Origin of the sequence: Burkholderia thailandensis E264, assembly GCF_000012365.1 — a bacterium.
Classification (GTDB): Bacteria; Pseudomonadota; Gammaproteobacteria; order Burkholderiales; family Burkholderiaceae; genus Burkholderia; species Burkholderia thailandensis.
In genome coordinates, this window is record NC_007650.1 from 2,351,036 (window position 1) to 2,466,378 (window position 115,343).

A 115,343-nucleotide genomic window follows, 5' to 3' on the forward strand; every position below is an offset into this window, starting at 1 on the left:
TGCTGTGCTGCATGTCGTTCGGCTCCTTCAGCTCCGATAAAGCGCGCACGCCCAGGTCGCGCCCGCGCCGTAGGTCACGAGCAGGTTCAACTGGCCGGCCGGCATCCGCCCCTGCTCGTGCGCGAGCGCGAGTGCGACCGGAAACGCGGCGCTCGCCATGTTGCCGAGGTCCTCGACGGAAATCATGCAGCGCTCGCGCGGCAGGCCGAGCTGCTCGATCACCGCGTCGATGATCCGCAGGTTCGGCTGATGCGGCACGACGAGCCCGATATCGCCGAGCGCGAGCCGATGCTTGTCGAGCATCTGCCGGCACGCGTCGACGATGCGGCGCGTCGCGTCCTCGAACATGTCGGCGCCGCGCATCCGGAAGTAGTGGCGGCCCGCCGCGATGTCGTCGGCGTCGATGAAGTTCGGCCGCTTCGCGCCCGGCGCCTCCGTCTGCAGCAGATCGAACTGCGTGCCGTCCGCGCCGAGCGCGAGGTCGATGAGGCCGCGCGTGGCGTCGGGCTGCGCACGCAGCACCATCGCGGCCGCGCCGTCGCTCAGCAGGATCGACAGGTTGCGGCCCGCGTTGCTCGTGTCGATCCGCCGCGACAGCGCTTCCGCGCAGATCAGCAGCACGTTGCGATACAGGCCGCTCGCGACGAAGTGCCGCGCGATCTCGATGCCGTACAGTCCGCCGCTGCATTGCGCGCGGATGTCGAAGCACGGAATCTCGCGCAGCCCGAGCCGCGGCTGCATGTAGCACGCCTGCGACGGATCGTGGTGATCGGGCGACAGCGTGTTGACGATCAGCAGGTCGATGTCGGCGGGCGCGACGCCCGCGTCGGCCATCGCACGCTCGGCGGCCGGGCAGGCGAGGTCCGCGAGCTGCTGGCCGGGCGCGAGGTAGCGGCGATGCCGCACGCCGGTGCGCGTGCGGATGAACGCGTCGCTCGTGTCGATGACGCGCGCGACTTCGTCGTTGCCGACAATCCGCTCCGGCAGCGCATGGCCAAGCCCGGCGATCTCGAGGTTATGCGGCATGTTCGCTCTCCGCCGCCTCGACCGTCGGCGCCGCGTCGGTCACGACCGTCTCGCCCCAGCGCCACAGCTGCGCGCCGAAGCCCCAGCCCGCGCCCGCGCCCGCGATCACCACTTGCGAGCCCGGCTTCACGACGCCGCGGCGAAGCGATTCGTAGAGCGCGAGCGGCACCGCAGCCGACACGAGGCACGCGCAGTCGGCCAGGCGAATCACGTATTGATCCGGCGAGAGGCCGAGACGCTGCGCCCACGCGCGCACGAGGATATCCGACGGCTGATGGAACACCATCGCGTCGATATCGTCGGCGCGCAGCCCCGTCTTGCGCAGCAGGCGCTCGACGATGTCGGGGATCGCCTCGGGCATGAAGCGCGCGATCTGCTCCTGCGCCTCGGGCTTCAGCGTGAAATACGCGCCGAAGCGCTCGGCCTGGCGCTCGGCGTCGTCGCGGTCCGCCGCGGGCCTCGGGTAGCGCCATTGCATCGTCGCGAGATCGTAGTGCGTCGCGTCGCTGCGATAGACGGCATTCAGCCAGTCGGCGCCGTGCGGATCGTGCGCGTCGGCGACGAGCACGGCGGCCGCCGCGCCGTCGCCGAACGTCGTCGACGACTTGCTCGTGTAATCGACGACCGCCGACATCCGCTCGGACGAGCACACGAGCGCGCGCTTCACGCGCCCCTGCTTGATCAGGTTCGTCGCGAGCTGCATTTGCAGCACGAAGCTCGCGCATTCCATCTCGACATCGGCGTCAAGCGCGCTGCGCGCGCCGAGCCGCTCGCGCAGCGTGCGCGACAGCCGCGGCGCGAAGCGCCGCGCGCCGTCGTCCGCCGTGACGAACGGTGACGTGATGTTGAACAGCACGAGATCGAGCTCGCCCGCATCGACGCCCGCGCGCGCGAGCGCCTGGCGCGCGGTGCGCTCGGCCATCGCGAGCTCGGATTCGCCCGCGTGCGGATCGATCACGTAGCGGGATTCGATTCCCCAGAACTGCCACCATTCGGACGGAATCGGCTCGACGTCGTCGAATGCGGCATCGTCGTTGCGCAGCAAGCGCGACGGCAGATTGCACGCGAGACTGGCCATGCGAACGTTGTAGGACATCAGACCTCCATTGCGATGCATGCGATGCGCGGCTTGAACGCGTCGAGCGTCAGCGCGGCGACGACCTGCGCGCCGCCGCGCCCGGACGCGCGGGTTGCGAGCCACGCGGGAAGCTGGAATGCGGGAGGAGTGCCGGCCTCGCCGTCGATCATGTCGATCGCGTCGGCGCGCAAGGCGCTCGCGAAACCGGCGGCGTCCTCGAGCCAGCCGTGCAGCCACGATTCGCGGAACAGCGCGGATACGGGCGCGCCGACCTTGCTTCGCACATTGCCGACAACCTCGCGCACCGCCGCGTCCGCATTGCGCGGCACCGCGCGAAAGCGCCCCGCCGCCGAATCGAAGCCGCCGTCGAAACGCGCGACGACGCCCGTCTCGTGCGCGTGCCGCGCGGACACGCCGGCGAGCGTCGCGAGGCTCGGCGCGTCGAGATCCGCATAGCTCGCGTGGTATCGATCGCCGCGCCCGGGCGAAAGCACGATCGCGCCCGCGCCGTCCGCATAGCCGCCCGCCTCGGCGCCGTCGACGTCGGCGAGCGCCTCGGCCTTCACGACGAGCGCGCGGCGGTAGCCGAGCTGCCGGCAATGGCTCTGCACGAGATCGAGCGCGAGCGTCCAGTCGGCGTCGAGCAGATCGAACACGGCCGCGTTGGACGCGCGCAGATCGCGCTGCACCGGATGCGCGAGCCGCGGCCCCGCGATGGGCGCCGCGTCCGCCATCCGGTTCGGCGAAACCGACAGGCTGACGATCAGATCGAGCTCCGACGGCAGGCAGCGCGCCTTCGACAGCGCCAGCCGCGCCGCCTTGAGCGCATAGTCGTTCGCAAACGCCGGCGCGTGCGCCGCGCCGCCCGGTACCGCAATACCCGCTCCTAGTATTTTCATTTCGCCTCGATGTCGAATGGGTCGAGCGATGCCGACGCCGGCCGCGCACGGCGTTCGAGCGGCATCGCCCGCGCGGCCGTCAGGCCGCTTGCACGTCGCGCTCGGCCTCTTGCCGCAGCTTGAAGCGCTGCAGCTTGCCGGATTCGTTGCGCGGCAGCCCCGCCGCGCGGTACTCGATGCGCCGCGGATACTTGTACGGCGCGATGCGCGCCTTCACGTGCTGTTGCAGCGCGGCCGTCAGCGCATCGGAGCCGCACACGCCGGGCCGCAGCACGACGTGCGCGCAGACGAGCGTGCCGCCTCGCCCGTCAGGCTCGCCGACGACGCCGCACTCGAGCACGTCCGCATGGCTCAGCATCGCCTCCTCCACCTCGGCGGGAGAAATGGTGTAGCCGAGGCTGATGATCAGATCGTCGGCGCGCGACTGGTAGAACAGGTAGCCGTCCTCGTCCAGATAGGCGGCGTCGCCCGTCAGGTTCCAGCCGTGCCGCACGTAATCGCGCTGACGCGCGTCGCTCAGGTAACGGCAGCCGGTCGGCCCCTGCACCGCGAGACGGCCGACGTGATAGGCCGGCAGGCGCTCGCCGCGCTCGTCGAGGATCGCGAGCCGATAGCCGGGCACCGCCTTGCCGATCGCGCCTTCCTTCACGTGCGTCTCGTCCGCGGACGCGAAGATGTGCAGCATCTCGGTCGCGCCGATGCCGTCGATGATGCGAATGCCCGTGCGCGCGAGCCACGCGTTGCGTGTCGGCACCGGCAGCGCCTCGCCCGCGCACACGCATTTGCGCAGGCTGGAGATGTCGTGATCGCCGAGGTCGTCGAGCATCGCCCGATACGCGGCCGGCGCGGTGAACAGGATGCTCACGCGATGCGCGCCGATCGCCGCGAGCAGCCGCTGCGGCTTCGCCCGCGGCAACAGCACGACGCTCGCGCCGACGCTCAGCGGAAACAGCAGCAGCGCGCCGAGCCCGAACGTGAACGCGAGCGGCGGCGAGCCGCAGAACACATCGTCGGCATTCGGCTTGAGCACGTGTTGCGGAAAGCAATGGCAGATCGCCATCACGTCGCGATGGAAGTGCACGGTCGCCTTCGGACGCCCGGTCGTGCCCGACGTGAACGCGACGATGCACGGATCGTCGGCGCGCGTATCGGCCGGGGCGAACGCGGCCGGGTACTCGCGCATCAGCCGCTCGAATGCGGGCGCATCTTCAGTGTCGTAGCACCGGACGAAGCCGACGCCGGGCGTCGCCGCCATCGCGGCGCGCAGTTCGGCCGACACCGCCGCTTCGCAGAGCGCATGCGAGACCCTCGCCTGCGCGATGACTTTCGACAGCTCGCCCGCGCGCAGCAGCGGCATCGTCGTCACCGCGACGCCGCCCGCCTTGACGACGGCGAACCACGCGGCGGCGAGGAACGGATGATTGGTCCCGTGCAGCAGCACCCGGTTGCCCGGCTCGAGCCCGCCGTCGTGCACGAGCAGGTTCGCGATCCGGTTGCTCAGCTCGAGCAGTTCGCGATACGACCACGCCGCGCCGGACTCGGTCCTGATCGCGACGCGATCGCCCCAGCCGCGCAGGTTCACCGCATCGTCGAGCAGCGCCGCCGCGCAGTTGATGCGCTCCGGATACTGCAGGCCCGGCAACTCGAAGACGAACTCCGGCAGATCGGTCGTTGCAGGCAGATTCGTGCGGCAAAAGTTGTCCATCGTCAGTGCTCACGAGAGGTTGACTGAGAAACCAGGATGATTCGGCGCCGCGCGCGCCGAACGACGCGTGCGGGACGCCGCGAGGCCATGCGCGCCGCGTGCCGGCGGCGTCGATCGAACGCGCGGGCAATCGCGGTTCGCTCGCCGTTCGTTCGCGATTCCTTCGCGATTGGTCGAAAGCGCCCCGAATTCGGATGTCGAGCCTGTCTAATTCAGATCGTCACCACTCCGGAATGCATCGTTTCAATTCATTGAACCATGTCCAATTGGCCCAATTCAAATAAAACAATTTCCGACCCATGCCGAGCGCGCAATATTAAAAACAATTTCCCAAAAAATAAAGCACTGCCTGAATACCCCGTCATAAACAGTCGGCTATTCAACCCCGATCTGCGGGGGCCTAGCCCCTCCCGAGCCACCCATGATTTTTGCCGAATTTCAGACAAAATCCGCAAAATCAATTGATCAGCCGAAATATCCCGCCTGAATTCAAATCGCACTTGACATTTCAATTTTCAAAACAAACCAAACAATATTTTTATGCGACCATTTTCAATTTCATGAATTGAATCGGATTCCGGTCATGCGAGCGGGCCGTGCGATCTTGAAATTCCGGTCATCGGCGCAGCCCCGCCTGCGGAGCGGCATTCGGCGATGCGCCGTCGGACCGGCGAATCGCGCGCGGCGACATCGCGCCGTCCGTCGATCGGCGCGCATGAAGACACGAGCGGGCACGGCCCGCGGGAACGCGAGGAGACGGGGGGGAAGGAAGGACTGTGGAGAGGTTATGCCGACATCGAACGTGCCGGCGCGACACGAGACGTTTGAATGGCGTTTGCACGGCATCGATCGACGCCGGCTCCGATGCCCCGGGTTTGCCGTCGTCGACGCGAGCGCCGCACGGCGGCGCGACGCCGAGACGGCCGGTTATCGCGTCGTCCCGGAAGAGATGAAACGATCGTGCGTCGCGCGGCGCGGCGCGGAATCGCCAATTCCGCCCGCCTGCCGCTTCAACGTTCAACGCGCCGATGCGCGCACCGCAGGCTTCGCCTACGGCGCGCGCACGAGCGAACAGCCGCTCAACCGCACGCGCCGATTTCGCCGCACGCGGTGCAGAAATCGCACCCGTCCTTGCGGATCACCGCGTTCGCGCCGCACGAGTTGCACTTGCGGCCGAACATCGTGCGCAACTCGCCCGTGCCGTGCGCCGCCGCGGCCGTCTCATCGTCGCCTTCGCCGTCCGCCGATTCGTTCTCGGCCGCGAGCATCGCGGCGACCGCGTGCGAATCCGCGCCGCCGCGCGGCAGTTTCGCGAGCAGGCGCGAAGGCACCTGATTGCCTTCCGCATCGAGAAAGCCGCGGCGATGCAGGATCTGCTGGATCGCGTAGCTGAGCGCCGCGACTTCGGAATCGTGCCACAGCGGAATGCGCCGGCCGTCGAGCCGCTGCGTCTCGCCGAGCCGCACCTGCCCACGGTCCCACGACACCTTGCGCAGATCCTGCAGGTTGCGCGCGACGAATCCGCCGCGCGCGGCGAGCGACAGCGAGCGCATCGTCGCCGTGATCCATTGCTGCGATTCGTCGCGCTGGCCGACCGGAATGAAGAACTCGATCGGCCGCTCGATCGTCACTTCGCCGCCGCCGATGCGCCCCGTCACCTCCATGAACGACACCGCGACGTACAGCGATTTCTTGCCGAGCTGCGTCAGGTATTCGACCTTCTCGATCACCGCCGGCAACTCGCCCTTCGGCCGATGGTCGATCGCGATGCGCAGCGGATCGAGATCCGCCTCTTCGAGCGTGTCGTCAGGCTCGGACGTGTGAAGCACCGCGCCGAGCGTCTCGTTCGGGCGATACGTCGCGAGCCCCTTCAGCCCGCTCTTCCATGCGTCGAAATAGAGGCTCTCGAAATCGTCGAACGGGTAATCGGCGGGCACGTTGACCGTCTTCGAGATCGAGGTGTCGATGTACGGCTGCACGGCCGCCATCATCGCGAGGTGATCGTGCGCGGACATCTGCAGCGCGCTGACGAAATAGCCGGGCAGCGCGTCGACGTCGCCGCCCAGCTCGCGATACAGCCGGTACGCGTAATCCTCGACCGCGAACGTCTGCCGGCTGCCGTCCGCCATGATCTTCGTGCGCTGATACGTCCACGAGAACGCGGGCTCGATGCCGTTCGACGCGTTGTCCGCGAACGCGAGGCTCACTGTGCCCGTCGGCGCGATCGACAACAGATGGCTGTTGCGGATGCCGTCGCGGCGGATCGCCTCCCGGATGTCGTCGGGCAGGCGCGACGCGAACGTGCCTTCTTCAAGATACCGGCTCGCGTCGAAGAGGGGAAACGCGCCGCGCTCGCACGCGAGCTCGACCGACGCGCGATACGCGGCGTCGCGCATCTCGCGCGCGACGCGCGCGGCGAAATCGCGCCCCTCCTGCGCGTCGTAGCGCAGGCCGAGCATCACGAGCGTGTCGCCCAGGCCCGTGAAGCCGATGCCGATTCGCCGCTTCTGCTGCGCCTCGTGACGCTGCTCGGGCAGCGGCCAGAGCGTCACGTCGAGCACGTCGTCGAGAAAACGCACTTGCGTGCGCGTGCGCTCGGCGAGCGCGTCCCAGTCGAACACGCTTTCGCCGCCGTCGAGCCGCGCGAACGGATCGATCACGAAGCGCGTGAGGTTCAACGGCCCGAGATTGCAGCAGCCGTACGCGGGCAGCGGCTGCTCGCCGCACGGATTCGTCGCACGAATCGATTCGATCGCGCGCAGGTTGTTGTCGTCGTTCATCTTCGAGATGAACACGACGCCCGGCTCGGCGACGTCGTACGTCGAGCGCATGATCTTGTCCCAGATCGCGCGCGCGCGCCGTTCCGCGTAGACCCACATGCCGTCGTCGCGCCGATGCAGGTCGCCCGCCGCGCGCAGCGCGGGAGACGGCTCCGCGCGGTGCACGAGCTGCCACGGCAGGTCCTGCTCGACTGCGTTCATGAACGCGTCGGTCACCGCGACCGAGATGTTGAAGTTGTTCCAGCGGCCCTTCGAATGCTTCGCCTCGATGAATTCGAGCAGGTCGGGATGATCGCAATCGAGCACCGCCATCTGCGCGCCGCGCCGCGCGCCCGCGCTCTCGACCGTGCGGCACGACGCGTCGAACACGTCGATGTAGCTGCACGGGCCGGACGCGCTCGAGCCCGTCGAATGCACGTATGCGCCGCGCGGCCGGATCGCCGAGAAGTTGTAGCCGACCCCGCCGCCGCGCCGCATCGTCTCCGCCGCCTGCAGCAGCGCGACGTAGATGCCGGGCAGCCCGCGCTCGTCGACGCCCTGGATGCAATCGCCAACCGGCTGCACGAAGCAGTTGATCAGCGTCGCCGCGATCGAGCTGCCCGCCGCGCTCATGATCCGGCCCGCGCCGAGCGCGCCGCGTTGCAGATGCTCGACGAAGCGCGCCTCGATTTCGTCGCGCAATTCCGGCGGCTCCGCCTGCGCGACGCCGCGCGCGACGCGGCGATAGATGTCGTCGGCCGTTCGTTCGTCGCCTTTCGCGTATTTTTCCAGCAGCACGTCGATCGAGAATTGCTGCGGAGCGAGATGGAACTCGGTTGCGATGGTCGCCATGGACAGTCTCTCTACGGCAGTGCGCGTGGATGATGGGCTCGACACTATAGCCACGTGGCGTGACGGCCGAGAGCGGCGCGTCGCCGCATGCGACGACCATACCGCAGCCGCCATTTCGTCGCAATCGGCGGCGCGCGGTGGCCGCGCGAAACTACGGCCGGGTCAATGAAACGGAAAGCCGGAAACCGACGGGATACCCGAAAGGCCGGACGACCGGGCGCGCGCGGCCGGCGCGCCCGCGCTTGACTCGGCGGCACGGGACGGCAACGCGCGGCGAGATGCTTGCCGCTGCGCAGCATGCGGGCGCCGCGATCGGGGGACGCAATAGCGAAGCGATAGGGACGCAATACGGCCGCGATGCAGTGCCCGACGGCGCGGGCCCGGCGCGGGGCCCGCCGAGCGCATGGCGGGCGTCGGCACCGCCGCGAGATGCATTCGGCCCGCGCGCGCCGGCAACGCGCCGTGGTCACGATAACGCGCGGCGCACGGACCGGAGGCGATCGTGCGCCGAATTCGGTATCCTCTGTGCCGATCGCTTCGTCAGATCATTCGCGTCGACCTCGACTCCACTTCGAACACGGCCTCTCCGGCATCCCCGGTTCCGCACTCCGCCATGCAAGGTTTCAAGAGAAAAATCGTCTACGTCACATGCTTCGAGCTGATCGCCATCGCGATCACCACGACCGGATTTTCGCTGCTCACCGGCCAGGCCCCCGCGCATGCGAGCATCGCGGCCGTCGCTTCTTCGGCGATCGCGGTGGCCTGGAATCTGGCCTACAACACCGCATTCGAATGGTGGGAAGCCCGCCAGACCCGCCGGGGACGCGGCTTGCTACGGCGCATCGCGCACGCGGTCGGCTTCGAGGCCGGGCTGGTCGTCATGCTGGTGCCGCTGTTCGCGTGGTGGCTCGACGTTTCGCTGTGGCAGGCGTTCGTATTGGATTTGGGCCTGATCGCATTCTTCCTCGCGTACACGTTCGCGTTCAATCTCGCTTTCGATCGCCTGTTCGGGCTGCCGGCGTCGGCGCGGCCCGCGCCCCCGGAAGCTTCGTCGAGCTGACGCCGCCCGGGCCGCGCGGTGCGATCACCGCGCACTTGAGCGTCGCGGCGGCCATTGATCTCGGCGACGATCGGAAGTGCTTCGAGCGCGGCGGCGCGTTCGCGTGCAATGCGACGAAGTCCGGCAGAAAGCCGTTGTTGTTCAGCGCGCGAGTCAGATACGGCCCACTCGCTTCGGGCGCGACGGACGTCGACGCATCGGCGGCGCAAGGCCGCTCGCAAGCGAATCGCCGTCGATCGCGTCGCGCGCACTGGCAGCGTGCGCGACGGACGTCGACGCGCGCCAGGCCAAGGACACGGGCTGCGTCGCCGCGCCCCTCCCAAGCACGCATCGCATGCGTCGCCGTGGCGCGCGGCCCGGAGCCGCGCACGCATTCGCGCCGGCGCTACACGGCCGCTCAGAAATCGAAGCCCGTGCCGCCCGCGCCCGGCACGCCCGCCGGCTGCGCGGGCGGCGCGTCCTTCGGCGCTTCGTGGACCGTCGCGTCGGTCGTCAGCAGCAGGCCCGCGATCGACGCCGCGTTCTGCAACGCGGTGCGCGTGACCTTAGTCGGATCGAGCACGCCCGATTCGACGAGATCGCCGTATTCGCCCGTCGCCGCGTTATAGCCGTAGTTGCCGCTGCCGGCCGCGACCGTCGCGACGACGACGCTCGCTTCCTCGCCCGCGTTCGCGACAATCTGGCGCAGCGGCTCCTCGAGCGCGCGCAGCACGATGTTGATGCCCGCCTTCTGATCGACGTTCGCGCCCGTCAACTCCGCGATTGCCTGCTTCACGCGAATCAGCGCGACGCCGCCGCCCGGCACGATGCCTTCCTCGACGGCCGCGCGCGTCGCGTGCAACGCGTCGTCGACGCGGTCCTTCTTTTCCTTTACCTCGACTTCGGTCGCGCCGCCGACCTTGATCACCGCAACGCCGCCCGCGAGCTTCGCGACGCGCTCCTGCAGCTTCTCGCGATCGTAGTCGGACGTCGCATCGGCGATCTGCGCGCGGATCTGCTTCACGCGCGCGTCGATGTTCGGCTTGTCGCCTGCGCCGTCGATCAGCGTCGTGTTTTCCTTGCCGACCTCGATGCGCTTCGCGCGGCCAAGCTCCTGCAGCGTCGCCTTCTCGAGCGTGAGGCCGGTTTCCTCGGCGATCACCTGGCCCCCCGTGAGAATCGCGATGTCTTCGAGCAGCGCCTTGCGGCGGTCGCCGAAGCCCGGTGCCTTGACCGCGACGGTCTTCAGGGTGCCGCGGATATTGTTGACGACGAGCGTCGCGAGCGCCTCGCCCTCGACGTCCTCGGCGACGATCAGCAGCGGCCGGCCCGCCTTCGCAACCTGCTCAAGCACCGGCAGCAGATCGCGGATGTTCGAGATCTTCTTGTCGTGCAACAGGATGAACGGCTCGTCGAGCACCGCGAGCTGGCGGTCCGGATTGTTGATGAAGTACGGCGACAGGTAGCCGCGATCGAACTGCAGCCCTTCGACGACGTCGAGCTCGTCGGCGAGCGACTTGCCGTCCTCGACGGTGATTACGCCTTCCTTGCCGACGCGGTCGATCGCCTCGGCGATGCGCTGGCCGATCGATTCCTCGCCGTTCGCCGAGATCGTCGCGACCTGCGCGATCTCCTTGCTCGTCGTCGTCGGCTTGCTGATCTTCTTCAGTTCCTCGACCGCGGCGGCCACCGCCTTGTCGATGCCGCGCTTCAGATCGAGCGGATTCAGGCCCGCCGCGACGTACTTCTGCCCTTCGCGCACGATCGCCTGCGCGAGCACGGTTGCGGTCGTCGTGCCGTCGCCCGCCGCATCGCTCGTCTTCGACGCGACTTCCTTCACGAGTTGCGCGCCGATGTTCTGCACTTTGTCCGCCAGCTCGATCTCCTTGGCCACCGATACGCCGTCCTTCGTGACGACGGGCGAGCCGAAGCTGCGCTCGAGCACGACGTTGCGGCCTTTCGGGCCGAGCGTGACCTTCACCGCGTTCGCGAGCAGATTGACGCCTTCGACGAGCTTCGTGCGCGCGCCGTCGTGGAAAATGATTTCTTTCGCTGCCATGATGCTCCCCGCTCAGGAATGAACGACTGCGACGATCTCTTCCTCGCGCAGCACCAGCAATTCGTTGCCGTCGACCTTCACGGGCTGCCCGGCGTACTTGCCGAACAGCACGCGCTCGCCGACTTTCACGTCGGGCTCGACGCGCACGCCGTCGGCATCGCGCCGGCCGGGGCCGACCGCGACGATTTCGCCCTGATCGGGCTTTTCGGCCGCGCTGTCGGGAATCACGATGCCCGATGCGGTCTTGGTTTCCTGATCGAGTCGCTTGACGATGACGCGATCGTGTAGCGGACGTAGGCTCATTCTCACGTTTCCTTATCGAAATCGTCGGCACTCGGGTTGGGTGAGTGCCAATCAGGTGTCGAGTATAGAAACGCGCGCCCGAACGCTCCAATAACGGATTCGCAAAAACTTATCGGGGAAAACGCATTAGCTGCGGCTTCAGGAGCGGCCGGCCGGCTGGGCTAACGAAAGAACGTGTCGAGGAACGCGGCGGCTTCGTTCGAGATGCCGACGATCTTGTTCGTCGCTTGACGATAGAGCTTGAAGTTGAGCTCGGTCTCCGGTCGGCCGTCGCTCCAGTCGGCAAAGCGCTTGAGCCCGACGCGCCCCAGCGGGCGCTTCGCGAGCGCCGTGCGCGCGATCGCGACACTTGTGCGCGGCGTATGCCGCGCGATGCCGGGCGTCTTCGCGATCGCTTGCGCATACGTGACGACACCACGCGCGACGAGGCCCGGCCCGCCCTCGTTCTCGCTCGCGAACACGAAGATCGTGTCGCCCTCGGCAATGCGTTTGCCGCCGTACATCGTCTTTTGCGCGGCGAACGTCCATGTCTTCGCTTGCGGATCGCTCACCTCGGCTTTGATCGCGTATGCCATCGCTCGCTCCGTATGTCCGACAGTTCGACGGGGCGCGCCGGGCCGCCGATGCGGCCGTCAGCGCGCGCCCGCCTTGCGCTGCCGCCACAGACACAGCAGATCGCATGCGACATGCGCGGCCGCGATCGCGGTGATCTCGCTCTGGTCGTAAGCGGGCGCGACCTCAACGACGTCCGCGCCGATCAGGTTCACGCCGCCGAGACCGCGCACGATCGCGAGCGCCTGCGCGGACGACAGCCCGCCCGCGACCGGCGTGCCCGTTCCCGGCGCGAACGCGGGATCGAGGCAGTCGATGTCGAACGTCAGATAGGCAGGCCGGCCGCCGACGATCGACTCGATGCGCTCGAGCGTCGCGCGCGCGCCGTGCTCGTGCACCCAGGCGGCGTCGAGCACGTTGATGCCGAGATAGTCGTCGTTCCAAGTGCGGATGCCGACCTGCACCGACGCCTTCGGATCGATCAGCCCGTCTTTGACGGCCTTGTAGAACATCGTGCCGTGATTGAGGCTGTCGGGCGCGTCGTCGGCCCACGTGTCGCAGTGCGCGTCGAAATGGATCAGCGACAGCGGCTTGCCGTACTTCTGCGCATGCGCGATCAGCAACGGATACGTGATGTAGTGGTCGCCGCCGAGCGTCAGCATCCTCGCGTCCGATTGCAGGATCGTCCGCGCGTGCTCGACGATCGCGGGCTTGATCGAGAGCGGATGGTGCGCGTCGAACCAGCAGTCGCCGTAGTCGATCACCGCGAGATCGTCGAACGGATCGAATCCCCAGGGATACGGATTCAGCTCGGCAAGCTGCACGCTCGCCGCGCGCACCGCGGACGGGCCCAGGCGCGCGCCGGAGCGAAACGTCGTCGCGAGATCGAGCGGCACGCCGGACACGACGACGTCGACGCCGTCGAGATCGCGCGTGTAGTTGCGCCGCATGAACGACAGCACGCCCGCGTAAGTGTTTTCGATCGAGGAACCGTAGACGGATGGACGGCGGATCGCGCCGTCGCCATAAAGCGTTTCATTCATCGAATGACCCGATGGAGAGACCGGCTCGCTCGCGATGCCGCTCCGAAGAAAGATGCGAGCGAACCGGCGGTCGGATTCATTGGGAACGCGGCGGCACGTTGCGCGCGCCGCCGCGCTGGCTTGCGAATCCTTTAGCGCAGCCGCACGAGCGTCGATTTCAGCTCGGTGTACTTCTCCAGTGCGTGCAACGACTTGTCGCGGCCGTTGCCCGATTGCTTGTAGCCGCCGAACGGGAAGTTCATGTCGCCCCCTTCGTCGTAGCAGTTGACCCAGACAGTGCCCGCGCGCAGTCGCCGCGCGACTTCGTGCGCGGTCGTCAGGTTCGCGGTCCACACCGCCGCGCCCAGCCCGTATTCGCTGTCGTTCGCGATTCTCACCGCTTCGTCGACCGAATCGAACGTGATCACCGACAGCACCGGCCCGAAGATCTCCTCGCGCGCGATCTTCGTATCGGGCGCCGTGTCGAACACGGTCGGCTCGATGTAGAAGCCGCCGCTCGCCGCATTCACGCGCGCGCCGCCGAGCAGCAGCTTCGCTTCGGCGCGCCCGGCCTCGATGTAGCCGAGCACGCGCTCGAGCTGCAGCGCATCGACGATCGCGCCCATCGACACGTTCGGGTCGAGCGGATTGCCCGGCTTGTACGCGCGCGCCGCGGCGACGAGCTTTTCGAGAAACGCGTCCTTGATGTCGCGGTGCACGAGCAGGCGCGAGCCCGCCGTGCACATCTCGCCCATGTTGTAGAAGATCGCACCCGCCGCCGCCTTCGCCGCGCGATCGAGATCCGGGCAGTCGGGCAGCACGATGTTCGGCGACTTGCCGCCCAACTCGAGCCACACGCGCTTCAGGTTCGATTGCCCCGCGTACTGCATGATCAGCTTGCCGACGCCCGTGGAGCCGGTGAATGCGAGACAGTCGACATCGCGATGCAGCGCGAGCAGCTTGCCCGGCTCGCCGCCGCCCGGCACGACGTTGAACACGCCGGCCGGAATCCCCGCTTCGTGCGCGAGCTGCGCGACCTTGATCGCCGTGAGCGGCGATTTCTCGGAAGGCTTCAGCACGACGCTGTTGCCCGCGGCGAGCGCCGGCCCGAACTTCCACGACGCCATCAGGATCGGGAAATTCCACGGCACGACCGCGGCCACGACGCCAAGCGGCTCGCGCGTGACGAGGCCGACGAGATGATGATCGGCGGGCACCACTTCGCCGCCCACCTTGTCGATCGCCTCCGCGAACCACTCGACGCAGTACGCGGCGCCCTGCACGTCGACCGTCGTCGTATCGCCGATCGGCTTGCCCGCATCGAGCGTTTCGAGCAGCGAAAGCTCGTCGAGATGCGCGCGCATCAGCGCCGCCCATCGCAGCAGGATCGCCTTGCGCTTGCGCGGGTTCAGCCCGGCCCACACCTGCTCGTCGAACGCGCGCCGTGCGGCGGCCACCGCCGCGTCGACGTCGGCCGCGCCGCAGTCGGCGACCTTCGCGAGCACGCGGCCGTCGATCGGGCTCACGCAATCGAACGTGTTGCCGCCGTGCGCGTCGCGATACGCGCCGTCGATGAATGCGCGCCCCTCGATCGCGAGCGACGCGGCCTTGTCCTGCCAGTAAGCCAAAGTGGTCTTGTCCATCGGAATAGCCTCGTAGAATGAGATTCGCCCCGCGGGCGTGGCGTCCCGCCATGCGTGACGGATGCGGCGCTGCTTGCCCGCAGCGCGCGGCCGGCGGCGAATCGCGTTGGCGCGACGTCAGAAGGTGGGCGGCGAATTCGCCGATACGACCTCGCAGACGTGTTCCGCGCTGGGATTGCGAAAACGGTGCGGCAAGCGGCTCTCGAAGTAATAGCTGTCTCCGGGGTCGAGCAGCCACGTGGTGCCGTCGACGGTTAGCTCGATCCGCCCCGACACCACGACGCCGCCCTCGTGCCCCGCATGCGTGAGCATTTCCGCTCCGGTATCCGCGAGCGGCTGGTAGACCTCGCGCATGATGCACATGTTGCGATCCTTGACGCCCGATCCCGCGAGATAAAAGCCGATCGTCTCGTTGCCGAGATTCGGCATCTCGTCGCGCCGCGAGACGACCGAGCGGTTCTCGTCGACCTCGAACGTGAAGAACTCCGCGAGGCTCATCGGAATGCACTCGAGCAATTTCTTCAGCGATCCTACCGAAGGACTGACGCGGCTCTGCTCGATCAGCGAGATGGTGCCGTTCGTGACGCCCGCGCGCTTCGCGAGCTCGCGTTGAGACAGCCCGTACTTCATGCGCACGTGACGCAGGCGGGTGGCGACTTCATTGGACATCGATGGGAATTCCGACACGATTGGTGAGCGTCGACGACCGACGATTGCGTGGCATGAGTGTCGAATATTCTAATCACTTTCGGTTGTTTTCTGCCCGGGAAAACCCTGCAAGGCGTTCGAAATAATGCACGCCCCGGCACGCTTTCGTTGATGCAGGATTGATGCCAGTCACCACGAAGCACGCGATGCTTCGTATTTTTGAAAAATATTTGACGCCGTTTTTGACTCGTATATGCTGATCCACAGGTCGGCGTCACATCATCGTCATGTTGCGGTGCATTTCAGACGGTGTCCGAAATTTTCATCGATTTGACGATCCTGCCGCCGCACCGATGCCCCGATTGATTAAACGCCGAGTGCGTTCGATGAAACGGGGTGTTCAAAACTTTCAACGTCACCAGTCGAGTGTAATCGTGAGAGTCCGTGGCCCTCTGGTAAGGTGGGATCGAAGACATGCGGCGAGTCTCCCGCATGACGTCGCCCTCTCCGACGGCAGCAGCGGCGCGCTTGTTCCTCGCCTGCTTCCGTCCGTCATCACCATCCTGTCCCGTCGCTCCGTGCGACGTCACAACGCCGTCTCCGCACGCGCCTACATCGCCGTGCATATCGACGAAGTCGCCTCGCTGCTGCCGTAGCGCCTCTCCTTCCGACGCCGTTCGCCTCGAACGCAAGCGCTGACGCCTGACCGGCGCAGCGGCCTGCCGCATCGTCGCGCGCGCTCGACCATCCCCGCTGCGCCGCGCGCTCGATTCGAGCGAGCGAAATCACTCTTCATCGCGCGCCGTGCGATTGCCGGCTTGCGGCCGTCGCTCGCCCGCCGCGCACACGACTCATCGACTTCACGCACCGCGCGAAGCCGACGGGCCCGCTCACGCCTGCCGAATTGCGATTTTCGATGCGCGATTCGCAATCCGGGCATTCATCGAAACGTGAAATTCATGCAAAGCAAACCATTGGTCGGTATCACCGCAGACAGAAAGATGATGGGCGCGCATCCATCGCACGTCGTCGTCGAGAAGTACATCACGGCGGTCGTCGACGGCGCCGATGCGCTCGCGATGCTCGTGCCGGCGCTCGGCCCGCGGCAGGCGGCGCGCGACGTGCTCGCCGCCGTCGACGGACTGTTGTTGACCGGCAGCTATTCGAACGTCGAGCCGCATCGCTACGGCGGCGAGCCGAGCGCGCCCGGCACGCTGCACGATCCCGCGCGCGACGAGACGACGCTGCCGCTCGTGCGCGCGGCGATCGACGCCGGCGTGCCCGTGCTCGCGATCTGCCGCGGCTTCCAGGAGATGAACGTCGCGTTCGGCGGCACGCTGCATCAGCAGGTGCATGCGGTCGACGGATTCGACGATCACCGCGAGGACAAGGACGACCCGCTCGACGCGCAGTACGCGCCCGCGCATGAAATCCGGCTCGTGGCGGGCGGAGTGCTGCAACGTCTGATCGGCGGCGCGACGCAAGCACACGTGAATTCGCTGCACGGTCAGGGCATCGCGCAATTGGGCGCGGGCCTCGCGATCGACGCGCTCGCGCCCGACGGCCTGATCGAAGCGGTCCGCGTGCCGCACGCGCGTGCGTTCGCACTCGGCGTGCAATGGCATCCCGAGTGGAAGCACGCGGACGACCCGCTGTCCACCGCGATCTTTCGCGCATTCGGCCACGCGTGCCGCGAACGGATGCGCGCCCGCATGCAGCACCACGCCGACCTGTCGCCGGCCCACACGGCCGGCGCGTGAACCGGCCCACTACAACGAGAACGATCATGCAAGACATCGACGAATTCCTGAAGAAGCACCGGATCACCGAAATCGAAGCGATCATCCCCGACATGGCCGGCATCGCGCGCGGCAAGATCATTCCGCGCAGCAAGTTCGAAACCGGCGAATCGATGCGCCTGCCGCAGGCGGTGATGATCCAGACCGTCACCGGCGACTACCCGGAAGACGGCAGCCTGACGGGCGTCACCGATCCCGACATGGTGTGCCTGCCCGATGCATCGACGATCCGCCTGATTCCGTGGGCGATCGATCCGACCGCGCAGGTGATCCACGATTGCGTGCATTTCGACGGCACGCCCGTCGAGATCTCGCCGCGCCGCGTGCTGCGCCGCGTGCTCGAGCTCTACAAGGCGAAGGGCTGGAAGCCCGTGATCGCACCGGAGCTCGAGTTCTACCTGGTCGACATGAACAAGGACCCGGACCTGCCGCTCGCGCCGCCCATCGGCCGTACCGGGCGGCCAGAGACAGGGCGCCAGTCGTATTCAATCGAAGCGGTCAACGAGTTCGATCCGCTCTTCGAGGACATCTACGAATACTGCGAGGTGCAGGATCTCGAAGTGGACACGCTGATTCACGAAGTCGGCGCCGCGCAGATGGAGATCAACTTCCTGCACGGCGACCCGCTGAACCTTGCCGACCGCGTGTTCCTGTTCAAGCGCACGGTGCGCGAGGCGGCGCTCAGGCATCACATGTACGCGACGTTCATGGCGAAGCCAATGGAGAACGAACCGGGTTCGGCGATGCACGTGCATCAGAGCATCGTCGACGAGGAGACCGGACGCAACCTGTTCACCTCCAACGACGGCGGCCCGACCGACATGTTCTACGCGTACATCGCCGGGCTGCAGAAGTACACGCCCGCGCTGATGCCGATCTTCGCGCCGTACATCAACTCGTATCGCCGGCTGTCGCGCTTCATGGCCGCGCCGATCAACGTGCAGTGGGGCTACGACAACCGCACGGTCGGCTTCCGGATTCCGCACTCGTCGTCGGCGTCGCGCCGCGTCGAGAACCGGATTCCGGGTGTCGACTGCAATCCGTATCTCGCGATCGCGGCCACGCTCGCGGCCGGCTACGTCGGCATGACGCAGCGCCTCGTGCCGACCGAGCCGCTCGTCAGCGACGGATACAGCCTGCCGTACCAGTTGCCGCGCAATCTCGAAGAGGGCCTCACGCTGATGGCCGCGTGCGAGCCGATTGCCCAGATCCTCGGCGAGAAGTTCGTGACGGCCTATCTCGCGTTGAAGGAAACCGAATACGAAGCGTTCTTCCGCGTGATCAGCTCGTGGGAACGCAAGCATTTGCTGCTGCACGTCTGAACGCGCGCGCAGCCGCATCCATCCAGGAGGAAACGATGAGCTACCGACTGAACAACGAATCCGCGTGGATTCAACCCGCCGCGCCCGCCCCCGGCGCGCACGCGCACCGCACGAGCGCCGAATATCGCGCGCTCGACGCCGCGCATCACATTCACCCGTTCTCCGACATGGGCTCGCTCAATCGCGCGGGCAGCCGCGTGATCGTGAAGGCCGAAGGCGTCCATCTGTGGGATTCCGACGGCAACAAGATCATCGACGGCATGGCCGGCCTCTGGTGCGTGAACGTCGGCTACGGCCGCGAGGAACTGATCGCGGCCGGCAGCCGCCAGTTGCGCGAGCTGCCGTTCTACAACACGTTCTTCAAGACCACCCATCCGCCCGTCATCGAGCTCTCCGCGCTGCTTGCCGAGATCGCGCCGCCCGCGTTCAACCGCTTCTTCTATTGCAACAGCGGCTCCGAGGGCAACGATACCGTGCTGCGCATCGCGCATCAGTACTGGCGCACGCAAAACCGGCCGCAGAAGAAGTTCGTGATCTCGCGCAGGAACGGCTATCACGGCTCGACGATCGCGGGCGCCACGCTCGGCGGCATGGGCTACATGCACGAGCAGATGCCCTCGAAGGTCGAGCATATCGTCCACATCGATCAGCCTTATTACTTCGGCGAGGCGAGCGAAGGGCAGACGCCCGAGGCGTTCGGCCTCGAACGCGCGCGGCAGCTCGAGGCGAAGATTCTCGAGCTCGGCGCGCAGAACGTCGCCGCGTTCATCGGCGAGCCGTTCCAGGGCGCCGGCGGCGTGATCTTCCCGCCGTCGACGTACTGGCCCGAGATCGAGCGGATCTGCCGCCAGTACGACGTGCTGCTCGTCGCGGACGAAGTGATCGGCGGCTTCGGGCGCACCGGCGAATGGTTCGCGCACCAGCACTTCGGCTTCGAGCCCGACCTGATGACGCTCGCGAAGGGGCTGACGAGCGGTTACGTGCCGATGGGCGCGGTCGCGCTGTCGGACCGGATCGCCGACGCGCTGATCGCGCACGGCGAGTTCAATCACGGGATGACGTACTCGGGGCATCCGGTGGCCGCGGCGGTGGCCGTCGCGAATCTGAAGGTGCTGCGCGACGAGAAGATCGTCGAGCGCGTGAAGACCGATACCGGCCCGTACTTCCAGCAGTTGCTGCGCGAGACGTTCGCGAACCATCCGATCGTCGGGGATATCGCCGGCGCGGGGCTTGTCGCGGGCATTCAGCTCGCGCGCGAGCCGGGCGCGCGCAAGCGCTTCGAGAACGGCGGCGAGGTCGGCACGATCTGCCGCGACTACTGCTTCAACGGCAACCTGATCATGCGCGCGACGGGCGACCGGATGCTGCTTTCGCCGCCGCTCGTGATCTCGCGGCCCGAAATCGACGAGATCGTCGAGAAGGCGAAGCGTGCGATCGACGCGACGGCGCAGCAACTGGGTCTTTCCTAACGGCATTGCCAATCGGGCAGGCGGCGCGCGGGCGCCGCGCGCCCACCTTCATCATCAGGGGAACAACATGAGTGTGAGCCATCTTCGTCATGCGGTCGCGCGCGCTGCGCTCGCCGCGCTCGCCGGCGCGTCGGCGCTGGCCATGCCGGCCGCGCATGCGGCCGGCGGCGAGCTGAACGTCTACAACTGGTCCGACTACATCGCGAAAGACACGATCCCGGGCTTCGAGAAACAATCGGGCATCCACGTCAAGTACGACAACTACGACAGCGACGACACGCTGCAGGCGAAGCTGCTCGCGGGCAGCTCCGGCTACGACGTCGTCGTGCCGACGTCGAACTACATGGCCAAGCAAATTCAGGCGGGCGTCTATCAGAAGCTCGACAAATCGAAGCTGCCGAACCTGTCGAACCTCGATCCGACGCTGATGAAAATGATCGCCGAAGCCGATCCGGGCAACCAGTACGGCGTGCCGTGGGCATTCGGCACCGACGGCATCGGCTACAACGTGCAGGCGGTGAAGAAGGCGCTCGGCGAGAACGCGCCCGTCGACAGCTGGGCGCTCGTGTTCGATCCGGCGAACATGTCGAAACTCAAGGGCTGCGGCGTGTCGTTCCTCGATCAGGCCGTCGACGTGTTCGCCGCGACGCTGCAATACATGGGCAAGAATCCGAACAGCACGAACCCCGCCGATTACCAGGCGGCGTTCGAGGTGCTGAAGAAAGTCCGCCCGTACATCACGCAATTCAACTCGTCCGGCTACATCAACGATCTCGCGAACAACGACGTGTGCGTCGCGCTCGGGTGGTCGGGCGACGTCGGCATCGCACATCGCCGCTCGGCAGAAGCGAAGCGCCCGTACGACATCAAGTTCTCGAATCCGAAGGAAGGCGGCCTGCTGTGGTTCGACGTGATGGTGATCCCGAAGGATGCGCCGCACGCGGAAGCCGCGCTGAAATGGATCAACTACATCGAGGACCCAAAGGTCAACGCCGCGATCACGAACGAGGTGTTCTATCCGACCGCGAACCGGGCGGCGCGCCAGTTCGTCGTGCCCGCCGTCGCGCAGGACCCGACCGTCTATCCGCCCGAAGACGTGCTGAAGAAGATGACGCTGATGCGGCCGATGCCTGCCGACATCCTGCGGCTCGAAAACCGTCTTTGGGCGCAACTAAAGACAGGACACTGATCACGAGCGGTTCACGCGCGCGGCAGTCGCTCGATTGCCGCGCGCCCCGAGCAAGCAATCCGGCGCCGGTGCGTTCGACCTGAAACGCACGGGCACCTCGATTCCCGGTCGCAGATTCTCCGCGATTCGCACGATGCGCGTCGCGCGGGAGCGCTCATGCCTGCGATCCCCAACGAAGGATGGCTACACCATGAAATCGACGCCTTCAATCGACACCGCGCAACTGGCGCGTCCCCCGGTCGGCACGCCGGCCGGAACGAACGAGTTCGTCCGCATCGAGAACGTCGTGAAAAAATTCGGAGACAGCACCGCCGTCGACAACGTCAATCTGTCGATCGCGAAGAACGAGCTGTTCGCGCTGCTCGGCAGTTCGGGCTGCGGCAAGTCCACGCTGCTGCGGATGCTCGCCGGGCTGGAGACGGCCACGTCCGGGCGCATCTTCGTCGACGGCGAGGACCTTGCGACGCTGCCGCCGTATCGCCGGCCCGTGAACATGATGTTCCAGTCGTACGCGCTCTTCCCGCACATGAGCGTCGAATCGAACGTCGCGTTCGGCCTGAAGCAGGAGGGCACGCCGAAGCACGAGATCCGCGAGCGCGTCGCCGATGCGCTGAACCTCGTGCAGATGGGCCGCTATGCGCAGCGCAAGCCGCATCAGCTGTCGGGCGGCCAGCAACAGCGCGTCGCGCTCGCCCGCTCGCTCGTCAAGCGGCCGAAGCTGCTGCTGCTCGACGAGCCGATGTCCGCGCTCGACAAGAAGATTCGCCAGAAGACGCAGCTCGAGCTCGTCAACATCATCGAGAAAGTCGATGTGACCTGCGTGATGGTTACGCACGATCAGGAAGAAGCGATGACGATGGCGAGCCGCCTCGCGGTGATGAGCGAAGGCCGGATCGTGCAGATCGGCACGCCCGGCCAGGTCTACGAGTTTCCGAACAGCCGCTTCTCGGCCGAATTCATCGGTTCGACAAACCTGTTCGAGGGCGTCGTCGTCGAGGACGAACCCGATCACATCTTCGTCGAAAGCGAGGATCTCGAAGCGCGGATGTACGTAAGCCACGGCGTCACGGGCCCGCTCGGCATGCCGGTCGGCATCTCGGTGCGGCCGGAGCGCGTGCGCGTATCGCGCGAGAAACCGCTCGAGCCGCACAACTGGGCGCGCGGCGTCGTCACCGACGTCGCGTACATGGGCAGCTATTCGCTGTACCACGTGCGCCTGCCGAGCGGCAAGACGGTCGTGTCCAATCTTTCGAGCTCGCACCTGATGCACGACGGTGCGCCCGCATACAACGACGACGTGTTCGTCTCCTGGTCGCCCGCAAGCGGCGTGGTGCTGACGCAATGAGAACTTCCCCCTCCTCCTCGCTCGCGGCGGCTTCGCCCGCCGCCCGCGGCGCGTCGCCCGTGCGCGCGCTCGCCGCGCGCCTCGCGGCGCGCTTCACGCCGTCCGGCCGCAGCGTCGCGATCGGCGTGCCGTTCCTGTGGCTCGCGTTGTTCTTCGCATTGCCGTTCGTGCTCGTGCTGAAGATCAGCTTCGCCGATCAGGTGATGGGCATCCCGCCGTACACGGCGCTGATGAACGTCAAGGACGGCGCGGTGCAATTCGCGCTGCAGCTCGGCCATTACGCGTTCCTGCTGCAGGACAGCCTCTATGTCGCGACCTATATCAGCTCGCTGAAGATGGCCGCTGTGTCGACGCTCCTGTGCCTGCTGATCGGCTACCCGATGGCGTACTACATCGCGCGCTCCGCGCCCGCGACGCGCAACCTGCTGATGATGGGCGTGATGCTGCCGTTCTGGACGTCGTTCCTGATCCGCGTCTACGCATGGATCGGCATCCTGAAGGACGACGGCCTGCTGAACCACGCGCTGATCGCGATCGGCTTGATCCACTCGCCGCTGCGGCTCTATCACACCGACGCGGGCGTCTACATCGGGATGGTCTATTCGTATCTGCCGTTCATGGTGATGCCGCTCTACGCGCACCTCGTGAAGATGGACCTCACGCTGCTCGAGGCCGCGTACGACCTCGGCGCGAAGCCGTGGGTCGCGTTCACGCGGATCACGCTGCCGCTGTCGAAGAACGGAATCATCGCGGGCAGCCTGCTCGTGTTCATTCCGGCCGTCGGCGAATACGTGATCCCGGAGCTGCTCGGCGGCGCCGACACGCTGATGATCGGCCGCGTGATGTGGGACGAGTTCTTCAACAACATGGACTGGCCGATGGCTTCCGCGGTGACGGTCGCGATGGTGCTTCTGCTCCTCGTGCCGATGGCCGTGTTCCAGTACTACCAGGTGAAGGAACTGGAGAACGCGAAATGATCAAGCCCAACAAACCGCTTCGCGCCGGCGTGCTGACGCTCGGCTTCCTGTTTCTCTACATCCCGATCGTGAGCCTCGTCGTCTATTCGTTCAACGAGTCGAAGCTCGTCACGGTCTGGTCCGGCTTCTCGCTGAAATGGTACGCGGCGCTGTGGCAGGACGACGAGTTGCTGACGAGCGCGTGGCTATCGCTGAAGATCGGCCTGCTGACCGCGTTCGCATCCGTGTTCATCGGCACGTGGGCGGGCTTCGTGCTCGCGCGCTTCGGACGCTTTCGCGGCTTCACGCTGTACACCGGGATGATCAACGCGCCGCTCGTGATTCCCGAAGTGATCCAGGGGATCTCGCTGCTGCTGCTGTTCGTCGCGCTCGAACAGATGGTCGGCTGGCCAAAGGGCCGCGGGATGGTGACGATCTGGATCGGCCACGTGATGCTGTGCGTGTCGTACGTCGCGATCATCGTGCAGTCGCGCGTCAAGGAACTGAACAAGTCGCTCGAAGAAGCGGCGCTCGACCTCGGCGCAACGCCGCTCAAGGTGTTCTTCGTGATCACGCTGCCGCTGATCTCGCAGGCGCTGCTGTCCGGCTGGCTGCTGTCGTTCACGCTGTCGATCGACGATCTCGTGCTCTCCGCGTTCCTGTCCGGCCCCGGTTCGACGACGTTGCCCCTCGTCGTGTTCTCGCGCGTGCGTCTCGGCCTGAACCCCGAGATGAACGCGCTCGCGACGCTCTTCATCACCGCGGTGACGATCGGCGTGATCGTCGTCAATCAGATGATGCTGAGCCGCGAGCGGCGGCGCGAGCGCGACATGCGCCAGGCGTTCGCGCAGCCGGCGCCTTCCGACTCGTCCGAATCCGACTCGGCCGGCGGCGTTGCTCGCCCGCCGCAAGCCGCGGCGACGCGCAAGTCGCTCGGCACGGCCTGACGACGCCCCCGCCCGAACACGTATCGAATCGCAGTCCTTTGCAATACGACACCCAGGAGAATCACATGAAGAGGAAGTTAATCTGTCTGCTCGTGGCCGGGGCGCTGCCCGGCCTCGCGGGCGCCGCGTCGACGAGCGCGCAGATCAAGGCGCTGCAGGCGCAGTTGAACGCGCTGCAGGCGCAGATGAAGGAGCTGCGCGCCGCGCTCGCGTCGCAGCACGGCGCGACGGGCGGCGGCGCTGCGGGCAAGGGCGCGGGCGCGGCGACCGCGACGGCGGCCGCGCCCGTCGACGAGTCGTCGCCGGACTACGGCCGCGCGACCGCCGTGCTGACGAACGACGACGTCACGCAGATGAAGCAGCAGATCGCGAATCAGCAGTTGAAGGTCGATTCGCTGACCGACGCGGCGAACACCGGGCCGATCGCCGGCCTGTCGGTGACGGGCTACATCGATCCGACCTACGTGTTCAACCGCGCGGCGGGCACGTCGTCGTTCCTGTTCGCGAACCACGAGAGCAACTACAACTACTTCAACAGCACGTTCGGCGATCTGTATCTCGACATCAAGAAGACGTTCGGCGTCGGCCCGATGGCGCCGTCGGCCGAGATCACGCTGATGCCGAACCGCGGCAACGGCATCACGCTGTTGCAGAACTCGCGCGGCAACATCGGCAACAATATTCTCAACACCGCGGTCGTCAACGTGCCGCTCAGCGCGACGACGACGCTCGTCGCGGGCCTGATGCCGAGCTTCGGCGGCTACGAGCTGCAGCAGTCCAACCAGATGCTCACGCTCACGCACAACCTGCTGTACGATTTCTCCGATCCGGGCAGCTACATCGGCGTCGGCGCGAACTACACGAAGGGCAACTGGGCGTGGAAGTTCCTGCTCGGCAACGAGCAGTACCGCACGTACGGCTCGGTCACGCAGACAGGCACGAACGCGCTCGGCGATCCGATCACGACGAGCAACAAGGTGCCGACATTCACCGCGCGCGTCGATTACACGTGGTCGAGTGCGCTCGATCTCGGCGGCTCGGTCAACATCGGGCGGCAGACGCTCGGCAGCGCGACGACGCAATCGGGCGCGACCGTCTACGGTCCGGGCGGCCAGGCGTCGAGCCCGTACGGCACGTTCTTCTTCACCGAAGCGGATGCGACGTACACGCTCGCCGACGTTCAGTACAACGCGGAAATCGACTACGGGCAGCAACAGCACGCCGCGTTCAACGGCGGCCGCGCGCAGTGGTACGGCTTGTCGCTGCTCGCGCACCGCAAGTTCAACGCGCCGGTGCTCGGGCGGATGGGCGCGACGCTGCGCTACGACTTCCTTGCGAACAGCAAGAACGGCGGCGGCGGCGGCGGGATCGCGCTCAACGGCAACGGAATGGACACCCCGGACGGCTTCGGCATCGACGCGGACTGCCTCGCGACGTCGAAGGCAAGCGGCGGCCTAGGTTTCGAGTGCAAGGGCGCGAACCGGCAGGACGTCGCGCTCGACCTGCTGTTCTATCCGACGCAGCAGATCACCGTGAAGGTCGAATACCGGCACGACTGGGCGAACAACAAGGTGTTCCTGCGGAACGACGGCTCGTACAGCAAGTCCAACGATCTGCTTGCGACACAGTTCATTTACTCGTTCTGACGCCGGCGGCGCAACGGCGTGCGGCGGATTGCCGCTCGCTCGTTCGCGCCGCCTCCTGCTTTTTTGCATGGCCCATCGCGATCGCACGACGCAGCGATGCGCTCATGCCGATCCACTTTCACGGCTTGCCTATGATCGACACGTTTGCCCGCCGCGCTGACGCGCTCGCACGTCGCTCGTATTACGAAGCCACCGTGCGCCGCCCGGCCGACGATCCGGCGCTCGACGATGCGCTCGACGTCGACGTCTGCGTGATCGGCGCCGGATTCGCCGGTCTGTCGACCGCGCTCGACTGCCGCGCGCGCGGCCTGTCGGTCGCCGTGCTCGACGCCCACCGGCCGGGCTGGGGCGCGTCTGGCCGCAACGGCGGACAATTGATCGCGGGCTTCGCGAAGGACGGCGAAATCGAGCGTCAGCTCGGCGCCGAAGGCGCGCGCGAAGCGTGGGCGCTGTCGCTCGACGCGCTTGCGCTCGTTGACGAGCGCATCGCGCGCCACGGCATCGACTGCGACCTCACGCGCGGCTATCTGACCGTCGCGACGCATCCGCGCCGCGTGCCGGAACTGCGGCAGTGGATGGACCGCGCGACATCGCGCTGGGGCCACCCGTCGCTCGAATGGCTCGACGCGCGCGCGGTCCGCGCGCGCATCGCGTCGCCGCGCTATGTCGCGGGCGTTCACGATCCGCTGTCCGGGCATCTGCATCCGCTCAAATACTGCCTGGGCCTGGCCGACGCCGCGCGACGAGAAGGCGTGCGACTGTTCTCGCACACGCCCGCGCTCGAAACGGTGCGCGGCGCGCGGCCCACCGTGCGCACGCCGTCCGGCGAGGTGCGCTGCCGCTATGTCGTCGCATGCTGCAACGCGGGCCCGGGCGGCGTGCTGCCCGCCGCGACGGCCGCGCGCATCGCGCCCGTCGCGTCGTACATCGTCGCGACCGAGCCGCTCGGCGCGGATCGCTCGAACATGCTGATCCCGCAACACGAAGCCGTCTGCGACAACAACTTCTTTCTCGATTACTTCCGGCTGTCCGCCGACCACCGGATGCTGTTCGGCGGCCGTGCGAGCTCGGCGGGCGCGTCGCCCGACGCGCTCGTCGGCGCGATACGCAGCCGGATGATCGGCGCGTTCCCGCAGCTCGCCGACGTGCGCATCGAATTCGCATGGGGCGGCTTCGTCGACGTGACCCGCAATCGCGCGCCGGATTTCGGCGCGATCGATCCGAACTACTTCTATCTCCAGGGCTTCAGCGGCCACGGCGTCGCGCTGACCGGCATCGCGGGCCGCATCGTCGCGAACGCGATCGCGGGCGACACGCGCGCGTTCGATCTGTTCGCGCGGCTGCGGCACCGGCGCTTTCCCGGCGGCCCCGCGTGGCGGCAGCCCGCGCTCGCGCTCGGCATGCTGTATCACCGCGTGCGCGAGCTGCTGCACTGAGCGCGCGGGCCCGCGCCGCGCAAGCGGCGCCGCCGAACCGCACAACCATCAAAGCGATCCATCAGTCATGCTCAAGTTCATTAACCAACCGCACGCCGCGTCGTACTACGCGGCCACCGTCAACGACACCACCCGCCATCCGCCGCTGGAAGGCACGATCGACGCCGACGTCTGCGTGATCGGCGCGGGGCTGACCGGCGTGTCGGCCGCGCTCAATCTCGCCGAGCGCGGCCATTCGGTCGCTGTCGTCGAGGCGTCGAAGGTCGGATGGGCGGCGAGCGGGCGCAACGGCGGCCAGTTGATCGGCGGCTTCGCATGCGGAATCGACGCGTTCGAACCGCATCTGAACGCCGCCGAAATCCGGTTGATCTGGGACATGGGGCTCGAGACGCTCGCGATCGTCAAGGAGAGGATTGCGAAGCATGCGATCGACTGCGCGTTCGTGCCCGGCTATCTGACCGCCGCGAACAAGCCTCGCGACGTCGATGCGCTGCGCCGCTCGCGCGACGAGGCCGCGCGCCGCTTCGGCTACGGGCGCTTGCACTACGTCGAGCGCGACGCGCTCGCGCAATACGTGCAATCGAGCCGCTATCTCGGCGGGCTCTTCGATCCGGACAGCGGCCACCTGCATCCGTTGAACTACACGCTCGGCCTCGCGCGCGCGGCCGTCGAAAACGGCGCGCGCATCTACGAGGACAGCGCCGTCACGCGCATCGCGAACGAAGCCGGCGGGCACGTCGTGTCAACCGCGCGCGGCGCGGTCCGCGCGAAGTTCGTCGTGCTCGCGTGCAACGCGTTCCTCGGCGCGCTCGCGCCCGCGCTGTCGCGCAAGATCATGCCGGTGGGCACCTACGTGATCGCGACCGAGCCGCTCGGCGAAGCCCGCGCGCGCGCGCTGATGCCCGCGCGGGCGGCGGTCTGCGACAGCCGCTTCGCGCTCGACTACTTCCGCCCCGCGCCCGACACGCGCCTGCTATGGGGCGGCAAGGTCAGCTATTCGACGCGCGAACCGCGCGATCTCGCCGGCGCGATGCGCCGCGACATGCTGAAGACGTTCCCGCAGCTCGCCGACGTGACGGTCGACTATGCATGGGGCGGCTTCGTCGACATCACGATGAACCGCGCGCCGCACTTCGGCCGGCTGTCGCCGACCGTCTATTTCGCGCAGGGGTTCTCCGGGCACGGCGTGAACACGACGGGGCTCGCGGGCAAGCTGATCGCCGAGGCGATCGACGGACAGTCCGCGCGCTTCGACGTGTTCGGCAAGATCCGCCATCGCGATTTTCCGGGCGGCGCGGCGCTCAGGATGCCGGCGCTCGTGCTCGCGATGGCGTGGTATCGGCTGCGCGATCTTCTGTGACGCGTCGGCAATCGCACACACGCCGGCCGACGCGCGGCGCGCGCGGGTATCGCCCGGAGCGCCACCTGCATGCCCAGCGCCCGCGCGATACGGCGCGCGACGCGCCAACGTTCTGGAACCCGTACGAATGCGTCGATCGCCGGCGTTGCGCGGCGATCGCCCGTCGTCATCCGGCGATCAGAACGTTTCCCAGTCCGCGTTCGCATCCGCCGCCGCCGTCACGCGCGGTGCCGGTGCCGCAGGCGCGGGCGCCGCGGCAACGGCCGCGGACGCAACCGGCTTCCCGGCGTCGAGCGCGCGCGCCGCAGGCGGCGTATGCGGCGTATGCACGGCCCGTGTCGCGGACGTCTTCACCGCCGCGTGCGCCGGCGGCGCGGCTCGACGCTGCGGCGTCGCCAGGTCCGCCGCCAGATCGGTCACCCGATCGGTCGCCATGCCATCGAGCCGGAAGAACGAGACCGCCTGCTTCAGCTCGCGCCCCTGCTCCTCGAGCGAATGCGACGCGGCGGCCGCCTCCTCGACGAGCGCGGCGTTCTGCTGCGTGACTTCGTCCATCTGCGTGATCGCGAGATTGACCTGCTCGATGCCGCGGCTCTGCTCGGCCGACGCCGCCGCGATCTCGCCCATGATGTCGGTCACGCGCGCGACCGCCTGCGTGACCTCGGTCATCGTCTTGCCCGCTTCGCCGGCAAGCGCGGACCCGTCTCGAATCTTCTGCACCGACGCGCTAATCAGTTCCTTGATCTCCTTCGCCGCGCTCGACGAACGCTGCGCGAGCCCGCGCACCTCGCCCGCGACGACCGCGAAGCCTCGGCCCTGCTCGCCCGCGCGCGCTGCCTCGACGGCCGCGTTCAATGCGAGGATATTGGTCTGGAACGCGATGCCTTCGATGATGCCGATGATCTCCGCGATCTTCGACGAACGCTCGCTGATGTCGTTCATCGTATCGACGACCTGACCGACGACCGTGCTGCCGCGCAGCGCGACGTCCGATGCATTCGACGCGAGCCCGCTCGCCTGCTGCGCGTTCTCCGCGTTCTGCCGAACGGTCGACGTGAGCTCTTCCATGCTCGACGCGGTCTCCTGCAGCGACGCCGCCTGCTCTTCGGTGCGCGACGACAGATCGAGGTTGCCCGCCGCGATCTGCCCGGACGCGGTTGCCACCGCATCGCTGCCCATCCGCACGCGCTCGACGATGCGCTTCAGGCTGTCGTTCATGTCGCCGAGGGCCTTCAGCAATTGCCCCGTCTCGTCTTTCGACGTCGCGTCGATATGCGTCGTCAGGTCGCCGTCGGCGACGGTGCGCGCGAACCTCACCGCGTCGCCCATCGGTTTCGTGATCGAGCGCGAGATCAGCACGCCGAGCCACAGCACGACCGCGAGCACGACTGCGGCCGCCGACACCTCGAGCGTCACGGCGCGATCGATGATGTCCTTCGCTTCATTCGAGCCCGCCCGTCCGAGATCGACGTTGAACGCGCGGTGCGCGGCGAGCGCCGTGTTCAGTTGCTGCGCGAGTTCGGTCATCCGCGTGCCCATCAGTTCGCCGGCCTCCTGTTTCTTGCCGTCGCGCGACAGCGCGAGCACGTTGTCGCGCACCGCGTCGAGCTGGCTCATCAGCGCGCGATCCGCCGCGAGCAAATCCTTGTCCTTGTCGCTGGACAGAAGCTGCTCGTACTTCGAGAACTGGCTGTCGACATTGCGCCGCTCCTGCGCGATCTTCTGTTCGAGATCCTTCGTCTGATCCGCGTTCGTCGAGAACACGTGCTGATTCACGAGCAGCAGCATCGAATCGAACGCGTGCTGCGCATCGTCGAGCACGACGAAGCTCGGCACGGTGTTGACCGTCGAATAGCTGGCGGCCGTATAGACGCGGCGGCTTTCGTAGATGCCGAATCCGGTGATGGCGCACAGCGCAACGAGCGCGGCGAGGATCAGCACGATCAGCCGCGCGCCGATCTTCATGTCGGAAAAGAGTTTCATGGTGCAGACGCAGGTAACTGTGGGGTGGACGGCTCGATTCTCGGCATCACGAAGGCGCGTTCGATGACGCAAGCCAATCATATGAAAATTGATCGTGCGTTCGTCATGCATTTGTATGGTTCGAACGCGCGCTTCGTATTGCCATCCGACACCGTTAGCCCGGTATACGGCACGCATGAGCGTCATCTGAAGTGCTGCACGACGAATCGATTTCCGATCGATGATCGGCGACAACCTGCATGCCGCGACCACGGTTTCGTCTGCGGATTCGCCTCGTTCAGAACGTGCCCGGCAGCGGGCTCGATGCGAGCACCGCGGCCGCCGCGATCACGCCCAGCAACACGAGCGATTCGACCTGCAGCACGACGCCGAAGCGCCGCAATGATCGGACGAATGCGTGCGCGTTCGGCGATGGCGACTTGAACGCCGCGAGCAGCGCCGGCATCTCGAAGAAGCGATTGTGTCCGCCAAGCGCCGCAGCAAGCACGACGAGCGCGAGCTTCAGCAGCAGCACCTGCCCGTACGCGGAGCCGAACAGGTTCGCCGACGCGCCGACGCCCCGCCAGCCGTTGTACGCGCCCGTGCTGAACAGCACGACGAGCGCGAACGTCGCCGCATCGGAAAGCGACTGCACGAACGCCGCGCCGTTGCGCCGCTCCCCGCCGCGCGCATCGGCGAGCCGTGGCACGACGACATACGTCGCGACGATCACGAGCCCGACCCACGCGCTGATCGCGAGCAGATGCAGCCAGTCGATCCACACCGGCACGCTGAACAGCCCCGCATCGACCGGATGCCCGCCGTTGCTGCGCGCGAGCGCCACGCCCGAGAGCGCGAGCCACAGCGCGAACGGAAAGCGCGTGTCGCCGCCGGACCTCAGCAGCGACAGCCCGACGACGGCGAGCATCAGCACCGCGCCGGCGAGCCACGCGTGGCCATAGCCGGTTCCCGCAAGCATCGAGCGGACGGCGGGCCACGCGTCCCACAGCGACGATTCGCTCATCAGCGCGCAATGCACCCAGAACGCGAGCATGCTCGACAGCAACATGCCGAGCGCCGCGAGCCGCTGCGCGCGAATCAACCGGCGGCTGACCCGCGCCTGCCACGGCGACGCGGCGCGCGCGAGCCACTGATCGCCGAGCAGCGCGCCGACGACGACCGCGAAGCCGACGCTCTGCAGCGTGACGCCCGCCAACCGCAACATGCCGAGGAAACCGTCGTTCATCACTTCACCTTGAACGCGTAGGAGCCCTTGGTCTTGTGCGCGTCGGCCGTCATCACCGTCCACTGCACGGTGTATGCGCCGGACGCGAGCTTCGGCACGGCAACCGTCAGCACGCGCGGGTTCGCCGCGTCGACCTTCGCCTTCTGCGCCGCGACGGGCACGCCGCCCGCATCGGCGATCTTCACCGTGCTGAACGCCGTTTCGAGGCTTTCGTTGAACGTGAGACGCAGCGCGTCGGGCGCGGTGTCGACCGTGCTGCCGGCCGCGGGCGCGGCACTTTCCAGCTTGCCGTGCGCGAACGCGGCAACGGGCGCCGAGGCGAGGACGGTCGCGGCGGCGGCGAGCGCAGCGAGCCGGCCCAACTGCGGATGAGCGATTCTCTTCATGGTTTGCGATCCTGAATAATCATGAACGATGCGATGCGCGACGCCGGCTGTCATTGCTTGATCAGCTTAACGACTGTGAGCGCGCCGTCCACCTCGTCGGCGACGAAATCGATCTTGTCGCCCGCCTTCACTTGCGAGAGCATCGCCGGGTCCTTGACCTTGAAGACCATCGTCATCGCATCCATCCCGAGGTTCTCGAGCGGACCATGCTTGATCGTCAGCTTGCCCGCGGCCGCGTCGACCTTCTTCACTTCGCCGTGCGACATGCCCGCATGCGCCGCGCCCGCCTGCTGCGCGCCGCCCTGCATGTCCATTCCGCCCATCTCGCCCGCCGCTTGCGCGGCATTCGAAACGGCAAGCGCGAATCCGATTGCGATCGTCGCCAATACGTTGTTCATCGTGTCATCTCCTACGTTGGGGTGGGAAAACGGACCGGACGCCGCCGTCCGGTCCGGTGAAACTCGTTTGTTATGCGGCCTCGGCTTTCCAGGCCTCAGCTTTCCGGCAGCTCGCCGGTGTATTCGTACGCGACGGTTCCCCGCGGATGCCTGAACCAGCCCGGGTCCCGATAATCGTTGCGGCCGAGGCCCTGCCTCACCTTCACGACCGTGAACATGCCGCCCATCTCGAGCGGGCCGAACGGCCCCGTGCCCGTCATCATCGGCAGCGTGTTCTCGGGCAGCGGCATCTCCATGGTTCCCATCGCGCCGCCCGTGCTGCCCATCGCCATGTAGTCGGGCACGAGCTCGTTGATCCGCTTCGCGAGATCCTGCTGCGGCACGCCGATCAGGTTCGGCACCTGATGGCCCATCGCATTCATCGTGTGGTGCGACTTGTGGCAATGGAACGCCCAGTCGCCCGGACGATTCGCGGCGAACTCGATCGCGCGCATCTGGCCGACCGCGACATCGACCGTCACTTCGGGCCAGCGCGCGGCGGGCGGAATCCAGCCGCCGTCGGTGCCCGCCACTTCGAATGCGTAGCCATGCAGATGAATCGGATGATTGGTCATCGTCAGGTTCCCGAAGCGAATCCGCACGCGGTCGCCGGCGCGCACCGGAAGCGGATCGATGCCGGGAAACACGCGCGCGTTCCACGTCCACATGTTGAAGTCCGTCATCTCGTTGACGCGCGGCGTGAAGCTGCCGGGATCGATGTCGTACGCGGACATCAGGAACACGAAGTCGCGATCGACGGGCATCGCGCCGCGATCTTTCGGATGCACGATGAACGTGCCCATCATGCCCATCGCCATCTGCACCATCTCGTCCGCATGCGGGTGGTACATGAACGTGCCGGCCTTCTCGAGCTGGAACTCGTAGACGAACGTCTTGCCGGGCGGAATATGCGGCTGCGTGAGGCCGCCGACGCCATCCATCCCGCACGGCAACAGCATTCCATGCCAATGGACGGTCGTATGCTCGGGCAACCTGTTCGTGACGAAGATGCGGACCTTGTCGCCCTCGACCGCCTCGATCGTCGGCCCCGGCGACTGGCCGTTGTAGCCCCACAGATTCGCGTTCATCCCCGGCGCGAGCTCCCGCACGACGGGCTCGGCGATCAGGTGGAATTCCTTCCAGCCGTTCTTCATCCGCCACGGCAGCGTCCAGCCGTTCAGCGTGACGACGGGCGTATACGGGCGGCCGTTCGGCGGCGCGAGGGGCGGCTGCGTCGCGGCCTTCGCCATCGTCGGCGCTTCGGGCAGCGACGCGGCGCCGGCCTTGCTGACGAGCGCCGCGCCGAGCAGCGCGGCGCCGGAGCCGCCGAGAAAAGTTCGACGTGACACCATCTTCATTGACCTTCCGAATTCGTGAATGACGCGGGCGAGGAAGCGGGAGCGGGCCCGTGAGCGTGTGTGGGGACTTTGGCCGCGATCGCGGCGGGCGATGTGTCCGTGGAAGCGGCTGCGGAAGCGCCCGCCGGCGCGGATGCGGCCGGCGACGCCGATGCGGCGGACACCACGGACGCGTCGGCAGCGGCCGAGGCCGACGCCGATGCCGACGCCGGCACGGCCGCTTGCGGCTCGCCCGCCGCCGGCCCGCTGCGCGGCAGGCGCCCGCCCATTGCCTGCTGCAGATCGGCCTGCGCGAGCCAGTAGTCCTTCAGCGCATCGAGATAGCCGTTCACCGCGCCGACCTGATCGCGCGCATCGGCCAGCAGCTCGAACACACTGACGAGCATCCCGTTGTAGCGCAGCAGCATCTCGTCGGAGATCGTCTTGCGCAGCGGCACGACCTCGTCGCGATAGTGCTTCGCGATGTCGTAGCGCGTCACGTAAGCCGCGTACGACTCGCGCACCTCGGAGCGCGCGTCGATCGCCGTCTGCGCGAGCCGGTTCGCCGACTGCAGGTAAGTCGCCTTCGCCCGCGCGACCTTCGCGCCGCCCCAGTCGAACAGCGGAATCTCGACGCTGATCTCGTAGCCGTGCTCGCGCCCCTTGTCGGTCTCGTAGTTGTCGAGGTAGCCGACTTCGAGCGCGTTGACGAAGCGCGTCGCCTGAGTGAGGCCGAGCGACTTCGCAACGCCCTGCGTCCTCAGCTTCGCCGCCCGGATGTCGAGGCGATGGTCCATCGCGTAGCGCTCGACGTCGTCTAGCCGCGGCCGTTCGGCGGGCAGTTCGGGCAGGCGGTCGGGCAGCTTGTATCCGGTCGACGCGCCCCATAGGCCCATCGCGCGCGTGAGCTTTTCGCGCGCGGCGAGCGCGCGTAGCCGCGCGTTCGCGAGTTGCGCGACGGCGTCCGCGTAGAACGCCTGCTCGCGCGCATAGTCGAGCCGGCTGAAGTTGCCGGCCCGCCGCATCCGGCGCGCGAGCTCCGCGCCGGCGTCCGCCGAATCCTTCACCTGCTCCGCGTAAGTCGCCGCCTGCGCGGCCGCGACCGCTTCGACGTAGGCGCGGCGCGCGTCGGCCGCGACCTTCAGCATCGCGTCGGCGGTCTCGAGCTTCGTCTGCTCGAAGCGCCGGCCCTCGATCTTCGTCGCGAGCGGCAGCGTCAGGATGCTCAGGACGTTCATCGAAAACGTCCGGCCGATGCTCAGATCATTGCTCGAACGCGTGCGGCTGAACGTGAAGCCCGGATTCGGCAGCCGCCCCGCCTGCACGAGATCGGCCTCGGACAGGCCGAGTTCCGCGTACGAAGCCTGCAGGCCGCGGTTGTTCAGCAATGCGATCTGGACCGCGTCGTCGATGCCGAGCGGCTTCGACAGCAGCGCCTGCGTGCGGCGCGCGAGCGCGTCGCGATCGGCGTCGGTCTTCACCTGCACCGCGTCCTTGCCGAGCCGCTCGGTGGCCACGGTCGACACGGCGCCGAAGCCGCCGTCCCGCGAAAACGTCGTGCAGCCCGCGGCGAACGCGAGCACTGCCGCCGCCGCGCAGATCCGGAGGGAAACGAAGCGCGTCTTCATTGTTCGGCGTCCCCGTGCATCGCGCCGTGGCCGCCATGCCCGGCGGCCCCGCCGTCGCCCGTCGGCGCGGGTGTCGCGGCCGGCTTGCGCGGCCGCTGCGCGACCTCGCGGTTCAATTGCTGCCAGGTCGGCCCATCTTCGTCGCGGTAGCGTCGGTAATCGTCGAGCGCGGACGGCGCCACGAACGCGGGCACCGAAGCCGCGGCATCCGCCGGATCGGCGAACGTCGTCGTCGCGTGCACGAGCGCCGGCCATGCCGCCGACGCGCCGAGCAGCGCTGCGGAAATCTTTCGCATGAAATTGTCTCGTCGTCAGGCGTCCCGGCGGCGCGCGTGCGCGCCGTCAGGACGAATGTGCGTATCGCGGCGAATGCGCCGCGACCCGAAGGATCAGACGAGAGCGATTCGAGGCGGCCGTTCGATGCCGCCCGTCAGGAACGACACCGCACGGGCGTCGCGAGGAAGGGATAGAGCGATGCGCGGCGCGTCGAACGACGCCGCCACGGTGGAGCCGGCCGGCAGGCCCGCGCCGATGCAGCACGATATGCACGTCGCGCACGCATGCGCGTGATGCGCGCCGCGCGGCTCGGGATGCCGGTGATCGTCGGCGGCGAAGTTCATGTCGTGCGCGCCGTGGCCGTTTTCCGCCGCGGCTTGCTGCAGATGGCGGGCAGGCGCGCCGCCGCCATCGGCGCGCGCGAGTTCGCAATTCATCGAGACGGCCGCCAGCGCCTGAACCGGAAGGCTCAGGACCAACAGCACGATAACGAAGAGCTTGCGCCAATATGACATAGGGGCGGAGTCTAACATGCGGCAACGGCGACGATAAGGGCTTTCTGCAGTTCGAAATGAAATCGGGCGGCACGCGCCGCCGCGTATGCCGGGCGGGCGCTCGGAAGAACGCGGCATCGGCGTCGCCGACGGATGCCGACCTTCGCCCGCCCCCGCGCCGCGCGTCACGTGATCCCCGAAAGCGGCAAGAAAATGACGGCGAGCGAACGAGAACGACTGGAAACGCACGGCAACCGCTCGATAGCGGCGGCGACGCCGCATCGCATTCAGAGTGCCGCGCGCCGTCCCTTCTTCGTGCGATGCGCATCGCCTTCGGCACCGTCCGACGTCGCACGCTTGCCGGGCGAGCGCTTTCGCGAGGCGCTCGCCGGCGCCGCCGCGCCGCCCATCGTCTGCGCGAGCAACGGCCGCAACTGCGCGAGCGTGCGCGTGTTGAGCACCTGCTCCTTCGTCAGCCAGCCGCGCCGCGCCTGATCGACGCCGATGCCGAGATAGCCCAGATCCTCGCGACGATGCGCGTCCGAATCGATCGACACGAGCACGCCGGCCTCGGCCGCACGCCGGCACCAGGTGTCGGCGAGATCCAGCCGTTGCGGCTGCGCGTTGAGTTCCAGATGGCAGCCGCGAGCGCGCGCATGCTCGATCACGCGGGCGAGATCGATGTCGTATGCGTCGCGCTCGCCGAGCAGCCGCCCCGACGGATGCGCGAGGATCGTGAAATACGGATGGTCCATCGCGCGCAGCACGCGCTCCGTCTGCGCGGCGCGCGACAGTTCGAAATGGCCGTGAACCGCGCCGACCACGAGATCGAGCCGCGCGAGCACGCTGTCGGGCAGATCCAGGCTGCCGTCCTCGAGGATGTCGACCTCGATCCCCTTCAGGAGCACGACGCCATCGAGCGCCTCGTTCAGCCGGTCGATCTCGTCGATTTGCCGGGCGAGACGATCCGCGTCGAGACCGTGCGCGACGCCGAGCCGGCGTGAATGATCGGTGATCGCCAGATAGTCGAGGCCGCGCTTGCGCGCTTCGAGCGCCATGTCTTGCAGGCTGTCGCGCCCGTCGGTCGCGTTCGTGTGCGCATGCAGATCGCCGCGCAAATGCTTGCGCTCGACGAGCGTCGGCAGCCGGCCCTCGCGCGCGGCTTCGATCTCGCCCTGGTTCTCGCGCAGCTCGGGCGGCACCCATGCGAGATCGATCGACGCGTAGACCGATTCCTCGGTCGCGCCGGCGATGCGCCGCTCGCCGTCGAACACGCCGTATTCGTTGATCTTCAGGTTGTGCGCCTGCGCGATGCGCCGCATCGCGATGTTGTGCGCCTTCGATCCGGTGAAATAAACGAGCGCCGCGCCGAGCGACACCGGCGACACGACGCGCAGATCGACCTGAATGCCGCAGCGAAGCACGATGCTCGAACGCGTGTCGCCGCTCGCGAGCACGCGCGCGACTTCGTCGTACTCGACGAAGCGCGCCGACACCTTCGCCGGATCGCCCGACGCAACGACGATGTCGAGATCGCCGACGGTCTCGCGCCGCCTGCGGAAGCTGCCCGCCGCGACCGCCTCGGACACGCCCGGCGTCTCGCGCAGGTATGTGAGGAGCGGCGTCAGGTATTGCGTCGCGAACGACAGCAGGAATCGCTGCGACTTGCGCCGCAGCCTCGCGCCGATCGCCTCCGCGATGTGCGCCTCGGTTTTCTCGCCGAAGCCGGGCAGCCCGCGAATCTTGCCTTTCTCGGCCGCTTCCTTCAGTTGCTCGAGCGTCTCGACACGCAGCGCGTCGTGCAGCGCGCGCACGCGCTTCGCGCCGAGCCCAGGCACGCCGAGCAGCTCGACGATCGCGGGCGGCAGTTCGCGGCGCAGTTGCTGCTGCAGCTCGCAGGAGCCGGTTGTCGCGATCTCGCGCAGCTTGCCGGCCAGATCGGCGCCGATCGTCGGGATATCGTCGAGGTTCCTGCCATCGGCGATCATTTCGCCGATGTCGCGGCCGAGTCCGCCGACCGTGCGCGCCGCGTTGCGGTACGCGCGCACGCGAAACGGATTGGCCCCCTGAATCTCCAGCAAGTCGGCGATCTCCGCGAAGATCGCCGCGAAATCGGCGTTGTGGATCGGCATGGTCGACCTCGCGTCTTATAGACGGCGGCGCACGCGGCGCGGCCCAACGGCCCAATGGCCCGAATCGGCCCGCATCGGCCCGACACGCCGCCGCGCGCGTGCATCGCACGCTTTCATCCTAGGCGGCGACGCCCGTTGCGGCCGTGCGCGGACGCCGGCGGCCGCGCGTGCCGGCTCCCGGCATCACGCTGCGCGCGCTCGACGCCCGGCACGACAAGACCAGCATAGACCGCGCGCGGCAGCCACCGTTGCGTTGGATCAATCGGCACAGCGTCGCATGGCGCGTGCGCGTTCGCAGCCCGCGCACACGCCGGCGAACGGACAAGGGAAACGGCGCGCGAACGCCGGTCGCCGGGCGGGATCGATTCCAGCGCGAAACGGGCCGAGCGCGGCGATCGCGAGCAGGCCGTGCGCGAAGCCCACGGAGATCCTCGGTGCGCGATGCGCACGAAACGTCGCCGAATCGAGCCAATCGAGCCGAACGAACCGGAACGACGCAAGCGCGTTCACGCTCGCGGAAACGGCTGCGACCGATGCGACCCGACCACCGTCATTTCGCTCAGCCGAATCGGCCGCCCGCCTGGGCCGCGACGCCCCACGCGACGAATCGACCGGCGCGACATGACGGTCTGCATGCGGCATGGAAATGCGGAATCGGCATGAGCCGGCACGCGCTTTCGCGCCGCTCGCCGACGCCGTGATTCGCTCTGTCCGATTCCGTCGCTCCGGAGTTGCCGACAAGACCGGCGCGCTCGCTCCGTGCTCCGTCGCGCGCCGTTTCTTGTCGCTCCTTTTTTGAACCACGGCGAACGTCAACGGCGTTTGCGCGCCGGTCCGCGCGCGCCGAATCGCCTGCGCGGTTGTGCGGATTGCCCGAACGCGATACCCGAGCCAACCGTCGCGGCGCGGCCGCTCGCGACATGAATTTCGTCATTCAATAGGAATGCAAAACGGTCGTTTCAAATTGAACAATCTGGATGAGGAATATTCCCTATGTCTTTGTAATTGCTAACGTAATAGGCCGTTACTATAATCGTTCCAAAGCCGGCATCCGATAATAGGGGCGCCATGAAAGCGACACCGTTTTCCTCATTGAAAGCGATGTGCGGATTCGTACTTCGTACGTCGAAACGGACGGTGTTGCCAGTCGTCCTCGCATCCGCACTCGCCGTCCCGACGTTCGACGCGCAAGCGAAATCCCCCGTGGCGAAGCGGCATCCCGCCGCGTATGCGTCGATTCGCACCGTCAGTTTTCATCCGCGGCCGGGGCACGCGTCGCTCGTGCGGCATGCGCTCGCCACGCGCCACATGAGGGCCGGCCGCTACCGGCTCGCCGGCGGCATGCGCCGCGTGACGTTCTCGCCGCGCGCGCCGTTCAGCGGCCGCGCATTCGAGCCGCGCGACACGTCGCAACCGTTCGGACTCCGGTCGAACATCGTCTACATGGTTGACCAGCACACCGGCGAAACGCTGTTCGACCGCAATTCGCAAGAGGTCGTGCCGATCGCGTCGGTAACGAAACTGATGACCGCGATGGTCGTGCTCGACTCGAAGGCGCCGCTGGACGAGCCGATCGAAGTGACCGACGACGATCGCGATCTGGACAAGTTCACGGGCTCGCGCCTCGCGATCGGCTCGACGCTCAGCCGCGACGACATGCTTCACATCGCGCTGATGGCATCCGAGAATCGCGCGGCGGCGGCGCTGTCACGCTACTATCCGGGCGGGCGCGAAGCGTTCGTCGCCGCGATGAACCGAAAGGCGCGATCGCTCGGCATGGTCGATACATATTTCGAGAATCCGACCGGGCTGTCCAAACACAACGTGTCGACCGCGCGCGATCTCGTGAAGATGGTCGAGGCCGCTTACCAGTATCCGTTGATCCGCGAGTATTCGACCGATCTGAAATACGATGTCGACACGGGCCTGCGCACGCTCTATTACCACAGCACGAACATCCTGCTGCACGACGACGCGTGGGACATCGGCATTCAGAAGACGGGCTATATCAAGGAGTCCGGCATTTGCCTCGTGATGCAGACGACGATCGGCGGGCGTGACGTCGTGATGGTGCTGCTCGATTCGGCCGGGCGGCACTCCGACTTCTTCGACGCCGCCCGGCTGCGCACGATGCTGACGTCGAGCGGCGCGCGCATGACGGAAGCGAATTCGGCGGCGAGCGCCAATTGATGCGACGCGCGCCGGATTCGGCAGCGGCGCTCACCTTCGGCGGCGGCGTTCGCTCGCCGGCGACGCGGATCGACAACCGGCGCCGGGCGACGATGCCGTTTCGCGCAGGGCGCCGGATCGCACCGGGCCTGAGCCCGGGCTGACCGAGACCGACGCCGGCCGGGCGCCGGCGGCACTTCACGCGCTACCTCTTGCTCGCCGAGCGGGAATGCCGGCGTCATCCCGAACCGGCGCCGGCTCCGAATCAAGCCGCCGGACACGCAGCATGCCGCACGCCGACGCTTCTGTGCGCCCTCCGCCGCCGCCGTTCGCTCACGCAGCCGTTGCCGAAGCGGACAGATGCGGCGCGACATGCGCGATCGCCCGCGACACGTAAGCCTCTTTCTCGCCGACGGGCGCGACGTAATGCAATGCGCGCTCCGCCGCTTCCAGCCCATCGAGACGCGCGATGACCCATGCAGCCAGATAATGCGACGCGAGGCAGCCGCCCGCCGTCGCGACGTTGCCGTTCGCGAAGAACGGCCGGTTCAGCACGTTAATGCCGGCCTCCTGCACCCACGGCTTCGTCGTGAGATCGGTGCACGCCGGCACGCCGTCGAGCAGTCCGAGCTTCGCGAGCACGAGCGTGCCCGAGCACTGCGCGCCCAGCAACTGCCGCGACGCATCGAGCCGCAGTTGCGCGAGCAGCGCGGCGTCGGCCACGACTTCGCGCGTGCGCATGCCGCTGCCGACGAGCACCGCGTCGGCGCCGTTCGCGCAGCGCAGCGACGCCTGCGCGTCGATCACGACGCCGTTCATCGAGCACACGCGCGGCGTCGGGCTCGCGATCGACACCCGCCAGCCCGGCTTCCTCACACAGTTGAGCATGCCGAGCGCGATCAGCGAATCGAGCTCGTTGAAGCCTTCGAAAGTCAGAATGGCGATATGCGTCACGTCGTCTCCGTCATGGGTCGATTGCACCGGCACATCGTATGTCCGAGAATCATGACAATCAAATAATTGTCATGGATACATCGGCATGGCCCGCGCCCGCTACAAACGCCTCGTCGACACGCTCGCCGCCGACATCCGCTCGGGCCGCCTGCCGCCCGGCACGCGTCTGCCGACGCATCGCGAGCTCGCGGCCGCCGAGGGCCTCGCGCTCGTCACCGCGACGCGCGTCTATGCGGAGCTCGGGGCGATGGGGCTCGTGAGCGGCGAAACCGGCCGCGGCACGTTCGTGCGGGAAACCGCGCTGCCGCGCGGGCTCGGCATCGACCAGCACGCGAGCGCCGCCGGCGTCGTCGATCTCGCGTTCAACTACCCGTCGCTGCCCGAGCAGGCCGAACTGCTGCGAGGCGCGCTGCGGCAGCTTGCGTCGTCGGGCGACCTCGACGCGCTACTGCGCTATCAGCCGCACGGCGGACGGTGGCACGAGCGCGCATCGGTCGCCCGCCACCTCGCGTGCCGCGGGCTGTCGACCGATGCGCCGCGCGTGGCGATCGTCAGCGGCGCGCAGCACGGGCTCGCCGTCACCGCGATGGCGCTGCTGCAGCCCGGCGATGTCGTCGCCGTCGACGCACTCACTTATCCGGGCTTCAAGGTCGTCGCCGATGCGCAGCGTCTCGAGCTCGCGCCGATTCCGGCGTCCGGCCAGGGCCCCGATCTCGACGCGCTCGAGCGCCTCTGCAAAACGCGGCGCGTGCGCGCCGTGTACACGATGCCGACGCTGCACAATCCGCTCGGCTGGGTGATGAGCGCGCACCGTCGGCGCCGGCTCGTCGCGATCGCGCGCCGCCACGGGCTGCTGATCATCGAGGACGGCGCGTATGCATTCCTCGCCGACGATCCGCCCGCGCCGATCGCCGCGCTCGCGCCGGAGGCGACGGTCTACGTGTCCGGGCTGTCGAAGAACGTCGCGACCGGGCTGCGCGTCGGCTTCGTCGCGGCGCCCGAGCAATGGCTGCCGGCGATCGAGCGCGCGGTCCGGGGCACGACATGGAACACGCCCGGCGTGATGACGGCGATCGCCTGCGGCTGGCTCGACGACGGAACGGTCGCGCGCCTCGAGGCGGACAAGCGCCGCGACGCGGCGGCGCGTCAGGCGATCGCGACCGTTGCGTTCGCGGGGCTGCGCTGCGTCCGCCACCCGGCGTCGTATTTCGTGTGGCTGCCGCTCGCCGAAGATGCGCGCGCCGACCGGGTCGCGATGGCGCTGATGCGCGAGCGGGTAGCCGTGTCGACCGCCGAGCCGTTCGCGACGTCCGCGCACGTGCCGCACGCGATCCGCGTCGCGCTCGGGTCCGTCGATCTGGAAACGCTGCGCGATGCGCTGGGCAAGGTCAGACGGGCGGCAGACGCGTATTCGTATTGATCGGCTTGCGTGTGGAGCGGCGCGCATATCGACGAAATCGCGTCCCGTCATGCGCCGCGAGCCTTCGGCGCGATGCCGCGTGCGCCGCGGCGCAACGCGCATGACCCGCGCCGACGCCTCGCCGCCTGCACGCGTCGAGCGCGCGCGCCGCGCACTCATCGTCCCCTTCCGCGCATGCGCCACCGAAGCGCAGCCGCGCGGCCCCGCTGGCATCGGAGAACGATTCCGCGACGATGATCGCCGGTCGATCGGTCGGACGACGCGAAACGCGTGCGCCACCGCCCGCTGTCGAACGGCGGGCGCGTGCGCCGCTTCGCACGCGCAAGGAGAGCGTTCCCCTGTCTTCCTCGCCGGCGGCGCTCGAACCGCCGCGCGCGATCAGGTCAGCCGATCGGACGCGATCACATGCGAGCCCGGCGCGGGATTCAGCGCCGCGTCGAGCAACGCGCGGGCGATCCGCGCCGCCGGGTTCAGCCGCCAGCCGCGCGGCAACAGCGGTCCGAACAGCGTCAACGCGAGCACCGCCGCCCGCTCGCCCGCGCGGAATTCGTCCCGGCGCCCGCCGATCAGGCCCGGCCGCACCGCGGTGAACGACGCGAACCCGAGGCCGGCCAGATCCCGCTCCAGTTCGCCCTTCACGCGGTGATAGAAAAATCGCGACGACGGGTCCGCGCCGAGCGCCGAATTGAGCACGTAAGTCGGCGTGCCGTGCCGCCGGGCGATGCGCGCGACCGCGAGCGGATAGTCGTGATCGACGCGCCGGAACGCGGGCTGGGAACCGGCCGCGCGCATCGTCGTGCCGAGCGTGCAGATCGCCGCGTCGGCGCGCCACCACGGCGCGTCGTCGGGCAGGCGATCGAAATCGACTGGCAGCGCGCGCAGCTTCGGATGCGCGGGCAGCGCGCGGCGCGCGAGCGCCGTCACGCCGTCGACGCGCGGATCGGCGAGCGCCAGGCCCAGCACGTGACGGCCGACGAGCCCCGTCGATCCGACGAGCAGCAGTTTCATCGTGAATGCCTCGGTGCGTAGCGTGCGTTGGCGTCGACGGCGGCTGCGCCGTCCGGCGAGTGACGCCGCCGGGGCGGCCCACGCCCCGGCGTCGCGAATGCACGCGGTTTCGTTGATCGAATCGTCGAATCGCGTACCCGACGGGACAACCCGTGCGATCGCCCCGGGTACGCGCGCCGGCTGCAGCCCGGACAGTCGACGCCTCGCGTGCAGGATACGGGATATCGGCCGCGCGCGGCGATTCGGCGCGAACGGCGGGCGACGGCTCGCATCCATCACGCGCCGATGCCGGGCCCAACCCACTCGGCCCGCCGGCTGCCGAAGCCCGTCCTAGCGCCCGCACGCCTTATGTCACGCCCATTCGGCGGTGACTTCGATCGGCCGCAGATCGAACAGCAGCACCTCCGCCTGCTTGCCGCCCGCGATCTGCAGCGCATGTTCGTCGCGAATCCGCGCGCCGTCGCCCTCATGCAGTTCGACGCCGTTGACCGTCACGGATCCGCGCGCGACATGCACATACGCGAAGCGCTGCGGCGGCAGCGCGAACCGCTCGCTCGCATCGCCGTCGAAGAGGCCCGCGTAGACGCGCGCATCCTGCCGGATCTTCACCGAACCGTCCTGCCCTTCGGGCGACGCGATGAGACGCAACCGCCCGCGCTTTTCGCCGTCGCTCACGCGCGCCTGTTGATAGCGCGGCTCGACGCCCCGCACCGACGGCCCGATCCAGATCTGCAGGAAATGCACGGGTTCGGTCGCTGAATGGTTGAATTCGCTGTGCGCGATTCCCTTGCCCGCGCTCATCAACTGTACGTCGCCCGGCACGATCACCGAGCCCGTGCCCATCGTGTCGCGATGCTCGAGCGCGCCTTCGAGCACATACGACAGGATCTCCATGTCGCGGTGCGGATGCATGCCGAAGCCTCGGCCCGGCGCGACGCGATCGTCGTTGATCACGAGCAGATCCGAGAAGCCGACTTGCGCCGGATCGTAGTATTCGGCGAACGAGAACGTGTGCCGCGAGCTGAGCCAGCCGTGCTCGGCGCGGCCGCGTTGATTGGCTGCTCTGACTTCAATCATGATGACCTCCGTTTCGTCTCGGGCGCTGCGGGTTGCGCGCCTCGTCAATCGATACGAGCAGCTTACGTCAACTATTTTGATACATATATAAACAGGAAGATAATTACTGTCTCACCCAAGTGGACAATCATGCAGTTCGACGATCTCCGAATCTTCGTCACGACCGTGGAAGCGGGCAGCTTCACGGGCGCGGCCGACAAACTCCTGCTGTCGAAGCAGTTCGTCAGCCGGCGCGTGATGGCGCTCGAGGCGTCGCTCGGCGTCAGGCTGCTCGTGCGCAACACGCGCAAGCTCGCGGTGACGGACCTCGGCCACGAGTTCTACAGGCGCGCGACGCGCATCCTCGCCGACGTCGCGGAAACCGAGGAGGCAATGTCCGCGCGCCACGGCGACCTGCGTGGAACGCTGAAGATCAGCGCGCCGATGTCGTTCGGCATCGCATACCTGTCGCCGCTGATCGCCGAGTTTCTCGTCCGGCATCCGGCCGTGCGGCTCCATGTCGACCTCAGCGATCGCCACGTCGATCTGATCGGCGAGGGTTTCGATCTCGCGCTGCGCATCGGCGCGCTGCCCGATTCGACGCTGATCGCGCGGCGTCTCGGCGAACTGCGGATGGTCGCGTGCTGCAGCCCCGCCTATCGGCGCAAGCATCGCGCGCCCGCGACGCCCGCCGATCTACATGGCCACGCGTGCCTGCTGTACGGCCAGGAAGGCCGCACCGGCTGGGAATTCACGATCGGCGGCGCGCGCCGCACGTTCGAAGTGCAAGGCGCGCTGCTCGCGAACAACGGCGACGTGATCCGCGACGCGGCCATCGCCGGGCTCGGCATCGCGCTACTGCCGCACTTCATCGTCGCGGCCGCGCTGGACGCGGGCCTGCTCGTGACCGTGCTCGAACCGTTCGCGCAATCTCCGCTGCCCGTCAGCGCCGTGTATCCGCAGCACCGGCAGGACATGGCGACATGCCGGGCGTTTCTCGGCTTCATCGAAGAGCGGTTGCGCCAGGGCTTCGCCGCGCCGGGACGATGATCGCGAGCCGGACGCGCGATCGTCGGTCGACGCATCCATGCACCGATACGTCACCCGCACCGAACAGCGCGCGGAGTTAACACGGCATGGCTGCGCCGCAAACCAAGCAGGAACTGCTGGATGCGATCCGCACCGCCTACCGGAAACTGGCGGCGGATCTCGCCGACGTGCCGGCCAAACGCGCGCGCGACGCGGCCCTCGAAGGCCATTCACAGGGCGCGCGGATCAGCGTGGCGGATCGGCCGGCCAATCTGATCGGCCGCAACCGGCTCGTGCCGAAATGGTGCGACACCACCGCTTAGAAACCCTGCAGCATGCCGGCCGCGTGATCGCCGACGGGATTCGGATCTACAACCATCGACGGCCCCACCAGGCGCTGAAGATGAACACCCCGGCTGAGACGTTCGCTTTAAGCGCTTAATCTGCGCAGGGTTCGCTGAGTCATTACATCCGCCCGCCGGACCCGGCGCGCACTCGCCCTCTCCGCCCTCGAACAGCATGCACCACCATGTTTCCTCAAATTCCAATAATCGAAATTATTTGAAAACTCAATTCAGCATCCGAAACCATCGGCATTTCCACCATGCCATTTCCCAATATTTAAGAACCGAAACCGTTTCACACACATCAATTCCAGTAACTATTTCCGAATTATCTCAGCGTACTACCGTTAATTCCTCCGTGTTTAGTACGCGCCAGGTAAAAACAATATCGACAATTGCATTCGATAAAATCGACAAGTAATATCGAATGCACTTGTAAGGCATTGACAATAAATGCCGCACAAGCAGCGGCGGCCGAGCCGCCATGTTTCCATGTTGAATAACTCGTGTTCACAACACCTGGAGAATTGACATGCAGGAAAATCAGCAAATCGATTTGCTCGCCTGGATGCAGGAAGACACGCATGCGGAAGCCGTCGACATGATGGTCGAGGATGCTGTGGTGCCGTTCGGCACCGCGCTCTGGCCGGTTTAAGCGGGCCATTCGATCTGGTGGAAGGGCTCGCGCCCTTCCGCCGCCTCCGGAGACATGCATGCAGAACCTGCACCGCGCACTCGGCTTTCACCCCGCCCTGCGCGACAAGCTCGCGCGCGGAAACACGGGAAATCTGCTGGTCGGATACGACGCAGCCAACCGTGACATCGCATTGCAAGCGTTTTCCGAGCTGCCCGAATCGCTCGACGCCACCCCCCTCTGCCTCGAAAGCACGGCGCCCGCCGACATCATCGCGGCGATCGGCCGCTCCGATCTGTTCGTCCTGCTGTACGACTCGTCGTGCCTGCCCACGCCATCGCCGAGCGGCCCGCCGTTCCTTTCCGCCATCCGGCCCGCGATCGTCGAGCACTGGGGCAAGTCGGTGCTGTTCAAGGACTACGGCCCGCATCTCGACGAAGCCTTCTCGGAATCGCTCGACGACATCGCCGCGCGCAACGCCCGCCTGATCGACGCCGCCGAGCGCGCGTCGCAGGTCCGCTTCGTCGACGAGGCCGGCAACCTGCTGACGGGGTCGCTCAAACCGGCTCGGAAATGGACGAGCGTCGACGGCATGGGCAACCTCGACGTCGTGCCCGGAGAGATCGCGACGCACGTCACCGATCTGCGCGGCTCGATCGTGTTCAGCGGGACGTTTCTCAGCACCATCCCGTTCGCCGTCAAATACAAGGTCGTCGAGCGGCTTGCGACGCTGCACATCGAGGGCAGCGCGATCGTCGGCTTCGACAGCGACCATCCGGGCTTCCGCCACGATTTCACGTCGTATCTGGAGCGGCATGCGAACCATCGCCGGATCGAGGAATTCGGCATCGGCACGAACCTCGGAATCAAGGGGCTGTACGGCCGCAACGCCGGCTTCGAGGAGCGGCACCCGGGCCTGCATCTCGGTCTCGGCGGCGGCGAACAGGGCAGCCATCACCTCGATCTGATCTTCGCCAAGGGAACGCTGGCGTTCGACGACAGGATCGTGTTCGATCGCGCATTCACGGTGTGATGCCGCCCGCGCGGCGCGCGAGTGCGAGTGCGATCGGTTGTCCGCCGGTTGCCGTACGCAAGCGCGCCGGCCGATGCCGGCGCACCGGCCGAGCACATTCGGCCACGCCACGTCAGGCCGCGCCACGTTAGCGCCCCGCAGCCTTCAAAGCGAATCGCCGCGTCGTGCCGCGTCGCGCACGCCCCTGCCTATGCGCCGGCACGGCGGGGCGACATCCGGCGTCCTTCCGGCACACCGCGCGACGATCGGATGACGAGGCGTCATCCCGTCGCCAGCGCCGCGGCCCGTTTTCGCGCTTGAGCCGCCACTTCGCCGGCTGCCAGCAACGCGATCAACGGGAAACTCGGAAACGAGAAAAAGAACGGCGTGACGAGCGATTGCAGCAGCCCGAGCAGCATGAACAAATTCCGCGGCAACGTGAGCAGCACGCAGACGAAGAGGACCAATCCCACCACGCCGAACTGCCCGAGCACGGACAAATAGTCGCTCTCCGAATGCAGGCCGCTGCCGATCACCAGATTCATGACGTTCTCACCGGCAACGCGCGCGATCATCGCGACATTCTCGATGCGATCCGAAAACGATCCTGTCGTCTGGCCTTGCCCGTTCAAGATCGCCATCAGGTACGACAGCTTCAGCATGAAGAAATCGTTGATCAGGAAGGTCGGCACGACGACGAGCACGGCCGGCACGATCAAATACCCGTTCAGCAGGAACGCGCAGGCGGCCAGCGCAACCGCGGCGCTGAGCGATCCCGTCAGCACCACGAAGCTCACGCACGCGATCGCATGGCCCAGATCCGCAAGCCTGCGCGCGTGGCGGAATTCGACGATGAAATACAGCGCCCAGGACGAGAAAATGATGCCGGCGTTGTTGGGGCCGCCGAACGTCGACACGACGCGCAGCTCGCTTCCATACGTATGCGCGGACACGAACACGCCGAACACTTCGAGCAAGCCCGTACCATAGACGAACGGCAACGCGATCGCGATGATCCGGCGAAGCGCCGCGGCTTCGATTTGAACGCCCTTCGCGATGACGAGCGTCGCGCAGAACACCAGAACGTTGACGCTGGTGGCAAGATCGCCCGACACGAGAATGCACCACGCGCCGAATACGAAATAGAGCAGATGCGCGGGCGTGTAGTACGGTTGCCTGGCGAGCGCGACGAGCCCGCAGGCGGGCACGATCAGGCGCAACGCCTTGTACCACATCGGCACCGCATCGTCGAACATGCCATAGGTTCCCCACTGCAGAACGATCGCCGGCGACCAATAGAAGATGAGAAACAGAACGTAGAAGAAGAACATGATTCAGCACTTGATCCGAAGGCTGCGCTCCACCGCGAACTGAAGACGGCGGAGCATCCTGAACCCCCACGCGGCGGCGGCCCCGAACGTCAGGACGAACGATGCCAGCAGCCACGGCAGCGGACTGCGCACGAGACCGAGCTTTCTCAGCTCGACGAACAGCTCGAGCGTCGCGCGCCGGCCCTGCGCCGGCATCATCTCGAAGACATGAAACGACTGGCGGCCGGCCATCTCGCGCATGACGGCGTCGACAAGCGGCACGCCCAGCGCGCGTTCGACGTCGGCGGAAATGTCGAGCACGCCGCGCCACATGCGCGCGCGCGCAGCCGGCCGGTATGCGCCCGGCAGATGAATGCCCGCCTCGGCCGCCGCGTGGCCGAACAGCGGCGGATTCTCCGCGCGTCCGGCGACGATCGCCTTGCCGATATACCCGATTCCCGCGCCGAAATACGCGTGGCACGCGAGGTGGTACTGGTAATAGAGCGAGCCGTCGTATCGGCTCGTCGCGAGATCGCGCGCCCATTCGGTGTTGACGACGAGCCCGCCGACGAATCCGCACAGACGAAAGATCAGGCGCGGCGACGAATTATCGCGATGAAACACCGTGTCCGATTTCGCGAGCCAAGTCTCGTTCAGCACGCCCCGATCGCGATGGCCGCTGAAGCGGCGATACGTGCGCGAAATGAAGCGGACATCGGGATGTGCACCGGCATAACGCCTCGTTTCGGCGATCGCATCCGCATAGAGCTGATCGTCGTTGCCGAGCAGCATCAGATAGTCGCCCGAGGCCTGCGCGATCAGCATCCGCAGGTTGCCGTCGTAGCCGAGATTGCGCTCGTTCTCGACGTATCGCAGCCGGCAGCCTCTACGCGCCAGCGCATCGCGCTGCGCACCAACGATCCGCCGAATCACCTCCCGCTCCGGCGACGCGTCCTCGCAAATCAGCAGTTCGTCCGGCGGCGGCTCGCAAGCAAGCACGGACTCGATCAGTTCTCGCAACTCGGCCGGCCTGGAATAGGCGGGGACGCCAACGGTAATCGTGATCGGCAAGGTCCGCGCTCCCTATAGTCGTTTGACGATCGTCGCCGGATTGCCGGCGATCACGCATGCGACGTCGGCCGTCAGCCGGACCACGGCGTTCGCGGCGACAATGCACCCCGGCGCGAGACGCGTGCCCGCGAGAATGACGGCGCCATCGCAGATCCAGCAATCGTCCCCGATCCGGATTGGCTCGACGCGCGCGAGCGGACGCCTCGCGGGCGGCACGGAAAGATGTGCGTCATCCGCCGAATCGCCGTGCGCATGATCGCCGATGTAGATTCGGCTTCCCAACAGGCAGCCGTTCCCGATTTCTATCGATGACACCGCGCTGATATGCACCGCGTCCGACAGATGCACGTCATCGCCGATCGAGATGCTCGGCCGAAACGATTGCGCGCCGTAGCGCTCGACGGCCTGAATCCAGCACGCGTCGCCGATCGTCGCGCCCTTGCCGACGCGGATCGCGCGCCAGCCGAAGATCTTGCTCGCGCGTCCCCTGCGCGCAAACGCGGGTTGCCCGGCGATGCGCCACATCCCGGCGCGGGCCACGCGGCCGGCTCGATGCAACAGGAAGAACAGGCGCTCAAGCATGAACGCCCGGCACGACATGTATCCGATGGACGGCCCGATGCATCGCCTGCGCGACGTCGTCGGTCGAAATGGCGGTCAGACATGCGGTGGTGCCTAGGCAGCATGTCGACGGCACGGTACCGAGATAGTTCTTCAGACACGGCCGGCACGGCAGTTCCTTTTCGACGCCGATCGAACGCTCGAGCGACGATCCCCATTTCCTGTAGAGCGCGGGCCCGAATATCCCCACGGTCGCCACCGCCTGACTCTCGGCGACGTGAAGCAATCCGCCGTCATTGCCGACGAGCAGGTCGATCGTATGCTTCAGAAACCATGCGACCTCTTTCAGAGACATCGAATCGATCAGGTTGCACACACCTTCGATATCCTTCAGATCCGCCTGCAGTTCGCGCTCGTCCGGGCCGCCGAGGAGCACGAACGCGTATCGATCCTTGCAACGCTCGATCAGCGACACGTAATTGCCGACACCCCAGCGCCTGAACGCCGCGTTCGCCCCCGAACCGGGATAGATGCCGATGATCGGCTTGCCCTGCTGTTTCAGTTGCGTGCGCAACGCCCGCAATGGCTCGCTCGGAGCGAATCGCTCGATCAATTCCGGCAGGTCCGCCCGGTAATCGGGAATCGAGACGCCATACGCCGCGAAGACCCGCTCGGTCAGCTTGCGGAACATCGCCTTCTCGTTGAGCAACGGCTCGTATTCGACGCTCAGCGAGAACGTCGTGCCCTTGAGCGATGTCCTGAAGCCCGCGCTGCACGCCGACATGCCCGCGATGAGCTCGGAGATGCAGTAGTACTGGTCGTAATCGATCGTGAGATCGTAGCGGCGCGCCTTGAAGAGCCACCCGGCCAGATACGTCAGCGCGCGCACGAGCGACGGCGGCGTGACGAAGATCGTGCGAATGAACGGCAGCTCGGCGAACAGCGCGGGGTTCGAACGGTTGGACGTCAGCCAGTCAATCGTCGCGTCCGGAAACGCGAGCGCCAACTGGCGGACGGCGGGAAACAGGCACAGCGAATCCCCCATCGCCGACAGCTTGATGACCAGCACGCGCGTGGGCCCTCGCCCGATCGCCCGCTTCGGATGCGGCACCACCCTGACCAGATCCGACAACATCCGGTCCAGCCACTTGTAGATTCTGATCTTGATGGAGGGCTGCATGGATTCTCTCGCTGACGGATTCGACCGTAACGGCCTTCATGCAAATGTTGTCCGCGCACGTGTACATGCGCCCGCCAATCCCGTCGAAAGACGAATAGCACGGTGCACAGGACGTCTTGCCACTCAGCCACAGATTGTTCGCGCCCAACGGACTGAACGCAGCGGGATCGGTAGGCCCGTAGATTCCGATCGTCGTCACGCCGAGCGATGCCGCCAGATACAACAGCGCGCTGTCGTTGCCCACGTACAGGCTCGAGCGCCTCAGGACGACAGCCGTTTCATCGAGATTCGTCTTGCCGATCAGGTCGACGAACGTCGCCCCCGTCGCCGCGACCCGATCCCTGATGCGCTCGTCCGCCGCGCCATGACCGAGCATCACGGCCGGCAACGGCAACTGCTTGATCAATGCGCCGTAATGCTCGGCGGGCCACAGCTTGTTGGCGGCGTGCGCATCCGCATTACCGCCGCCGGCATTGACGGCGATGAACGCATCCGGCAATGCGCGCAGCCGGCTCGGGTCCACGTTGCCGAAGTCGATGTCGAACCTCAACTTCTTCTTTTCGTCGCGAATGATTCCCGCCGATTTCAGTAAACGCAGCTCCAGATTGCTTCGATTTCCCCGCATCGAAAACGGAATGGAGTGATTCAATATGAAGCTGAACGGCCCCTCGTATCCGACGACTTTCTTGACCAACGCGAGACGACATATGAGTTGTAGTACAAAACTCCGATGCAGCACAACCGCGATGTCGTATCGCTCGCGCAGCACGTAGCGCCATATTCCCACCGCCACGCCGATCTTCTCCGCCAGCCCTTTCGAAAGAGGTGAATCGACAACGAATTGCGCATCGACATGCGCATTGTTTCTCGTCGCATCGGCATAGGGACGTGCTACCACGTGCCCGACGAACCAGTCCGGATGCTCGGCCTTCGTCGAGGCGAACAGCGGCGTGCTGGCCAGCACGTCGCCCAATGCAGAGAGCTTGATGAACAGTATTTTCATGAGTTCGCCGCGCGCGAGATGCCGCCACACCGCCGATCACCGGCGACGCGTCCATCGTTCGTTTTCCGAAAATATGCCTGGCAAAAATCACATCCATTCAAACCGACACAATCCATGCAATCCAACCAACTTTTTTTCTTATAATTCAGGATATCGAAACATTCGATGAAATCGCATTTATTGAAAAGCAGCGCCAATCGATATCGATTTCAGAAAATTTCCTTCAGCCGGTTTCCGGTTGCGAAGCTATTCTTCGTCGCATTGACGCACGTGCGAAGATCCAGCAGAGCCGCACTCTCCTCAGGATGCGCGCCAGCACCCAATACCATTTCGCAATGCCTGCGCGGCGCGTGATCATCGGCAAGACGATCCGCATATAGAACCCGCTTCCAGCGTAGGCCGACGACAACACTTTTTCCACCGCCGCCGCATCGAACGGCTCGAAGCGCCCCGCACGCTCGGTGCGCACCGACCAGACGAGGCCCGGGATGAAATTCCACAGAATGTCCTGCCGATGGAAATTCCGCAGCCAACCGGCATCCGCGAAGCTCTGATCGACGATCCGGTTGTATTGATGGCTGAACGCGTCGAACACCGCGTAGTTGCCGCTGTTGCCCGCTCTCGCGAGCAGCCACGGGCCATCCGCGGACAGGAATCGCGCCCCCGAGCGCATCAGGCCGAATACCCACGCGAGTTGTGGAAACAACGTATCGCCGAAGCGGTCGATGCCCGCGTCGCCGTAGTGATGCAAATACGCTTCCCGATTGACGACCCACGACGAAATGAACGTCGTCATGACCGACGCCTTCCGCGCCAGGTCGATCCGGCCGACGCGCCTCGCACCGCAGGGCCTTCCGCATGCGCGCGCGGCGTCCTCGAGATGGTCCGGCACCCACTTGGCCGGCAGCAGAAACAAGTCAGGGCCGGCGGACGCGAGATGGCGCAGTACGGCATCGACAGCGCCCGGCAACGGCAGATCGTCGTCGCCGAGGATCCAGACATAGCGGCTCCGCGCGTGACGAAAACAATGCACGACGTTGGCCGCGGCGCCGCGATTCTCCGCATGCCGGTGAACCGTCACGAAACCTGACGGCGCCAGTGCCCGGAGATATTCGCCGGTGCCGTCGTTCGAGGCGTTGTCGGCGATCAGTATCTCGACGCGCCCGTCACGCGGCGCCATCTCCGCGATTTGCGCGAGCAGCGCATCGACGAGCATGCGCAAACACGGCGCGCGGTTGTAGGTGGGAATCGCGATGGTCAGCAGCATGGCGGGTCCCTATCGTCACGAAGCCGAGAATTCGGCTTTCTTTCGCACGAAGACGAACGTCCCGCCGACGAAGCCGACGCCCACCGAGCCGATCGCATAGGCGAGAACGGCACCTTGCGCGCCCCACCTCGGGATCAGCGCCAACGCCGCGAGCGCGGTGGCCAAGCCGTTCGCGACGGATACGGCCATGAACGGCTCCCGCTTGTGCGCGCGCAGATAAGCCGCCTCGGCGAAAACGACGTGATTGGCGATGCAGACGACGCACAGCACCGCGAACAGCGAAACAGGAACGAGCCGGTTGCCGAGCCAGGGTGCATGGACGCTTGCGAGCATCAGCACGAGCACGGCAAGCACGCTGCCGGCCACCAGGAAAAACAGCGACTGCCGCAGCGTCCTGCGAAAAAGATCGTCCAATCGTGCACGCTGCCGCCGCGCGATGAGCCGGCAGAACTGCGGCACCTTCGTCGCGATCCAGGCCATGCCCGCGCTGTTGAGGGCCGTCACGATCTGCAGGCTCATCCCGAAACGGCCCGCGGCCGCCGCGCCGTGCGTCGCGAACAGCAGTGGATTGAAAAGATTGAAGATCAGATATCCGCTTGCCCAGCTCACGGCGATCCGCCATTGCAGCGGCCAAATCTCGGTTCGCCAGCGCACGGCGCCCGCCGTATCGTTCGAACGAAGCAGATCGGCGATCAAGCGCCGATATCGCGCGAGCAACGCGGCGGCGACGATCAGACATCCGATCGCGAGCCCGCCCGCGAACGACAATAGTTGCGCACGCGCGCCGAGCAGCGCCCAGATGCCGAACGACGAACCGATCGCCTGCATCAGCCTCACGGCGGCGACCTGTCCGATCTGAGCGCATCCCTCGAGAAACGCGAGCACGCCGTTGAGCACGAGCATCACGCCCGTCAGCATCACGAACAGCATCCACGCAAGCGCGACGTCGGGCGCGCGCGACGTCGATGCGTCGAAGAACAGCCAGCCTGCGGGCAACAGAATCGCGACGAACACGACTGCCGCGCCGCCGGACCACGCCATGCCGAACGTCAACAGCGACTTCAGGCGCGCCTTCCTCCGAAGCTCGCCGACAACACACCCGTCGACGATCCGCAGATCCGCCATCTCGTGACTGATGCACTGGACGAGCACCGTGTTGAGGCCCAGCTCGGCAAAGATCTGCATCGCGACGAGACTGTTGAACGTGTAGTAGTAGCCCTGCAATTCGGGCGACAGGCAGCGCGCGATCAGCAGCACGGTGACAAGTCCGCTCGCGATCGTCCACGTTCGCGCGAGCAGCGTGACGGCAACCGGCAGATCGATGCCGCCCAGATGCCACAGGCGGCCGAGCGCGGCGGCGAACGCCTTCATGGCCGGCGCTCCGAGCAACGGCCGGCGGCGAGACTCGACGCGGGCCGACTGTCGTCCGCCGCGCCGGCCGGACCCGCCGCCTCCATCAAGCCGGCCACGCGAACCGCCGTGAACGAACGGCAACCAGCGGAGCAACGGCGCATCGCGTCGCCATGCGCGGGCGTCTTGATATCAACGATCAACGGCGCGCGAGCGGCATGCGGCCCCCCCGCGCCATGCATGATGCGCGGCGCTTCGGCGCAAACCCCGCGAACGCGCGTTCGACAATCCGTCATCGGTCACGCTCCGAGCAGGTCCCGTATCTGCCGGCACACGTACATCACGTCGTCCTTCGGCAGACAGACGCCGCTCGGCAGGTTCATCGCCTGCTGCCCCACCCGGCTCGCTGTCGGTTGCGGCGCTTGACGGCGCGCCCAGATCGGATAGCGGCTGATCGCCGGAAACACCGGCCGGGTATCGACGTTGCGCGCCTTCAGCGCCTTCATCAGATCGTCGCGGCCGATCGGCGCGGATTCGTCGAGCCGCAGGCTCGTCATCCAGTAAATGCTCCGCGCATCGGCAACTTCCCGGTTCAGCGCGATGCCGCGCGCGCCCGCCAGTCCTTCGTCGTACCAATCGAAGATCCGCCGCTTCATTTCGATCAGTTCGTCCGCGCGCTCGAGCTGCCCGAGGCCGACCGCCGCCTGTACGTTGGACATCTTGAACTTCACGCCGTCGCCGTCGATCCAGAACGTTCTCGACGGATCGCGCCCCTGGTCCCAGACCTTCAATGCCTTTTCGTAGAGCGCGTCGTCGTCGGTGACGAGCATGCCGCCTTCGCCCGTGACGAGCAGCTTCGCGCCCTGGAAGCTGAACGCCGCGAATTCGCCGAACGAGCCGCAGCGCCGGCCGCGCCATTGCGCGCCGATCGCGGGCGCCGCATCCTCGATCACCTTCAGTCCATGCCGACCGGCAACGTCGAGGATCGCATCCATGCGCGCCGGGTGCCCATACATGTGAACCGCGATCACGGCCTTCGTTCTCGGCGTGATCAGCGCATCGAACGAACGCGCGTCGAGGTTCCAGCTATCGAGCTCGATGTCGGCGAACACGGGCGTCGCGCCGACGTAGCGCACCGCGTTCGCGGTGGCGACCCAGGTCAGATCCGGTACGATCACCTCGTCGCCCGCTCCGATGCCGAGCGCCATCAGCGAAATCTGCAGCGCGCCGGTGCAGCTGGAAGTGGCGATCGCGTGCTTGACACCGATGTAATCGGCGAACGCCGCTTCGAACGACGTCAGATACTTCGACCAGTTCCGGTTCCAGCCGTTGGCGGCCGCGTCGTGCGCGTACACCGCTTCGCGGGCCGAGATCGACGGCCCTGCTGTCAGGATCAGCGAGCCGCCGGCTTCGTGCTTGCGGCGGTAAGCCATGCAAACGAAATGCCGGTGCGCCGCCTCGCCTTCCCGCGCCTCCCGGTACGACAGCATGCCGCCGTGCCGCTCGCCGACGAGCGGAATGCGCCGCTCCTCGACGAAGCCGTTGCGCGCGTAGAACGCAATGGCCCGGGGGTTGTCGTCCATCACGCGCAGAACGAATCCTTCGACGTTCGACGTGGTGCGCGCCCATTCGATGAGCGTCTGCAACGCGAGCGAGAAAAGCCCCTTCTCGCTTGCCGCGTCGCCGCGCACGACGTTGTCGATCTCGAACAGGCGCTCGTCGTTCAGGCAGCCGTTGAAGCCGATGTGTCCGACCGCCCGGCCGTGTCTATCCTCGACGAGAAACAGGATGCGGTCGTCCGTCGCGAGAAGCCGGTCTTTCAGCCATGCCCGGGTACTATCCGCCGTCGCCTCGAACTGGGTCGGATAAACGTGCACGTGATCGTTGCGCCACCGGGTCAGCGTGGCCAGCAGATCGGCGTCGTCCAGCCGCGATTCGCCGATGGGCACGAGAACACCCGCGCCGGCAACCGGGATCGCGCGCAGATACGCTTCGCGGACATCGCGCGACGCTTTGAGAAAGCGGAAATTCGCGACGAGCGCCTTCTTGTATACGTCCACTGCGGTAGTAGCCACGGCAACTCCCTCAAAAATTGATGCCCAGGAACGTCTCGATTTTCGTGCACGCGTAATCGAGCATCGCCTCGTCCAATCCCGGAAAAACGCCGATCCAGAACGTGCGCTCCATCACGGCATCGGTGAGCGCCAGCTCGCCGCTCACGCGATACCGCCGATGCAGCATGTACGGCTGGCGCGTCAGATTGCCCGCGAACAGCAGGCGCGTGCCGACGCCGTTCTGGTTCAGGTAATCGAGCAAATCGACTCGCGCGACGCCCGTGTCCTCCTTCAGCGTCAGCGGGAAGCCGAACCACGACGGATTCGAGTTGAGCGTCGCCTGCGGCAGATGCAGGAACGCGTCGCATTGCGACAGCCGCTCCTTCAGGTAGGCGAAGTTGGCGCGGCGCCGCTCGACGAATCCGTCGACGCGATCCATCTGCGCGAGCGCGCAGGCGGCCTGCATGTCGGTGATCTTGAGGTTGTAGCCGCAGTGGCTGTACGTGTACTTGTGGTCGTAGCCGCGCGGCAGCTCGCCGAGCTGCCGGCAGAAGCGCTTGCCGCAGGTGTTGTCGGCGCCCGGCGCGCAGTAGCAGTCCCGGCCCCAGTCGCGGAACGACTCGGCGATGCGCGCGAGCTCGTCGTCGTCGGTGAACACCGCGCCGCCCTCGCCCATCGTGATGTGGTGCGCCGGATAGAAGCTCAGCGTCGCGATGTCGCCGAACGTGCCCACGAGCCGCCCGTCGTACTGCGCTCCCAGCGCGTCGCAGCAATCCTCGATCAGCCACAGCCCGTACTTGCGGCACAGCGACGTCACGGCCTCGACATTGAACGGATTGCCCAGGCAGTGCGCGAGCATGATCGCCTTGGTCCGCGGCGAGATCGCCGCTTCGATCTTCGTCGCGTCGACGTTGTACGTGCCAAGTTCGATGTCGACGAACACCGGCACCGCGCCGAATTGCAGTATCGGATTGACCGTCGTTGGGAATCCCGCGGCCACGCCGATCACTTCGTCGCCGGGGCGGATCGCCCGCTCGCCGAGGCGCTCGGAGGTCAGCGCCGAGAACGCCACGAGATTCGCCGACGAACCGGAGTTCACCGTGATCACATGCCTCACGCCCAGATAGCGCGCGAGCCTGTTCTGGAACGCGGTGTTGAAGCGCCCCGCCGTCAGCCAGCCGTCCAGGCTCGCGTCCACCATGTGCTGCAACTCCGGCGCGCCGATCACCTTGCCGGATACGGGCACGGGCGTGCGTCCCGGCACGAACGGGCCGCGCGCCTGCGTCGCGTCCGCATACTCTCGAACCAGCGCGGCGATTTCCGCGCGGATGACGTCCGGGCTTCTCGTCGCATCCGGCGCGGGCGTGGAGCGAATGATATCCATGGTCTAGGTCGGCTCGGCCGAAGTATCGAATTCCGTGATCTGTTCGATGCACACCGCTCGCATGTCCTCACGAGCGAGCCATGCGCGATGCCACGCGATCGTGCGCTCGAGCGCGCGCACGAGGCTCCAGCGCGGCCGCCACCCGAGTCTCGCCGTCGCTTTCGACGCGTCGAGCTTCAGTTGCGCGGCTTCGTGCGGATGGTCGGCCGGATCGGGATGCCATCGCGCCCCCTCGCCCCAGATGCTCGCCATCCGCGACACCACCCACTCGACCGTGCGGGCCTGCGCATCGTCCGGGCCGAAGTTCCACGCTTCGGCCCACGCCTGCCCCTCGCCATGAAGGCGCTCGGCGAGACGCAGATAGCCCGACAGCGAATCCAGCACGTGCTGCCAGGGACGAACCGCGCGCGGATGACGAATGACCGCCGGCCGGCCGCATGCGAAGGCGCCGAGCACGTCCGGCACGAGGCGGTCCGCGGCCCAGTCGCCGCCGCCGATGACGTTGCCGGCTCTCGCGGTCGCGAGCGCCGTCGCGCCTCGCTCGAGAAACGAGCGCCGGTACGCGCTGCTGACGATCTCCGAGCACGCCTTGCTGCTGCTGTACGGATCGCGGCCGCCAAGCGCGTCGCTCTCGCGATAGCCCCAGAGCCAGTTCCGGTTCTCGTAGCATTTGTCGGTGGTGACGTTGACGACGGCGCGCGCGCAGCCGGCGCGGCGCAGCGCCTCCAGCAGATTGACCGTGCCCATCACGTTGGTGCCGTAGGTCGACAGCGGGTCCGCGTAGGACGCGCGTACGAGCGGCTGCGCGGCCAGATGGATCACCACCTCGGGCATGCAATCGGCGATCGCCCGCCGAACGACGTCGTAATCGCGTATGTCTCCGATCGTGCTGGACATGTGTTGCGCGACGCGCGCCGTCTCGAACAGCGACGGGCGCGACGGCGGCTCGAGCGCGAGCCCGTGGACATGCGCGCCGAGCGACTGCAGCCACAGGCTCAGCCAGCTTCCCTTGAAGCCCGTGTGCCCCGTCACGAGCACGCGCCTGGCGCGCCAGAATCCGGAATCGGCCGCATGCATCGTCAGCTCCATTTCTTCCACGGCGCGGTGCCGGTCGCCCACATGCTGTCGAGCAGCAGCTTGTCGCGCAGCGTGTCCATGCATTGCCAGAAGCCGTCGTGCGGATACGCCTTGAGTTCGTTGGCTCGCGCGAGCCGCTCGAGAGGCTCGCGTTCCCAGACGGTCGCATCGCCGTCGATCAGATCGATGACCGACGGGGACAGCACGAAGAATCCGCCGTTGATCATCCCGCCGTCGATCCGGGGCTTCTCCGTGAAATCGACGACCTGCCGATCGGCACCGATATCGAGCACGCCGAATCGCGCCGGCGGATGCACCGCGGTAAGCGTCGCCTTGCCGCCGTGCTCGCGGTGAAACGCGATCAGGCGGCCGAGATCGACGTCGCACAGCCCGTCTCCGTATGTGAGGCAAAACACGTCGTCGCCTTCCACGTACTGGCGCACGCGCCGGATTCGCCCGCCCGTCATCGTCGCCTCGCCGGTGTCGACGAGCGTCACGCGCCACGGCTCCGAATAGCGATAGTGGACTTCCATGCTGTTCTTCTGCACATCGAACGTCACGTCCGACATGTGCAGGAAGTAGTTCGCGAAGTACTCCTTGATGACATAGCCCCGGTAGCCGCAGCAGATGATGAATTCGTTGATGCCGTGGTGCGAATACAGCTTCAGGATGTGCCAGAGAATCGGCTTGCCGCCGATCTCGATCATCGGCTTCGGCCGGGAAATCGTTTCTTCGGTGAATCGCGTGCCGAATCCGCCTGCGAGAATCACAGCCTTCACGATCGCGTCCTCTTGAAAGTTATCGCCCACGCGTGCTTGAGGCGCGCGAGATCCCCGCTTCTGCGCGCGTGGTCGACCGCCTGCCTGCCGAACTCCCTGCCGATGACGACCGTCACCGCCAGCACGAAGCCCCCCGCGAAACTCGCGAGCAGGATCAGCAGCCGCGACGGCTTGGCCTTGCGCTCGGGCGGCGCGGCCACGTCGACCTGCTGCACGAGCGGCCCGCTCTTCGCCTCGTCGACGCGCGCCAGCTCGAGCTGCCTCGACAAAACGTCGACGACGTTCTCCTGATACTTCATTTCGCGGTAGCTGCGCAGCGTGGCCATGCCCGCATCCGATCCCCTGAGCGACGCGGCGTCGCCGTTCTCGATCTTCTCGAGCTGCGCCTTGAGCGTCGACACCTCGGCTTCGATCCGTTTGACCTGCGGATTCTCGGCCGTCGCATAAGTGCCGATCGAGCTCAGCTCGATCTGCTTGGCGGCCAGCAGCGATCGGATCTCCGCGCTGTGCCGGATCGCGAGTTGCGTGTCGGCGTCGACGCTGACGACGCCGGATTTCGCCTGCAACTTGACATACGCATCCTGTGCATTGGCGAGCGCGACACGCGATTTGTCCACCTCCTTTTCGAGAAACGCGCGCCGCTGCTGCGCCTGCGTCACCGCAATGCGCTCGAGCAGCTTCGCGAGCGCCGCGACGTGCGCGTTCGCCAGATCCGCCGCCACGGCCGGGTCGGTGTCGTCGGCCGCGATGGTCAGCAGGCCGGATTTCTTGTCGAGCGTGACGCTCACGCGCGACTGCAACGCCTTGCGCGCGGCATGCATCGTGTCGACGCGATATCGCTTGCGCAGGCCGAACTGCCGGATCAGGCTGTCCTCGATCGAAGTACTCTTCAACAGCGCGACGTACAGCTCGCCCGGCGTCTTGAAATCGATGCCCATCGCCGCGCCCGCGATCACGTCGAGACTGCCCAGCGAATGACCGAACAATCCGCGCGACTCGTCCGGCGGCAGCAGCACGGTTCTCGCCTCGTAGATGGGCGGCAGCACGAGCGCGAGCGCGATGCCGAGCAGCACCGCCGCGGCGACGATGCGCGCGATCAGCCCCTTGCCGTGACCGAGCGCGATCAGCACGTCGGCGCGGCCCAGGGCGGGGCCGCGGAGCGCGCGCCGTTCGACGTCATCCAGCCCCGCGCCACCGGATTCGAGTTCAGCCATCGCTTTACTTGAGCACCTTGATAGCCGCCGCGCCCAGGCCGAAATTGGCCAGCACCTGCGACCAGTCCTTGAGGCCGGCGAGGAACTTCGTCATCCCGGAGCGCCGGTCGAGCTTCTCGGGAACCACGAGCGTGTCGCCCGGCATCAGCTCGAGCGCGCCGAAACTGCCGAGCCAGCCGTAACTGCTCGCCGAGGCGACGCTGCCGTCGGCGCGCAGCACGAATGCGGAGTCGAGGTCCGCGATGTCCTGCTGAACGCCCGCGACCCTCAGCGTATCGGCGACCGTTCGATGCAGCTTCCAGATCACGGCGTTCTGATTGTCGACCGCGCCGTAGACGGTCACGAACGCCGGCACCGGCGGCACGTAGATCGCATCGCCGTCGCTCAGCGGCAGATCGGGCAGATCGCCGATGCGGCTCGCTTTCGTGCTCAATTCGAGGGACACGCGCCCCGTCGGCTTGAGCTCGCGCAGCCGCGCGAGTTGGGCCTGCTGCGCGGCCGCCATCTGGGCCTGCAGATATTGCGTGTCACCGCTCGGCAGATTCGCGACCGCCGCGGCGAGCTTGCTGTTCGCCTGCAACGTCGCGCGGTCGAGCGCGGCATTCAGGTTCTGTTGCTGCTGGCTGCGCGTGGACTCGCGCGTGAACTCGACGCCGAACACATACGCGTTGCTCGTCAGGCCGCCCGCCCGCTGCAGCAGCTCGCGCAGCGATTCGCCCGCATTGAGTTGATAGACGCCGGGCGCGCGCACCTCACCGTCCACCCGGACGAGGCTCTTGTTGTCGTCGACCGGGTTGCGCAGATCCCGCTTGCCGAAGATCGTCACCACATCCCCGGGCTGCAGCGTAATGCCGGCCTCGGCGCTCCCCTTCGCCATCACCGCCCGCAAGTTGAACGGAATCAGGTTCTCGGTCAGCGTGACGGGATCGAGACGCTGGATGATCGCGTAATGCCAGTTGGGCTCGTCGACGAGATTGCGGATGCCGTCGAACGGCCGCCGGCCGGCGCCGCCGCTTTTCGCATACTCGACGAGAATGTTCTTGCGCGTGAAGTAATCGGGCGTGAGCACCGCGTCCGGAGACGGCAGCAAATCGGCGAGCGTCATCCCGGGCTTGTACGGATACCTGAGCGCTGCGGCGACGTTGCCGCGCAGCGTCACGGCATTCGAGAATTTCTGCGACACCATCGACAGCGTGACGATGTCGCCGTCCTTCACGACCGTCGCGAGCCCCGCGTCGTCGAGCCGCACCTCCTGCACGGAACGCGGAGCGGCGCCGTCGGACGCGTTCACCCGCTCGATCATCACGCGGTCGAGGCTCGTGAGCGCGGTGACGCCGCCCGCGTCGTCCAGCAGCTCGCGCAGCGTTTCGTTCGACTTGCGCAGTTCGTAGATCCCCGGCGCGTCGAGCGCGCCCGTCAGCGCGACGCGCGGCCCGGCGGGCGGAATGACGATGACGTCGCCCGGCAGCAGATGCGCGTCGTCCTTCACGGTTCCGCGGGTCAGGAAGCCGTAGACGTCGAGCGTCGCGATCTGCCGGCCGTTGCGGTACAGCGCCACCGCCCGCATCGAGCCGTTGAACGCCGGGCCGCCGCTCGCGAACAACGCGCCGATGATCGTCGACGTGCCCGGCACCGTGTAGCTGCCGGGCGACATCGCCTTGCCGACGACATACACCTGGATCGAGCGCAGACGGCCGAGCGCCGCGTTCACGTTGAAATCCGTGAAATATCGGCCGAGCCCGCCGCGCAGCAACGAATCGAGCTCGGACGCGCGCGCGCCCGCCACCGTCACGACACCGACGCCCGGAATGCTGACCTGGCCGTTGCGATCGACGACGAGGCGCTGGTCGCCCGCGACGCCTCCCCACGCATGCAGCAGCACTTCGTCGCCGGGGCCGATCACGTAGTCGTCGGGAACCGGAACGTTGTCGAGCGAGCGGTAAGTCGTCGTCGTCGAAAAGAAGTTGTAGCCGAAGAGCGGCAATGCCCGGCCCGTGCTCTGCTGCACGAAGATCTGGAAATCGGTCTGCGCCGCCGGCGAGGCGACGCGCGGCCGCCCGCACGCATCCGGCAATTCGGGCGTGCCGTCCGCCCGGCGCGTAATGGTCGCGGGCCCGCCTTCTGCCGACGGCGGACAATCGATCGCATCGCCGCGACATCCGAGCGGGCCGCACGGGCGCGGCGGATCGCTCAACGGATCGGCGTCCTTCAGGAGGCCGTCTTTCGACGTCGCGTCCTTCGTGAGCTTCGCGCCCGGCAGCGGCGGCTGTAGCGCATCGCGCTGCCGTGCGGCGAGGCCGTCGGTTGGCGGCAGGCTGTCGATCGGCGGCAAAGGAACCGCCGAATGCGTGTCCGTGCCGACGGACGTGGACGGAACGAGGGAAACGATCTGCGCGTGCGCCGAAAGAACGAACATGCACGAACAGAAAAAGACGGCGCCGCGAAGCGGCGACGCGACCGAACGCAGCCATGCGAGACGGACGAACGGCCTGCCGTTGCGGAACGAAAATCCAGCCCGGGAAAATTGCCGCCGCAGGATAGGTCTCTTGACGTTCATTCGGCTTCTTATCTTTCGGTCAATTGAACATCTCGCTTTCTGCAACACATCGTCGCCGCTTCGAAGCCGGATCACCGGCATCGCACCATACGAAGCCGCCCTCGACAAGCACCTCGTAGCCGCCACTTACGTCACAACCGCGCGATGGAACAGGCGCTCGGCCATTGCCGTCCGATCAGCCTGCGTTCCCTCGAAACCGCATGGCTCGCGCCATGCTTCCACCGTTCTCATAACCTTGTATTGCCGCCTGCGTCACGGATTCTACACAACGCATCCGTCCCTGGGGGACGAGTCGACCAATATGGAATGCATATTCTTCGCGACAGACTCAATCACGGAATGAATTAACACATAAATTCGAAACCGGATCGCTCAGCGTTTACCATCTTTCAACACAAAATCCGCGCTCTTACGGCAATGATTACCGCAACACGCATCCCATCGAAACAATTGACAGAAATTTTCAGAAAGCCGATCGCACTCGATCGTCCGCAGCTTGCCGACATGCGTCGAAATATGCGCGCCGCTTCGCGAACCAGCGCTTCCGGCCATCGAATACACCGAAGCTCCGAAGTTCGCCTCGATCGAAATTCGACGGAACGCGCTTCTACATCTTTAATAACGTTCCCGCCCATCGAATCGAAAATCCAATTTTTATCACATCGGCTTGCAGTCGTTAACCTATACTCTCGAAGAGTTCGATTTCGAATAAGAGACCGGCCCGCATCGGTTGCGATGCACGGCCAAAACGAACGCAGGAGTCGAAAATCATGAAAGCGCTGAGTGCGTCTTTGATTGCTGCAATCCTGGCTTTACCGCATTTCGTGCACGCTCAACAAGCTCCCGCGCCGGCGGCGCCCGTCGCCGGCGAACAACCCGCGGAACGCGCTTCCGGAGCAATCCTGAACGAAGGCTCCGGAACGAGCGGAACGAGCGGAACAAGCGGGGCGGCAGGAACATCCGGAACGACGGGGGCGGCCGGAACCACCGGGGCCGCCGAAACCACCGGCGCTGCCGGGACGGCCGGCGCGGCCGGCGCGGCAACGTTCGGCGGCGTCAGCGTCGGCACGATCGCCGCGGTCGGCGCGGGCGTCGCGGCCGCCGTCGGAATCGGCGTTGCGGCAAGTTCGGGAGGCGGCGGCAGCAGCGGCACGACAGGCACCCGCTGAACCGCTCGGCTCACCTCGGACGAAGGGCCCCATCGGGGCCCTTCGCTTATGCAGAAATGGAAAACACCGCCCTCTCTTTCCCCCCATGCCCGTGCGCCTACTGGTATCGCTCTGGATCATCGTGCTATGCGGTTGCTCGACGTCGATGCAAGGACTCGCCGATGTCGCCCGCGTCTATTGGGGCGCCGGCAATCGCCAGGTCGCCCGCACGGCGCTCGATTCGCGCTATCGCTATCTGCGTGTCTCCGTTCGCGGCCGCGCGACGTTGATGATCCTGGGCTACGTCGATCGCGATCCGCTCGGTCCGATCGAGACCTGGTATAGCGGACACGGCAAGGAGACGCTGCGCCTGCAGAACGGGCGCGTAGTCGGCGGCACGGGGCTGCCCGTCGAATGGACGAGCGTGCGGTTGTCCACGCAGCCGGCATGGAGCAGTCTGTCCAGCGCCGCGGCCATCGAGCGGCGCCGCGACGTCATGCCCGGCTACGCGTACGGGCTGACCGACACGCTCACCGTCACGCCGATTCCCATGCCGCGCGGCACCGCTTATTTCGGGAAACCCGATCCCGGCTTGCGCTGGTTCGTCGAATCGTCGACGGGCGCGGCCGCGTTGCCGGCCGCGCACTACGCCACGCTGACGGTCGGAAGCGCCACGACGGTCGTCTACGGCGAGCAATGCCTGGACAAGTCGTTTTGCCTCAGTTGGCAACGCTGGCCGGTGAATTCCTAGCATGCCGAAGCATGAGACGGCGAGCCGCAGGCGGCGCGGCGGCACATGGCTGGCCGTTGTGCTCGCGTGCGTGCATCCTTTCGATGCCGCCGCGCATGTCGAAGAAACGATCGCCGCCCCAATGTACCTCGGCGACTGGCTCGCAGCCCGTCAGCCGACGCCCGCTGTCGGCACGTCATCATCCGAGACGCCTTCGCCGTACCTGAGCGGCCTGAGCTGGCGATCGGGTCGCGAAGTCGCGGCTCAGCAGGCGAACAAGCGCCGCCTGATCGCCGGCATCGAAGCGCTGCCCGCGCCCACGCCGGCCGCGCAGGCGGCGCGAGCGCGCTTCTCGGCAATGGTTGCCGCGCGCCCCGCGACCGGACGCGTGGTCGTCCCCCGAACCGACGGACGATGGTTGCAGGCCAATCCCGCCAGCGATCCTCGTCTCGAAGCCGGCGACATCGTGACGATTCCCGATCGCTCGTCGACCGTCACCGTCGTGCGCGCGGACGGCTCGACATGCACGGTCGCCCACGCGCAAGACGTCGAAGCATTGCAGTACGTGCTCGCGTGCGATCCCGCCGCGACGCCCGATGTCGCGTGGATCGCGCAACCCGACGGCACGGTCAGCGAAAACAAGGTGGCCGCCTGGAATCGCGATGCGCAGGATACGCCCGCACCCGGCAGCTGGATCTGGGCACCCGATCGCGGCAGTCGATGGACGCCGGCCCTGTCGCGCGCATTGGCCGAATTTCTGGCGACGCAAGGCGTATCGGAACCGACCGGCGACGGCGCGCCGCCGCACGCACCCCGCATTGCGCCGCGCCATCAGACCGAGTTTCTGACCGGCGCGCCGACCCGCTCCGCCGCATTCCCGGTGACGGGCGGAGACTGGGGCACGGCGGGCATCCTGCAGACGCCGACCGCGCGGATGAACGACGCCGGAGAAGCGTCGCTCAGCATGAGCCACGTCAGCCCGTACACGCGCCTCAATTTCGCGTTGCAGCCACTCGACTGGCTCGAGATCGGCTTCCGATACACCGACGTCAGCAATCAACCGTACGGGCCCGTCTCGCTGAGCGGAACCCAGTCATACAAGGACAAGAGCATCGACGCGAAGATCCGGCTATGGCGCGAATCCGCGTATCTGCCCGACGTGGCCGTCGGCTTTCGCGACATCGCCGGATCGGGGCTCTTCTCCGGCGAGTACCTGGTGGCGAGCAAGCGGACGGGGCCGTTCGACTGGAGCGTCGGCCTGGGCTGGGGCTATATGGGCGCGCGCGGCAATCTGCGCAACCCGCTGTCGATGATCAGCCGACGGTTCGACGATCGCGCGAACAGCGCGACGCCGAACGGCGGCGAGCTGGGCTACGGCTCGTGGTTTCGCGGGCGCGTATCGCCCTTCGGCGGCGTGCAGTACCAGACGCCCGACGAGCGCCTCATCCTGAAGGCCGAATACGACGGCAACGACTATCGGCACGAGCCGTTCGGGCAAGTGTTGAAGGAGCGATCTCCATTCAACTTCGGCGCCGTCTATCGCGCCACGCGCAACATCGACCTGAGCGTCGGCTTCGAGCGAGGCACGCGCGTGATGTTCGGCGTCTCGCTGCACGGCAATCTGAAGCGTGCGACGATGCCCAAACTGGGCAATCCGCCGCCCGTTCCGGTGACGCAGCCGGCCGCGAACGCCGGGCCGCGCACGCACGCCGCCGGCGCGCCGACACGCGGCGGGCGATCGGCGGTTGCGTCGACACCGCGTATCGAAGGTGCATCGCCTTCGCCGTTCGATCGCGACTGGTCGGACACCGTCGCGCAACTCCAGGCTCAAACGAATTGGCATGTGCGCAGCATCCGCGCGCTCGGCATGGATCTCGTCATCGAGTTCGACGACGTCGACGCGTTCTACCTGCAGGACCAGATCGACCGCATCGCGACGATACTGAACCGCGACGCGCCGCTCAACGTGCGCACGTTTCACGTCGTCGCGCTCACGCACGGCGTGCCGGTTGCCGACTATCAGGTGCAGCGCACGCAGTGGTTCGCGAGCCGCACCCGCGCCCTCGTGCCGAGCGAAGTCGCCCCCGCGACGACGCTCGGCAGGCCGCTCACGAATCAGTCGATCGACATGCTGCCGCCGCTGTTCGAGCAACGGCCGAGAGCCTTCGTGCTGTCGGTCGGGCCGGGCTACCAGCAAACGCTTGGCGGGCCGAACGGCTTCCTGCTCTATCAGATCTCGGCCAACGCGTACGGCGAATTGAGAATGCCCGGCGGCGCGTGGCTCGGCGGCGAACTGAACGTCGGGCTCGTCGACAACTACGGCAAGTTCACCTACACGGCGGACAGCAAGCTGCCGCGCGTGCGCACCTATCTGCGCGAGTATCTGACGACGTCGCGCGTCACGCTGCCGCTGCTGCAACTGACGAAAATCGGACGTCTCGGCAACGATCAGTTCTACAGCGTCTACGGCGGACTGCTCGAAAGCATGTTCGCCGGGGTCGGCGTGGAATGGCTGTATCGCCCTGCGCATAGCCGTCTCGCGATCGGCGTCGACGTGAACGCGGTGCGCCAGCGCGGCTTCCGCCAGGATTTTTCGATGCGCGGCTACAAGACGCTCACCGGACACGTGACCGCATACTGGGATACCGGTTGGCAAGGCGTCCAGATCAATCTGAGCGTCGGCCAGTATCTGGCGAAGGACAAGGGCGCGACGCTCGACATCTCGCGGCGCTTTCGCAATGGCGTCGTGATCGGCGCCTATGCGACGAAAACGAACGTATCGCCGGCGCAATTCGGCGAAGGCAGCTTCGACAAGGGCATCTACGTGACGATCCCGTTCGACGCGATGATGACGCGCTCGAGCAGCAGCATCGCGAATCTGCGTTGGAACCCCGTGACGCGCGACGGCGGCGCGAAGCTGGACCGCAGATATCCGCTGTACGATCTCACCGACATGGGCGAGCGCCGGAGCTTGTGGTACGCGCCTCCGGATGGCGCGGTCTCGCCGTGAGATGTGACTGCCGGTACGGCCCGTGCGGTCTCGCGGGCGTGCCGGCATGGTCTCGCGGCGTTTGCCGCGCCTCCCGCGGACCACGACGATGCCGATCGCAAGCGCATGATGCAAGCGGCGTTGCGCCGCGCGCCGAGCGAATGCCGATGAGACGCGGAGGCGATGAGCGACGCTGCCTGGCGATTCGGCGCGTCGTCCTCGGGCCAATGGCCGAGCGATGCTCACGCATCGACGTATGGCGCGATGCCGGCGGCCTTGCCGATATCCGAGCGCAACGGCTGAGAGACTTGCGCGCCGCACTGCACGGCGGCGATCAGCCGGCAACGGCAACGCCGGCGGTTGGCCCCGCCGGCCGCCTCTAGCCGATTTTCGGATACTGGTCGTCGAGCTTTCTGCCGAACGCGAGCCGAGGCCTGCATTCCGTCGCCTCCGGCATGGCGATTTCGATCAGCAGCGGCCGGCTCGAACCCGCGATCATGTCGATCGCCCCTTGCAACCCGGCCGGCGCGTCGACCATCACGCTCTCGATCCCATACGCGCGCGCGAGCTCGACGAACGACGGGCAGCTATATCCCTGCTTCGTCGAGATGTTCTTGCCGTCGAAATACATGTCCTGAAAATTCTTGACCATGCCGAGTGAATAATTGTTCATCACGACAACGGCCACATCGAGCTGAAGCCGGTTCAGCGTATCGAGCTCCTGCACGTTGATCTGCAGACTGCCGTCGCCCGTGATCACGATGGTCTTGCCGCTGCCGCTGCACGCGATGCCGATCGCGGCCGGCAGCGCGAAACCCATCGCGCCCATGCCGCCGCTGTAATGCGCGGCTTGCGCGTCGCCGAGCCGAAGGCCCTGCGCGGCCCACATCTGATGATTGCCCACGTCGCACACGTAGTGGACGGCCTTGCCGGCCATCGCCTCGTTCAGGCGCGCGAACACGAGGCCGGGGCTGATGCTCCAGTCCGGGTACTCGTCGCGAACGTACGCCGCTCTCAACGTGACGAGCCGGTCCACCCAATCCGGCCGCATGCCGGCGAACGTATCGCGCCGCACGGCAAAGCGTCGAAAGAACGACTCCGCGTCGCAGCACACGGCCTTCGCAGTCTTGACGCGGTTGTTCAACTGGGCGGGATCGATGTCGATCTGGACGACACGCGCATGGCGCGCGAAATCGCCGATGTCCGCGCCGGTCTGGCGCACGTCGAGACGCGCGCCGATCACAATCAGCAAGTCGCAGTTCTGCACGGCCCAGTTCGCCTCCCGATTCCCGTACGCGCCGATCATGTTGAAATAGTGCGCGCCGGCAACCACACGCTCGTGCGCCATCAACGTGCCGACGTAGGGTATCCATGCAGCCTCCAGTGCGGCGATCCACGCAGGCATCGACGGCGCCCAGCGGGCGCCGCCGCCGAAGCACACGAGCGGCCGGGCGGCCGAGCGGCACAGCTCGCGTATCGCGTCGATGTCGCGATCGTCGGGCGCGCATCGATCGCGGATGCGCAGTGGTTCGTTCAACCATCGGTCGACGACGGCATCCGGAATCTCGGCGCGCTGCACGTCGTTCGGAATGTCGATCAGAACCGGCCCCTGGCGGCCGGACAGCGCCATCGACAGCGCGCCGTGCAGCTCCGGCAGCAGTTCGCTCGCGTCGCTCACTTGCACCGCGCGCTTGGTGATCGAGCGCACCATCGGCACGATGTCGAGCTCCTGGAAGCCCTGCTGCCGTATCGCCCGATCGCCCTTCAACTCGTGCGTATTGACTTGCCCGGTGATGAACAGGCACGGGATGGAATCCATCCAGCAACTGCCGACGCCCGTGATCAGATTCGTCGCGCCCGGGCCGCTCGTGCCCAGCGCGACGGCGACCTTCCGCCCCATGTGACGCCGCGCGACGCCCTCCGCCGCAAAGGCCGCGGCTTGCTCGTGATGCATCGACACGATGTGGAAGCGTCCGCTGCGCGCGAAACTGTCCAGCAGATGCGTGATCATTCCGCCCACCAGTTCGAAGCAATGTCGAACGTCGTGCGCGGCGAGAAATCTGGCGATGGCGTCTGAGGCTTTCATCGTGGATCGGCGGGTGGAACTGTGGAGAAACGACGGTCGAAGCCGCGGGCCCGCGGCAGAACGGACTGTCGCTCGGATGCCTTCCCGGACGTCATTCGCGCCGGCGGCCTCGATTCGAGCCGCTCGAGTCCACACGGCCAACGAACCCGGCGCGTATCCTCGATTCAGGTTTCGGAGAATTGGGCTTGAACCTCGTCCGCTCCTGCGGCTGCGTCGTCCGCGGAACCCGGGAATCAGGAGTCGTCCTTGACGATAGCCAGCAAGCGCGTGCGCAGCCGTGAAAATGCGTTGGGATCTTGCGTCTTCAGCCGCAACAGCCGGGCATCTAATTCCGCGGCGATCGACGTCGACTCATCCTCCTTGATTTTCTCGATCTTGCCCTGGATGCCCTCCAGGCATTTCATGGACTCTTTCGCCTCCGTCGACATCGTTTCTTGCTTCCTGGCGATGTCGAGCAGCACCTCGGTGATCAGCCCGAGTTGACGCCCATACGAGGCGACCTGGAATGCTCTCCGCTCGACGCTTCCGTTGCCCGCGCGTGGATCGATGGAGTCGAACAAATCCGGTTGAATCGTCTGATCGACGGCGCCACTCAGCGGAAAGTAGAAATTCGGAGCCCAAAGCCATATCCACGGATACATGCGGTTCCCCTTTTCGATGGTATTCGAATACGCCTGTCTCGAGCCCGGCGGCGAAGGATCATCGTAGCCCGACTCTCTTCTTCATGCGTGCCCTTTTCATTATCGGGCACGCCGTCAATGGCAATGAGGTCCTTCCGCAACACGGCGGAGGATTCGAATGCGCTCGCGCGACCCTCGCGCCCGGATGTGCTCCTCCTGCCGCCGTTGCCGGCGATGAAATTGAATAATCCCGCTGGGTTTTTCTTTGCCGTATTCAAGAAACCGGCCGCCACGGATTCGCCGCCTGATCCGGTAAGCGTTATGGCCGCGCCCATCCGCCGCGAAAATAATAGCGCCATCGACGACCGCCGGGCAGTCGTGCGCGACTCACCATTCGGTGCGGCACCGGGCGGGCTTCAAGCAGCACGTGAACCACGCCGAGCGCCCTACGGCAGTTGCGTCCGATCGCGAGTATTACGCCGAGTTCGGCGACAAGATGAGCGCCGACGACGCGGAGCACGTCGAGACCGAATATCCGATCGGGGCGGCCGTGTTCCGCAAGGCCGTATGCGCCGGCTTCGATCACAAGATGGTCGCCCCGGCGTTGATGAAGCGCGGCGGGCCCAGTGCCGTCAACCGCCGCACGCCGGCATGCCAATCGGGCATGGCGACCGATTCGCGAAATACTGGAGAAACCCGGTGCGCTCGATGGCCTTGCTCACAGTCGCCCCTGTTTCCATGTCCACGTGGCGCACTTGAAACAGAGACTCTGCAAGGTCGATCCATAGTGACGAACCGCGCAGGTGGAGCCTACCAGTTCAGGTAGTTTGACGGCCCGAGGCGCGTCTATATGATGAATTGGCCGACAAACGGGCGGACCGCACCGCTCGGCCCGCGCCTGCACTCCAAACCACCGCACGACTACGACGAAGGAGGAATCCATGGCGAAAGAGCTCAATGCGCCGTCTCAACAGGCGCTCGTCACCAGCTTCACGATCAAACCGGAAGATGTCACCGGAACGCAGATCACGTACCGCTACGACACGATGCCGGGCAATCAGCCCAACGCGTACGGCAACACGGTTTTCATCTGGCAGACGTCGCAGGCATTTATTCCGGTCAGCACCCAGCCGGCCAGCTCGCAGATCGTCCAGAGCAACCAGCCGAATGGCTCCAGCATATTCCAGGGGCTCTCGGTGAGCAGCGAGTCGTACCTGGTCGCATTCGCGGTGGGGAATTCGGTCAAGAATATCGTCGCCGCAGTGTTCGTCCCCTCTACGGACAGTCAACAGGCTCCGTACGACCCGGTGCAGGCTCCGTCGATCCTCGTCACCAACAAAGGCTCGACGTCGGTGTCGTTCTCCTACGCGACGCCGGCGGGGATGACGCCGCAAGCCGACGGCGACTGGGTGGGGTTGTGGCAAGGCCAAACCGAGGCGGTGCTTTACAACATGCCGCCCACCTGGTTCGTGCAACTCGGGAGCAATAGCAACGCGGGCAACTTCGGGATCAATCTGTCCAGCGGAAATATTCAGCGCGGCGTCACGTACACGCTGGGTTACTTCAAGGGCGGTTATGCGCAGAGCAACCCGAAGCAGACCACGCTCGCAGCCAGCACGACCTTCGTGGGCTAAACGTGCGGCGGCGCGCCGGGGCGAGTCTCAACGCGCCGGACAATACCCACGCCGGGTCAACTGCGTCCGGGAAGCGCTCCCTGCTCGCCCGGACGCAGAATAAAAATAGATCATCCAGTGCGGGGCGATCTCATGAGCTTCTTCACGCAGTTTGAGGGATCGCGGCTCTATATCGGCCCGGTCGCATCCGGCGATGCGGGATGGCTTGCCTACCTGCTCCCGCGGTCGTCGCCGTCTACCGAAGAAATCGACCTCGATCTCGCGTTGAAGCAGTTGCCTGGCTCGTTCCTGTTTTCTTTCACCGCGCCCTTGCTCTCGACAACGCCGTTGCTCGACGCGTTCATCGGCGCCGTGGATCAGGTCATTGCCCGCTCGCCGGCCGACCGAGGTTTTCTGTGGCTGATGGACCCCACCGCGCCGACGATTTCCAGCGTGCCGTTGATGGGTATCGCCGCGGACGGCAGCTACGTGTCGAATGCGCTGCAAGCGCCGATCTTCGAGACACTCTCGCTCAATGTGCGCGCCGGCGTGACGCTGCAGCTCGACGGCGACACCCTTCAGTTGGGAACCGCTAACGGAATTTTCTTCAGCGGGGCGTCGGCACCCGGCGCCCCCCAGGCAAGCCAGATCCCGGCCGGCACGCTTCCATTGTCCGGCGCGGCGCGCGGTTGCATCCGCTTCCCGGTCTTTTTGCAGCGCCAGTTTCTTCATGACGGCTGGAACTGGGGCTTCCAGTTCCAGATCCCGCACGACGACCCGGTACGCAGTGCGATCGGCGAGTGGCTGCCGCTCGCATTCGGTCATCTGCCGAACCCGGGCGACATGCTCGGCTTCGATGCGAGCTACGACCCGAGCGATCCGTGGAATGCGCACGCCATCGCGGCGGATCGCAGCGTCCTCGTCTTCACCGGACAAAATCAGGACGGCACCGCGACGGTGCTCTCGTCATGTTACGCGACCACCTACGGCGAACTGCTGACGCTCGCGCCGGTTGCGGGTCCGCTGGACACGCAGCCCGATGCCGCGCGCTTTCTCTTCAATGCGGGCGCCCCCGACGACAAAGGCAATCACGATTTCCAGATCGCGCCCGAAGGCGACTTCGTGATCCATGCGCACGGGCCGAGCGACAGTGGAACGTATGATCTGATCTGCGGCCTGCAGGGCACGGAGTTCGTCGCATTCCAGCCTTTTGTCGATGGCGGCTATGCCGGCGACCGGCTGCGGTTTACCGCGCGCTCGCCCGCCTACGCGCCGCGTTATCCGTTCACCGAGGTGTCGCCGGTAGGCACGCCGGTGGACGTGAACGCACCGCTGCTCGACGCGACTTATACGTCCTCATGGGGAACCGTCACGCGCGCACCCGGCGCGCCGGGTGCGGCCGCTTACGTCGCGCAGCCGAAGGGAGCCGCGCTATACGGTCGCGATGCGTTGATCCATTCGCTCGGCGAGAAAACGCTGTTCGGGCCGATGACCCCGTCGGTGACGCTTCCATCGTCCGCGTTTCCGGTGGTTCCGTACGCGGGCTCATCGGCTGGAGACGGCGTGACGGCGCTCACCGCCGAGCAGATGGCGGACTTCGAGCGCCAGGTGGTTTCGCCGACGCGCCGCCGTCGCATTGCCGACGGCGGCGCCGGCATGGCTTCATCGAAGGCGCATGCGCTGAAGCTTGCCGATATGGCCACGGCCACGCCGTACAACACGACGACTCCGTCGGGCCTGCTCGTCACCGTCGATGCCGCCGGCCAATGGAGCAAGATCCTGCTGGGGCAAAACCTGTCGCCGTCGCTTCGGCAAATGAGCTTTTGCAACCCCGATGCCAAACTGCAGCAGGCGTTCGCGACCAGCGATCTGTTTCTTGTCACGGCCAATGCGGCGCACCTCGGTGCGTTCTCGGCGGACGGCAGCGGCGAATGCGGCCCGTCCGCGACATTCGCGAACCGGATCAACGTCGGCGACTGGTCGTTCGAAGCGGCGGTCGGACAGAACAACCGCTACGGCGACTACGCCGATGTGATGATCGTGAAGGGACGCCGCGGCCCGCTGTGGGACCCGCAGAACCCGGCCGGCAGCCTCGTCGCGAGTCCCGACATGTGGACGCAAAAAGACGTGTTCGCCGCGCCGAGCGACCTCGTACCGAACCCTGCGCCGCCGCCCGACGAGACTGTCGCCGCGCCGAACCCGGACGAACTGACCGCGCTTTCGTACTGGCTGCAGCGCTACTTCCAGGATGCGCTGGATCAGGCGGAGCCCGACTATTTCGCGAAGTTCAACGCAATCGCAAAAGATCCCGCGTGGACCGGCATTCTCTTCCTGCGGATGAAGATCAGCTCGATTCCCGACGATCTGGTCGGCATCGTCGCAGGCGTGCAGGCACCCGAGCTTTTCAATGCGCACCACTTCGGCATCGAAATCAGCCAGATCGCAAACGATCCCACCGCGCCCGATATCGAGCTCACGACGAGCAGTTCGATGTTCGGGCTGATCTACTACGTGGACCCGGCTTATATAGCGCCGCCGCCCGGCATCGATCCGCAGCCGGTGCCGCCGACGGCGGGCACCGACTACCAGTTTCGCGTGCTCACGCTGAAGGCGCTGTTCGAGAACACGGCCGTGCAACGCTTCCAGAGCGACGCGCAGCTCACGCTCAACAGTCTGTTCGATATGCCCGTGGTGAGCATGGGGGAGGGCGGCAACCCGTACGCGACGCTGGTATTGCGCGGCAGCTACCAGGACAACGGCGGTCGCGCGGTCTACAGCCTCGGCACCACCGCGACGAGCACGTTCTACTTCGACAACAACCTGTTCACGAAAATCGAAGTGGACAGCGCGCAGATGTCTACGCGCGACGGCGGCGCGAACGGTCAGATCGCGTCGTGGTTCGCGCTGTCCGGCTTTCTCGACTTCGCCGTCGTGCAGGCAAACGACAGCAGCGGCGCGTTCGACATCCTCTCCTTCGGCAGTGATGCCGGCAAGGACCAGTTGCGGCGCGGACTCGCGTACTCGAACCTCGGCGTGCAGATGACCTTCCCAGTGGCCGACCCGACGGCGATCGCGTTCGCCTTCTCCGCGTCGGAGATACGCTTCGATACGCAGACCAGCACGCCGCGCCCGGACAGCCTGTTCGTGAATTTCGCGCTCGGCCTGCAAGGACTCGTGCAAGGGACCGCACAAACGTCGCCGGAAGCCGGCGGATTCCTGAACGTCGTCACCGACGCGACGTTGACCGGCGTCAACGGCGACCGCTGGTACGGACTCGCCTACCAGTTGAACATGGGCACGCCCGGAAATCTGGCCGGAACGATCGGGCTGACTTCCGGCCTGCTCACCGCATGGGCGCCCGTGAGCGCTGACGCGGGACGCTACCGCGCATCGCTGGGCATCCAACTGCCAGGCACCGGCGGAGGCGCGAATCTGATCAGCCTGCAGAACGTGCTGCAGCTTTCGATCGGACAGATGTGGCTCACCTATGACCGCGACAAGCGCTCGTTTCTGCTGATGCTCACCGAGATCGCGCTCAAGTTCATGGGGCTGCTCAAGATTCCGCCGAGCGGCTCGACGCTCTTCTATCTGTTCGGCAATCCGCAAAGCGAAGGCAAGGCATCGGGGCTCGGGTGGTACGCGATGTACAACAACACGCCGGCTTCCCGCTCAAAGTCGGCCCGACTTCTGGGGAAAGCTCGTGGCTGGACTGAATGACGTCATCGAACGGTTGTCGCAGGGAACGCAGAACGTCCTCACGGTTCATCTCGGTGCACGCATCACGAAAGTCCGGGACTATCTGAATTCGCTTGGCGAGATACGCGTTTTCACCGCGAACAGTCAGAACTTCGGACATCAATCGTCGTCGGTCAATATCCTGCGCAACCTGATTCGCATGGGTGCGCCGGGGCCGTATACATTCGCGCTGTCCGCATCCAACTCCGCCGACTACGCAGACCTGGAAGAAAAGATCCGCTTGCTGATTCCGCAGTTCCGGCAGGTCGGCGTCACGTTTGAACTGGGTGCCGGCGGGCGGACCGCCGATGTCACCGTCGTGCGGCTCGATAAAGCGCTTGCGCCCGCGCAGTTCGCGATCAGCGGCGGTTTTGACGATCTAGAGAACAAGACGCCGCCGTATCACCTGCTGAATGTGACCAACTACGTTCAGCTTCAGCCGTATGCGTGGAATCGCGGGACCAATATGGCCCGGATCATGCCGCCCGGCGGCACGGCGAGCGAATACAACCTCGATGAGCTGAATCCGACCACGCTGCTTGCGCGGCGCGCGTTCTATCTCGCCGATCCCGAGCTGACGCAGTCTGACCGAGAGGCAATTGCGCAAACGCCGTACGCGAACAAGGCGCGCGTGATCGAGCGTCTGCTCGAACGACGGGAAGCTGGCGAAATCACGCTTTTTCCCGTCTACGGCGTCACGACGAAAGGGAGCGCCTATACGTCGCTGTACAACGCGGTCACCGGCGCGTTGATCGCGCAGAACACACATCCCACCGTCAAAAAGACGGTGATGGTTCAGATCACGACCCTCACGGCCTCCGAGTGGCAAGAGTTCCTGTTTTTGATGCGGGACCCGGCCGGCGAGATGGTAAACAAGATCAGGACGACGCCTGATTTCCGGGGCTGGAACGAGGAGAATAAGGTCAAAGACCGGGTCCAGGATCTCGGCAGCCCGAATAGCGTACCCACAGTTGAGCAGCTCGACGAAGAGCTGTCGTATCTCAAGGACGATCAACTGCTGGTGGTCTACATCGGCAAAATTCCGGCGCCGCTGTTCGATGCGCTTTATGCGAGCGCGACTTTGCCACCGGTGCTGGAAGGGCAGAATACCGCCGAACTGATGCTCAATCTCGGCAAGCCGTACTTCAAGATCACGAGCAATAACAGTCGCGAAGCGGATGCGCGATTCAGCTACGCGACGCTGCCGCTCAGTTCCGCCGGCGCGGGCACCGACGCGACCAATTCGCTCGACGAGTCGTTCAACGGCATTTACTTCACGCGTCCCGACAACTGGTACAGAGATCGCCCGACCTATCCGCCGACGCAACTGCCGGCGATGATCAACGCGTATGTGCAGCCGGCCGGAAACGCCCGTGCGACTTACTTCGCGGCGCAGCGTACGTTTTTTCACGACGAGCTGAACGACAAGCTGCTGCGCGGCCTCGATCTGTTCGTCAATCTGATCGGGCCGGCGGCGCTCGAGGAGCACCGACTCGCGCTCGCGCATGCCGAGCTGGACGACGCGAACGCGCCTGTTCACGAGGCCGGCGCCACCGCACGGGCGCCCGCGCGCATCGCGCACCGCAAGCCGCCGACACGTGTCGCAGGCGGCGACGCGAACGGCGCAAGCGAGCTGCTCGAAGCGTTCTACGAGGATCTGACGAGTCACACGGTCGACGGTGTGCTCGATTTTCTGCTGGCGGTTACCGACGGCATCCTGAACGAGTTCTTCAGGCAAGTCGTGATCGACGTCGTGTTCACGATCACCGACACGGTGACAGAAATCAACGCCGATAAAACCGAAGTCACGTTGACCGGCAAGTCGAAGGCGTTCGGCGCAGGCAACCTGACGCTCGCGTTCTCGTTTACCGACAACGGCGGGACGATCGCGGGCAAGATGTCCGGCGCGTTTACGGACACGGTCTGGGCGTTCCCGGGCGCGCAGTGGCTCAGCGTCGCAAACCCGTCGCTTGCGCTTGCCATCGACAGCAACGCGGCCGTCCCCGTGACGGGCACGGTCGGTGCGACGTTTACGGCCGGGATCGCCGCGAAGGCGTCGCTGACGCTGCCGTCCGAACCGGGGCGCCTGCTGCTGCAAGCGGAATTTCTCGCGCCGCGACCGAGCATCACGAATATCTTTCAGATGCTCGGGGGCATCAACATCCAGGCGCTGCTGCCATCGCAAATCCAGCTCTTCAGCGACATCGAGGTGCAGAACCTTGCGCTGCGCTACAGCTACGCGAACGGCGTGATGGAGTACATCGGCGTCACGCTCGGCACACCCGAGAATCGAAGCTGGCAACTGGTGCCCGGCGTGACGGTTACCGGGCTCAGCTTCAGCGCGCTGACCGATTATCCCGGCGATCTGCAGCGGCGCAGCACGCGCTACGTGATCGGCGGCCGGTTCGACATCGCCGGCGGCAACGCGCAACTGGAGGCGCGCGTGCCCGCGCTGCGCGTGACCGGCGGCCTGATCGACGGCAGCCCGCCGATCACGCTTGCCGCTATCGTCACCGCGTATCTGGGCGCCGATTTCGCCGCGGCCATTCCGGCGAGCGTCTCGAGCACCGCGATCGAGCAATTGAGCTTCATGGTGGATCAGGCGCAGGGCGCGTACAGCTTCTCGATGGACGTCTCCGCGCAGTGGCCGGTGCCGTCTGCCGCCAATGCGCTGTTTACGATCACCGGCCTGAACTTCGCGATCGACGCCGTTTCACGCGATATCAATCCGCCGAAAGCGGATGCCGGCGGCAACAACGGCGCCGGCGGCACGCAGACTGAAATTGAAGGGAGCTTCGGCGGCTCGCTGATCGTCCTGCCGAACTCGGAGAGCCCGATCGGGCTCTCCACCACGGCTACGTACAAGACAGCCGCGAAGGCATGGACCTTCGACGCGCAGCAAACGTCCGGAGCGGTGAGCCTCAGCGCGTTGCTCGTTTATTACCTCGGCAACACGTGGCAGGCCCCGCAAGGGCAGGAGTACGCGATCGACGGGCTTGGGCTGACAATCACGAGTTCGCCCACCGATTCGACGTGGGCGTTCACGGGCAAGACCGCCGACAACTGGGTTGTGCCGTTCCTGGACGTGAGCCTCGCAGCGAAGCTGCGCATGGGCGACGCGGGAGCGAAGGCAGAGGTGCCGGGGAAATTCGGCAGGCTCGACCTCGAAGTGATCTGGCAGAACATCGACCTCACCGTCTGGTTCGACTACAACCCGAAGGTCAAGCAATACGGGATCACGTGGGGCCTGCTCGAAGGTGTGGTCGACGGACCGGACCCGACGACCCAGGACTGGACCGCGACGCTCGGCTTCAAGCAGAACACGACGCTCGGCTCGATGATCGAAACGATGGTGTCGTGGGCGACCGGCTCGAAGTTCGGGCTCGAGTCGCCATGGAGTTTCCTGAACGCGATCCCGCTGTCGAACCTCGCGCTCAAATACACGTTCAACCAGACCACGCCGAGTCGCAACAAGGTCAGCTTCGCCGTGACAATCGGCCCGATCAATCTGGGCTTCGCGCGCATCGACAGCATCGACGTCGGCTATCAATCCACCGGCAAAGATCGCGGCGTGATGGTAACGCTCAATGGGTCGTTCTTCTGGCAGTCGGATCCGAGCACGCCGCTCGCATGGGATGCGAGCAAGCCGGGCACGGCGCCTGCGCCTCCCGGCAACGGCAACAAGTATCTCGACCTGCGGCTGCTGGCGATGGGCCAGCACATCACGCTGCCCTGCTTCGCGACCGCCGATACGGTGCAAAAGGCCATCGCCTGCATGGCCACGCTGCCCGATCCGAAGCCCGGCCAGATTCCGGCCGTGCGCTTCGATTCGCAAAGCGCGTGGCTGATCGGCACCGACTTCGGCGTGCTGAAGATCGACAGCGGGCAAGCCGGCAATCACGCGAACGCGCTGCGCGTGACAAACGACGGCGATTCGCTCGCGGAATCGGCCGGCTATGTATTGACGCTGCAGGCGGTGTTCAACGACCCGCATCTGTACGGGCTGCGAATCGCGCTCGACGGCGCGGCGGCCAAGGTATTCAAGGGCCTCGACTTCCAGATCATGTACCGCCAGGTGAGCGACACCGTCGGCGTGTACCAGGCGGAGATCACGCTGCCCGACCTGATGCGTCATTTGACGGTCGGCGCGTATTCACTCACGCTGCCCGTGTTCGGCATCGCCATCTATACGAACGGCGACTTCCAGGTGGACATCGGCTTCCCGTGGAACGAGAATTTTTCGCGTTCGTTCACGATCGAGGCGATCATCCCGCCCGGCATTCCGGTGCTGGGCTCGGCCGGTTTCTATTTCGGCAAGCTCTCCAGCGCGAGCACCAATCGCGTGCCCGCGTCGTCGTACGGCACGTTCAATCCGGTGCTCGTATTCGGCTTCGGCATGCAGGTGGGCTTCGGCAAGTCGATCGAATACGGCATCCTGTCGGCCGGCTTCAGCGTGACCGTGGTCGGCATTCTCGAAGGCATCCTTGCGAAGTGGAACCCGTATCAGCTCACCCACTCGGGGCGCGAGCCGTCCACCCAGTTGCAGGGCGACTACTACTTCTGGCTGCGCGGCACGGTCGGCATCGTCGGCCGCGTGTACGGCAGCGTCGACTTCGCGATCGTGAAGGCGAACGTCGACATCACGGTCAAGCTGCTGCTGCAACTCACGTACGAATCGTATGTGTCGATCACGATCACGGTGATCGCCTCGGTCGACGTGTCGGTTAGCGTGAAGATCAACCTCGGGTTGTTCAAGATCAGCATCTCGTTCTCGTTCTCGATGCGGCTGAAGGAGACCTTCACGATCGATAACCGGGGCGCCGCGCCATGGCTCGGCGATGGCCGCAACGTGCGCGGCGTGCTGCGTCTGCCGGTCGAGCGTCGGCTCTCCGGCTTCGCGCGCGCGCAAGCGCGCGATAGCCTGCGGGTGAGCGCGCCGAACTGGGGCAACCTGCGGCCGGACGGCGTGACGGACCTGTCGGGCTACCTCGTGCCGGGGCTCACCGCGGCGCGCGACGAATGGACGCCGCAGGGCGAACCGGCGAACCCGTTGTCGTGCTGGGTCGCGCTGCTGCTGATCGAATCCGTGCCGCCGGCTGGGCAGGATGCCGGCGCGAGCAAGCTCAAGGCGGCGGGAAGCGCGCCCGACAGCTCGTTCGAGGCGCTCGCGAAAATGGTGCTGCGCTGGGCCATCGCGGCCGTTCAGGGGCCGATGACGCCGGACGAAGTCGACCGATACCCGGTTCCCGCGACGCTACTGGACTGGCTCGCGGACGAAGTGCTCGTCAGCACCGGCGACGATCCGACGCCGATCCCGCTTGACGCGGTGCAGGCGTTCCTCGACACGCATTTCCGATTCAATCTGCGCGTGCCGCCGACCGACCAGGATGCGTCGGCCGATACCGCGTATTTCCCCGCGCCGCCGCAACTGCGCGTGACGATTCCGCCGTACGGCAAAGACTACCCGGGCGTGCAGTACGATCTCGGCAGCTATAACGCGCTCGGCGAAAACACGCTGGCCGAACTGCGCGCATGGTTCGACCAGCTTGCGGTGCAGGTGGAGCGCGAGCAGGCGGCGAACGGCGCGGCGGCGGCGCGGGCATTCGTGGAAGAAGCGCCGCTGTCGATGGCCGCATGGATGTTCTCCGACTACTTCCTGCTGCTCGCCCGGCAGATGGTCAAGGCCGCGCAAGACGCACTGCGCGACTTCAAGTACGAGCTTGACGCGAACGAGACACCGGACGACATCGTGAACTGGGTGAACACGACCGGTCAGTTGAACGGGCTGTACACGCTGAACGACGTGTTCGGCGCCAATACGGTGCACGCGCTCGTCACCGAAAAAACACTGACGATCGGCGTCACGAGCTCGATCACCCTGGACAAGACCGGCCAGACCTTCACATCGCTGGCCAAGGCCTTCGACGACGCGCTGCCCGCAAGTGCGATCGCGGCGGCCAATGCGGCCGACGCTGCGCTGCTGCAACCGGGTGCGACGATCACTTACCCGGGCTTCGATCCGTACACGAGCGTTGCTGGCGACACGCTCGTCAGCATCGCCGCGCATTACAAGGCGAAGCTCAACGATCTGCTGGCCGATTCGGATGTGCTCGACGCGGCCGGCATGCTGCGTATCGGCGCGAGCGCGCTCATACCGTACACGTCGTACACGGCGCTCGCGACCGACACCTTCGCGTCGGTCGCCGCGCTGCCCGTGTACGCCGGCGGTTTCAGCGCGGCCGCGCTGGCCACCGCGAATGCGGGCAGCAGCGTGCTGCTCGCCGGCGTGAAGATCGCGTATCCGGACAAGGACGCGTACACCGTGCAGCCGCGCGACACACTTGGCGACGTTGCGAACGCGTTCGGCGTGACCGTGTCCGACCTGCTCGCGAGCAGCGCGGTGCTGACGCAACCCGGGCTGCTCGCGCCGGTCGCGTTGCTTACGGTTCCGGCGTTCCGCTACACGACGCAGCCAGGCGACGATCTCGCGCAGGTCGCGGCGCGCTTCGGCGTGGCCGTCTCGGTGCTGGCCGACCAGCCCGCCAACGGCACGGTGGCCGGGTTGTTCGACGCCGGCGACACGCTCGACTTGCCGCACCTGCCGCAATTTCCGTTGGCCGAACTGCTCGCCGAAGCGCAACGCTCGGGCATGCTGCAGCACCTGTCCGGCATCGCGAGCAGCTATACGATGCACGGGCTGCGCTTCCCGACGTCCGGCCCGACCGGCACGGGCGGACAATGGTCGATCGTGCCCAACGAGATGGGCATGTGGGTGCATGACGTGAACGGCACGCTGAAGCTGCCGCCGCAAGCCGGGCTCTATGCGCTGACCGGCCAGCAATTCCCGCTGCCCGCACTCGGCGCCGATCCGTTCGCGGCGACCTTCGACAGCGTGGCCGGCGCCGGTTCGTCGTGGCTGCGCTTCGTCGACGGCAACGGCGCCCCGGCCGACCATCTGACACTGTCGGTCACGCCCGGCACGCCCGACGCGACACGTATCGCGCAGGTGACCGCCGCCGCGAAGACACGGCTCGACGTGCCGATGGATAGGCTCGGCGCGGGCAAGATGTACGATACCGCCCTCGCGACCTATCCGTTCACGTCCGCGTTGCAGTGGCTGAGCACGAACACCGTCGCGCTGCCTTATGGCCAGCCGCCGGCCGGCGTGCAGTCGCTGCGCGTGTGGCAACTGCCTAGCGCGCTCGCGGCGCTTCCCGATCCGGCCACCCATGCGGTGAATCCGCGCTTTGCACTGCGGGTGGCCCGCTACGACGATGCGACGGGCGCCACCGAAACCACCGGGGTGGACTCGTACGGATGGGCGTCGACCATCGGCTTCACGGTGCGGCGCATTCCGCCCGTAGCGGGCAGTCCCGCGTCCGTCGACACGTACGAGGTGGTCGGCGCGGGCGGCGCCGCAATCGTGGTGCTCGAACAACTGTTGAACCAGGTGCAGGCGAACGATTCGGCCTACTTCGGCCTGAGCGTCGGTTTTGCGCCCGATAGCGCAACGGGCGGCGGCGAAGGCGTGCAGACCGGCGGCGCGGCGAGCGTCGTGTTCGGCATCGCGCAGGTGAATCTGTCGACGGAAACCCGTCCGCCTGCCGGCGCCGCATTCGCGGCACTGCGTGAAACGGCCGGCGAAACGCCGCAGCTCACGCTTCTCAATCCGCCGTCGGAGTTCGTGCGGCTGCTATGGGAAGCGAGCATCACACGCTCGGGCGGCTTCTTCCTGTACTACTACGATCGCGCCGCTGGAGGCGGGCTGCCCGATCGCATATTCAACGACCGCAACGAGGCATCACTGACGTTGATCGTGCTGTACGCGAAGCCCGCGGCCGTAGACGACCAGGACCGCGTCGCGAATTACATGAACGCGGTAGTGACGACCGACGCGCTGGATACCGGCAACGCGGTGCTGTTCGCGGAAGCGGCGCCGGTTCCAGCCACCGTCACGAGCGGCGCCGGCGAGACGCTCGCGTCGCTCGCCGAGCAATGGTATTCGGACGAGGCGGATATCGCGGAAGCCAACGCGGACGTCGCGCTTCGCGCAGGCGCGCTCGTGCGCGTGAGCGAAGGGGTCTACCAGGCGCCGCCGGGCGGCATCGCGCTCGCGCAGGTCGCGAGCCGCTTCGGCACCACGGTGCAGGCGCTGAACGACGCCAATCCGCTGTGGGGCGGCTTGCCCGACCCGCTGCCGTTCCCGGCCGCGATCCGCGTACCGGACCTCACGCTCACCGCCGGCACGAGCGCGCACACGGCGTCGCTCGCGGATATCGCGGGCTGGTACGGCGAGCCGGTCGATGCGCTCGCTTCCCATAACGCGCGGGTGGCCCAGCTGTTCGCGGCCGGCGTGCCGCTCGTGATTCCCGGCGGCCCGCGCGTGCGCTCGGCGGCCGTGCAGCCGGGCGTGCAGGCGCTCGCCGCGCTGCGTCCGGCGCCGCCGCAAGTGGACGGTACGTCGCCGGACTACGGAACGGAACTGCTGCTGAACAACTTCAGCCTGTTGAACCAGCAGGTGTACGGCAACGTCGACTTCCGGCCGAGCGATCCGCCGGGGCTGCCCGCCGGACCGACAACCAAGGCTCCGGAAGAAAACGGCAACGACAAGGTTCGCACCGTCGTTCCGGAGGATCAGGTCGAAGCATGGAACTTCAGTCAGGCGCTGCCTTACGCACGCTTTGCGAAGCACGTGCCGCAAGCGCCGCGCGCGGCGCTCGCGCTGCCGCCCGCGAGCGCCAGTCCGTATTTTGGTGTCGGCGGCATTCTGCAGATCTCGTTTGCGTGGCAGGACTACTACGGCAACGTACTGTCGACGCCGCTGTCGGACCCACAGGCCGGCGATGCGGCGCCGTACAACGACGCGCCGCTGCTCACCGGCTACACGGACCCGCTGGTGTCGCTGTCGCAATGGCCGTCGATTGCTTCGAACTGGCAGGTGCTGCCCGGCAGCGGCGGAGCGAACCCACGGCTGAATATCGAGTTGAGCTTCGATCCGAGCCGCTACCAAGGCTTGCTGCAGGCATCGGCGGCAACGCAGACGACGATCACCGTGGTATTCACGGACGCGCTCGACGCCGCATCGGTCGGCGAACTGTCGCGCTGGCAACTGGTGCCGGGAACCATCGATTCGGCGTCGCTGGCCGCGGATGGAAAAACCGTCACGCTGACGGTGCCGGCGCTCGACGGCAACCTGCGCTACACAGTGATCGCCACTGATATCAAAGCGCAAGCGAGCGACACGCGCTACAGCGGGCAGGCGTCGTTCGACTGGCCAGACAATCCGGTCACGCGCAGCAGCACCGTGCAACAGAACGCGTCGCAGGACCTGCACGTCTATACACAGCTGTACTACCAGCTCACCGATCCCGCCGGAGTCGATCTGTCGGCGCAGTCTTCGTTGCTCGCGGGCGCGGACGGAGCGCCGGGCAGCGTCGCGTATGCGCCGGCCGCCGTCGGCAAGCTGATGGACTGGCTGTTCGGCACCGCCGGCGCGGCCGCCAGCGTCTATGCGTTCGTGCTGGACCGCTCGAAGTTCCAGAGCGTTGCCGTGCCGCCCGCCGCCGGGTTGCCGCTCGACGTGGACGTGCCACCGCAGCAGGTGAACACCGCGCAGATCTTCCCGCTGTGGACATCATTTACGATGACGCGCGCGCACGGCCCGGTGCTGCCGGGGCTGGAAACGGTCGCCGGCATTCGCAGCGCGATCACGCGCGTCGCGCCGCTGCAGGATGCGCTCGGCGCCACCGGCGGCACGCTCGGGCTCGTCACGTTCGCGACCGGTTTCGAACAGGCGCTGTCGACGCCGGGCAGTGAGCGGCTGAAGGTGGCGACCGGCGTCGATCGCACCGCGCCGCCCGCCACTGGAGCGGCCAGCACGGTCTGGGCGGTACGCGTCGGGCTCGCGGCCGGCAAGGCGATCTCGTATGCGATCGCCGACGCGGGCAACCCGGCCGTGTTCGCGCCGCAGCCGGCGAGCAACCAGTTGATCAGCCGCACGCAAGTGCCGATTTACGACTACACGACCGGCAAGGGCATCTCGTCGACGCCGTCACGCACCACCGATTTCACGGATGTCGATCTCGACACGTGGTGCGCGCAGGTGTTCGCCGCCGTCGACGACGTGCTGACGCCGCAATTCACCGCGCCGATGCAGATCGTCGGCGAGTTGAAGTCCGCCGATTATCTGCAGTCGATCCTCGACGGCAAGAAGGGGCTCGCGACGGTCGCGAAGCTGTGGATGATTCCGGTCTTCGCGGGCGAAACCTCCGACCCGTCTGCCGCGCGCGAAGCGTTTTACCAGCAACTGCTGGTGCGATTGTCAGCGGCGTACACGACGCGCGCCGCGGTGGAATTCCATGCGAACGTGACCGCCGACGTGATCGAGCCCGCCGCGGATCAGCCGCCGCGGCTGTTCGGGCCGGTCACGCGGAACGGACCGGTGTTCGAGGCCGCCAATGTCGACGGACAGGCACGGACCACCGTGTTCCTGCTGTTCAGCGACCCGATGGACCCGGTCACCGCCGGCAACATCGAAAACTACGCATTGAGCAGCGGTGCCGGCGTGCTGACGGCGACGGTCGACCGCGGCACGGTGACGCTCACGCTCGCGACGGACGTGCAGCCGGGACAGACGACGGTCACCGTCAGCAATCTGAAGGACGCGACGGGACGCGCGGTGCGTCCGCCGCTCACGCGCACTGTCACGACCGGCTCGGCGAGTCTGCCGGCCAGCACGCTCGCGTTCAGTTCGCCGAAGCTTACGTTGCAGACCGGCGATACGCGCGCGCTCACGTATCTCGTCAACGCTCCGGATTCGGTACGCGGCGCGGGCGGCGAGATAGTGTCGTATGTCGAGCTGGACATGACGTACCAGGGCAGCCAGATCGAGCATCAGATCGGCTCGCTGCCGGGTATCGAGGATTACCAGGCATCGACCTGGCTCAGCTTCGTCGTGCCGGACACTGACGGGCCGCTTGCAGCGGACCTCGGGAATTTCGCGGTGCCGCTGGTGCTACGCGCATTCCCGGCGAGCCCCGCGATGACGGAGCAGAGCGGCACGCCGACCCATGACCTCGACACCGCAAGCCTGCCCCTGCTCAAGCAGTGGGACTATGCGTTCACCTATTCGCTGCCGTTCCACTATCCGCAAGACCGCATCTACGGCGAGGTCGAATTCAATCTGCGCACCGCGCCGACATTGTTCGCGAGCTTCCCGGATGCATTCGCGCAGCTCGCGGAGTTCATTACCGTGTTCCCGCAGGTGAACGCGGATCTGCAGACCATCCTTGCCGGCATCGATGCCACGATCGACCCGATGACGGACCAGCAAAAGATCGACGACGCATCGATCGCGCTGCAATCGTTCATCCGACTGGTCGACGAACTGGTCGAAGCGGCCGGCGGAAATACGCAAGGCAATGGCGAGCGCCGCAGCGGCACGGGTCTCGCGTTCCAGGCCCCGGCGCGACTGCTCACCGGCGACCCGTCGCTCACCTTCGCGTTCTATGAGGAAGAAGGCTCGGCCGAGGTTGGCGATACCGAAGGCGCGCTAGTGGTGACGCTGGTCGGCGCCGTCCCGGCGGGAATGGGTCGGCCGGTCGTCGAAATCGATCCGTCGCTGTATGACGCGCAGCCTTGGCAGCCGCCTGGCGACACGCAGAAGGCCGGCGATGTCTTCCACTACGTGTACAAGCTCAAGGCCGGCCCCGGGCCGGAGGGTTCATACCTGAGCGCTGCGAAAGGGCAGAACATTCCAGGCCGTACGGTGTGGCTGCCTGCGCTCGACATCCTGCAGCGTCAGGACGCGTGGTCTACCGTCTGGGTGGAGCGCAACCGCGAACTCGTTCCGGGCAAACCGTCGGCTGACGCGTTTGTCTACACGACGCCCGAAGTGCGCTTCGCCAGCCCGCTGTATCCGACCAACGACGCCAATGCGATCATCGATGTGGCGGCGATCCCGTCCGGAACGCCGGTGACGCGTTCGCTTCAGGAGCATTTCGACGCGCTCTTTGCCTATCTGCTCGCCGGCGACACGCTGCCTCAGATCGTCGCGCAGGTGGAGGTGACATACGGATATGCGCTGAACGCCGCGCTCGATAAGATCGTGTTGCCGGTGCTGATGCAAGCGCCGCTGACGATCGACATCGCCGGAACCGGCGCGGGCACCATCGCGCGAATGACCGCCGACTGGACTGCCGCGATCGAAACGTGGTTCTCCACATACGAACCGACGGGCGGCGGGACACTCTGGATGGATCTGACGCTGATGTCGAATCTTACCGGCCAGCCGATGCCGTTGCTGCGGATGCGGCGATTGATGCTGTCCATCGCGCAGGTCGTCCCGCCGCTGCCATGCCGCTAGCGCGCCGCGACCGCGCGTTGTGCGCGTTCGTCGCGGCGCCGCTCCTGTGGGCCCTGCTCGCCGGCGTCGCCGCAGCGCAGGCGCTCGCGGAGCCGGCGGCGTCCACGGTGTCCGTGTGCGCCGCGGCCATCACCGGCTCGTCCGGCACGACCGTCGACGTCAGTTATGCGGGGCTGCCTGGGAACCAGCCGAAGCTCTATGGAGACTTCGTCGCGCTGTGGCAAAGCAGTGTCGTACCGTGGACGATCGCGCCCGCGGCACGGCTCGGCATTCCGACCGACGCCGAACTCGGAACGGTGGTGATGACCGGTGTGTCGATCAGCGCCACGGCGTACACGGTAGGCTATGCGGTCGGGCCGAAAGTCAACGACGTCTGCGCATCGGCGTTGCTCGCCGCCGACGGCTCGACGGGCGTTGTGGACACCGTTACGCTTCGGCTCGCGTCGGTCGGCGCGACATCGCTTACGTTTCGGTACCACACGTTGTCGGGCTATCTGCCCGCGACCGCAGGCAACTGGGTCGGACTGTGGCGAGGGCGCGCGAGTCCTTACAATGCTGCCGCCCCGGTAGCACGCGTGAAGGTCGCGGCAGACGTCACTGACGACAGCGTGGTGATGGAGGGCGTAACGCTGTCGCCGGGCGAAATCTATACGGCGATCTACTTCATGGGCGAACCGCTTACGACTGCTGCGGCGCTGCTCAATTTTGTCGCGCCGGCTAGGTGAAGCGGCAGCATGGCGATCCGTTCGTTCAGATATGCATCCACAAGCAGCAAATATGTTTCGGTTTGCATTTTGGACTGGGCTACGTACTTCGGAGCTTGTCGCGCTCAATTGGACGGATGTCGATTGGAAACGCGGCGTGATAGTCGTCAAACGGGCTTTGACCCAAACAGCAAAGGAGGCAGAGGACACAAAGACACGTTCAAGTCGCCGGGAGGTAAAGCTCTTGCCGCCTGCCATGTCTGCACTAGTCGCCCAAAAGGCTCACACGTATCTACAAGGCCGGGAAGTATTTCAGGACCCGCGAAACGCTGCTCGATGGGCCGGGGACTCCCCCATCCGGATCGTGTGGACTCGGGGACTAAAGCAAGCACAGGTCAGATACAGGAAGCCTTACCAGACGCGCCACACATACGCCTCTATGATGCTCTCCGCTGGGGAACATCCAATGTGGGTAGCTCGCCAAATGGACCATTCGAACCAGAACACAACCGTTCGAATCTACGCTAGGTGGATGCCTACGGCGGACCCCGATGCAGGAGGAAAGGCAGTGGAGAAGTTTGCGGAATCGACGTTGCGATTAAGTTGCGATTCCGTACAGAAAACAGCAGGGAATCAAGGCAATTAATCGCCACCCGCCTCGCCAAGCACTTGAATTATAAAGGAATTCTGGCGGAGAGAGGGGGATTCTAACCCTCTCATTTGACAATGGTTTTCACAAAAAAAATTAAAAAGTACCCGACAAAGTACCCAGAAAATCAGACCCTTTTGTCCTGTAAGGCTTTGACCGGGTTTAATAATGTACCTTCCGCCCTATGTTCCGCCAAACTTTCTTATCCAGCATGGATTAGAGGCATTTACATTGTAAAAGCACCCATTTAAGTACCCGGATAGCATGGCCATTGTGCAGATGAGCAAGACACCATTACCTCGCCGCCAGAACACATATTTTTTGGAGATTTGGAGACAAACACCCAAATCGATCGGAAAGCCTTGCACTGTATGGTTCTGCTTGTCTCCAAATGTATCTCCAGAACACATATTTCCTTGGAGACAATGTTGGAGACACGAGATTAGGCGTGTCAAATTCACTCTGTAGTTTCGAAACTGTTCTCGCCGTTTGGGGCACTGCGCACAAAGAATTTTCCAGCGATGCCCTCTTCACAGCCGCGAGACGCTTTCGCGCGGTTGTGCGCATAGAAATCGGCCATACATATGACCTACTTCCAATGAAAAGGACAAACAAATGGTCGATATGTACGCGCTAACCTTGCCGGTCCTCACCCATCCTTGGCTTGAGGGCGAATCTCCGCTTCAACTCGCTCCTGATTCTCCAAGAATCCTGCTGCGCTCGGTGGAGAAACTAGCTCATTACTTCAAACGAGAAATGCACTTTGATTTTGTTCAATTCGACGCAACGGAAACCAAGGAAAACAAAGGTTTTGTACCTTACCAAGCCTATGCATTTTTTGCGCCCGCTCGCGACCGATGGCAGAACGACAAACCTATGCCACACCGTGTATTTGGCGCGTGCTGCTTCCGTGACCGAGATTCATCGAGCGGTGCGCCATCATGGTCGCTGGATTGGGTGTGGATGCACCCGTATTTTCGACACTGCGGACATCTAAAAGAGGCATGGCCCATGTTTGAACGTGAGTACGGTGAAGGCTTTCACGTAGAGGAACCAGTCTCCTTGGCCATGAGGTCATTCATGGAGAAATACGCGTTCATACGGGCGGCCTGAGAACTACCTATGGACTGGAGCAAGGGCCGTTGTCGCCACGTTATAAATTCCGCCCTCGAGTTGCGCCCCGCGAAAAGCACCTTGGAGTGATGTTGAATGTATGCCGCGCCACGTAGCTGGATCGCACGAACTACATGGGCGTTTTGAGAGATCGATAATTTTCCGCCCTGCCCACCCGATACGTTTTTCAACAGCCCGCTGGGGCCGGAGAATTTCCGCTCAAGCACGACGCTCCGGTAGTTGAGCACAGGCGATTACGTCGGCGCGTGCCATGAGCGACTGCACCGGGACAAAGGGACCGTCGTCTGGCAGAAAGTAACTCTTCCTGGTCTCGTGTGGTGCCGCGATGCTGAGATGCAGGGCCCTGCTGGGCATAAAAATAAAAGGCCCGCAGAGATGCGGGCCCATCACTACAGGCGCACGCGATATTATGCGTGCCTAACTTTGCCTTCATTAAGTGCCTCCAGGGCAGCACGCGCAAGAAATCCGCTTCTAGTCTCGTGGCGGGATGCCACATAGGCGTCAATCTTGTGCAGCACGAAGCGAGGGATACTCACATTGATCCGCTCGGGCTTGGAATCAAGCTGAGAAAGATCAACGCTGACGAGCGCCCAAACCGCCCCGGCGTACTCGGGCTTTGCAACCAGTTCTTCCACCGTCGAGCAAGTGAATTCAACATCGTCCCCAAGCTCGATCAATGTCTCTACATGGCCGACGATAGCCTCTCTCGTGTTTTTGATTGCATCATCGATGGTTTCGCCCCAGGAGTGAACGCCCGGAATATCCGGGACCGTCACGCCGTAGACGCTCCCATCGTCCTTATGCACTGCGATGGGAAATTCCATACCAACACTCTCCAAATGCATCGCGTCGAAAAACCACCGGCCATCACAGGCCGGCGGATTTCTGGATGCTTTTTACAGTCCCAATCGGTAGGTCCTTCTTCGGGTGGGGAACCGTCACAAGACCTGGCTTCTTGGGGTGTTTGAAATGATGATGGCTGCCTGTCACTCGAACCAACCTCCAGCCATCTTCCTCAAGCATCCGGATCAGCTTCGATGAGTTCATAGCTCCCCCGAATGTCTTGTGTGTAATTATACACACCCAATCACGATCCTCAAGTTTTGTGTAGCCGTGCGTATTTTCGCATTGTTTCGCCCCTATTTTTGTCCCGTCCGCTGGGCAAGACTGAAGCATCGCGCGCGGCCTCGACATTCCTCGTGCGCAGCCACTCGTCGTAATCTGCCGCCGGCGTGCGGCCACCTCTTGCCCGTCAACATTGACAGGATAGTTGCCCTTCTTCGTCACATGCTAAAGTCCTCGCGGATTTTCCACTGAGGATTCGGCATGGGTTCTGCACTCATCCGGGAAGGTGACACGACTTCCCACGGTGGCCGCGTGCTAGCGGGCACGTCGACCAACATCGTTTATGGGAAACCGCTGGCACTTGAAGGCGACATGGTGTCGTGCCCGAAGTGCGGCGGCATCTACCCCATCGTTGGTGTACGGAATCGAAGCATGACGTTCGGCGACAGGCCGGTGGCGACCGAAGGCGACAAGACGGCCTGCGGCGCGACACTGATCGCCTCGCAAGGCACGGCGACGGTTGAGCTGACGTCGGGAGCGGGTGGGCCGGTCGGCAAGGGGAAAAGCGTGGTCCCACGGCCGGCTGCACAGAGCAACGAGGCATACCGTGGACGCTTCCAGCTCGTCGACGACAAGACGCGCGAGCCCATCGCGAATCACCCGTACACGGTGACGTCAGCAGACGGCCAGACGATTCAGGGCACCACTGACGCCACCGGCCACACGGATTGGTTGAGTAGCCATCAAGCGTCATCGCTGTCGTTCCAGCAGCCGGGGAGCGACGCATGAGCGGTGGCTACGCTCCGGGAGCGTCGCCCGGTGGCATGAGCGCTGGTAGCGGTCAGACAACCCAAGTCGGTCTAAGCGCCGCGCGGCTGTCGCCGAAAGACCGGGAGGTCCTATGTCACACGTTCTGCGAATGCAGAAGAATCGGGGTCGCGACAAAAGCCGGGACCATACAGCGCCAGCGGTGCGTCCAGATGCGCTTGGGGTTGCCGAACGAGGTGTCGAAGATGCAAACGGGCGTCCCAACGGAATACCGTCCGGAACAACCGTACGACATGACGACGCAGCCGCCGGAACCGATCATGGACTATGACGATCCGCTCGAGCCACATTCAAGCATTCGGCAATGGATCAAGGACGTCTGGCCCGATAAGGGCAAGAAATACCAGAAGGGCGATGTACGCCGCCCCGACGTCGTAATCGTGAACGATCCATCTAAACCGCCGGTGCAATCGAACATCAAGACCGTGGTGGAAATGAAATTCCCTGGGGATAGCTACGGTCCTGATCAAGAGGACGATTACATTGAAATCGCGGGGAGTCCTTCGAAATTCGCACACCTCGGCGCGGCCGATTGCGGATGTGGCGACGACGACGGGCAGAAGAAGACTGCGCGCTCGAAGCAATCCGCGAGACAATCGGACCTTGACGAACTGTTCGGCGGCAATAGCAGCGCGCCGGGAAGCCCACCGCTCCCGCCGATGCCGCTCCCCCCGCTCCCTGCTTTCCCGTAAGTTGACGCCATGACGAACGAAGAGATTGAAGCCTGGGCGAAGGACCCGCGCCGCGCGGACACCCTGCCGTTCGGGCTCTACGAGCCCCCGTACCGCAAGGGGATCACTGGTGCCGCCCTGGTAGTACGCGGGGTGCTGTACTTCCGCAACGGCTTCACCCCCGACGTTCGGCAAGCGCTGGTCCGCTGCTTCAAGCAGTACAACGCAGCAATCGAGGAGTATCAGCACGCGCTAGAAGTCGCGGCCGGTCAATCGCCGTCGAAAGCCGGCCCACTGCGCTGGTTCTATTCTGAGGGCGAGGAGCCGACCCAGTATGACAAGGCTCCCGGATTCGAAAGCCTTGCAAGGTCGGTCCCCGCCAACAAGACCCTTGCCGTCGCGATGACCAGCGCCGAGCATAAGCTCGCCGCAGGATTCTACGAGTTCACGGTGTTTGCCCTGAGTGACTGGAAAGCCGAGCGTAAGCGTGGACTTGACGGGCTGGTCTTCACAGTGCCGCGCGCGTTTATCGTGCAACGACCAGGCGTATTCGAAGCGATGTTCCGCGCGTTCGCTGAAGCGCTACCGACGGTCAGCGGGCACGGCGGCCTCGCCGTGAACATGCCCCCGATGGAGCGCCGGCCCAACGAAGCCAGCGAGTATTTCTATGCGCGCCGCTTTGGTCCGGGCATCGACGTGGGTGACCCAATGCGATCGAACGTCCGCAAGCTTTACACGAAAATCAAGACGGTCGACTGGCTGAATGCGCTCGACGCCGAACTGGTCCGCGCGGTAGGTGGAACGTCGTCGCTCGCGCTCCCACCGAACTGGTTTGCTCGTCAACCGTTGCGGGATGGTGGCCTGATCATCCAGGCCGGCGTCGCACCGATGTCCGGCGTGTCCAATGGAACGGGAATTCCCGTCGCGCCGCCCGCCGCGTACGTTCTGCTAAATCACGCCCTGCGGCAGATCGTTGCGGACACGCTCGACACTTTGCAGGACGGAACACTTGATAGCACCGCACCGCTGCTGAATACAGTCGTTGCGACCGAGGCATGGCTACGCCGATTCAACGTTCCGGACGACCAGATCAACGGGTACTGGGTCGAGCTGCACAAAACGCCGAAACTCTCGCCGTCCACGTAATCTTGTTTGGCCCCGAATGAAAACGGGCTGGGTTTGGCCCTTTGGTCAAGTGACTGGATGCGCATGACATCTATACACTGTCACGCACGCGCATGATGGTTTGGCGGCTCGTACCGTAGAACTTCGCGAGACTGGCAACGCTTGCCCCCTCGTGCAATCGCTGCCGTACGTCTTGCTGCTGTTGCTTGGTCAACGCTGACGGTCGGCCCATTGCTTTGCCTTCTGACTTCGCTCGCGCGATACCTGCTTGCGTCCGCTCGATCGACAAGTCACGTTCAAACTCGGCGACGACGTTCAATACCTGCATCGTCATTCTGCCAGCCGCGCTGGTCAGATCCACGCCGCCGAGCGCGAGGCAATGAATCCGGATACTGCGCTCTGCTAACGTCTCCACGGTCGCGCGCACGTCCATTGCGTTGCGGCCGAGTCGATCGAGCTTCGTCACGATCAACACGTCGCCTTCTTCCATCTTATCGAGCAACTTCGAAAAGCCCGGCCGCTGGCTCGCACCAACGCTGCCGGAAATGCTTTCCGTGACGACCCGGCGCTTATCGACGGCAAAGCCGGCCGCCTCGATCTCGTGGAGCTGATTAGTCGCCGTCTGGTCGATTTTGCTGACACGGGCATATGCGAATGTTCGGGACATGTGGGGTCGCCAAATGTACGGAAAGGATGTCCGAATCATAATCCATGTCCGAAAAATTCGAAACCTTATTTTCGGACATAGTTGTGTGTCCATGTCCGAAAGGGATCAGTTTCGGACGTACAGTCGCACTGGATGGTCGTGCCTCGCCCCCGTCAATGAGGGTGGGGCAATTACCGCTTGATAAGATCGCTGCGCCACTTGGATATCCATCCACTTCTGCCGCTCAGTTCGGCGCCGAGTCAATGACAGTTTCCAAAGTACAACGCCATACGTGCGGCTGTGTGCACGATAATTCGTTAGCGGGAGAGTGGTGTCTTTTTGTTACGTGTACTTGTCTCCGGCGGCTTTACAGAGGTCAATGCAGCGCTTGATCCAACTTTCATACCAGTACCAAGCACCTTCTACCTGCACTCCATACCCCTTGCTCGGATTCTTTGCGTCTTCGCTCTTCCACAGGTTCACGTGGTCTGGCTGCACTCGGAATTTTGGAAAGCCGGCCTTGCGAATCTCTTCGACAACCCGAGTTGGGAGGTACTTTGCGCGCTCCACGTCCTTCTTTACCCAATATTCCTTGTCGATCGTCTTCGCGAGTTCAGAATTTGGATCAATGAATTCAATCACTCGATCCGCTTGACCGGCTTTATTCACCAGTTTCTTCTTGAACAGGAGGCGATATGAGAACCTGGGGTTATTGTATTCGTCGTGCGTGAGCGCCGCATCAAACTCAGCGACATAGGCTCGAAGTCGCTCTGGAATTTGCCTGTGTGCTGACGTACCGGAAATTTGCTCCTCGGACAGTTCGATAAACTGTATGCTGTATGTGAGATACGAGTCGAGTCCGTATCGCTTTCCAAACAACTTCTTTACATATTCGTTGTAGTTCAGCGAGCAGGCTTGGTAGCGTCCACTGAGGAAGTTGTCGAGCGATCTGGTCATCTGATGTTCGATCTCGTGGCGAAGGCCAACAAGAAAGCGAAGATTATTTGCAGTATCCCTATCGATTGGGGACGTTTTTTCATTGAGGCAACGCTCAAGCTCCCAGTACCTGAATGCTCCGTGTTTGGTCCTATCGAATTTACGCCTAGCACCTTCCTTAGTGAAGTAGCGGTACTCAACTCCTTTTCGTCGATAGTGCGCGTGCAAGAGATATGTCCACGCAACAACCATCAAAACAATAAAAGTTTCTGACTTAAATGACACGTGAGGGTCGTTGAAGACGCGAACTGCACAAAGCGCCGCCTCGCGCGATTTCGCGAGAAGTTCCAGCGCCAGGGACCCTACCGTTCGATTGCGCGTGCTCATGAGGTCAGCCGACAACGATCGATTTTGATAGAAATTTGCGAGCCTGCTTTTTACTCTTTCATTCGAGATGCTGCTCTGCCTTCAAACACTGGCGAGCACGCAACGAATCATAGTATCCGCCTAAGCACCTCCGCGCCTCTCATTCGGTTCACTTCGATTACGTACTGTGCGATATCCGGAACACTATGATCAACTACCAGCTCTGCCACTTCTTTGAGTGGTCGTCCTGAACGGCCGGTAGGATAATCTGAAATGCGTCGAAAGGTATTCGCGCCACGCGGATGTGGCCAAGGCCACGTATTCCCCGAGTTCATATGACAAAGCCAGATCTGATCCGCGTACGCGCGGATGAACGGCGCTGCATCGATGGTGAGAACATCGTGTTCTAATAATCGATAATCCCTAGCATTGAGAAGGCTAAGAAGACGTGTCCTTGTCGCCCAAAAAAAGACCTTGGCGTTGATGATACGATACCAGTCCTCAGGAGTGATTCCATCCTGCAATGCTGTTATGAGCCGTGAGCGAGGCATTGGCTTCTGATCACGAAGTACGATGCTGGCCGGATGATTGAGAATCACCTCCATCTTAATTGGACGCTGCTGGCTTTCATACTGCACCCTGTCCGCACCCGTCAATCCGAAATGATCTAGCACCGCGCTTGTGCTTAGCAACCCACGCGTTCTTATGCTTTCCCACGTGTCGCGTTCAGCCATATGATAAACACTCGGATATAGTTCAACCAGCTTTGATATGAGCATAGGCTGTCGTCAAGCACGGGAGCGAGCTGTCCAATTGCGACGGTCGATTAGTGAGCGTAAATCGTCTATACCCTCTTCCTGGCGCGGAAAGCGGGTATTTATAAGCGAAACCGGCGCCTGCGAAACGCGTTCAAGCTCCTCAACAAACTTGATGGTTTCTTGCGTCAATTGTTCAAAACGACGCGCATTTCGGTTGCTGGCGTTGATATAGTCCGCAAACGTCAGAACAATATCTGTCGGCGCATTAAGGGCACAGGCCCTGCGAAATTGGTCCCATTCAAACCAACCGACACGACGCTTTCGTTTGGTCGTCGAAGTCTTTTCGGCACTATGCAACGCAGCGGCATCAAGATCCGCGTGTCTCGCAATGGCATCGAACGTCGTCGGATGTTTGAGTGGACCCGAAGTGTGCCCTTCATTGCCATCCGGGTCACCCACCCGAATGGGCATCGGGCGGATCACCATTAGAATTTTGCGCACGCGGCTCGGTGAGATGCCGGCCTCCGCGAGGCAACCAGCAACGTTGGTATCGCGCGAGGTCACATATGGGTATGTGCCGTGAAAGAGACTTAGCCCACTACCTTGGGTGCCTTCGAGTAGGATGGATTGCCGTTTCCGGTAGGCTTCTTCCAAGCGATCGGCGGTAGCGCCGTGGTAATTTCCCGGCGTACCGACATAAGGCGCGAGTGCGGGGACGTCGCGAGCCATACGAAAGTCTGAACTGCCACGACTGATGATACGCCGAGCTGTAGCAGCACCGCTGCCGCTGCCAGTCGACGCGATAGTCGAGACGAGATGTTGGCCTTCACTCTCGATATCCTTGTCTTCAATAATTGTCGCCTGTGGATCGATAAACAATCGGTCCGGTCCAATGTTGCAGTCGCAAATTTCCTCGAATAGACCTTTGAGACGAATGGTCATCCCCGGACCAAGAAGCAAGCGAGAATCCACGTCGCGAGCCCCGGAGGGCAGATGATGATATGTATAGGGTCCGTTCGCGCTGGCTACAGTATGTCCTGCATTTGGCCCCCCAACCCGCACCATTACGTCATATTCGCGAGCGAGGTACGAAACAACGTTCCCCTTGCCCTCGCTGCCATACTGACCGCCGATCAACACGTCGACGCATCGAATATCAGGCGGGGTAAACAAGTGCAAGCGGGCGGCAACTCGAACCAAAGTGTCTTGGGCATCGGAACGAGTAGTGTAGATACGGACATCGGCATCGTTCTTAAGCGCTTCAATGTCCTTCTCATCTTTTAAGCGGTCTATTTCATCATATGAGAGGACATTCTTCTTTGCCGCCTCCGTTTGGGCGTACCGCTCCTGCAACGTTTCCTTACTTGCGTATAGGTGAACGTGAATGAGATTTTCACCGAATACTCGCCGAAATTGAGCTACTTGCAAAGGGCTACTGACATGGTCTACGACCACTGATTTAGCCGGGTCCAGACCTTCTAATACCTCAAGCGTGGCACGTAGCAGCCACCTCGAATCGGTGGTTTCATTTACTTCCTGCTTCCGCGTTATCAAAGTTACCAGCTCGTTTTCATCGATTTCGGCATCGCAAAAGTCAACCAATACCTGCCTGGTACGGACAACGCGGAACTGAAACTCCTGTTCAAGTAGATCGGCAAGTCCGGTCTTACCGCTACAGGCCTTTCCGCTAATGACGACAATCTGACGGTTACTCATGCGTTACCCCCGGGCCAGGCATCGATAATCTGGGCGGCGATATCGTTTGCGGTAACTGTGGTGGTATCGAATATTTCATCCGCTATCGTGCCAAGTGAGCGAGCGGCTATTTCGTTCGCGTGTGTAATCGCGGTAACATAGGCCGCCGCACCGCTCGGCGCGGCTCCAACTGCATAGCGCTCGCGCAGAATATCCTCTGATGCGGAAAGATGAACGTGTCTAACAATTTGTCCGAAGCGGGCACGGAAATGTTCAATCTGACGAGGCTTGCGAACTGCATCAAATAGCCAATTCTCAACAGAAGGGCTTGCGGCGATAGCCGGAACGGCAACTGAGTCCACAACCCATGCGAAGTCCGTTTCGATGTCAAGCTGGTCACCCGTTTCCTGCAACCACGAACGCAGGTTTAAAACGGCATCCGGCTTGCCGCAAGTCCGCAAATATCCGCCGCTACTGATACCTGAAAAACTGTAATTCTCTTTCAATGCGTGAGCAACGGAACTCTTGCCGGCGCGCATAGCTCCGCTCAGCAGCAGTAATCGCTTAATTGTCATTGCAGCCCCCGTACGGGCACGAGCCCGAGCGGCTTTCGCTCCCCCATTCCAGTAAACGTATTGAATTTCACGTTCGTAGTGGAATTAGGTCCGTAGCCAAGGCTCGCGAATGCCTCGTCCCTTCGCGCTCACTCACCTGGTTATCGTTCGCCGCAACAGTAAAATACACCTCCAGAAGCTGGGATGATAACTTTTTCTTGTAGGTAGTTCTTCTGATTTATTTATGCAATACGCATAATTTCCGGCAACGTGAGTGAAAATATAGGGTGATGGGCCAGCCTGACGTTTCCTTGTCTTGAGATTCTGGTATTTGACCCTTCTCTGACGGCGCAGTACTGCGGCACTCGGATTACAGTGCTCCCAAGTACCTCAAAATGCAGTTCTCGCTGCCGACTGGGAGCTAAATTCGGCCGAATGTGAGTGACCGCTTTGGCCTGCGGACTCAACTCGCCCCCGCACACACTATTCCACGGAGGCCATGTGCTACATGGGCTGTACAGGTCATTCGGCGCAGTCGTCGACGAGATTGAATATGAGACGAACCGCCTTGAAACGATCGCGCTACGGAATCAGCGCATCCCCGTCAACCCGCTATCCGACTACTTCTGCGAAGACCTGCTTGCTCCGCTTGAGCGTGCCAACATTACTCGTCTTCGCAAGGAATGGCGAGACATGGCGGGCAGCCTCGTGCAAATCATCGACGCGGCTCGCGATCGCCATTGGAAACGGGATGGTCCTTATCGTCTCAGGTACTGCTGGCGGCAGGCCGAAATCGTGGAGGAAGAAGCCTATCCCGCATGGGCACATCACGCCACCCAGGACCTGCTTCGAAATGCGTACAGCATCTTCAAGCGCGGCGGCGAAGCGGAAGCTGACGACGGCGACTTGTTGACGCTCGCACGACATTACATCAGACCGCATGTCTCGCTGACTGATGCACACCTGCTGTCCGGTCTTGCCATCCGCGAAGCCGTTCGCGCTGTCGAGCATTTGACCACGCTTGTCGACCATGTCGAGCAGGATGAACACGTCGCCGTCTGGCTCAAGGAGTGGTTGCGGCAAGATGTGCAAGATAACGACTACGCGAGAAAGGCCTACGGCGCTGAGCTAAATGCTCGCATTGATCGCGCGGCACTGGATATCTTCTATCCCGACCTCGAAACGGTAACGGACTACCGCATCCACGCGGAAAAGTTACTATTGCTCGCGGACGTATGCGCGACAGGACGCCTGTCCTCCACGGAGTCGAGCAGGCTGTTCGCGCAATTGGAGGTCCGTGAGCAGCACATCGAGGAGCTTGATTCCGCCGTTGCCGAAATGCGCGCGAAGCGCGAGAGTTTCCAAATCAAGGGAACCCTGGCGCGAACGAAGCTCTCGTCGGCCGACAAAGACGAAGTGAAACGACAGTACGATGACCTGATCGCCGCCCACCCGGACAAGCAAGTCAAAGATATCGAACTGACACTTGCCGACCAATGGGGCGTCGCACGCAGCACCATTCAGCGCGCGACTGGCAAAAAGCGCTAGCCAATGGCATGCCAATCATGTGATTGGCATGCGCGAGCCTTCTAGACTCCGTTCCAATCCTTGCGATTGGCAGGGAATACCTAGGAGGCTTTATGACTGTTCAATTCCAAGCAACCGCAATCCAACCGCGCCGCATCGTGCGAATGCCGGCGCTGCTGGAACGCGTTGGCCTCAGCGAAAGCGAGGTCCGCCGTCGCATCAAGGCCGGCACGTTCCCGCGTCCCGTGAAACTCGGCCCGCGTGCCATCGGCTTCGTGGTCGCCGACGTAGACGCGTGGCTCGAAGCCCTGACGACGCGGGTGGCAGCGTGAGCGTGACCCAAGTAGGAGCTCGCCGACCCGCCGTGACGTGCCGCGCGTGGCTTGACGCTTGCGCGGCGTTCGAAGATGCGCGCGTGACGTGCGGCGATCTCGATTTGCTTCGGATGACCGTGTTCCTAGGACGCGTGTCGACCGCCCTCTGGGTGTCGGATAGCCGCGCCTGCCATTTGGCGGCGATTCACGCGACGCAAATAGCCCGACTGCTCGTCGCGCCGGGCACTCCACTGTCCGTGTCGCGTGCGGTGCGCGCGAGCGAGCTGGAAGGTACGGCGCTCGACGTGGGCGACGCGCTGGACGATGCCGACCGGCCCCTCGCCGATCCGAAAACCGGGTCCGCGCATGACGGTCAACCACCACGCGGTCGCCACCGGCCTGATGGGGCGCGTGCAACAGCACCTGTTCGCAGCGCTCGGCGTCACGCGCCATCCGCGCACGACGCACTGATGCGACCATGATGCCCGGCCGCTAGGCGGCCGTCAGCATCATTCAATTCTTCGCGCGCTGGGCAACTGGCTTGCCGATATGGACTGCTAATCGGAAAGTCGGCCCGCGCGCGTCCAATGGGAATCTATGAGTAACACACCCATGTCCGAATTCGAGCGGGCAAGTGTCGCGCTCGGCTATGTTCCGGCCGACGACCGCGACACGTGGCGTCATGCCGGGATGGCGCTCAAGGCCGAGTTCGGCGAAGAGGGTTTCGCCCTCTGGAACGAATGGAGCCAAGGCGCGCAGAACTACAATGCAAGAGACACCCGCGATGTGTGGAAGTCGTTCAAGGGCGGCAAGATCACCATCAACACGCTGTTCCACCTCGCAAAGCTTGGCGGCTTCGATCCGCGCGCGCATCGCGCCAAGCCGGTCGATCCAGAACAGCGCGAACGGCAGCACGCTGAACGCGCCGCCCGCGAGGCGGCCGAGCTGGCCGCGCTGGCCGAGAAACAGCAAGCCGCGTCGGCGCTCGCCGAATCGATCTGGTCGGCGGCCGAGCCCGCGCCGACCGATCACCCCTACCTCGTTCGTAAACGCATCCCCGCCGACGCGCTGCGCGTCTATCGCGGCAACCTGAGCCTCGGCACGGCCGCATGCGACGGCGCACTCGTCATTCCGGCAAGGGACGCGGACGGCCAGCTGTGGACGCTCGAATTCATCCTGACCGACGGGCAGAAACGCTATCTGCCGAACGGCCGTAAGGCGGGTTGTTTCTCGCTGATCGGCGGCCCGGTGTCGTCCGTCCTGCTGATCGGCGAGGGCTATGCGACCTGCGCGACGCTCGCAGCGGTAACGGGCTACCCGGCCGCCGTCGCGTTCGACGCCGGCAATCTGCACGCCGTCGCGACGGCGCTGCGCGGCCGGTATCCCGACGCGCGCATCGTCGTGTGCGCCGACGACGACCACGCGACGAACGGCAATCCGGGCGTCACGAAGGCTCGCGCGGCGGCCAACGCGGTAGGCGGCGCGGTGGCCGTTCCCGACTTCGGCCCGAACCGTCCGGCAGCCGGAACGGACTTCAACGACTTGGCCGCCCACCTCGGCCCGGATGCGGTGGCCGCCGCCGTGCGCGCGGCGCTCGTTCCGGCCGGCGCGTCGGACGCCGACAGGGGCAAGGCCAGCCCATTCGCCACGAAGCCCGCCAAGCGCCCGAAAACGGCTCGCGCGCAGGATGGCACGTGGCGCTTCGAGGTCGACGACGAAGGCGTCTGGTATCACGGCTTCAACAATCAGGGCGACCCGCTGCCGCCGCATTGGATCAGCACGCGCATCGACGTAATCGCGGAGACGCGCAACGAGATGAGCAGCGAATGGGGCTACCTGCTGGAATTCACCGACCGCGACGGCATCCGCAAGCGGTGGGCGGTGCCGGCCGGCCTGTTCGCGGGCGACGGCACCGAGCTGCGGCGCATGCTGCTCGATATGGGCGTCAAGCTCGGCGTCACGCAGACCGCACGCACGCAGATCGCGAACTATATCCAGATGGCGCGGCCCGACGAGCGCGTGCGCTGCGTGCCGCGCGTCGGCTGGCATCACGGCGCGTTCGTGCTGCCCGATCGCGTGATCGGCACCGGCAAAGAGGCGCTGATCTATCAGGCCGACACGCCGATCCAGAGCCAGTTCAAGGAGCGCAGCACGCTCGACGACTGGCGGCGCGACGTCGCGGCCTACTGCGTCGGCAACAGCCGGCTGCTGTTCTGCGTCGCGACTGCCTTCGCGGGGCCGCTACTGCACTTCTCCGGGCTCCAGTCGGGCGGCTTTCACCTGCTCGGCACGACCTCCAAGGGTAAGTCGACGGGCGGCGTGATCGCCGCATCCGTGTTCGGCTCGCCGGATTACGTGCGGAGCTGGAAGGCGACCGATAACGCACTCGAAGCGGTCGCCACGCAGCATAGCGACGCGCTGTTGATCCTTGATGAAATCGGGCAGGTCGAGCCGCGCTTGGTCGGCGATGTGATTTACATGCTCGCGAACGAATCGGGCAAGGCACGCGCGTCGCGCAACGGTTCGGCCAAGCCGGTGCTGACGTGGCGGCTGCTGTTCCTGTCGAACGGCGAAAAGAGCGTGTCGGCGTTGATGGCCGAGGCGAACAAGCCGATGAAGGGCGGCATCGAGGTGCGCCTGCCGGCGATTCCCGCCGAAGTGGGCGACATGGGCGTGGTGGAAGAACTGCACGGCTTCCCGACGCCGGCCGCGTTGATCGAGCATCTCGAGCGGCACGCAGGCAAACACTACGGCACGGCCGGGCCGGCGTTCATCGAGTTCGCATCCGCGCAGGCCGATGAGCTGGCGGAACATCTGCGCACGCGCGTTGACGAGCTGGTGACGGAATGGGTGCCGGAGGGTGCGCATTCGCAGGTGGCCCGTGTCGCGAAACGCTTCTGCCTCGTCGCGGTGGCAGGCGAACTGGCGACCGCGCACGGCCTGACCGGCTGGCCGGAGGGCGCGTCGGTCAAGGCGGCGCGTCGTTGCTTCGAGGGCTGGATGGAACTGCGTGGCGGCGCGGGCAATTCGGACGAGGCGGAAGCCGTGCGTCAGGTGCTGCACTTCCTCGTCGCGCACGGCGACAACCGTTTCGTGTGGATGAACCGGGCGCAGGACGACCATCGGCCGAACGTGCCGCACCGAGCGGGCTTCAAGCAGCACGTGAAGCGCGACGAGCGGCGCACGGCGATCGCGTCCGATCGAGAGTATTACGCCGAGTTCGGCGGCAAGATGGGCGCCGACGATGCCGAGCACGTCGAGACGGAATATCTGATCGAGGCGGCCGTGTTTCGCAAGGACGTGTGCGCCGGCTTCGATCACAAGATGGTCGCCAAGGCGTTGATGAAGCGCGGCGTGCTGATGCCGCGCAGCGACGGCTATCCGTATCGACAGGAGTACATCCCCGGACACGGGAAGTTCATGGTGTATCGCGTTCGACCGTCGATCTTCACGCTCGAACTGTGAACCGCGCCGCCGCCGTGCGGGAAGCGGCGGCGGGCATTCCTTTGCGCGCGATTTCGTGCTCACATCAAAGCGGCTTTGAAGATCACGCACCAGACGGAACCGGGCGGCGCACACTATGTGTTGCCTGCGCCTACAAGCCAGCGTTGCGCAGAAGCTCAGAGGGAAGAAGCTGCATTACGCGCGCAATGCGGATGATGTTCATGAAGGTGACGTTTCGTTCACCGCGTTCAATCTTGCCCAAGTGCGAGCGGTCAATCTCTACGAAATCGGCCAGCACCTCTTGCGACATCGCTAATTCCTTGCGGCGAGCGCGAATCGCCGCGCCGAGCAACACAAGGTTTCCGTCCTTATCAAGTTTTCCCGAGACTCTTGCCATGCCTTGAATCGTCGCGCTATGATGCATTCAAGGACACGGCATTTACGACCCATTTTCAGTTCGTCATGTCGCCTAGCTGTCATGTTGAGCTACAGATTGTTCTAAATTCCGATTGCCAATTGCGATTCGTTTCTAGTTCTGTTCTGTGTTCATGATGATCCAGGAGTCGATTCGGCAGTTCTAGAATGAATGGTCACGTCGGTTTGCGGCGTAGCCGTGCCTCCCTTAACCGGGGTATCTACTTCGAGGACCAACAGTGATGACTTTTCAAGAGCTACAAAACCAAATCCGGCAATTGCAGCAGCAGGCCGAGGCAATGCGGAGGGAAGAAGCGAGTGCGGTGATTGCCAAGCTACGCGCCGCCATCCTCGAATTTGGCATTACGCCCGCCGAGGTATTCGGCGCAAGCGCGAAGCAAATCCGGCGGTCGCCAAGAAGTCCCGCTACCCAGAAATACCGTGATCCATTATCAGGGGCGACATGGAGTGGTCGCGGGAGAGCACCTCGCTGGATCGTGGGACGTAATCGCGACGACTTCCTTATCCCTCGGACTCAATAGTCCTTACATCGTGAATCACTCCGGCACTGCGCCGCCCATAAGCGCAACCATCCGCGATCCAATTCAAAGGTTGTCCGGGACCTGAGGATCGTGACGGGGAACGGCTATCGGCTGAACGTGCCGCACCGAACGGGCTTAAATCAACACACATGGTGCGCCGAGCGGTGCACCATCATCTGATTCGATCGAGAGTATTGTGCGGAGTTCGTGGCAGCAAGATGAGTGCTGACGACGTCGAGCACGTCGAGACGGAATCTCTGATCGAGGTGGTCGTGCTTCGCAGGGACGTGCGCGCTGGCTTCGGTCACAAGATAGTCGTCAAGGCGTTGACGAAACGCTGCGTGCTGATGTCGCGCAGCGACGGCTATCCGTATCGACAGAAATACATCCGCCGCCATGGAAAATTCATGGTGTGCCGCGTTCGTCCGTCGATCTTCACGCTCGAACTGTGAACCGCGCCACCGCCTGCGGGAGGGCGGCGGCGGGCATTCCTTTGCGCGCGATTTCGTGCCTACGCATCAAAATAACCTGGGGCAGTGCGCACCAGATGGAACCGGGCGGCGCACACTTTGGTTGCCTGCACCTACAGGCCGGCGTTGTACAGTAGCTCAGAGGGAAGAAGTTGCAATGCGCGCGCAATGCGAACGATATTCATGATGGTAACGTTCCGTTCACCGCGTTCAATCTTGCCCATGTGCGAGCGGTCGATCTCTGCAAAATCAGCCAACGCCTCTTGCGACATCACCAATTCCTTCCGACGAGCACGAATCGCCGCGCCGAGCGACACAAGGTTCCCGTCCTTATCAAGTTTTCCCGAGATTCTTGGCATGCCTTGAATCGTCGCGCTATGGTGCATTCAAGGACACGGCATTTACGGCCCTTTTTCAGTTCGTCATGTCGCCTAGCTGCCATGGTGAGCTACAGATTGTTCTAAATTTCGATTGGAGCAGCCGCGTAAATCGCCGGGCCCCAGCCAGCCAAGCCGGTCTCGAATCTTGCTGAATTCGTAACGATCCGAGCGAGTCTATCTCCAGTATCTCCAGCGCTCTCCAAATCGTTTGGAGACACCAACAGCCTTACGCCACAGGGCTTTGCCGCCGATTCGGGCGTTTGTCTCCAAATCTCCAACTCGTTTTGCACTGAGCGGCTTTGTGTCTGGCGTTCGCGATCAGCGCCAACGCAGACCGGGCGCGGCTCTCCGGGAATTGGCGGCCATCGAAAACGCGTTTCCGCAAGGAAGGTCCGCGACGCACTCGTCCCGACATTGTTGCGTTCATCGCAAAGTCTCGCCGGTCGGGAACGCGGGGGACCCCATGGCATAGACGATATGCGGGGGCTCACACCCGCGTCCTTTCTCTACTGATGACGGACATAGGGGGGGCACATAATCATAGACGGCTAAATCAATTGACCGAGTCACACCCAGGTCCCCCCCCTTTTACCGGTGAGAAACGCACGGAAGGGGGGCATATTCATCTGCAATGGCGCTTCGCGACCAACAGATGCATCGTCGACGCTGGAACTGCCGAGCGGTCAGGCGGCGGCCTTGGTAGTCGCCGCCTTCACTTCATTCTCGATGTGATCGGCCCATGCCTGCATGAGTGTCCGTCTCTTATCAAACAAATCTCCGCGTCGATAAGCTGCTTCGGTCTTATCGCGGATCGCATGCGCAAGCGCCATCTCGACGACCTCGTTCGAAAACGGTGTGCACTCGGCCGCCCAATCCCGGAACGTCGAGCGGAAGCCGTGGACAGTCAGCGCGCCACGCTTCATGCGTTCCAACACTTGCAGCATCGCCATATTGGACAGCGGCCGTCGTGCCCTCATGCCCTCGAATACGACGGGCGAATCCGCCGACGTGGGGAGTGTTTTGAGCAGTTCCAACGCCGACGATGACAACGGAACACGATGCGCTCGCTTGGCCTTCATCCGCTCGGCTGGAACGGTCCAAAGCTGCGCATCCGCGTCGAATTCGTCGTGGCGCGCACCGATCACCTCACCGGTACGCATCGCCGTCAGGATCGTGAATTCCAGCGCACGCGCCGCCGTGCCGACCATGCCGCGCAGTTCCGCGACGAACGCGCCGATTTCCGTGAAGGGAAGCGCCGCATGATGCTTGGGTTTCTGCACTTTGCCCGGAGCCGCCAATAGCTGATCGAGATGCCCACTCCAGCGAGCCGGGTTCTCTCCATCGCGCAGTCCTCGCACCTTCGCCCAGTCCAGTACGCTTTCAATGCGGCCGCGCACACGCGAGGCAGTCTCGTTTTTCGTGAGCCAGATCGGCTCAAGCACTTTCCGAACGAGGTCGGTGTCGATGTCGGCCGGGCGCAATGCGCCGATGATGGGATAGGCGTAGGTCGAGAGAGTGTTCGTCCACTGTTGCGTGTGCTTCGGATTCACCCATTCCGCACTACGCGCCTCGATAAACGCCGTGGCGCACTGCTTGAAGTTCAGCGCACGGGCTGCGTCGATCTTGCGGCGGGCCTTCTCCTGCTTACGCAACGTCGCGGGATCGTCGCCGCCTTGCACGGCTACGCGATGCTCGTTGCGCGCCGCCCTCGCCGCCTCCAGCGTAATGCGCGGATACGGACCGATCTGAATCAATCCCTCTCGCCCATCCGGCTTCATGTACCGGAACTGCCAATACTTCAATCCGTTGGGCTTGACGAGCAACGCCAGACCGCCTCCATCGCTAAGGCGATAGACGCGTTCGCGCGGCTTGGCTGATCGGCATTGAAGGTCACGCAGGAGGCTCTCAGGCATTGTCGTTATAGGTCCAAAAAGTACCCGGAAAAGTACCCGGCAAAATCTGGAATTTTACGACTTTTCTTGAAAGCTTACGAAAGTTTGAACTGCCCGCAAAGCCTTATGTAGCTTGGCTTTGCGGCGTTTCTTGAATGACGCTGAAGGGGTGTTCTGGCGGAGAGAGGGGGATTCGAACCCCCGATAGGCTTTCACCTATACACGCTTTCCAGGCGTGCGACTTAAACCACTCATCCATCTCTCCGGGAAGACGGCAAGTATAGCAAACTCCGCAGCCGTGCCGCCAGCCCCGGCGAAAACCACCCGTCACGGAGTCACGGATGCCGGATATAGTCGACGAGCGCGTTCGTATACGCATCCGGCCGCCGATCCAGCAGGCTCACGACGATCGCCATCGCAAACCCGGCCGGCACGCCGAATACGCCGGAGCTGATCGGCTCGATGCCGAACCAGCTCGGCCCTGCGAATCCCGTGATCTGCGTGAAGAACGGATACGTCGACACGATGTAGTACGCGCACACGCCGAGCCCCGTCACCATCCCCGCCACCGCGCCGCGCGTCGTCGTACGCTTCCAGAACACGCCGAGCACGAGCACCGGAAAGAAGCTCGACGCTGCGAGCGAGAACGCCGCCCCCACAAGAAACAAGATCTTTCCCGTATTCAGCGAAGCGACATACGACGCAAACAGCGCGACGCCGAGCAGCAGCACCTTCGAGATCGTCACGCGCCGCTGGCTCGACGCATCGGGCGCGACCATGTGGTAGTAGACGTCGTGCGACAGCGCATTCGCGATCGTCAACAGCAGTCCGTCCGCCGTCGACAGCGCCGCGGCGAGCGCGCCCGCCGCAATCAGCCCCGATACGACATACGGCAGCCCGGCAATCTCCGGCGCCGCAAGCACGACGATGTCAGGCTGCATCTGGATCTCCGACCAATGGACGATGCCGTCGCGCAATTGATCGACAACACTGATGAGCCCCGGCTCGAAGCGGTGCCATTGCGTGATCCATGCGGGCAGATCCGCGAACGGCCGCCCCACCAGATTCGTCAGGATCTCGTACTTGATCAGCACCGCGAGCACCGGCACCGTCAAATAGAACAGCGCGATGAAAAACAGCGTCCAACCGACCGAGCGCCGCGCGGACGCAACCGATGTCGTCGTGTTGTAGCGCGTCAGGATATGCGGCAGGCTCGCCGTGCCGAGCGACAGGCACAGCAGCAGCGCCAGGAAGTTCCGTTCGCGCGGGCGGCGGTCGTCGTCGCTCGCCGCCGGAAACGGCTCGTGCATCGGCACCGGGGCCGCCGCGCGCGCGAGCAGATCGTCGCGCGCCTGCTCCCACACCACCCGCGCCGCCGCCGGGTCGCGCGGGAACTCCGCGAGCGCATGCTCGCGCTGGTTGATCTCACGCAGCGGCCCGTTGTGCCGGCGCAGTTCGGCAACCTGATCGACCAGCCGCTCGCGCGCCTCGTCGTACGACGCCGGCAGCCGGTCGAGCTGTGCCTGGATCGCGGCCGCCTGCCGGCGATACGTGTCGCGCACCTGTCGCTCCTGCGGCGCGTCGCGCATCTCGCTCTCGAGCGTTTCGACACGTGACATCAGACGGCCGTAATTGAATTGCGGCACGGGCCCGAGGCCGTTCTTCATCGCGATCAGCGAAACCGGCAGCAGGAACGCGATGATCAGGATGATGTACTGCGCGACCTGCGTCCACGTGACCGCACGCATCCCGCCAAGAAACGAGCAGACGAGAATCCCCGCTAGGCCGCAGAAGATGCCGATCGAGAAATCGACGCCGATGAAGCGCGTCGCGATAAGGCCGATGCCCTGTATCTGCGCGACGAGATAAACGAACGAACACAGAATCGCGGCAATCGCCGCGAGCGCCCTGACGAGCGTGCTCGAAAAGCGCGTGCCCAAAAAATCCGGAATCGTGTATCGCGCGAGCTTGCGCACGTACGGCGCGAGCAGGAACGCGACAAGGCAGAAGCCGCCCGTCCAGCCCATCAGGTATGCGAGCGCGTCGTAGCCGGTCGCGTACAGCGAGCCCGCGAGGCCGATGAACGAGGCGGCGGACAGCCAGTCGGCGGCGGTCGCCATGCCGTTGAACGCGGACGGCACACGCCGCCCGGCAACGTAGTATTCGACGAGATCCGAGGTTCGCGACAGCAGCCCGATCACCGCATAGACCGCGATCGGCACGAACAGGAACACGTAGCCAATCCACACGCCGGGTCCGGTCGCGCGCTCGATTCGCCACAGCAACAGCACGAACGCGGCGAAGCCGATCGTGTACAGCGCATAGGCGCGCACCAGCCGATTCGTCAGCATGCGTCGGTGTCCGTCGAAATGACTTCTTTGCGCTTCGCTTCATCTGCGTATGCGTCGTAGTCGCGCCGCAGGGTCCGGTCGGCGCGCTGCATCAGCACGATGTAGGCGCCGATCAGCGCCAGATAGACGAGGATCGCGCCCTGCGCCCCAACGTAGAACGGCAGGCTGAAGCCCGCGAAGCGCAGATGCGCGAGCGCCGGCGCGAACAGCGGCACGACGAACGACACGGCAAAGCCGATCGTCATCAGCACGGCGATCAGCGCGACGTTGAAACGCCAGTAGCGCGCATGCGCGCGCGCGAGCGGCGCCGGCACGAACGGCGGTTCGGCGGAATGCGAAGGCGTGGGCGAAGAGGTACCGGAAGATGCGGCCATGCGCTTGTGTAACAAAAAGCCCCTGCGCGAGCAATCGGGATTGCCGCGCAGGGGCTCGGGCGGCGCGCATTCGGCGGCGCGCCGCGCTCCGGCACGTTCAGCGCACTTCGGCGAGCTGCTCGAGGATCGCGGGGTTCTCGAGCGTCGACGTATCCTGCGTGATCGCCTCGCCCTTCGCGAGCGAGCGCAGCAGGCGCCGCATGATCTTGCCCGAACGCGTCTTCGGCAGGTTGTCGCCGAAACGGATGTCCTTCGGCTTCGCGATCGGCCCGATTTCCTTGCCGACCCAGTCGCGCAGCGTCTTCGCGAGCGCGGCCGCCTCTTCGCCTTCCGGCCGCGAGCGCTTCAACACGACGAACGCGACGACCGCCTCGCCCGTCGTGTCGTCCGGCCGTCCGACGACGGCCGCCTCCGCGACGAGCTCGTGCGACACGAGCGCCGATTCGATCTCCATCGTGCCGAGCCGGTGCCCCGATACGTTCAGCACGTCGTCGATGCGGCCCATGATCGTGAAGTAGCCGGTTTCCTTGTCCCGCACGGTGCCGTCGCCCGCCAGATAGAGGCGGCCGCCGAGCTCGTCGGGGAAATAGCTCTTCTTGAAGCGCTCCGGGTCGCCCCAGATCGTGCGCGCCATCGCCGGCCACGGACGCTTGACGACGAGAATGCCGCCCTGCCCGTTCGGCACGTCCTGGCCGGTCTCGTCGACGACGGCGGCCATGATGCCCGGCAGCGGCAACGTGCACGAGCCCGGCACCGTCGGCGTCGCGCCCGGCAGCGGCGTGATCATGTGGCCGCCCGTTTCGGTCTGCCACCACGTGTCGACGATCGGGCAGCGCTCCTGCCCGACGTTCTTGTGATACCAGATCCACGCTTCCGGATTGATCGGCTCGCCGACCGTGCCGATGATCCGCAGGCTCGACAGATCGTAGCTCTTCGGATGCACGTGCTCGTCGGCCTCGGCCGCCTTGATCAGCGAGCGGATCGCCGTCGGCGCGGTGTAGAACACGGAAACCTTGTGGTCGCCGATCATCTTCCAGAAGCGGCCCGCGTTCGGATAGGTCGGCACGCCCTCGAACACGACCTGCGTCGCGCCGACGGCGAGCGGCCCGTACGTGATGTACGAGTGCCCCGTGACCCAGCCGATGTCGGCCGTGCACCAGAACACGTCGTCAGGCTTCCAGTCGAACGTCCACTTCATCGTCTGCGCGACCCACAGCAGATAGCCGGCCGTGCTGTGCTGGACGCCCTTCGGCTTGCCGGTCGAGCCCGACGTATACAGGATGAACAGCGGATGTTCGGCGCCGACCCACTCGGGCTCGCACGCGTCGGACTCGTTCGCGACGATCTCGTGCATCCAGACGTCGCGGCCCGCGTGCCAGTCGACGTTGCCGCCCGTGCGCCGATAGACGACGACGGTCTTCACCGCGTCGCAGCCGCCCATCGCGAGCGCCTCGTCGGCGATGCTCTTGAGCGGCAGCGTCTTGCCGCCGCGCATCTGCTCGTCGGCCGTGACGAGCGCGGTCGCGCCGACGTCGACGATGCGCTCGTGCAGCGACTTCGACGAAAAGCCGCCGAACACGACCGAATGCGTCGCGCCGATGCGCGCGCACGCCTGCATCGCGACGATGCCTTCGACCGACATCGGAATGTAGATGACGACGCGGTCGCCGCGGCCGATGCCGCGTTTCTTCAGCGCGTTCGCGAAGCGCGACACGCGCGCGAGCAGATCGGCGTAGGTCACGCGCGCGACGGTGCCGTCGTCGGCCTCGAAGATCACCGCGATGCGCTCGCCGAGGCCGGCGGCGACGTGGCGGTCGAGGCAGTTGTACGACGC

87 protein-coding genes, 1 tRNA gene and 4 pseudogenes (2 of these 92 running past the window's edge) are annotated in these 115,343 nt (G+C 65.0%); 39 read left to right on the plus strand and 53 right to left on the minus strand.

The genetic code is table 11. The features are described from left to right. The 6 genes from BTH_RS09880 to BTH_RS09905 form a co-directional block, all read right to left on the minus strand. On the minus strand, positions 1-13 hold the beginning of the coding sequence (locus BTH_RS09880) for an MBL fold metallo-hydrolase (RefSeq protein WP_009893825.1). 884 nt of this gene lie to the left of the window's left edge; 13 of the gene's 897 nt are visible here — the first part of the coding sequence; it begins with the start codon at positions 11-13; its stop codon lies off the left edge, out of view. 14 nt (positions 14-27) lie between these two features. Then, positions 28-1,026 (minus strand): ketoacyl-ACP synthase III, encoded by a 999-nt coding sequence (locus BTH_RS09885; RefSeq protein WP_009893827.1) that lies wholly within the window; start codon positions 1,024-1,026, stop codon positions 28-30. After that, positions 1,016-2,122 (minus strand): 3-oxoacyl-ACP synthase III family protein, encoded by a 1,107-nt coding sequence (locus BTH_RS09890; RefSeq protein WP_011401435.1) that lies wholly within the window; start codon positions 2,120-2,122, stop codon positions 1,016-1,018. The genes BTH_RS09885 and BTH_RS09890 overlap by 11 nt, the downstream gene beginning before the upstream one ends. Then, positions 2,122-3,003, minus strand: a complete 882-nt coding sequence (locus tag BTH_RS09895) for a hypothetical protein (RefSeq protein ID WP_009907997.1) — start codon at positions 3,001-3,003, stop codon at positions 2,122-2,124. Before BTH_RS09895 ends, BTH_RS09890 begins: the two co-directional genes overlap by 1 nt. 79 nt (positions 3,004-3,082) lie before the next feature. Further along, positions 3,083-4,708: an AMP-binding protein gene (locus BTH_RS09900; RefSeq protein ID WP_009893833.1), complete on the minus strand. Its 1,626-nt coding sequence runs from the start codon at positions 4,706-4,708 to the stop codon at positions 3,083-3,085. Positions 4,709-5,787: 1,079 nt separating this feature from the next. Next, positions 5,788-8,319 carry an adenosylcobalamin-dependent ribonucleoside-diphosphate reductase gene (locus BTH_RS09905; RefSeq protein WP_009893834.1) on the minus strand — a complete coding sequence of 844 codons (2,532 nt, stop codon included), beginning with the start codon at positions 8,317-8,319 and terminating at the stop codon, positions 5,788-5,790. A gap of 613 nt (positions 8,320-8,932) precedes the next feature. On the opposite strand from BTH_RS09905, the gene BTH_RS09910 reads away from it, so the two are divergent. Next, positions 8,933-9,379 (plus strand): PACE efflux transporter, encoded by a 447-nt coding sequence (locus tag BTH_RS09910; RefSeq protein WP_009893836.1) that lies wholly within the window; start codon positions 8,933-8,935, stop codon positions 9,377-9,379. Positions 9,380-9,776: 397 nt separating this feature from the next. Here BTH_RS09910 and groL read toward each other — a convergent pair whose 3' ends face one another. The 6 genes from groL to BTH_RS09940 all read right to left on the minus strand — a co-directional run bounded on the left by groL (position 9,777) and on the right by BTH_RS09940 (position 15,606). Further along, positions 9,777-11,417 carry a chaperonin GroEL gene (groL, locus tag BTH_RS09915; RefSeq protein ID WP_009893838.1) on the minus strand — a complete coding sequence of 547 codons (1,641 nt, stop codon included), beginning with the start codon at positions 11,415-11,417 and terminating at the stop codon, positions 9,777-9,779. 12 nt (positions 11,418-11,429) lie between these two features. Then, positions 11,430-11,720 (minus strand): co-chaperone GroES, encoded by a 291-nt coding sequence (locus BTH_RS09920; protein ID WP_009893839.1) that lies wholly within the window; start codon positions 11,718-11,720, stop codon positions 11,430-11,432. A gap of 161 nt (positions 11,721-11,881) precedes the next feature. Continuing rightward, positions 11,882-12,295, minus strand: coding sequence for a hypothetical protein (locus tag BTH_RS09925; protein WP_009893842.1), 414 nt, complete (start codon positions 12,293-12,295; stop codon positions 11,882-11,884). Positions 12,296-12,352: 57 nt separating this feature from the next. Beyond that, positions 12,353-13,315, minus strand: coding sequence for an agmatinase (speB, locus tag BTH_RS09930; RefSeq protein WP_009893843.1), 963 nt, complete (start codon positions 13,313-13,315; stop codon positions 12,353-12,355). Positions 13,316-13,446: 131 nt separating this feature from the next. Then, on the minus strand, positions 13,447-14,937 hold the full coding sequence (locus BTH_RS09935; protein ID WP_009893848.1) for an aldehyde dehydrogenase: 1,491 nt from the start codon (positions 14,935-14,937) through the stop codon (positions 13,447-13,449). A gap of 117 nt (positions 14,938-15,054) precedes the next feature. Further along, positions 15,055-15,606, minus strand: coding sequence for a cupin domain-containing protein (locus BTH_RS09940; RefSeq protein WP_009893849.1), 552 nt, complete (start codon positions 15,604-15,606; stop codon positions 15,055-15,057). Positions 15,607-16,019: 413 nt separating this feature from the next. Between BTH_RS09940 and BTH_RS35085 the strand changes: the two genes are divergently transcribed. From BTH_RS35085 to BTH_RS09995, 11 genes are all read left to right on the plus strand, one after another. After that, entirely contained in the window at positions 16,020-16,241 is a 222-nt protein-coding gene (locus tag BTH_RS35085; protein ID WP_162830448.1) for a hypothetical protein, read from the plus strand. Between the two features lie 303 nt (positions 16,242-16,544). Continuing rightward, positions 16,545-17,345, plus strand: a complete 801-nt coding sequence (locus BTH_RS09950; protein WP_043037912.1) for a gamma-glutamyl-gamma-aminobutyrate hydrolase family protein — start codon at positions 16,545-16,547, stop codon at positions 17,343-17,345. Between the two features lie 26 nt (positions 17,346-17,371). After that, positions 17,372-18,706 (plus strand): glutamine synthetase family protein, encoded by a 1,335-nt coding sequence (locus BTH_RS09955; RefSeq protein WP_009893851.1) that lies wholly within the window; start codon positions 17,372-17,374, stop codon positions 18,704-18,706. A 35-nt stretch (positions 18,707-18,741) separates the two neighbouring features. Beyond that, positions 18,742-20,175, plus strand: coding sequence for an aspartate aminotransferase family protein (locus BTH_RS09960; RefSeq protein ID WP_009893852.1), 1,434 nt, complete (start codon positions 18,742-18,744; stop codon positions 20,173-20,175). Between the two features lie 67 nt (positions 20,176-20,242). Next, positions 20,243-21,364, plus strand: a complete 1,122-nt coding sequence (locus tag BTH_RS09965) for a polyamine ABC transporter substrate-binding protein (RefSeq protein WP_009893853.1) — start codon at positions 20,243-20,245, stop codon at positions 21,362-21,364. Positions 21,365-21,554: 190 nt separating this feature from the next. Continuing rightward, positions 21,555-22,709 (plus strand): ABC transporter ATP-binding protein, encoded by a 1,155-nt coding sequence (locus BTH_RS09970; RefSeq protein WP_009893854.1) that lies wholly within the window; start codon positions 21,555-21,557, stop codon positions 22,707-22,709. Next, a complete protein-coding gene (locus BTH_RS09975; protein ID WP_011401440.1) occupies positions 22,706-23,686 on the plus strand; it encodes an ABC transporter permease subunit in 981 nt (326 codons plus the stop codon). The genes BTH_RS09970 and BTH_RS09975 overlap by 4 nt, the downstream gene beginning before the upstream one ends. Beyond that, the gene (locus BTH_RS09980; RefSeq protein ID WP_009893857.1) at positions 23,683-24,612 is read left to right on the plus strand and encodes an ABC transporter permease subunit; all 930 of its coding nucleotides are present in this window, start codon (positions 23,683-23,685) and stop codon (positions 24,610-24,612) included. Before BTH_RS09975 ends, BTH_RS09980 begins: the two co-directional genes overlap by 4 nt. 65 nt (positions 24,613-24,677) lie before the next feature. Further along, entirely contained in the window at positions 24,678-26,258 is a 1,581-nt protein-coding gene (locus BTH_RS09985) for a DUF3138 family protein (RefSeq protein ID WP_009893859.1), read from the plus strand. A gap of 131 nt (positions 26,259-26,389) precedes the next feature. Continuing rightward, a complete protein-coding gene (locus tag BTH_RS09990; protein WP_009893860.1) occupies positions 26,390-27,694 on the plus strand; it encodes an NAD(P)/FAD-dependent oxidoreductase in 1,305 nt (434 codons plus the stop codon). Between the two features lie 67 nt (positions 27,695-27,761). Continuing rightward, positions 27,762-29,054, plus strand: coding sequence for an NAD(P)/FAD-dependent oxidoreductase (locus BTH_RS09995; protein WP_009893862.1), 1,293 nt, complete (start codon positions 27,762-27,764; stop codon positions 29,052-29,054). Positions 29,055-29,231: 177 nt separating this feature from the next. Here the strand turns inward: BTH_RS09995 and BTH_RS10000 are convergent, their stop codons facing one another. The 9 genes from BTH_RS10000 to polX all read right to left on the minus strand — a co-directional run bounded on the left by BTH_RS10000 (position 29,232) and on the right by polX (position 38,952). Beyond that, entirely contained in the window at positions 29,232-31,037 is a 1,806-nt protein-coding gene (locus tag BTH_RS10000) for a methyl-accepting chemotaxis protein (protein ID WP_025404205.1), read from the minus strand. Positions 31,038-31,314: 277 nt separating this feature from the next. Beyond that, entirely contained in the window at positions 31,315-32,262 is a 948-nt protein-coding gene (locus tag BTH_RS10005) for a copper resistance D family protein (RefSeq protein WP_009893864.1), read from the minus strand. Next, positions 32,262-32,648 carry a copper homeostasis periplasmic binding protein CopC gene (gene copC, locus BTH_RS10010; protein WP_009908009.1) on the minus strand — a complete coding sequence of 129 codons (387 nt, stop codon included), beginning with the start codon at positions 32,646-32,648 and terminating at the stop codon, positions 32,262-32,264. Before copC ends, BTH_RS10005 begins: the two co-directional genes overlap by 1 nt. A gap of 50 nt (positions 32,649-32,698) precedes the next feature. After that, positions 32,699-33,046 (minus strand): copper-binding protein, encoded by a 348-nt coding sequence (locus BTH_RS10015; protein WP_009893866.1) that lies wholly within the window; start codon positions 33,044-33,046, stop codon positions 32,699-32,701. Between the two features lie 95 nt (positions 33,047-33,141). Then, positions 33,142-34,443, minus strand: a complete 1,302-nt coding sequence (locus tag BTH_RS10020; protein WP_009893867.1) for a copper oxidase — start codon at positions 34,441-34,443, stop codon at positions 33,142-33,144. After that, positions 34,440-36,050, minus strand: a complete 1,611-nt coding sequence (locus BTH_RS10025; protein ID WP_009893868.1) for a TolC family protein — start codon at positions 36,048-36,050, stop codon at positions 34,440-34,442. Before BTH_RS10025 ends, BTH_RS10020 begins: the two co-directional genes overlap by 4 nt. Further along, positions 36,047-36,346, minus strand: coding sequence for a hypothetical protein (locus tag BTH_RS10030; protein WP_009893869.1), 300 nt, complete (start codon positions 36,344-36,346; stop codon positions 36,047-36,049). Before BTH_RS10030 ends, BTH_RS10025 begins: the two co-directional genes overlap by 4 nt. Before the next feature lie 93 nt (positions 36,347-36,439). Beyond that, positions 36,440-36,841: a hypothetical protein gene (locus BTH_RS35620; protein WP_009893870.1), complete on the minus strand. Its 402-nt coding sequence runs from the start codon at positions 36,839-36,841 to the stop codon at positions 36,440-36,442. Positions 36,842-37,107: 266 nt separating this feature from the next. Next, positions 37,108-38,952 carry a DNA polymerase/3'-5' exonuclease PolX gene (gene polX / locus BTH_RS10040; protein ID WP_009893871.1) on the minus strand — a complete coding sequence of 615 codons (1,845 nt, stop codon included), beginning with the start codon at positions 38,950-38,952 and terminating at the stop codon, positions 37,108-37,110. A gap of 1,068 nt (positions 38,953-40,020) precedes the next feature. Here polX and BTH_RS10050 point away from each other — a divergent pair. Further along, positions 40,021-41,142, plus strand: coding sequence for a serine hydrolase (locus tag BTH_RS10050; protein WP_011401445.1), 1,122 nt, complete (start codon positions 40,021-40,023; stop codon positions 41,140-41,142). A 312-nt stretch (positions 41,143-41,454) separates the two neighbouring features. On the opposite strand, the gene BTH_RS10055 is transcribed toward BTH_RS10050, so the two are convergent. Continuing rightward, positions 41,455-42,075, minus strand: a complete 621-nt coding sequence (locus BTH_RS10055; protein WP_009893875.1) for a DJ-1/PfpI family protein — start codon at positions 42,073-42,075, stop codon at positions 41,455-41,457. Positions 42,076-42,160: 85 nt separating this feature from the next. On the opposite strand from BTH_RS10055, the gene BTH_RS10060 reads away from it, so the two are divergent. Further along, positions 42,161-43,495 (plus strand): PLP-dependent aminotransferase family protein, encoded by a 1,335-nt coding sequence (locus tag BTH_RS10060; RefSeq protein ID WP_009893876.1) that lies wholly within the window; start codon positions 42,161-42,163, stop codon positions 43,493-43,495. Between the two features lie 378 nt (positions 43,496-43,873). On the opposite strand, the gene BTH_RS10065 is transcribed toward BTH_RS10060, so the two are convergent. After that, complete coding sequence (locus BTH_RS10065) at positions 43,874-44,503, minus strand: NAD-dependent dehydratase (protein ID WP_009893878.1); 630 nt, start codon at positions 44,501-44,503, stop codon at positions 43,874-43,876. Positions 44,504-44,854: 351 nt separating this feature from the next. Beyond that, complete coding sequence (locus BTH_RS10070; protein WP_009893880.1) at positions 44,855-45,580, minus strand: pirin family protein; 726 nt, start codon at positions 45,578-45,580, stop codon at positions 44,855-44,857. Positions 45,581-45,709: 129 nt separating this feature from the next. Between BTH_RS10070 and BTH_RS10075 the strand changes: the two genes are divergently transcribed. The 5 genes from BTH_RS10075 (at position 45,710) to BTH_RS10090 (ending at position 48,599) form a co-directional block, all read left to right on the plus strand. Next, the gene (locus BTH_RS10075; protein ID WP_009893881.1) at positions 45,710-46,609 is read left to right on the plus strand and encodes a LysR family transcriptional regulator; all 900 of its coding nucleotides are present in this window, start codon (positions 45,710-45,712) and stop codon (positions 46,607-46,609) included. A gap of 86 nt (positions 46,610-46,695) precedes the next feature. After that, positions 46,696-46,911, plus strand: coding sequence for a ClbS/DfsB family four-helix bundle protein (locus BTH_RS35095; RefSeq protein WP_011401448.1), 216 nt, complete (start codon positions 46,696-46,698; stop codon positions 46,909-46,911). Then, positions 46,890-47,030, plus strand: a complete 141-nt coding sequence (locus BTH_RS35100) for an integrase core domain-containing protein (protein ID WP_226791113.1) — start codon at positions 46,890-46,892, stop codon at positions 47,028-47,030. The genes BTH_RS35095 and BTH_RS35100 overlap by 22 nt, the downstream gene beginning before the upstream one ends. 434 nt (positions 47,031-47,464) lie before the next feature. Continuing rightward, positions 47,465-47,587 (plus strand): hypothetical protein, encoded by a 123-nt coding sequence (locus BTH_RS35465; RefSeq protein WP_009893885.1) that lies wholly within the window; start codon positions 47,465-47,467, stop codon positions 47,585-47,587. A 58-nt stretch (positions 47,588-47,645) separates the two neighbouring features. After that, complete coding sequence (locus BTH_RS10090; protein ID WP_009893887.1) at positions 47,646-48,599, plus strand: hypothetical protein; 954 nt, start codon at positions 47,646-47,648, stop codon at positions 48,597-48,599. A 260-nt stretch (positions 48,600-48,859) separates the two neighbouring features. Here the strand turns inward: BTH_RS10090 and BTH_RS10095 are convergent, their stop codons facing one another. From BTH_RS10095 to BTH_RS10155, 13 genes are all read right to left on the minus strand, one after another. Then, positions 48,860-49,909: a hypothetical protein gene (locus BTH_RS10095; RefSeq protein ID WP_011401449.1), complete on the minus strand. Its 1,050-nt coding sequence runs from the start codon at positions 49,907-49,909 to the stop codon at positions 48,860-48,862. A gap of 3 nt (positions 49,910-49,912) precedes the next feature. Beyond that, complete coding sequence (locus tag BTH_RS10100; RefSeq protein ID WP_011401450.1) at positions 49,913-50,959, minus strand: glycosyltransferase family 2 protein; 1,047 nt, start codon at positions 50,957-50,959, stop codon at positions 49,913-49,915. Between the two features lie 12 nt (positions 50,960-50,971). Then, entirely contained in the window at positions 50,972-51,541 is a 570-nt protein-coding gene (locus BTH_RS10105; RefSeq protein WP_009893889.1) for a DapH/DapD/GlmU-related protein, read from the minus strand. Beyond that, positions 51,534-52,565, minus strand: coding sequence for a glycosyltransferase family 9 protein (locus tag BTH_RS10110; RefSeq protein WP_009908017.1), 1,032 nt, complete (start codon positions 52,563-52,565; stop codon positions 51,534-51,536). The genes BTH_RS10105 and BTH_RS10110 overlap by 8 nt, the downstream gene beginning before the upstream one ends. Further along, positions 52,495-53,703: a glycosyltransferase family 9 protein gene (locus tag BTH_RS10115; protein ID WP_011401452.1), complete on the minus strand. Its 1,209-nt coding sequence runs from the start codon at positions 53,701-53,703 to the stop codon at positions 52,495-52,497. Before BTH_RS10115 ends, BTH_RS10110 begins: the two co-directional genes overlap by 71 nt. A gap of 223 nt (positions 53,704-53,926) precedes the next feature. After that, a complete protein-coding gene (locus BTH_RS10120; RefSeq protein ID WP_009893893.1) occupies positions 53,927-54,970 on the minus strand; it encodes a glycosyltransferase family 2 protein in 1,044 nt (347 codons plus the stop codon). A 15-nt stretch (positions 54,971-54,985) separates the two neighbouring features. Then, on the minus strand, positions 54,986-56,341 hold the full coding sequence (locus BTH_RS10125; protein ID WP_009893895.1) for a lipopolysaccharide biosynthesis protein: 1,356 nt from the start codon (positions 56,339-56,341) through the stop codon (positions 54,986-54,988). Positions 56,342-56,619: 278 nt separating this feature from the next. Next, the gene (locus BTH_RS10130) at positions 56,620-58,380 is read right to left on the minus strand and encodes a bifunctional GNAT family N-acetyltransferase/PLP-dependent aspartate aminotransferase family protein (RefSeq protein WP_009893897.1); all 1,761 of its coding nucleotides are present in this window, start codon (positions 58,378-58,380) and stop codon (positions 56,620-56,622) included. Between the two features lie 25 nt (positions 58,381-58,405). Next, positions 58,406-59,758, minus strand: a complete 1,353-nt coding sequence (gene rfbH / locus BTH_RS10135; RefSeq protein ID WP_009893898.1) for a lipopolysaccharide biosynthesis protein RfbH — start codon at positions 59,756-59,758, stop codon at positions 58,406-58,408. Positions 59,759-59,761: 3 nt separating this feature from the next. Beyond that, positions 59,762-60,847: a CDP-glucose 4,6-dehydratase gene (rfbG, locus tag BTH_RS10140; RefSeq protein ID WP_009893900.1), complete on the minus strand. Its 1,086-nt coding sequence runs from the start codon at positions 60,845-60,847 to the stop codon at positions 59,762-59,764. After that, positions 60,838-61,614, minus strand: coding sequence for a glucose-1-phosphate cytidylyltransferase (gene rfbF, locus BTH_RS10145; protein WP_009893901.1), 777 nt, complete (start codon positions 61,612-61,614; stop codon positions 60,838-60,840). Before rfbF ends, rfbG begins: the two co-directional genes overlap by 10 nt. Next, entirely contained in the window at positions 61,611-62,828 is a 1,218-nt protein-coding gene (locus BTH_RS10150) for a Wzz/FepE/Etk N-terminal domain-containing protein (RefSeq protein WP_009893902.1), read from the minus strand. The genes rfbF and BTH_RS10150 overlap by 4 nt, the downstream gene beginning before the upstream one ends. 4 nt (positions 62,829-62,832) lie before the next feature. After that, the gene (locus BTH_RS10155; RefSeq protein ID WP_009893903.1) at positions 62,833-65,385 is read right to left on the minus strand and encodes an SLBB domain-containing protein; all 2,553 of its coding nucleotides are present in this window, start codon (positions 65,383-65,385) and stop codon (positions 62,833-62,835) included. A gap of 770 nt (positions 65,386-66,155) precedes the next feature. Here BTH_RS10155 and BTH_RS34410 point away from each other — a divergent pair. The 3 genes from BTH_RS34410 (at position 66,156) to BTH_RS10170 (ending at position 70,273) form a co-directional block, all read left to right on the plus strand. Next, positions 66,156-66,554: a hypothetical protein gene (locus BTH_RS34410; RefSeq protein ID WP_180985239.1), complete on the plus strand. Its 399-nt coding sequence runs from the start codon at positions 66,156-66,158 to the stop codon at positions 66,552-66,554. Positions 66,555-66,639: 85 nt separating this feature from the next. After that, entirely contained in the window at positions 66,640-67,284 is a 645-nt protein-coding gene (locus tag BTH_RS10165; protein ID WP_009893904.1) for a YjbF family lipoprotein, read from the plus strand. A gap of 1 nt (position 67,285) precedes the next feature. Then, a complete protein-coding gene (locus BTH_RS10170) occupies positions 67,286-70,273 on the plus strand; it encodes a YjbH domain-containing protein (RefSeq protein ID WP_009893906.1) in 2,988 nt (995 codons plus the stop codon). 358 nt (positions 70,274-70,631) lie between these two features. Here BTH_RS10170 and BTH_RS10175 read toward each other — a convergent pair whose 3' ends face one another. Beyond that, positions 70,632-72,338, minus strand: coding sequence for a thiamine pyrophosphate-binding protein (locus tag BTH_RS10175; protein WP_080511315.1), 1,707 nt, complete (start codon positions 72,336-72,338; stop codon positions 70,632-70,634). 233 nt (positions 72,339-72,571) lie between these two features. Further along, a complete protein-coding gene (locus tag BTH_RS10180; RefSeq protein WP_009893910.1) occupies positions 72,572-72,979 on the minus strand; it encodes a hypothetical protein in 408 nt (135 codons plus the stop codon). A gap of 373 nt (positions 72,980-73,352) precedes the next feature. On the opposite strand from BTH_RS10180, the pseudogene BTH_RS35880 reads away from it, so the two are divergent. From BTH_RS35880 to BTH_RS10210, 7 genes and pseudogenes are all read left to right on the plus strand, one after another. Next, positions 73,353-73,577: pseudogene (locus BTH_RS35880) on the plus strand (conjugal transfer protein TraC); the annotation flags it as partial. 322 nt (positions 73,578-73,899) lie between these two features. Beyond that, positions 73,900-74,592, plus strand: coding sequence for a hypothetical protein (locus BTH_RS10190; protein ID WP_009893911.1), 693 nt, complete (start codon positions 73,900-73,902; stop codon positions 74,590-74,592). A gap of 132 nt (positions 74,593-74,724) precedes the next feature. Beyond that, positions 74,725-78,288, plus strand: a complete 3,564-nt coding sequence (locus tag BTH_RS10195) for a hypothetical protein (protein WP_009893912.1) — start codon at positions 74,725-74,727, stop codon at positions 78,286-78,288. A 13-nt stretch (positions 78,289-78,301) separates the two neighbouring features. Next, positions 78,302-90,670 carry a LysM peptidoglycan-binding domain-containing protein gene (locus tag BTH_RS10200; protein WP_009893913.1) on the plus strand — a complete coding sequence of 4,123 codons (12,369 nt, stop codon included), beginning with the start codon at positions 78,302-78,304 and terminating at the stop codon, positions 90,668-90,670. Then, positions 90,661-91,395: a hypothetical protein gene (locus tag BTH_RS10205; RefSeq protein ID WP_009893914.1), complete on the plus strand. Its 735-nt coding sequence runs from the start codon at positions 90,661-90,663 to the stop codon at positions 91,393-91,395. The genes BTH_RS10200 and BTH_RS10205 overlap by 10 nt, the downstream gene beginning before the upstream one ends. Positions 91,396-91,447: 52 nt before the next feature. Next, positions 91,448-92,020 (plus strand): site-specific integrase, encoded by a 573-nt coding sequence (locus BTH_RS30415; RefSeq protein ID WP_009893915.1) that lies wholly within the window; start codon positions 91,448-91,450, stop codon positions 92,018-92,020. A gap of 618 nt (positions 92,021-92,638) precedes the next feature. Then, positions 92,639-93,136: a hypothetical protein gene (locus BTH_RS10210; RefSeq protein ID WP_011401460.1), complete on the plus strand. Its 498-nt coding sequence runs from the start codon at positions 92,639-92,641 to the stop codon at positions 93,134-93,136. A 428-nt stretch (positions 93,137-93,564) separates the two neighbouring features. On the opposite strand, the gene BTH_RS10215 is transcribed toward BTH_RS10210, so the two are convergent. Together BTH_RS10215 and BTH_RS10220 are read right to left on the minus strand one after the other, a co-directional pair. Beyond that, positions 93,565-93,981 carry a type II toxin-antitoxin system HicB family antitoxin gene (locus tag BTH_RS10215; RefSeq protein WP_011401461.1) on the minus strand — a complete coding sequence of 139 codons (417 nt, stop codon included), beginning with the start codon at positions 93,979-93,981 and terminating at the stop codon, positions 93,565-93,567. Positions 93,982-94,024: 43 nt separating this feature from the next. After that, positions 94,025-94,204 carry a type II toxin-antitoxin system HicA family toxin gene (locus tag BTH_RS10220; RefSeq protein ID WP_009893919.1) on the minus strand — a complete coding sequence of 60 codons (180 nt, stop codon included), beginning with the start codon at positions 94,202-94,204 and terminating at the stop codon, positions 94,025-94,027. 279 nt (positions 94,205-94,483) lie between these two features. Between BTH_RS10220 and BTH_RS10225 the strand changes: the two genes are divergently transcribed. Genes BTH_RS10225 through BTH_RS10235 form a run of 3 tightly spaced genes read left to right on the plus strand, consistent with a single transcriptional unit; the run spans position 94,484 to position 96,867 of the window. Then, complete coding sequence (locus tag BTH_RS10225) at positions 94,484-95,011, plus strand: PAAR domain-containing protein (protein ID WP_011401462.1); 528 nt, start codon at positions 94,484-94,486, stop codon at positions 95,009-95,011. Next, positions 95,008-95,742 (plus strand): VRR-NUC domain-containing protein, encoded by a 735-nt coding sequence (locus BTH_RS10230; RefSeq protein ID WP_011401463.1) that lies wholly within the window; start codon positions 95,008-95,010, stop codon positions 95,740-95,742. Before BTH_RS10225 ends, BTH_RS10230 begins: the two co-directional genes overlap by 4 nt. Positions 95,743-95,751: 9 nt before the next feature. Next, positions 95,752-96,867: a DUF3396 domain-containing protein gene (locus BTH_RS10235; protein WP_009893924.1), complete on the plus strand. Its 1,116-nt coding sequence runs from the start codon at positions 95,752-95,754 to the stop codon at positions 96,865-96,867. 70 nt (positions 96,868-96,937) lie between these two features. Here the strand turns inward: BTH_RS10235 and BTH_RS10240 are convergent, their stop codons facing one another. The 5 genes from BTH_RS10240 to BTH_RS30440 all read right to left on the minus strand — a co-directional run bounded on the left by BTH_RS10240 (position 96,938) and on the right by BTH_RS30440 (position 101,822). After that, positions 96,938-97,513: a recombinase family protein gene (locus BTH_RS10240; protein ID WP_009893925.1), complete on the minus strand. Its 576-nt coding sequence runs from the start codon at positions 97,511-97,513 to the stop codon at positions 96,938-96,940. A 321-nt stretch (positions 97,514-97,834) separates the two neighbouring features. Next, complete coding sequence (locus tag BTH_RS30425; RefSeq protein ID WP_043037760.1) at positions 97,835-98,815, minus strand: DUF3644 domain-containing protein; 981 nt, start codon at positions 98,813-98,815, stop codon at positions 97,835-97,837. A gap of 107 nt (positions 98,816-98,922) precedes the next feature. Beyond that, complete coding sequence (locus BTH_RS30430; RefSeq protein WP_196587582.1) at positions 98,923-99,528, minus strand: DUF7002 family protein; 606 nt, start codon at positions 99,526-99,528, stop codon at positions 98,923-98,925. 54 nt (positions 99,529-99,582) lie between these two features. Beyond that, on the minus strand, positions 99,583-101,268 hold the full coding sequence (locus BTH_RS30435) for an adenylosuccinate synthetase (RefSeq protein WP_011401466.1): 1,686 nt from the start codon (positions 101,266-101,268) through the stop codon (positions 99,583-99,585). Next, the gene (locus BTH_RS30440; RefSeq protein ID WP_156530393.1) at positions 101,265-101,822 is read right to left on the minus strand and encodes a hypothetical protein; all 558 of its coding nucleotides are present in this window, start codon (positions 101,820-101,822) and stop codon (positions 101,265-101,267) included. Before BTH_RS30440 ends, BTH_RS30435 begins: the two co-directional genes overlap by 4 nt. A gap of 480 nt (positions 101,823-102,302) precedes the next feature. Here BTH_RS30440 and BTH_RS10250 point away from each other — a divergent pair, with 480 nt between their 5' ends. From BTH_RS10250 to BTH_RS10270, 5 genes and pseudogenes are all read left to right on the plus strand, one after another. Next, on the plus strand, positions 102,303-103,349 hold the full coding sequence (locus BTH_RS10250) for a hypothetical protein (protein WP_009893927.1): 1,047 nt from the start codon (positions 102,303-102,305) through the stop codon (positions 103,347-103,349). 92 nt (positions 103,350-103,441) lie between these two features. Further along, the gene (locus BTH_RS10255; protein WP_004552321.1) at positions 103,442-103,660 is read left to right on the plus strand and encodes a helix-turn-helix transcriptional regulator; all 219 of its coding nucleotides are present in this window, start codon (positions 103,442-103,444) and stop codon (positions 103,658-103,660) included. Continuing rightward, positions 103,657-103,992 (plus strand): annotated as a pseudogene (locus BTH_RS35625) (hypothetical protein); the annotation flags it as partial. The gene BTH_RS10255 and the pseudogene BTH_RS35625, both read left to right, overlap by 4 nt. Before the next feature lie 34 nt (positions 103,993-104,026). Next, positions 104,027-104,113 (plus strand): annotated as a pseudogene (locus tag BTH_RS10265) (splicing coactivator subunit); the annotation flags it as partial. Between the two features lie 141 nt (positions 104,114-104,254). Continuing rightward, on the plus strand, positions 104,255-107,107 hold the full coding sequence (locus BTH_RS10270) for a DUF927 domain-containing protein (protein ID WP_009893931.1): 2,853 nt from the start codon (positions 104,255-104,257) through the stop codon (positions 107,105-107,107). 130 nt (positions 107,108-107,237) lie between these two features. Here the strand turns inward: BTH_RS10270 and BTH_RS10275 are convergent, their stop codons facing one another. Beyond that, positions 107,238-107,483: a helix-turn-helix domain-containing protein gene (locus tag BTH_RS10275; RefSeq protein WP_011205395.1), complete on the minus strand. Its 246-nt coding sequence runs from the start codon at positions 107,481-107,483 to the stop codon at positions 107,238-107,240. 259 nt (positions 107,484-107,742) lie between these two features. On the opposite strand from BTH_RS10275, the gene BTH_RS30445 reads away from it, so the two are divergent. Both BTH_RS30445 and BTH_RS10285 read left to right on the plus strand, forming a co-directional pair. After that, entirely contained in the window at positions 107,743-108,042 is a 300-nt protein-coding gene (locus BTH_RS30445; protein ID WP_009893934.1) for an H-NS family nucleoid-associated regulatory protein, read from the plus strand. A 105-nt stretch (positions 108,043-108,147) separates the two neighbouring features. Continuing rightward, positions 108,148-108,494: pseudogene (locus tag BTH_RS10285) on the plus strand (hypothetical protein); the annotation flags it as partial. Positions 108,495-108,625: 131 nt separating this feature from the next. Here BTH_RS10285 and BTH_RS10290 read toward each other — a convergent pair. The 6 genes from BTH_RS10290 to acs all read right to left on the minus strand — a co-directional run. Next, positions 108,626-108,871, minus strand: coding sequence for a helix-turn-helix domain-containing protein (locus tag BTH_RS10290; RefSeq protein WP_009893937.1), 246 nt, complete (start codon positions 108,869-108,871; stop codon positions 108,626-108,628). Between the two features lie 704 nt (positions 108,872-109,575). After that, entirely contained in the window at positions 109,576-110,805 is a 1,230-nt protein-coding gene (locus BTH_RS10300; protein WP_009893938.1) for a tyrosine-type recombinase/integrase, read from the minus strand. A gap of 154 nt (positions 110,806-110,959) precedes the next feature. Further along, a tRNA-Ser gene (locus BTH_RS10305) sits at positions 110,960-111,049 on the minus strand. A gap of 70 nt (positions 111,050-111,119) precedes the next feature. Continuing rightward, complete coding sequence (locus tag BTH_RS10310; protein WP_009893939.1) at positions 111,120-113,135, minus strand: sodium:solute symporter family protein; 2,016 nt, start codon at positions 113,133-113,135, stop codon at positions 111,120-111,122. After that, positions 113,129-113,509, minus strand: a complete 381-nt coding sequence (locus BTH_RS10315; RefSeq protein WP_011401473.1) for a DUF4212 domain-containing protein — start codon at positions 113,507-113,509, stop codon at positions 113,129-113,131. Before BTH_RS10315 ends, BTH_RS10310 begins: the two co-directional genes overlap by 7 nt. 97 nt (positions 113,510-113,606) lie before the next feature. Continuing rightward, positions 113,607-115,343: the 3' portion of an acetate--CoA ligase gene (gene acs / locus BTH_RS10320; RefSeq protein ID WP_009893941.1), read on the minus strand. Its footprint extends 246 nt past the window's final position; only the last 1,737 of its 1,983 coding nucleotides appear in the window; its start codon lies off the right edge, out of view; the stop codon is at positions 113,607-113,609.

Bases quoted from the DNA above. Each gene is read 5' to 3' on its own strand.
- BTH_RS10095 (WP_011401449.1), bottom strand. From the start codon at position 49,909: ATGTTCTTCTTCTACGTTCTGTTTCTCATCTTCTATTGGTCGCCGGCG.
- BTH_RS09980 (WP_009893857.1), top strand. From the start codon at position 23,683: ATGATCAAGCCCAACAAACCGCTTCGCGCCGGCGTGCTGACGCTCGGC.
- BTH_RS10000 (WP_025404205.1), bottom strand. From the start codon at position 31,037: ATGAAACTCTTTTCCGACATGAAGATCGGCGCGCGGCTGATCGTGCTG.
- BTH_RS10125 (WP_009893895.1), bottom strand. From the start codon at position 56,341: ATGAAGGCGTTCGCCGCCGCGCTCGGCCGCCTGTGGCATCTGGGCGGC.
- BTH_RS34410 (WP_180985239.1), top strand. From the start codon at position 66,156: ATGAAAGCGCTGAGTGCGTCTTTGATTGCTGCAATCCTGGCTTTACCG.
- BTH_RS09955 (WP_009893851.1), top strand. From the start codon at position 17,372: ATGCAAGACATCGACGAATTCCTGAAGAAGCACCGGATCACCGAAATC.
- speB (WP_009893843.1), bottom strand. From the start codon at position 13,315: ATGAATGAAACGCTTTATGGCGACGGCGCGATCCGCCGTCCATCCGTC.
- BTH_RS10180 (WP_009893910.1), bottom strand. From the start codon at position 72,979: ATGTATCCGTGGATATGGCTTTGGGCTCCGAATTTCTACTTTCCGCTG.
- BTH_RS10165 (WP_009893904.1), top strand. From the start codon at position 66,640: ATGCCCGTGCGCCTACTGGTATCGCTCTGGATCATCGTGCTATGCGGT.
- BTH_RS30430 (WP_196587582.1), bottom strand. From the start codon at position 99,528: ATGGCTGAACGCGACACGTGGGAAAGCATAAGAACGCGTGGGTTGCTA.
- BTH_RS10220 (WP_009893919.1), bottom strand. From the start codon at position 94,204: ATGAACTCATCGAAGCTGATCCGGATGCTTGAGGAAGATGGCTGGAGG.
- BTH_RS09970 (WP_009893854.1), top strand. From the start codon at position 21,555: ATGAAATCGACGCCTTCAATCGACACCGCGCAACTGGCGCGTCCCCCG.
- BTH_RS10255 (WP_004552321.1), top strand. From the start codon at position 103,442: ATGACTGTTCAATTCCAAGCAACCGCAATCCAACCGCGCCGCATCGTG.
- rfbG (WP_009893900.1), bottom strand. From the start codon at position 60,847: ATGGAGCTGACGATGCATGCGGCCGATTCCGGATTCTGGCGCGCCAGG.
- BTH_RS10270 (WP_009893931.1), top strand. From the start codon at position 104,255: ATGTCCGAATTCGAGCGGGCAAGTGTCGCGCTCGGCTATGTTCCGGCC.
- BTH_RS10210 (WP_011401460.1), top strand. From the start codon at position 92,639: ATGGTCGATATGTACGCGCTAACCTTGCCGGTCCTCACCCATCCTTGG.
- BTH_RS10175 (WP_080511315.1), bottom strand. From the start codon at position 72,338: ATGAAAGCCTCAGACGCCATCGCCAGATTTCTCGCCGCGCACGACGTT.
- BTH_RS10030 (WP_009893869.1), bottom strand. From the start codon at position 36,346: ATGCGAAAGATTTCCGCAGCGCTGCTCGGCGCGTCGGCGGCATGGCCG.
- BTH_RS09895 (WP_009907997.1), bottom strand. From the start codon at position 3,003: ATGAAAATACTAGGAGCGGGTATTGCGGTACCGGGCGGCGCGGCGCAC.
- BTH_RS10205 (WP_009893914.1), top strand. From the start codon at position 90,661: ATGCCGCTAGCGCGCCGCGACCGCGCGTTGTGCGCGTTCGTCGCGGCG.
- BTH_RS10105 (WP_009893889.1), bottom strand. From the start codon at position 51,541: ATGCTTGAGCGCCTGTTCTTCCTGTTGCATCGAGCCGGCCGCGTGGCC.
- BTH_RS10195 (WP_009893912.1), top strand. From the start codon at position 74,725: ATGAGCTTCTTCACGCAGTTTGAGGGATCGCGGCTCTATATCGGCCCG.
- BTH_RS10155 (WP_009893903.1), bottom strand. From the start codon at position 65,385: ATGAACGTCAAGAGACCTATCCTGCGGCGGCAATTTTCCCGGGCTGGA.
- BTH_RS10020 (WP_009893867.1), bottom strand. From the start codon at position 34,443: ATGAAGATGGTGTCACGTCGAACTTTTCTCGGCGGCTCCGGCGCCGCG.
- BTH_RS10310 (WP_009893939.1), bottom strand. From the start codon at position 113,135: ATGCTGACGAATCGGCTGGTGCGCGCCTATGCGCTGTACACGATCGGC.
- BTH_RS10235 (WP_009893924.1), top strand. From the start codon at position 95,752: ATGACGAACGAAGAGATTGAAGCCTGGGCGAAGGACCCGCGCCGCGCG.
- BTH_RS30425 (WP_043037760.1), bottom strand. From the start codon at position 98,815: ATGAGCACGCGCAATCGAACGGTAGGGTCCCTGGCGCTGGAACTTCTC.
- BTH_RS10215 (WP_011401461.1), bottom strand. From the start codon at position 93,981: ATGGAATTTCCCATCGCAGTGCATAAGGACGATGGGAGCGTCTACGGC.
- BTH_RS09925 (WP_009893842.1), bottom strand. From the start codon at position 12,295: ATGGCATACGCGATCAAAGCCGAGGTGAGCGATCCGCAAGCGAAGACA.
- BTH_RS10110 (WP_009908017.1), bottom strand. From the start codon at position 52,565: ATGGGGGATTCGCTGTGCCTGTTTCCCGCCGTCCGCCAGTTGGCGCTC.
- BTH_RS10150 (WP_009893902.1), bottom strand. From the start codon at position 62,828: ATGGCTGAACTCGAATCCGGTGGCGCGGGGCTGGATGACGTCGAACGG.
- BTH_RS10060 (WP_009893876.1), top strand. From the start codon at position 42,161: ATGGCCCGCGCCCGCTACAAACGCCTCGTCGACACGCTCGCCGCCGAC.
- BTH_RS10005 (WP_009893864.1), bottom strand. From the start codon at position 32,262: ATGAACGACGGTTTCCTCGGCATGTTGCGGTTGGCGGGCGTCACGCTG.
- BTH_RS10315 (WP_011401473.1), bottom strand. From the start codon at position 113,509: ATGGCCGCATCTTCCGGTACCTCTTCGCCCACGCCTTCGCATTCCGCC.
- BTH_RS30445 (WP_009893934.1), top strand. From the start codon at position 107,743: ATGACTTTTCAAGAGCTACAAAACCAAATCCGGCAATTGCAGCAGCAG.
- BTH_RS10190 (WP_009893911.1), top strand. From the start codon at position 73,900: ATGGCGAAAGAGCTCAATGCGCCGTCTCAACAGGCGCTCGTCACCAGC.
- BTH_RS35465 (WP_009893885.1), top strand. From the start codon at position 47,465: ATGCAGGAAAATCAGCAAATCGATTTGCTCGCCTGGATGCAGGAAGAC.
- BTH_RS10065 (WP_009893878.1), bottom strand. From the start codon at position 44,503: ATGAAACTGCTGCTCGTCGGATCGACGGGGCTCGTCGGCCGTCACGTG.
- BTH_RS10230 (WP_011401463.1), top strand. From the start codon at position 95,008: ATGAGCGGTGGCTACGCTCCGGGAGCGTCGCCCGGTGGCATGAGCGCT.
- BTH_RS09965 (WP_009893853.1), top strand. From the start codon at position 20,243: ATGAGTGTGAGCCATCTTCGTCATGCGGTCGCGCGCGCTGCGCTCGCC.
- BTH_RS10050 (WP_011401445.1), top strand. From the start codon at position 40,021: ATGAAAGCGACACCGTTTTCCTCATTGAAAGCGATGTGCGGATTCGTA.
- BTH_RS09985 (WP_009893859.1), top strand. From the start codon at position 24,678: ATGAAGAGGAAGTTAATCTGTCTGCTCGTGGCCGGGGCGCTGCCCGGC.
- BTH_RS10090 (WP_009893887.1), top strand. From the start codon at position 47,646: ATGCAGAACCTGCACCGCGCACTCGGCTTTCACCCCGCCCTGCGCGAC.
- BTH_RS09900 (WP_009893833.1), bottom strand. From the start codon at position 4,708: ATGGACAACTTTTGCCGCACGAATCTGCCTGCAACGACCGATCTGCCG.
- BTH_RS10225 (WP_011401462.1), top strand. From the start codon at position 94,484: ATGGGTTCTGCACTCATCCGGGAAGGTGACACGACTTCCCACGGTGGC.
- BTH_RS35620 (WP_009893870.1), bottom strand. From the start codon at position 36,841: ATGTCATATTGGCGCAAGCTCTTCGTTATCGTGCTGTTGGTCCTGAGC.
- BTH_RS30415 (WP_009893915.1), top strand. From the start codon at position 91,448: ATGTTTCGGTTTGCATTTTGGACTGGGCTACGTACTTCGGAGCTTGTC.
- BTH_RS09935 (WP_009893848.1), bottom strand. From the start codon at position 14,937: ATGGACAAGACCACTTTGGCTTACTGGCAGGACAAGGCCGCGTCGCTC.
- copC (WP_009908009.1), bottom strand. From the start codon at position 32,648: ATGAAGAGAATCGCTCATCCGCAGTTGGGCCGGCTCGCTGCGCTCGCC.
- BTH_RS09990 (WP_009893860.1), top strand. From the start codon at position 26,390: ATGATCGACACGTTTGCCCGCCGCGCTGACGCGCTCGCACGTCGCTCG.
- BTH_RS35095 (WP_011401448.1), top strand. From the start codon at position 46,696: ATGGCTGCGCCGCAAACCAAGCAGGAACTGCTGGATGCGATCCGCACC.
- BTH_RS09995 (WP_009893862.1), top strand. From the start codon at position 27,762: ATGCTCAAGTTCATTAACCAACCGCACGCCGCGTCGTACTACGCGGCC.
- BTH_RS09960 (WP_009893852.1), top strand. From the start codon at position 18,742: ATGAGCTACCGACTGAACAACGAATCCGCGTGGATTCAACCCGCCGCG.
- BTH_RS10290 (WP_009893937.1), bottom strand. From the start codon at position 108,871: ATGCCAAGAATCTCGGGAAAACTTGATAAGGACGGGAACCTTGTGTCG.
- BTH_RS30440 (WP_156530393.1), bottom strand. From the start codon at position 101,822: ATGACAATTAAGCGATTACTGCTGCTGAGCGGAGCTATGCGCGCCGGC.
- groL (WP_009893838.1), bottom strand. From the start codon at position 11,417: ATGGCAGCGAAAGAAATCATTTTCCACGACGGCGCGCGCACGAAGCTC.
- BTH_RS10070 (WP_009893880.1), bottom strand. From the start codon at position 45,580: ATGATTGAAGTCAGAGCAGCCAATCAACGCGGCCGCGCCGAGCACGGC.
- BTH_RS10015 (WP_009893866.1), bottom strand. From the start codon at position 33,046: ATGAACAACGTATTGGCGACGATCGCAATCGGATTCGCGCTTGCCGTT.
- BTH_RS09920 (WP_009893839.1), bottom strand. From the start codon at position 11,720: ATGAGCCTACGTCCGCTACACGATCGCGTCATCGTCAAGCGACTCGAT.
- BTH_RS09975 (WP_011401440.1), top strand. From the start codon at position 22,706: ATGAGAACTTCCCCCTCCTCCTCGCTCGCGGCGGCTTCGCCCGCCGCC.
- BTH_RS09885 (WP_009893827.1), bottom strand. From the start codon at position 1,026: ATGCCGCATAACCTCGAGATCGCCGGGCTTGGCCATGCGCTGCCGGAG.
- BTH_RS09950 (WP_043037912.1), top strand. From the start codon at position 16,545: ATGCAAAGCAAACCATTGGTCGGTATCACCGCAGACAGAAAGATGATG.
- polX (WP_009893871.1), bottom strand. From the start codon at position 38,952: ATGCCGATCCACAACGCCGATTTCGCGGCGATCTTCGCGGAGATCGCC.
- BTH_RS10275 (WP_011205395.1), bottom strand. From the start codon at position 107,483: ATGGCAAGAGTCTCGGGAAAACTTGATAAGGACGGAAACCTTGTGTTG.
- BTH_RS10300 (WP_009893938.1), bottom strand. From the start codon at position 110,805: ATGCCTGAGAGCCTCCTGCGTGACCTTCAATGCCGATCAGCCAAGCCG.
- BTH_RS10025 (WP_009893868.1), bottom strand. From the start codon at position 36,050: ATGAAGACGCGCTTCGTTTCCCTCCGGATCTGCGCGGCGGCGGCAGTG.
- rfbH (WP_009893898.1), bottom strand. From the start codon at position 59,758: ATGGATATCATTCGCTCCACGCCCGCGCCGGATGCGACGAGAAGCCCG.
- BTH_RS30435 (WP_011401466.1), bottom strand. From the start codon at position 101,268: ATGAGTAACCGTCAGATTGTCGTCATTAGCGGAAAGGCCTGTAGCGGT.
- BTH_RS09910 (WP_009893836.1), top strand. From the start codon at position 8,933: ATGCAAGGTTTCAAGAGAAAAATCGTCTACGTCACATGCTTCGAGCTG.
- BTH_RS09890 (WP_011401435.1), bottom strand. From the start codon at position 2,122: ATGTCCTACAACGTTCGCATGGCCAGTCTCGCGTGCAATCTGCCGTCG.
- BTH_RS09940 (WP_009893849.1), bottom strand. From the start codon at position 15,606: ATGTCCAATGAAGTCGCCACCCGCCTGCGTCACGTGCGCATGAAGTAC.
- BTH_RS10240 (WP_009893925.1), bottom strand. From the start codon at position 97,513: ATGTCCCGAACATTCGCATATGCCCGTGTCAGCAAAATCGACCAGACG.
- BTH_RS10170 (WP_009893906.1), top strand. From the start codon at position 67,286: ATGCCGAAGCATGAGACGGCGAGCCGCAGGCGGCGCGGCGGCACATGG.
- BTH_RS10075 (WP_009893881.1), top strand. From the start codon at position 45,710: ATGCAGTTCGACGATCTCCGAATCTTCGTCACGACCGTGGAAGCGGGC.
- BTH_RS35100 (WP_226791113.1), top strand. From the start codon at position 46,890: ATGGTGCGACACCACCGCTTAGAAACCCTGCAGCATGCCGGCCGCGTG.
- BTH_RS09905 (WP_009893834.1), bottom strand. From the start codon at position 8,319: ATGGCGACCATCGCAACCGAGTTCCATCTCGCTCCGCAGCAATTCTCG.
- BTH_RS10115 (WP_011401452.1), bottom strand. From the start codon at position 53,703: ATGAAAATACTGTTCATCAAGCTCTCTGCATTGGGCGACGTGCTGGCC.
- BTH_RS10120 (WP_009893893.1), bottom strand. From the start codon at position 54,970: ATGCTGCTGACCATCGCGATTCCCACCTACAACCGCGCGCCGTGTTTG.